Origin of the sequence: Paenibacillus harenae DSM 16969, assembly GCF_000422465.1 — a bacterium.
Classification (GTDB): domain Bacteria; phylum Bacillota; class Bacilli; order Paenibacillales; family Paenibacillaceae; genus Pristimantibacillus; species Pristimantibacillus harenae.
In genome coordinates this window covers 98,711-214,053 of record NZ_KE383842.1, presented here as the reverse complement: position 1 = coordinate 214,053, position 115,343 = coordinate 98,711, and the positions used below count along the sequence as shown (strand labels likewise).

The following is a 115,343-nucleotide window of genomic DNA, read 5'->3' as shown; positions in this document are numbered from 1 at the left end:
CGCGTCGCCGATTGCCGATTAAAGCTGCTGAGCAGACGGTGGAGGATGAGTTCGAACAATGCGCGCGCTTGGATCATATAGAATGGTTGTTTGCTCATCCATACCTGGTTGAATTCACGAATGTAGCCAAGAATCTCTTTGGTGATCACATTCTTCGTTACGACTCCGAACGGAAGATGGACATGATTATGCGGATCAGCCCAGAAAAAATTGAACGGATACGCATGCATGGGAGACTCCTTAAACGTATGTGCTTCCCGAACGCTGCCCCCCGGGACGTAGATAAGATCTCCCTCCTCTACGGCGAATTTCATTCCGTTAACATAGTAGTTGGCCCTGCCCTCAACTACAAACGTGAGATCATGAAAGCCGATTCTCGCCTTTTGAATCCTCCAACCCGGATAACATCTGCGGTCTACAAATAGAAAGATATTCGGTACAAGGTGGGGATGATCTTCAAGTTCCAAAATGGTTCGCCTCCTTTATTACCAACACGTGTTCAATTAAAACAGCGGCAGTCTAAGACTTTATTTTCTGGTCTTAGCCGCCGCTGTTTCATTTATCGGATTTTATTTTACGAAGCTGCCGTTCTTGTCGTTCAATAAAGGCATGGTATCGACTTTATTATCAGTGGACACTTATTGAACCTATTAATTTGCCGCAAGCTCCAGGACTCCAATACCTGACATGCTCATCCACGACATGCCCGACGCATCGTTCCAGATGGCGACGCTGTCGCGAACCCCGTCGTCATTCTCGTCGTTGTTGACCTGGACGTCAAAGCCGATCAGGCTGCCAGCCTGCGGAGGAGTACCCGTCCAATCGATGGACGCTTCAATCACGTAGCCGTCAGCCGTACGCTGAGCGGCGGAGATCAGCTTGCCGCCGGACGAACCGGGGCTGACGGACTTTTCGTTGTCGAAATTAACCCGGTATTGCCCATCGTCCGAATCGTAAGTGCCGGTTCTTGCATGATTCTGGTCGATGAAGAATTCAACGGAATCCTGCTCCCACGCATTGGGACTGCGCTTCGTCAGAAGCGCATCGGTCACCTCTGCCAGCACGTACAAGCGGCTGCCATCCCACAGCGTCCGCACGTTCGCGGTCGAACCGGACGATCCTTGCACCCAGCGGTCGGTCGCGAGCTCTTGCGCGCCGCTCCACAGCGCATCAATGCTGCCATCGATGACTGGCGTTCCCTTCACAGCCTTTGCTGTGCGGGGTCCTTCGATGAGCGTTAACGTGCCGAACCTGGACGTATCGGTATCCTGGCCGTCATGGATGTCGTTCCACGACGTCTTTGTCACGACATCGCCGGAGCGGTCGGCAATACGCACGTCGAAGCCGATCGTTTGGCCGACCGCCGCGCCGTCCGCCGGAATCGAGGCTTCGATCCGATAGCCGGCATCGGTCTTGACCGCCGCGTAATCGGCAGGCTTATGCGGATTCGCCCCGCTGCGCCGGAATTCGTACTTCTTGTCGTCCGCCTCGTACGAATCCGTTTTGCCGTTATTGCCGTCGATAAAAATCTCGACCGCGTCACTGCCGTTCACGGTTGTATCGAACACATCGACCCATACATGAAGACGCCCCGCTTCCCATAAGGTTTTATAGGACGCTGCGGTTTCGCCGGCCTCCTGAACGGATACCTGCTTCGCCCAATTCCACGCCGCGTCCATTATTCCGTCGACCTTTACGCTGCCGGCGGCAGCCTTCTCCGCTTTCGTCTCCACCGGCACCTTGACCGGATCTACGAGTGCCCAGTAAGCATATTTCGCCTGAAGCCTTTCATCGAACAGCAGCGGCCAGTTATTGCGCGTAACCGGGAAAGATCGGAGCCAGGTGTTTCCATCATCCTTGCCCCAGAAGATAACGGCTGTGATTTGATCCGCATGCTTCTTGAACACGTCGAAAACAGCCTTGTAACGGCCCGCTTGCTTAATCTGCAGCTCGAGCGGGAACGTCTCGTAGGATTGGGAATTATCCGTATAAATGCTCATGTCCAGCTCCGTAATCTGCTGCTCGATGCCCAGATCCCGGAAAGCTTGAAGCATATCGTCAAGTTCCTGCACCGCGGGGTATTCAATGCCGATATGCGTCTGGTGTCCGACGCCATGCACCGGGATGCCTTTAGCCTGCAGCCGCTTGATCATATCATACAAAAACTGCCTCTTCTCGGGCTGATGCGTGTTGTAATCGTTGATGAACAGCTTGGCATCCGGGTCCGCCGCATGTGCATATTCGAACGCCTTCTCGATGAATTCCTCGCCCGCGATTTGGTACCATAGGCTGTTCCTCAGGCCGTTAGGCTGATGATCGCCGGGCTCAATAACCTCATTAACGACGTCCCAAGCATAAATTTGGCCTTTGTAGCGGCCGACTACCGCGTCGATATGCCGCTTCATCCGCTCATACAGCAATTCCTTGCTTGCAAGATTGCCATTTCCGTCGTAGAACACCCCGTTCGGCGTTTGCGAGTGCCAGATCAGCGTGTGGCCGCGGACGGCGATGCCGTTCTCCACGGCGAATTCGACGATTTTGTCCGAACGCGTAAATTCGAACAGACCTTCAACCGGCTCGGTGGCGTCCCATTTCAGCTCGTTGCCCGCCGTCAGACTGTTGAAATGCTTCTTCAGCAGCTGCGAATCCGGCCCTGCGGGATTCTCGATTTCGTTAACGAGCAAGGACGAGCCAAGCAGGAAGTCGCTTGCGAACACATCCTTCAAATTCGGAATATCCAGCTCGATTTCGATCGGAACCGGATCAGGGGTTAGCTCAATCCGAAAATCGTCCATGTAGAAATCAAGCGTCGGGTTGTCAAACGATTCGAAATAAACGCCGATGTACTCTGCGGGATGAAGCAGCTTATACTCCCCCGACAGCTTTACCCATCCGTTTTCGTTTGCCGTTTTGGCCGTGACGCGCTCATAGTACGTCGTCCCTTCCGTCGTCCGCTGGACCAGCATCGATACGGGAGCATCGGCCGTCCCTGCAGGCAGACGGACCCAGGCCGAAAGCGCATAGTTTGTGCCGGCCTTCATAAACGACGACAACTCGAGCTGCGGGCCGTTCCAGCCCTGCGTTCTTCCCGTTACCTGAAGGCCGTATGATCCCGAATGGGCCGCAGGGGCGGAGGCCGTCAAAATCTCATTGCCGCCGCGGCCGTGCCAGCCCTGCGTCGTTCCGTCCTCAAAGTCGCTGGAAAAGGGTAACGGCTCTTCCGCATAAGAAACCTTCGGCAACGGGACCACCGTTAAGGACATGAGAACAAGCATAGCGGCCATTACCTTGGAAATGCTGCTTTTCAATCGATCTGTCTTCATTAATGCACCTCGCCTTAGTTTTTATATTCCATCAAAAACGCCTCTTTCGGAGACGTTTCGCATGGCATCATAAACGTCTGTCGGTCTTGGTGTAGGTTACTCCTCTCCCAGCTTCAGCGCCTCAGCGATCCGGGTCCGCGACAAGCGGTAGCCGAGAATCAACAGGCCGATCGTCAGCATGGCCCCGACGATGCCGTATAGCTGCACGTAATCGCTAGGCTGATAGATGATCTCGAACGGCGGCACCTGCTCGGTTGCCGTGAACGACATTTCGAACAAGGGGACGAACATTTCGCTAATCAGGTTGCCGATCAACACGCCTATGAGAACAGCCGCTCCCGAGGTGAACAGCTGCTCGCTGACTAGCATGCCGATAATCTGCGGGAATGGAATACCCATGGCCATCAGTACTCCGTATTGGAGCTTCCTTCCCGAGAGGGTCAGCATCCAGAAGAGCAAGAAGCCGAAGAAGCTGATCAACATGGAGATCACGAAGCCCAGCGTCATGACGCCGTTGATCGCCAGCCGGAAAGGATCGTTCTGGGACAAGATCAGCTCCTGTTTCACGTCGCGAAGGCCAGTGACAGGCACCTTTCTCTCCGCCAGCTGGTCGTAGACCGTCTGACTGGAGACGCCGTCTTGCAGCTTGAGCCATACCTCATAGGGCTCGACCGCAAGCCGGTTCTGGATCGTGCCCAGATGGCCGACGATCAGATGAGACACTGCAGCCTCGCCTGTGTTCGCGTCTTCGCCGGCCGAAAGCGGATTCCAGCTCGGCCAGTAGTCGATAATTCCGTAAACGGTGAACTGTGCCTGATCGAGCCCGTCCCAGGAGACACGGATCGGATCACCCGGCTTGACGGCTGCCGCTTTGGCGAGCGATCGTGAAATCAGCACCGCCTTCGGATTCGGCGCCATTAGATTCAGATAACTGTTAATGGGGTATTCGAGCAGCCCGTTCTTCATCCAGGCCGTTATGCCGAAATCCATCGTATCGATGCCGAACAGCATGGTCTGGCCTGTCTTACCGCTGCCGCCTGCATTGAATCTGACCCCTTCCTTCTTAAACACTTGAGCGACCGCCTTTATTCCCCCCAGCTCCTGAAACGGCTGGAACGGCGGCTCGGTATACTGAATCCGCCTCGTTTCCGCGGTCTGCGGCTGCTGCGGGGAGCCGGCCGGCAGCGAAGGCGGCGCGTCGTTCTCCCACCGCGTCGTCAGCGCGATGTCGGCGCCGACGGCGTACTGAATCTTGCTCTCCATGTTGTCGTTGATCGTCCGGGCCGCATTCGCGCTGAAGAGGCCAGTCGCGACCGTCAAGATCAGGAACACCTTAATGGTCAAATACTGCCCGGACGAACGGCTGATTTGAACCAGCGTATTGTAAAGCGCCGGCGACCACCACCTGCGGCCCGCCCAGAAGATGAGGCGGATGAACCACGGGTACACGCGAAGCACAAGCAGACCGCCGCCAAGGGCGAACAGCGCCGGCATCAGGAACAGCAGCGGGTCAAGCTGCAAGGCGCCTGCATCGAGCGCCAGCCGCTTCATGTCCTCCTGCCGTTTGTTGAAATTGTACAGCAGATAGACCGCCAGGCAGACGAGAATAATATCGAGCCCGGTCTTGTGCCAGAACGACATCCTGGTCAGGCGCGCCATCTGCTGCTTATGGCCCACGATGCTTGCCCTTGTCGCCAGAAAAGCCGGAATCAGAATAAGCGCGATCGCCGCGCCGACGGCAAGCGCCGCGATCTTATAAGCGGTGCTGGTCAGGCTGACTTCAAGCGCCGATCGCTGCACGAACTCCAGGAAGCCGCTTGAGGCGCCCAGCACCTTCGTGAACCAAACGCCGAGGAACGGTCCCGCGGCCAGCGCGCTAAGCCCGAGCATCAGGCTCTCCGCCGCGTAGGCCGTCATGATCTGCAGGCGGCTGGCTCCGCGGCTGCGAAGAACGGAAATTTCCGTTTTTTGCCGTTCGATGATGAGATTGGCGGCCATATACAAATAGAAGGACAGCATGAGCATGACGGGGGTGTAGAGGGACAGCATCATAACGTCGAGCTTTGCTTGTTTTCCCTGATAAGACTTGACCGTCACGATCGCCGGGACGTTTACGTCTTCCACCCCGAGCCGTCCCCGGAAATAGCGGCGGATGTCCGTGTTGGCAGTGATGAATCGGTCGATATTGTCGACGCTCAGCTGTTCGTAGTTCAGAGCGAAGCGCCATTCCAGGTCGGTCAGCCTTGCCTTGCCGCCCTTCGTAAATTCACGCTCGAATTGTTCGAACGGGATAATAAAGCCGTCTTCGGCCTCCGACGTCAAATACGGCAAATACGGATCGGCGGCCGGGTCTGTCTCAATGACTCCGACCGGAACGACACGGAAGGTGTTCCGGTCCCCTTCCGGCGATTCCGCTACCAGTTCTTCCCCGAGATCCCGCTTCGTCGCGAACAGGAATTTCTGTGTAACGAGCGCTTCGAAGACGCCGTCCGGCCGGTCAACCGGCATCCGGCCGTCGATTAGCCGCACGCGCTTCTCCATGTCGGACAGCGATTTGAAGCTGCCCGCCGTTTTCTGCGACTGCCTTTCCTGCTCCGTTGCGTCGGCGCCGTACACTTTCATTTTTTGCGTGAACCGCTGCTGATAGAACGACAGCGCCTCAAGTCCCGTCCGGTCCGGGATCGTCTGAACGAACCGGTCGGCCCGCGCAATCGCCTCCGCCGTCTCTGGGTCCATCGTTGACGAAGAAACGGTCGTGCTGGCCCGGACAAAACCCGGGTATACGGCACTTTGACTTTGCAGCAGCTGGAGCTCCTTCAACAATGTCCGCTGTAGAATGGCTTCGGAATAGAGCGGCATGGAGCTGAACAGGGCCACGCACACGGTAAGGCCGAACCACAGATTCAGCTGCAGCCATTTGTTGTTTGCCATCTTGCGGAGGATCATCGTCCATAAGGCCATACGTACACCCCTTCATGCGCCCGGGCAATCCGGGAATCTTTGTTCCATTAGTTGTTCAGGATGACCTTCTGGCCTTCTTCCAGCCCGCGAACGATCTCCACCTCGGTCGCCGTCGTGAGTCCCAATTCGACGTCGACCTCCTTGCGGCGATCGCCATCCGCGATCTGCACGTAGCTGCGGCCCATATAAGAGCGGATCGCCGAACGCGGCAGCACGATGACGTTCTCGCGATTCTGGAGCTCGATAACGAGTTCCGCGCTATGGCCGATCTGGACCCCGCCCGGCGCGTCGTCCATACCGATAACGATGGTTACCGCGTTCCGTTCGGCCTTCGCATCGTCGGCGGCGAGGGGCGCATTGGAAGGGGATTGCAGCACTTTCCCTTTATAATTCTTGCCCTTATACTTCAGGCTGACGGGCATTCCCGCTTCTACCGGAAACAGGTCCTTCGAATTCGCCGCTACATAAGTCAGCTGCATTTTTGACGGATCCGCAACGGTTACGATCGATTGGTAGGCGCCCACCAAGTTGCCCGCGTTCAACGATTCGACGAAGGTGACGATCCCTGTGATCGGAGCGTACAGCTGCGATTGATCTAGCCGGCTCTCCATGGATTCCAGAAGCATCGACTCCCGCTCCATGTCGATCTCCTTCAAGCGCAATTCGGTTTCATTCGCGCCGGAAGCCCTGGCCTGCTTGTATTGAAGTTGCGCGCGCTCCACGTTAAGGCGCTGCAAGCGAATCTGAAGCTCCAGGTCGCCCGTCTCCAGCTCGGCTAGCAGGTCGCCGGCTTTCACCTCTTGGCCGACCGTCACGTTAATGGATTTCAAGCGCCCGCCTGATTCCTTGAATGAAAGCGAATCCATGCTGGCGGATACGAAATTCGCCGTTCCTTTGAGGAACGTCTGAATGTTCCCTTTGGCAGCGTCCACGATGTCCAGTTCCTCCTCGGCCGGTTGGATTAGCGGCGGCTGCAGAGCCTCCTCCTCGATGGGCAGCAGCGAGCAGCCGGAAAGCGCAAGCGAGGCGGCCAGCACGACGGCCGCGTGCTTTGCGCGGGGAATGAAATTAAACAACGGGCGATTCATGAGTCGTCTGGGATACAATTTTTCCATCCTCCAATGCGATAACGTAATCGGCAAGCTCCATAATGCCCGGGTCGTGCGTCGTCAGAACGACCGTCATGCCGGACCGATTCACAAGATCGCGGAATACGCGCATGATCTGCAGCCCCATCTTGCTGTCCAGCTCCGCGGTCGGCTCGTCCGCGATCAGCAGCGCGGGCTCGTGCGCAATGGCGCGGGCGATCGCCACGCGCTGCTGTTCGCCGCCGGACAGCTCCGTCGGCCGGTGCTTCATTCTTTCCCGCATGCCGACGCGCTCCAGCGCACGCTCAGCGGCCTCTCGGTTGCTATTGGCCGGAGTTCCCGCGATTCGCAGCCCGAACTCCACGTTCTCGTATGCGGACATCAACGGGATCAGGCCGAACGACTGGAATACCAGGCCGATCTCCTTGCGCCGCAGCGCGCTGCGCTGCGCGCCGGATAGTCCGGTAATCTCCCGTCCCCGGAGGAACACCAGGCCCTCCGTCGGCTCGTCAAGCGTGCCTAGAATATTCAGCAGCGTCGTCTTGCCGGAGCCCGACCGGCCTTTGAGCGCCACCATGGACCCGGCAGGAATGACCAGATGAATGTCCGTCAGCGCTGTAACGACGGCGTTGCCCCTGCCGAACACACGTTTAATGCCGGTTGCCGATAGAATCGTTCCGCCGTTTTCTTCTTCCCGTCTATCTGCCTTCGCCGACATTGCGATCCCCCAGTTCATCTCATTATTGTTGACGTAAATTCATATCCTCACGTAATTGAAGCCGATCCTCCGGTTCTGTCTCCCATCATTTTAGCGCTATCATTTAGCAAACAATACCCGTTCGTTTCTTGTTTATTCCCTTATAAACGATAGGTTTTTTCAATAAAAAAAGACCGCGGCCGCTTGGCCAAACGGCCGGGGCTGCGATCTGCATTCTGTTCTCTTGTATGAGAAGTAGCTGTTTTTTTGCGATGGCGTTTATTCCGTAGAGATTCTGAACAAGGCTGCCCCATGCGGCGGAACCGCGCGAGATAATGCGTCCTTCAGCGAACTGGTCTCCTTGCCGGTCCATAGCTCCTTGGCGTAACCCCCGCCGAATATCCCGAGGTCGGCAAGCGTTACGGATACCTTCGCCGGCTCCTCGCCGGTATTGAATAATGCCGCGTAGCGCTCTCCGTCCGGTCCTTCGGCCAACCAGACGATCTTGCCTTCGATCCGGCTCACTTGACGGGCGCCGAAGCTGTACCGATGCATGTGCAGCACATCCCGGTTCGTCAGGAGCGATATCGTCCACTCGTCGTTGTCGCGCATCTCGCCTCCGAACATGAGCGGCGAGCGGAATATCGTCCACAACGTCATCATCGTCAATTGCTCGTCTTGGGTAAAGTTCGTCCGGCGATCGGGGTGGGAGCAGCGAACGCCGATACGGCCGAGCGGCAGCATATCGCAATCCGGCCAGCAGCCGGGCTTCGGCCGTCCCTGCCATGTCTCGCATCGGTCGAACATGTCCAGCAGCAGCGGCCATCGATCCCAGAAGTCGTCGGTCATTCGCCACATATTGGCTGTGGATTCGAGGAATTCGGCATGTTTCACGGGCGCCGGCCCTGGCGACAGGCTAAGCACCATCGGTCGGCCGACATGGTCGATCGCTTTGCGAATCAGTTCGATCTCCGCAAGATGAGGCCCGCCATGCAGCCATGAATCCGCGATATCGTCTACCTTGATATAGTCGACGCCCCATTCGGCGTACAGTTCGAACAGGGAATTGTAATAGGTCTGCGCACCTTCCTTTGAGGCGTCGACGCCGTACATGTCCGTATTCCACCCGCAGAAGGAGCATGTATGCGCGATGTCGCGCGCCGTCACGTTCGTCCCCTTGATCGGCGTATTGTCATGAACCGCCTGACGCGGAATGCCGCGCATGATGTGAATGCCGAACTTTAATCCGAGGCTATGAACGTAGTCCGCAAGCGGCTTGAACCCTTCTCCGCCCTCCGCGGAAGGAAAGCGGTTAACCGCGGGAATGAGCCGCGAATATCCGTCGGTTTCCAGCCGGACGAAAGGCCGATAGAGGTCGGAAACCGCTCCGGGCTCGTACCATTGAATGTCGACAACGACGTACTCCCAGCCGTATTCCTTCAGATTGCGGGCCATGTAATCGGCGTTCCCGCGCACCTCCGACTCGGTGACGGCGGCGCCGTAGCAGTCCCAGCTATTCCAGCCCATAGGCGGAGTCGGGGCAAAATCCCGATGATTCATAAAGTCAACCTCCCGGTAGTATAGTCATTTATTGCGGATACAATATCATATTATCCGCTTACAAAGTTCAATACTACCGTAATTTTGTCTCAGAAATAGCACAAAATTGCGGGATCATTCCCCTTCTTTAATCAAAGAAGAGACGGCTGTACGGAAGCTCGGTGTCTGACCGGAATTGGGCAGGCGTCTGGCCGGTCAGCTTGCGGAATACTTTAATAAAGTAACTGCCGCTGGAGTAGCCGACGGAGGCTGCGATTTGCTCCATGCTCCAATCCGTTTGCCGAAGCAGCCCTACGGCCTTCTCGATTCGAATCCTGCTCAAGTATTCGCCTGGCGTCATACCGACGAATCTTGTGAACGTCCGGAGAAAATGGTATTTGGATACGCCGAGCTCCAAGGACAATTGCTCCTGGCCAATCATCCGGTCGTAGTGCCGCTCCATAAATTGAACGGCAGTTTTCACGGCTTGCGGCCACATCGAATCCGACATTCCTTTATTCGTGGAGAAACGCGAGAGCTCCATCATGAAGCGGTAAGTGTGCGAGGACGCGGTATACGGGTCCGTAATTCTGCCCGCCCGCGCTTCCCGATACAGATCGTTCAGTACGGAGATCGGTCCGCTGCCCTGCGGCAGGTAGGGAACCTCGCCAAGACGATTCTTGATATCCTCCCATAGCGGAGCAACCAGACGCGGACGAAGCAGGATAAAGATGAATTCCCAAGCCGGCGAACCGGCGGGAAGCCGGTATCGGTGATTGCCGGGTATTTCCACAAGAAAGGCCCTTCCCGGGTCGGGCCGGTGAATCCGCCCGTCAACTTCGAGCTCGCCAATTCCGTCCAACGTGTACTGGAAGAGCAGCAAAGGGCCGTCCGTTCGCGTGAGTCCGTTCCAATCATAAGCGGGTCCGGTTTCCCGTTCATGTCCCACAGCGAACAATCCGCACAGCGGCTGGGCGGCCGATTCGGCGAAACGAAACCCGTATGTGCCTCTTTGGTGTTCCAGTGACATGTCTGCTAGCATCCTTCCATCATGGTATCTGTTGAGTACCATCCTACCTTCTTAGGGTGAAAGGGTCAATAATAGGCCGGTAGAAGGCATCAACATGTTCGGATCCATGTCGAATATATCCAGTCGAGATGCCTAAGCGGCTATCCGCCTGCAAGCAAAATCTCCTGAAAGGAGATTTTGAATGAATGCCGCGACTGCCTTTGTGTCAATTAGAGAGAAAATCTCCCCTAATTGTAAGTATAAAAGCGTAAACGCTACTTTAGAGGGAAATTTTCCCTCTATTTACGACATGCTGACTGTGGCAGGCAGCTTATTTACTAAACTGCCAGGAATTGATTGAAACTAACTCCGTTCCGGGTTTTCCTTTAAACACAAAATAGAGATCGTGAATGCCCTCGGCGCCCGTGACTTCCGTTCTCGCTTCAATCCATTGATCCCATCCGTTCGTCGAAGGCACGGCCAGCTTCCCGATCAGCTTGCCTTCCGGATCGTCCAAGCGCAGCTCCACGATGCCGCCGTCCTCCGCGCTTGATACCAATGCCATGAAGGAGGATGCCCCGCTGCCGAAGTTTACTTTGGACACCGCCGTCCAATCCCCGTCATGGATATCGGCGACCGCCAGATTCACGGGCGCATCCCCGTTGTCATCCGCCAAGAGCGGCTGCGCGTCAATCCCTGCGCTCCATGCCATCGTCTCCGCTTCGACGCGAGCATACGGATCGAAAGGTTTGATTTGTTCTACGCCTTTCAAGTCCGCGGCGATTTCCACGATTGAACCGTCCTCGTTAAAGTGAACCCGGTTCAGATGGGTCGAACGGTAGCCTTTCGGAACGCCCATCGCTTTAGATAAGGTTTGGGCATGGTAAGCAATATACCAAGCGTCATGGAATTGGAAAATGGCATGATGGTTATTGCCTCCGACCCCAAAGAAGTGCCCGGGATTTTTTAATATCGTTCCTTGGTACGTCCATGGCCCCATCGGATTGTCGCTCGTCATATAGGCAATCTCGCCGGCCGGAGGGCTGCCTTCCGGACGAACGCCGTTGTAGAAGTTCGAACAATAAGTATAGTAATAAACGCCGTTGTATTTATGGATGCCGGCATCCTCGAACATAAAAGGAGCCGGTATGGCCGCCGCTTCGCCGACGACGCTAATCATATCATCGCCCAATTGCATCACCCGAGCGGTATTCGGCCATTCATCCTTCCCTTCCGGAACGCCCCCGCCGAAGTAGATATAGGCTTTGCCATCGTCATCTACCAGCACGGCAGGGTCGAATAGCCAGGTCACATCCGCCGCGGCGGGCATGGATCTCGAAATGAGCGGCTTCCCGATCGGATCCACCCAAGGCCCGGTCGGACTGTTGCTCGTCAACACGCCGATGCCGCTGGCATTATTGGCGAAGTATAAGAAAAACTTGTCTTGGCCGTTAACGACTTTGTGGACCGCTGCGGGCGCCCACGATTGCGTCGCCCATTTGGCTGCGCCTTCCGGGCCCGCGGCATTGATCACGCCGTGATCCGTCCAGTTCGCCAAGTCATCGGAGGAAATGACCGACAGCTTGTTTATCGTACCGTAACTATTTTCCTTGACGCTGCCTTCCCCGTCATACTCCAGCACGTCGTTCGTATTATACAGGTATACGCGATCCTTGAATACCAATGCGTAAGGGTCGGCGCCGAATTTATGGGAGACAACCGGGTTGCCGTTAGGAGGAAGCTTCCCGATCGCCTTGACAGGCGGAGTGAAACTCAATTTTGCAGCGGCGCCGCTGACGTCGTACGATTCCGTTTTGTTGCCGGAATAACCGATCTCCAAGCTATTCAGTTTGATCTCTTCATTCATCCCTTCTGTCAACTCCCGTTTCAATTTTAATCTGATGGTCGCCAGTTCCATGCTTGCGTCCGAATTCGCTGATAAAATTGCGGAATCATCAGCGTTATGGATATGAATTTCAAACCCGCCGCTACCCGAAATAACTTCCACATTCGTTGCCGTTAGATGATTTGGATTCGGAACAATGCGAACGACCTCGAATGATGCCGGTATACGAACGGTTGCGTTGATTCGATGCACTTCCCTGCCATTCGGGAATTCATCTATTAATAGCCGAAAATCATACATGGATCCTTTTTCTTTACTAAGCTCTATGGCTTCCTCTTTCAAATAAGCCTTCCTCTTCTCCGAAATGGGATTGGAATCTAGCGGTCGAGTTAATAGAAAGAGCACTGCCGCTATGACGGCCAAAGCCGCAGCTAATAATAGGAACGGCTTCCTTTTGACAAGCATGATCCGCCAGCCTCCCGCCCGATTGCTATATAAGTTGAACGATGAAGCGTAGGGTAACCGGCAAATAAGTGATAGTCATCCCATTGCTCGCCTCCTCTTCCGATATGTAAAAAGTGTAACGCTTGCAATTAACGGCAACAACCTGCCGATATATGATGAATTACCCGGCAAATTATAGGTATTATTAGTAAAAAAACGACCGGATAAGCTTTGGCTCATCCAGTCATTTTAAGTCGTTTTAATAACTATCGCCGCCAGACAGGCTGTCACGGAATTCCTGGGGTGTCATTCCCGTGGATTTTTTAAAAAAACGCGTAAAGGAATGGGCAGCCTCGTAACCGACGCGCAGCGCCACTTCCCGCACTTTCAAATCCGCGTCTCTAAGAAGCTCCTTTGCTTTTCTGATCCGGCATTTATCGATATATTCGGATAAATTGATCCCCCGCTCCTGTTTGAAAAAGCGGGATAAATACGACGGATTGAAATAATGGATCTCCGCCAATCGAACCAAAGACAAGTCCTCGCTTAAATGCTCATCGATAAATTGGCATATCCGCTGGATAACATGCGAGGATCTGTCACGCTCGTCCTTGCGCTTGAACTTAAATATCGCATCCGCGATTTGTTTCAGATAGAGGAATCCCTCTTTCATGGAGGCATGATCATCCAAACGCATAAGCTTTCCGATATCGTCGAGTTGACCGTGCAGACCCATTCGGTTGATATAAGAGAGCAGAACAAGCGCGATTGAATAATACCCTTCGATCGTTCGCTGGACTTTTCCGTTTACAAACAGCATAGACTTCGATATTTCTTCCAAATCCTCAAAAAATTCCGCCGCCCTGCCTGCCTCAAGGTGCGCCTCCATGATCTCGGCTTTATGGCTAAATAAATAACCTTCTTTCATAGACGAGCTATCGAACCGGTCGGAACGGTCCATCAAAATCATGGAAATGCCGTCGCCGATTTTTAACTGCTGCAGCTGGCGGAGCCTCTCGTACTGCGAGGTCACGACTCCCCATTCGCAGGAAGTGCCGCTTATCGTAAATCCTATCGTCAGACCCAAGGATGCAAGACATGCTTCTTGGATCAGTTCAAGCGTTCCCTCCAAATAGCGCATGAAATGATTGTTGAACTTCTCTTCGGAGCGCAGCGACGTCTGAAGGAACCACACGATGTCCCCATGCTTATCAACGATTCCAATGCTTCGCGACTGCTCCGCCATAAAGGAGTTCCATATGATTCTGGACGAAGCTAGAATTCGGCTTCTCTCGGTATAGGAAGTTCCGGCGGGATACGATAAGCGGCCAAGGGCAAGCACGACGGGCGCTTCTGGATCCAAACCAATATTCAATACGTCAAATTCCTGGACTAACGCTTCTTGGTTTACATAAAAACAATGGCTATCTTGGAGGAAATGCCTAAAATAATCCCCTTGCGCCAGAACTTCAAGCGTATCCTTCTGTTCGCGGGATTGCTCCGCTAATTTATTCATTTGAATGCCGTGATTTAATTCTTGCATGACCTCTTGCATGGTTTCGATTACCTTCGCATAGCCTTCCGTCTTCAACAAATACCGGACATTTGGCATTTGAATGGCTTTATAAGCATAATCAAACTCGCTGTATCCGGTGAGAAAAATGATTCTGCATCTTGGCCAATAGGTTTGAATTTCTTTGGTTAATTCCATGCCGCTCATTCCCGGCATGCGGATGTCGGTTAGCACGATATCGATTCTGGTGCGCGACATCCAATTTAGCGCTTCTTTACCGGAATAGGCTTTGCAAATATCCAACGTTTCCGGCATAAGCTGATTAAATACCTCGTATAGACCATCCGTAATAATTTCTTCATCGTCGACGATCAACAGCCTATACATTCTGAGTCTCCTCCTGCAGCTTGATTCGAATAACGACTTTCAGGCCCTTCAGCCCGCTTCTTGACAGGAACAGGCCGCTGCCTTCCCCGTAAGTTAGAACAAGGCGCCGGTGAATGTTGATTATGCCCGTCATTTCGTAGGATTCGGCAGTATGAACCAGTCGATCCTTTAACGCTTCAATCTCGGAATCGCTTATGCTGTCTCCGTTATCCTCTACGATGATCCGGGCTTCGGCTTGATCCGTCTCGAACGAAACGCGAAGCATCCCTTCCTCCGTCATTTTCTCGAGACTGTGCTCGTATGCGTTCTCGATGATAGGCTGAATGATTAATCTTGGCACCTTGATTTGTTCCATTTCCTTCGGCAAGTCGTCGAATTGAACTCGAATGCGTCTTGAGAACCGGAGTTTTTGGATCTCCGTATACATGCGGGAGTGTCTCGTTTCTTCCGACAGCGGAACCTGGTCTTCCCCGTTTCGGGTAATAAACCTGAAATACTCGCCAAGCATATTGGTAAATTGTTCGACCCTGTCTATATCCCCGGTTTTTGCCAATGAGTTCAGTATGAAGAAGCTGTTATATAGAAAATGCGGGTTAATCTGGGATTGCAGCTGCTTTAGCTCCGCCCTTTGCATCATCATTTTTTGTTTGTAATCCTGATCGATCAAGCTTTGCAATTTCGTAAGCATATGGTTGAATCTCGTATACAAATAGCCGAATTCATCTTTTTGTTCGTGCTCGATTTGAATGTTTAACGCGCCTCCTTCCATCCGTTTAAAGCTCTGAACGAGAAATAGCAACGGTTTATGAATAAACGTATAAGAAGAATAGGAGAAAATGACGACGGCAAATAAAGACGTTATGGCGAACACCCAGGCCCATTTGTAAAACATGCTCAAAGGTCTTTTGACGGTTTCTTCCGGTAAATACGTAGCGACGGAAAGTCCCAGTTTCTCGGAATAGGCTTTATCGATATGATATTTCTTGCCGTTCCTATTCAGTAAATAAGTGTTGCCGCCTGATGCATTTGCTTCCCTCGCGTAGTCTTGGATAATAGGGTCTGACTCCTCCTGGCTCATTAACGCAAATCCCGTTGTCTCCGAGATAAGGAAAGAGCCGCTGTCGGGATAAATGTTGACTTGATGCAAAGAATCCCTCAGCCTCTCCGTATCCAACTCGATCTGGACAAGGAATAAAGGCTCTTCTCCCTTTTTCACGCTTAGTTTAGAGGCGCTGAGGTGAAGCGTGTTATTCCAATTAATCAACCGGTTTACGCTGCTTCCGGCACTGGATCGAAAAAAATCGAACCTTTCGGTGTCAAAATCGTAGATGGCATTAGCCGCCGAGACCGTTTTGTCGATGGAACGGATATGCACATAGATATCTTTAATATACGGGCTGCTATTTTGAAAGGAAGTAAGCCGGTGCAGCAAGTCATTCAAGCTTGATCTTCTTTCGGCGTTATCCATCATCTCCCAAGTGACGGCAAGCTTGTTCAGCTCGCTGTCATCCATAATATCGAACTGCTGAAGCTCCATCCACTCAAGTTCGCGATTTAAACCTTCCAAATAATAAGTCAATTGCTTAACGGTTGCTCTTGATATATCTTGGCTAGCATTTTTGTAACTCCAGTTATACAAATATACCCCCAGTAATATAATGGGGACGACAACGATGAGGTAAGTAAAAACCAGTCGGGCGAAGATGGTATTGCGCACTGATATAGCGGGAAATTTTAGCAAGAAAACGCCTCCGTTGCTGCTGTAATGAATGAACCGGATTTATGCCTATTAGCAGACAAATTCGGAGAAAGACCTCCTTTCCTTACTCACTGCCTCTTTCTGCAAACCACCGGTTTACCTCGGCTGTCATCTTCTCCCCGCCAAGCTTATGCCATTCCTCAACGAATTGGTCGAATTCGTCAATGGATCTGCCGAGTATGATATTAACGAAAGTCTCGTGTTGGAGATTATCCAGCATGGCTTGCTTCTCAATCATCGTTTCCGTTGGGGCTCCGACAAAATTTTCATACAATAACTGATTATTCTTTTCGTATTGGTCAAGTATGGCAAAGGCTCCCGAAGGACCGTATATCCTTTCCCAGCCCCAACCTGATTCTTTATTTTCTTCTCCAGCCAGATAGGTATCGATGTTTTTCTGTATAGCTTTGGCTTCGTCCTTTAACACGGAAGCATCCCCGGTGCGGCGGGCTTCGTTAAGTTGATGAAACGCCTCCAGGTTTTTCCTTATCGGATAAGGGGTTACGGGAGAAAGCTGCCATATCGGGAACGGAGAACTATAGTAGGTTTCGTATTCAGCCGTTTCTCCCCAATTCTTCTCAAGGTGCAAATTAATTAGTTTAATGACCGCTTCGGGATGCTTATAGTCTTTTCTCACCGCAAGAAACCGGCTTGTGCTAAATCTGAGCGGAACCTTCGGAGCATCTCCCGATGCGGAAACAATCGGAAACGCCTGCCACTCGGCATTAGAATTGTTCTCACGGCTCGATTGAACCAAAAACGATCCCCATTGCTCCCCGTACAGCATTCCGATCTTCCCGGCAGCGACTTGCTCCTTCACTTTATTGCCGTCCTTAAATCCGAATTCGCTGTCGATTTGACCATATCGATACATATCTTGCAGCGCTTTTAATGCCGGTTTCGCCTCCGGTTGGACGCCTCCATATGCGAGTTTCCCTGAATCATCCTTAATCCAAATTCTCGGGAACGCATCGTAGCCTGCCATGAAGTCCGTCAACCCCATAACGGGATCCCATAAATAATTCGTAATCGCAAGTCCAAACGTATCATTATCGCCGTTATGATCAGGGTCATTTTCTGTAAACGCTTTCGAAACGGCTAATAGGTCATCCATGGTTCGGGGCGGCTTCATGCCAAGCCGATCCAGCCAATCCGTTCGGATCCATAGGAACTGGGCTCCTTCAATAGAAGAGCCAACTTCCGGAATTCCCATCAATTTTCCGTCAATCGTTGCCGTATCGAAAGGACCGGTCCCTTCCTGACTAAGGATTTGCTTGGTAAACGGAGTTGCGTATTTCTCGTAGGTTTCGGATAAATCTTGAATTAATCCTGCGTTGCTGAGCAGTCTGAGCTGCTGGGCATTGACCTTTACTATATCGGGTATATCTCCCGAAGCAAGCGCAACGCCTAATTTTTGATAATAGAGATCGCCTTTGGCGACCCAATCATACTTTATTTTAATGCCCAATACCCGCTCATAAAGGCGGCTCCAGGTGTTGTCCTCCAACGTTTGGCCCGGCAGCTGGCTTAATAAATTTTTCAACCCGACGCCGGTTTCCCTCACAAAGGTAACTTCAATCGGCGGATTATACTTGCTTAGCCCGCGTTCTTGATACTCGATTGCGTTATCGTTTTCATCTGAAATTTGATTATTCGCACCGCCGTTTTGGCTGCATGCCGTTAACATAAGAACAGACAATAATGCGGTGAGCATAAGCATGGCCTTATTCATGATTGGTATCCGCAACAGATATGACCTCATTTCACCTATTGATATGGACCAGCTATATGATTACCATTATCCTGATAGCATCTTAATAATTCAAGCAACAATTCTTTATTTCCTTACCCGATCTTTACGGATTACCGCCCTGTTCTTGCTTCGGATTACGCGCGCTTATATTAAGAAAAAGCAGCCGATTGGGCTGCTTTCTCTTAATTTATGCTATGTTCTTCACGAATATTGTACATGCCCTGCAAGAGCAACTCCGATGGATCCCGGTTCAGCAGCAGGTGCGTAAACAATAGATGTAGAGGAACCGCACATACGTTATTGCCGTCTTTGATCTCCGGAAATCCCGCTTCGAAGACCGGACCATGCTCTTCGTGCATTTGAAGGCCCGCATGAACCTTCTCCGGCGCAAACTCATCGTGCAGCGCCGTGATGCATTGCGGAACAATCACCTTATCGATCAAAGCTTTCGCCTCGTCTTCCCCGGCCGGAGGTTTGGGAAGCGCTCTTCCCCCTTCGGTCTTCATCAGCTCGACAAAAAACGAAGACATCCATAAGGAAGGATCATTGCCCGACTGAAACTTGGCAATCAGCTCGCCGAGAAAAAAACCGCACGCATATACGTTATTCGAAGGATCCTTCACTTGATAGATAAAAACCGGACCGTAATCTTTCTGATGCATTACCTGTCCTTCTACATCATCGAAGTGCATTTTCAGAGCCGTAAGGCCGTTATGATGCACGGCCTTGATCAGTTCAGCCAATTTTTCCTGGTTTTCGGCCGTTTGTTCGCCGCTCTCTTCCCTGTTTTTCGTCTCATTGTTCATCGTCTGCTTCACCCGTACCCAGTATATCATTCCGCAGTTTGAACAGTCTAGCAGACACCGGCATTCACCGATGTAAAGTTTTGGAAGAATAGGTTTCCTTATGCAACGCGATCCGGGAGCGACAGCGGTACTGCGCTTATGTCCTGCGCATATAGGCGCGTACCGTGATCGGTGCGAATATGGCCACAATGGCTGCGGCTCCGGCGAGAGAAATCGCAAGATCCCATCCAACGGTTCCGGAGTCGGCAAGATCCCGGACGGCAGTGACCAGATGCGAGATGGGATTCATGTTTACGAACCACTGGAGCCAGCCGGGCATGGTATCGACAGGCACGAATGCGTTCGATAGAAAAGTGAGCGGGAACAGCACGATCATCGATATCCCCTGTACGCTTGAGGCAGTACGGGCAATTACGCCGAAGAACGCGAAGATCCAGCTAATCGACCAGGAGCAGACAATGACAAGAACCGCGGCGATGGCGACAGCATCAAGGCCTCCTTCGGGACGATAGCCCATTATATAGCCCATAGCAAAGGTAAGCACGGTCGCGATGGTATACCGGACGGTATCTGCGAGCAAAGCTCCCGCGAGCGGCGCTATGCGCGCGATAGGCAGCGATTTGAATCGGTCGAACACGCCTTTATCCATATCCTCGCGCAATTGAACGCCGGTGACGATGGAGGTTGTGATCACGGTCTGCACGAGGATGCCTGGAATGATAACGGGCAAATAGCTCTGTACGTCGCCGGAGATGGCCCCGCCAAAAATGTAGGTAAACATCAAGGTGAAGATGATGGGCTGAAACGTAACGTCGAACAATTGCTCGGGCGTGCGCCGTAACTTCAGCAGACCTCGATAGGCCATCGTTAACGAGTTGCGTACCGACTGGCCGAAGCTTGTGTAGTTTTTCAGTTCGCGTGAGACGCCCGGTTTCATTATCGTATTCCTCATACCTTTGCAACCTCCGCTTTACCGTATTCATAGGAAGCAAGTGACCCTTCATCCTTAACGCCATGGCCTGTGATGGTTAGAAATACTTCGTCAAGGGTCGGCTTCTGCACGCTCATCTCGGCCAACCGAATCCCCGCCTCGCGCAGGGCGATAAGCAGGTCTGTGACCAAATCGGCGTTCGCCATCGGGGCAGTAATTTTTCCGGCTTCGTACGATACGATGGATTGGACCTTGAGCATCCGTTCGACGGTCTGACGAGCGGTCTCGATGTCTTGCGGATTTTGGACTGACAAATGCAACGATGAGGTCCCTACTGACGATTTCAGTTCATCCACGGTGCCCTCGGCAACGACTTGGCCGCGATCGATAACCGCGATCCGGTCTGCCAATTGATCCGCTTCCTCGAGGTACTGCGTAGTTAGCAGTACGGTTGACCCCGTCTTCACCAGCCGGCGGATCGTGTCCCACATCTGCGAACGTGTGCGCGGGTCGAGCCCGGTAGTCGGCTCGTCCAGGAAGATTAGCGGCGGCTGGGCAATAAGGCTTGCCGCCAGATCCAGCCGGCGCCGCATGCCTCCGGAGAAATCTTTGAGCGGCCGCCTCGCGGCTTCCGTTAAACCGAATTCCTCAAGCAGCTCTCCCGCCTTACGCCGCGATTCTGCGCGTCCCAGCCCAAGCAGCCGAGAGAAGATAATCAGGTTCTCGGTTGCGCTAAGCGACTCATCGACCGAAGCATATTGGCCTGTCACCCCGATCAACTGCCGGACAATCTGCGACTCCTTCACCGCATCGTGTCCGAAAATTCGCGCCGTTCCCGTATCCGGCCGAAGCAGGGTCGCCAACATTCGAATCGTGGTGGTTTTGCCTGCCCCATTCGGACCAAGCACGCCGTAAATCGTACCGGCGCGCACATTCAGATTTACGCCGTCCACCGCGCGATTTGCGCCAAATGCTTTGACGAGTCCGCTTGCTTCGACGGCCCAGTCTCCATCCGTTATCCGTATTTTCTCTTTGTGTTCAACACCCACTGCAATTCCTCCTAAACAACCGATTATGCAGCGATGATAACTCACCTATTTAAACAGAATTTAAACAGAAGTCGGCGCCTTTCACCTAAAATAAATAGCCCACGAATTTAAATCGCGGACGCCGTGAACAAACGTATACCCCATACTATCCTTAAAGTATACCTTCGTATAATATCCGCTAATGCTATCCTGTTATATATTTGCTTATGTGCTCAGCAACTTAAATCTGGAATACAGGAGGTCATTGCGAATGAAGTAATCGAAAGAACCGGTATGGTCGAGACGTTCCGTTTTAAACCTGCAAGGAAATGATTTGTAAGAATAATAAGGAGGATTATAATAATGACGACGATGATTAAAAGTAAATTCAAGGCTCTATTGGTGATGGTAACTATATCCTGCATGGCGATGATCGCCATATTCCCGGCCACCGCGACCAACGCGTATGCGTATGAAGGGCCGTTAACGCAAGAAGCTTCGTGGAAAAGTTCCGACGGCGGACGGAATATGTATACGCATGCGACGCTGCAGCGCTCGGGACCGCTTGCCGGACAGTTGGACGTCATGACTCGCACGAAAAATAATGTACTCATGACGGGCTTTACGGGCGGCGTATTCATCTTGCTCCGTAATGTGGATGGCGCCGTAATCGGCGTAACCGGCATGCAGAAATACGGGGTCGACGGCAAGTGGATCGGCCGCTACGACCGCACCGACTACTGGAGCTGGTCCTTCGACCCGCAAGTAGCTGCGGCAACGGCATCCCTGCAAATCGTTCAGCAGCATGCGGCAAAAGATTTGAGCGATCAATTGGCCTATTGGCAAAGCGTCGTATGCGGCAACCTGGACCGGTTGGGCTTTCCTAAACCGCCGTACGGCTGTCCGGCTTAATCGAATCGATAACAGTTATTTGTATACTTCTAAAAGGGAATACGCATCCTAAAGTCACATTGAAAAAAGGAGTATGACAACATGACTAACTATAACCATAACCAGCATAATCGAACGGATAATAATGACCAAAGACAGAATAAAGTTCATGGCGGTGAGTTTCGCAACGGACGTCTTAGCCAGATTAAGAATAATAACCCGGATGGTGAAGATGTGCCGAACGAGTTTATTACTCAAAAAGATCATTTTGAAGGAATAGACCGCTAAGGCGGCTCGTGATTTTGGGTAACCGGCAAAAATGTGAAGGGGCTGCCATTCGGCAGCCCTTTCTCTCTGGTCATCTATCGCTTTCCGTTCATGTTATGTTAACCGCGCAAACTCTGCTTTATTCTCGTTATTCCGCCTTCTGCTCGGCCGTAATCATCCACATAACCATTCATGCGTAATAATAGATACGATCTCGCCTCCGAGTGCTTTCGTGTAGAATTCCGCTTGCGCTCTTGCATCCTCCGACATGAGATAAGGCTTCAATGCTCCCATCTTCCAACATCCTTTCGATTTGCATTGTGTACTAGCTTGCGTTTAATATATCATAGCGGCAAGTACGATGTTTCTTATGGATTGCTCATTTGCGGCAAGCATAGATTGGCTATAACGCTTAAAACATGAGGAGGGCTCTTGTGAACCAGCAGGAAATCAAAATTATTCCGTATCATTCTATGTACGCTGAGCAAACGGTTGAAATGTGGAGAGGTAGCAAGGAAAAGGCGATCGGTAAGAAAGAAACGCACAGCTTTGAAAATCATGTTTATTTTTTAAATCATATTTTACCCGAACAGTTTCAAATTGAAATCGCGTTAATTGGTGATAAAGTAGCCGGTATGATTGCCTATAATAAAAAGGAGATAAGCCAGCTTTATATTCATAACGAATATCAAGGAATCGGCATAGGTCGGAGGTTGCTTGATAGAGCAAAGAAACAATCAATCGGGAGATTAACATTATACACATTTGAAGTAAATAAAAATGCTCGGCGATTTTATGAAAAGCATGGATTTAGCATCATTGGGCGCGGTTATGAAAATGAAGAAAATTTGCCGGATATTGAATATGAATGGATATCCAATTAAATCAGCTTGGGACAAGCCAAAAAACGGCTGCCGACGGGCAGCCATTTTCATTGCCTTTCGATACCTATGTCTTACTTGCTCCTTTAAGGCTCATAATCCGGCGGATACTCGCGCGGCAAATCCTCATGCAAATCTTTATTCTCATAACCATATGGATTAGATACACGTTGGTCTTTACGCCAAGGCGTACTTTTGCCGATATCAACGGATGGAATACTGGAACCATAAGGGCCTTCAGGAAATTCTTCTGCGGTCAACTCATTTCTTCGTGATTCAACTGTAGCGAGCTCGGAAAACCCTGCGTCTTTTTCATCTTCATTTTTTTTCATGATATTCTCCTTTAACTTTATGATAACTGCGTTTCGTCTGCAAAAAGCAGCCTTTGCCGTGACGGGCAGCGAGCCCTTACAGACTGTATCCTTGAGACGGCTTCAGAATCTTGCGCAAAACTGCTTCAAGTCATCGACCAGTTCTTGCGAATAGCCGCTATTTCCTTCCTCGTCATCTTCGTTACCCTCCGATTCGCTCTCAAACTGACGAATGAGGGCAAGAGAGAGATACTCGGCGCTGACCCCGTAATGTTTAATAATCGAGAAAAAATGATCCAGATTTTGATGGTTATCAAGGATGTCCGCCAAACGGCTCATACATTCCTCACCTTTTTCCGAAACGTAATCATCACTTCCATCTCCCTTATGCTTCCCGCTATTTTATTCATAAATTTCATCGGCATTTTCATAGCGAAGCTTTTCCGATTTGATCTGTTTTTGCCCTTTATCTACTGACCGGTCCGTTGATTGTTCAATTTCGGGCTTTTCCGCTGAAGAGCTGTTTACACTTTCTTTTTTACCGCTCATATGTTGATCTTCTCCCCTTTTCTTCCTTAGTCTGTAACCCCTCTAATGAAGGTTTGTTTGTTGTTCCTCCGCTTGGTCCTCATAAGGATGAAATAACGGTTTGGTTTCTTCAAAGAATCGGTCTTGATTTTCCGGGGCAACGTATCCAAGCTGGATTCCGCTTGCTTTGGCAATAAAGGGGTCAATCGTACATAGGTCCGATTTGGATATGTCGGTTAAAGCCGTTTTACCGAGTGTCATCGCCACTTGTTCCATCTCCATGACGCAAGCGTTCAAGTATCTGACCAAATTCATTGCCGACAGGTCTATGTCTAACTTGTCTGTCAGTTTCCCAGTATAGACGACTAAGCTTGTTGGCGGCTCGAAAGGCACGGCTTTCACCATCTGCTCGCTTACTAGCGCCATAATGGCAGCCGTGCCGATATAGACGCCATCCGCCCCCAACGCGATCGCCTTCAGCATTTGACCCGGCGTTACTAATCCCCCTGTTGCAATTAGGTTAATATCCCGAAATACCCCTTTTCGCTCAAAAAACTCAGTTGCTCTTGTAATCGCAAATAAAGTAGGCAATCCAACGTCATCCTGCAAGGTTGGCGACCCCCCATGTGTTCCGCCCTCCGCACCGTCTAGGGTTACGAAATCAACATCCGCTTCAACAGCGATTTGCAATTCTTTCTCAAGGTGATGGGTCGCGGCAATTTTCAAACCTATGGGAACGCCGGTTTCATCACGTAATCGCCTTACCAATTGAATAAAATCATCTTTTGAATTTACTCCCGGAAGCCGGGAATGTATCAAAGCGTCTTCCCCTTCCTTTAGGCCAAAAACCTCTCGAAAATCCTCGCCAATATTTTTGGATGTCGTCCGCTGCGGCGTTGAACCTTGCGCTCCTTGCCCTAGCTGAATTTCAATGGCATCCAGACGGTTGTATTTGTCGGGGGTGTTCATCCATCCGCCACGGTTGTACTGCCCAATTAACAATTGAGCCGCTTCCCTTTCTTCCTCAACCAGCCCGGCCTCGCCTGTATTTGTTGCCGTTCCGGCGGCGGAAGCCGCCTTGGCCAAAGCGATTTTCGTGCTTTTACTTAACGCCCCCCCAAAAGACATGGCGGCAATCATAATAGGAATCGAAAGGGTCATTGGTTTTCTTGCGCGGTGACCGATTGAAGTTGAAGTGCGTATTCCGACGTTCTCAGGCGTCGGCAAACGAAAGAGGTGAACCGGATTGAAAAGGATTTTCTCCCAAGGAGATAGATGTAAAGGGCTTCCAAGAGGCCGTGAGACGGGTGTGCCTTGATTAGCCCGCATGACGATCTCCATAAGGTTGGTTACGCCTACCTTCCTGGTTGCGGGAATCATTTCGTACAGGTTCTCCGTATATTGATCTCTAATAGCTCTCGTAATCGCCTTGTCTACGGTTTCGTTAATAACGTAACGAATAAAATTTTCAATGGGTTTCAGCATGTTGAGCACTCTCCCCAAGCTCACCACGGTCAATGGCATTCTTTATTCCTTCAATTTTTTCAGCCATCGCCAGACACATATGCTTCATTGTTCCCAGTTGGCGTGCAGCATTTTGTTCTTCAACAGCAATATCCACTAGTTCGCGATGGTCAAAATTTGTAAGCTTATTGTAGTGATCGCGTTCGATTGCAGACAGCGTTCCAGCCATTGTTTCAACACGATTCAATTCGGAGTGAATGTAAGATAGTGTGTTTTTCAGGTCATGATATTTGTCCAATTGCTGACACCTCGACTTTTCATATAGTAATAACAGCAGACGTGATCGTTGTCCAACTTTTATGTCCACATTTTCCCCAAATCGAAATAAAAATATGTAAATCACTAATGACATGCATTCGATTTATATGGATCAAATAAGGTATTAAATATGAAGGTAAAGGAAACCTATAAACAGCTTTTTTTGAAACTGAATGGAGGAAGCTTATGACTATTTTCAAGCCGTCGCAAATTGTGCGGTCAGTTTATGACATAGACGTCGACGCGCTGCAGCGGGCAGGAATTAAAGGAATCATATTAGACTGGAGTAATACATTAATTCCAAGGGATGCGACGTCGGCATCGGATTCAATGAAGAAATGGCTTATAGACTTTAAGTCCCGATATGCGAATAAGCTGATTATCGTCTCGAACAGCAAACCTCCTTCGCATGAAAACGGGCTGGTTGAAGAGATTCCGGCTTTATTCGAGGCGGGTAAGCCGAAGAAAAAAGCATTTATGGCCGCCTTGAATATACTTGGAACCAAAAAAAATGAAACAGCTGTTATCGGCAATGGCATAATTACAGATTTATGGGGCGGAAACCGATTAGGCTTGTATACGATTTTTGTGTCTCCGTCATGGACAAAACCTCGGGTTATTGGGGCATTAAAACGGTTAGTCGTAAAAGTACTTCGCGTATAAAAGAAGCTGATAACGCGGGGATTCTCCTTGGGATCTTACGATATAAGTTGAACGAAAGATTTTCTTTCGTTCAACTTAAGTCGTTAAAGCAAGGCAGCCTGCGAATTCGGCCTACCCTTTAGGCTTAACCAGCAAAGCCGCCAGAAAAGAGAAAATAATGGCTGCCGAAATACCTGCGCTGGTCACCTTGAATATTCCTGTAATGATTCCAATCCATCCGCTGCTCTGTATTTCCTCCAAAGCGCCGTGAACCAGAGCGTTCCCGAAGCTGGTGATCGGAACGGAAGCTCCGGCTCCGGCAAATTTTACGAGGGGGTCATAGAAGCCAAGTCCGTCCGCTATCGCTCCCAATACGACGAGCAGCGTCATGGTATGCGCGGGAGTCAGTTTAAACGCATCGAAACAAATCTGTCCGAAGACGCAAATTGCCCCCCCTACAAGAAAGGCCCATAAAAAAATCATCACCTATTCCCTCCTTCTTCGATGGCTACGGCATGCGCGATACATGGAATGCTTTCTCCTTGTTGGAACGAAAGCGGCGATAATAGAGCTCCCGTCGCAACAACAAGCATGCGTTTGATTTCGCCCTTACGCATCCGTTTCAGCAAATGACCGTAGGTGACGACGGCGGAACAGCCGCATCCGCTTGCGCCGGCCTGTACCATCTGGGTATCGTAATCGTAAATCATCATGCCGCAGTCGTTATACTCCGTTTGATGAATCGGAAAGTTGTGTTTCTCGAATAATTTGCATGCGATCTCATAACCTACCTTCGCCAGGTCGCCTGTTACGATCAGGTCATAATAACCCGGCTCGATTTGTAAATCGCGGAAATGAGCTTGAATAGTGTCGACCGCGGCGGGCGCCATGGCCGCTCCCATATTAAACGGATCCGTAATCCCCATATCGATAACCCGGCCTATGGTCGCGGACGTTACGACAGGTCCGTCCCCTTCACGAGATACGATCGCCGCACCGGCGCCCGTTACGGTATATTGGGCAGTAGGCGGCTTCTGGGAACCATATTCCGTCGGATACCGAAACTGCTTCTCTACGCTTGCATTATGGCTGCAGGTTCCTGCCAGTATGAAATTCGCCGCTCCGCTGTTAACGAGCGCCGACGCAAGAGCCAGACTTTCCATCGAGGTTGAGCAGGCTCCAAACACGCCAAGGTAAGGAATCGTCAGCGTACGTGCGGCAAAGCTGCTGCTGATAATCTGATTCATCAAGTCTCCGCCGATATAAAATTGGACCTGCTCCTTGGTCAAGCCGGCATTTTCGATCGCAAGCTGTGCGGCTTCTTCGATTAACACTTTCTCCGCTTTCTCCCAGCTGTCTTCTTCCAGCATGGAGTCGCCGTGTATGATGTCAAAATCGTCGGCAAGAGGACCGCTGCCTTCAAAAGGGCCAACCACGGTGGCTGAAGCCCGGATAACCGGTTTATTCTCAAAGATCCAGCTTTGATGTCCTTTTAGCATTTCAGTGTCCTCCTCCAGTACCCTTGAGCACATACGTGGCTAAACCTACAAAAAAAGCCGCTACTGTTCCAAAGACAATAACCGGGCCGGCAAGTTTAAACATTTTTCCGCCGACGCCGAGCACCATCCCTTCGCTTTGGTGCTCAATAGCGGCCGACGCCATAGAATTCGCAAAACCCGTCACGGGAACGGCCGAACCGGCGCCCGCCCATTGCGCAAATTTGTCATACACGCCAAGGCTCGTTAAAACAACGGAAATGAAAATTAACACGGCTACTGTGGGGTTGGACGCTTTCTCCTCGTCAAAGCCCGCAAAGTGGACAAACATTTCCTGAATCGCTTGCCCGACCACGCAAATCAATCCCCCGGTAAGAAACGCACGCAAACAGTTTTTGAGAATGGGCCTTTTCGGTTCGATCTGTTTGGCGAGCCTTTGATACTCCTGTTGGACCGGGGTTGCTTTCTTCAACTTGTTATTAGCCATTTATAATCCTCCTGATCGTCTGGTCGTCTTATTTAACGAATGAGAAGCGGTTTGATTTCCTCAATAACCCGTTCCAGCTCTTTGGCGCATTCTCCATACATTTTTTTTGCTTCGGGCGCTTTCGTCGATAGACTGAACATTTCTAAATCCGCTTCGCATTTTTTTAAAGTCGCCAGCAGAGAAGCTTTCTTCTGAGGTTTAGGAACTATAATCTGATCGTCATACAAGTCGACATAAAGCTGGCCGTAGGAGTCTACCTGGCCCAGAAACACATTTTCTATGGCGACGCCTATCGTCTCGAGTTCCGTATCCAGCCATTCCCGGCTAAGTCCTATGGTGGCAAGCGGTTCATCAATGATCTTTCCATCCATGATAACCGCCTGCGGTTCCTGCTCGGGAGCCACTTTAATGCCAAGATGCTTAGGCGTAAGAGGTTGATTTTCTTTCGTGAGCAGCACATTGATGTCACCACTCGGTTCCATGAGCGCAAATTCTACGTTCGCTGCTTGGAATACATTTTTTTTCCTCAGCTTTTCCATCAATTCGTCGGTTGATATTCGTTCCTTCTTGAGGTTATCTTCCATGATCTTTCCGTCTTTAATCAGCACTGTTGCTTTGCTATCGATAAAATCCCTTGCTTTTTTGCTCTTGAGCTGTAAAAACTCGATTCCTAAGGAAACGGCTACCCACACCGATAATGAGACAATTCCTAAATACCATCTCGCATCCAAATCTAACGAAATATAGGCCGCTAAGCTTCCGATCGTAATCCCGGTTATGTATTCAAAAAAGGACAGCTCGGAGACTTGTCTCTTTCCCAATATCTTGGTCATCAAAAAGAGGATGGCGATCGCGAGCAATGTCCGTAACCCAATAAGCAACCAATCTGGCATGGTGTAGCCTCCCGTATTCTTTGCGATTTCTTCTCTTTCCACTTGTTGGAAATGTTACATAAGCAAGATCGACATTTTTCAACATTTTTATTCATTCCTTTCTAATATTTAAATTTATGGTTAAAAACTCGCATTGACGAATGAATTCCAATAAACGGGATACATTAAATTCGGTGCACCTTAAAGACGGAATCTCTTTTCGTTTGTGCTGTATTTTGTATTTTTGAAAAAGGAGGTGAACAAAAAATGACAGTAGCTTCCCAAGTCAAAACATGCGTCGCATCCTTAAAGAGCGCTCAAGCCAGCCTGGAACAATTCGCTTTGAGCACTCAAAATCAAGAGGCCAAAACTCTATTTACGAACGCGGCTCAACAAACCCAGCAAATTGTGCAGGAAGTTGAAGGACGGGTGCAGCAATTAGAAAATGAAGAACCGCAATATAAAGGTTTCTAATAAGCAGAAACGCCTGTCGGTGTCCTTATCAGAGGACGCATACCGTTTCGCGAAGAATTCTAAGCGTATATAAGTGTAAAACTTATAAATTTTTAGAATTGAACGAAAAAACAGCCATGCTCATCGGAGCATGGCTGTTTTCCGTGTAAGAATGAACTATCTTGCGTTCGGGAATATTCTTGCGATCATTTCATTAAATTGTTCCATAAACCCCGTAACAGGCCGTCCTTGTTGGACGTCGTCGACATATCCATTGATGCGATCCACGAATTGCGGATTGGTGGATACGAAGACATTCCGGAGATCGGGATTCGTTGCTCTCACTTGCTTCGCAATCTGATCTTCGATATCGCGAGTCATTTTTTGTTGGTCGCCGTCAAGCACTGCCGCGACGTAAGCATTGCGCCGCGTAACAAGCACATTGGCCTGCTCTACGCCTTTTAAATTCGTAATTTTTTCCGCAGCCCGATCTGCTACTTCAACCCGCTCCTGTGCCGTATCTAATCCATCGTTGCCGCCGTTGCGAGTTCCGTTGTCGTTTGCGTTAAACAGGTTGTTCCGGTCGCCATTCAATCCGTCATTATCGACATCACCGAAAGGACGATTCATCCGGTTACCGGTATTGTCGTTATTGCGGAAAATTTCCGGTGCCCGGTCATTATCACGGACATTCTGCTGCCTTACTTGATTATTCCCAGTACATCCAGTTGCGAAAAACATCAATCCTGTCATCATGACGACGAGTACTTTTACGGTTTTCTTTTTCTTAAACATAAGCAGGCTCACTCCTTTTTTTGTTTATTCTCTCTTGCGGCCCGCTATCCATACATACAAATTTATCCGTAAAACATTGCCTGAATGAAAGGATATGGTCTTTACGCAGAATAGAGCTTGTTCCGCAAGAAGGAGATAATCCGGAAAAAGGTGGTGAGCATATATGCAAAAGAGCAAGTCCATACTGGGGAAGATGAATAACCGAAAAAGCATTATTTCATTATTAGCTTTAGGAGTTGGCGCCGCTGCTTATGGCATCCGCAAGCGCAGGTCCAATCGAAATTATTAGCTTTCCACTAAAGGTCGCGTACGTTCCAAACCAGCTCGCCGCGCTTTCCCAAGTGCTGTGATGCCGCTCGTGCGGAACAGATCATAAGCGATATCCGGTTACGGATATTAATGTTCTGGCTGCGGACAGCGTCGAGAATCGGCGTGTCCGCACCATACTCGTCAATAAGCTTTCTCAACCAGACTGCATCGGAATCCTGCTACATACACAGGCCAGGACTGTATTTAATACGATTTCGTAGTAAATGCTTGAATTCTGTTTAGTCGATACGTCAGTCAAACCTTCTTGGTTGTCGATCCGAAATTCGGTTCATATGTCAGACATTCGTGATCCCAAAACCGATCAGAATAATCGCAACGGCATAAGGTATCCAAACAGGATGGCGACCGCGAGTCGCCCAAAAGGCCATGAGAGCGCCAGACAAGTACAAAAACCCGACGAACAGGCCTGTCGCGAACCTTGCTTCCTGCCCGAACCAGATTGCAGCGGCGATCAAAGCGAATCCGCCGAGAAACCAGCAAATCGTGCTGTAATGCAGCATCAGCGGCACAAGCCTTCTGATAACAACGCCTACTCGCTCGTCTGCGCGAAAGTACTCCTCAACCGGGTGGACCATACGCCGCTGGGTGATTACGCCATGAATCACAGCGACGACGCTTCCGATAACCGCGGCTACGATCAAAGCGATATCTTGCAAAACCATATTCATTGCACCTCGTTATAGTATTTTTGAATGTTTTTGAGTGTCAGCTCTTTGAAAGATTCATCGGGGACCGGACTTTCAGATAGGTCTCTCCCGCTCACGATTTGTGAAAATGGTTTACTCTTCCGCAATATCAATTTTGCGTGTATGCGAGGCATTTGACTTCCTCTCCAAAGAGTCAATGCAGCTATCGATCACTGCCCGGGACGCGAGTAACCATTCCTTCATCGCAGTTCGTGCATGGCCGTCAGCTTGATGTCGCTCCAAACACTTTAATATCCATTCTATTCCAGGCGCAGCATTTCTCATTGCTATCATTCCCTTCCTGTCGTATTCCGTTCGCCAAAACGGATGATCAACCGGTCCTCTGTAAACTTCGCACCCGCAACTTGCCGGCCTGTTAGCGGTCTTGGCAAAATAACTTTCCGTTTGTAGGCGCCTGTATCTACCGTCAGTTCGTCGCCGGTTTGTGTTAAATCCAAATCCGCCTTCTCCACAAAAGGGATCATAAGCTCCAGCAGCATTTCCCCATTCTCCTCTCGGATCATTTCTGTTCTGCCCCGATAACATATCGCGGAAGGGTCCTGATCTTTAAAAACGATATCCGCCAATTGTTCGAGGACCGGTAATCCGATCACCTCCTCTTGCATCATAGGTGCTTTCAATATCGGCAGCGGCTGGAAGTTCATGACGATTTCTTCTTCATATTTCTTTTGAAGATTCCGCCAGTTCGCGAAATATCCTTCCCCGGCCTCATCCGGCAGCACGCGATTCACAATGATCGCATCCGTATTGAACCCGAATAAATTCAGATACGTGAATGAGCGTTTAGCTTCGGCAAGCACCATCTTCTCAGGGTTTAGAACAATTCTCACCGATGTCATCTCCGGGTCCAGAACGATCTGTTGCATTCCCTCCAAATTGCGTGCCAAACGTTCAATGCTGTCGAGTACATCGTCCGAAGGAAGCTCCATATTATTAACAAACTTGGCAACCGGTCGAACGAGCTTAATCAGCTTGCGTTCGGTCGGGAAAATTTTTTCAAGCCACCAGTTCAATACATTAGGATAGCTTAGAAGCCGCAGCGTCTCTCCGGTCGGCGCACAATCGACGACGACCACATCGTAATGCCCGCTTTGAGCCTGTTCCTTGATTTGCAACAAACTGAACAGCTCTTCCATACCGGGAAACACAAGCATTTCTTCCGTTGTAATGTCGGTAAGCTTTGCTTTGTCGAGCATTGCCGTCAGCCAATCTTGGACCATTCCCCAATTCTTTTCCGTTTCCCGGAGGCTGTTCACTTCCTGCCCCCATAAGTTTTCACTGATCAGGACCGGTTCCGGCCCGATCCGCATGTCCAGTGAATCCGCCAAACTATGTGCTGCGTCGGTGCTCATAATGAGCGTTCGTTTCCCCTGCTTTGCCATTTTCACCGCTGCCGCAGCGGCCATACTCGTCTTGCCTACGCCGCCTTTGCCCGTGTAGATGATGATTCTCATGTTCACTTCTCCTTTTAGTACGAAATCGTAGTAATTGGTTAAAATAAAACCGGTTGGATCAGTCACTCCTCGATCCTGATCTTTACCGGGCGATTCTTTGTCTCCTGTTGCTTTACAGGTTCTTCGTCTTGGAATACTTTGAATGCCTTAAATGAAAGCAGCGTAAATTGCTCCATTTCTTCCGAAGTAAACGCCGACTCCAACTTGCTCAGCATCGCCAGCATAATACGCTCCCATTCTTTCGCGAGCTGAAGACCTTCCTGCGTTAGCATGACGATCTTAACCCGCTGGTCTTTTGCAGAAGTAGCGCGGGCGATATAACCTTTTCGTTCAAGCCGCTTCGCGATGCTTGTCATAGAACTCAGCGGCGCCCCCATCTCGTCTGCCAGCTCCGTCATCGTCAGATCTCCACGGATTAGCAAAATAAGCAGCGTCGACAGATCCGAACGGGTCACTTTTTGTTCAAGTTGCAGCATGTCAGTCGCAAAAGCAAAAGGGCGCAAACCGGTCTTGAGGAAAAGTTCATACAACTGATGCATATTACCGATAGCTCCTTTTTATTACGAACTCGTAATAATGAATCTACTTTCAATTTAATACGTTTTCGTAGCAATGTCAACCGAAAGATATTCAACGCCTTCAACGGTTACAAGATCGCCAAGTACCGATTATTGGTGGATAAACGCTGCCAATCAATACGAATACGGGAACATCCCTTTTATCACCGGAAAATTAGCTATTGACCTTCACGCTGGCGTGAACCTTTATACTGACACTAGAAAGTTGGAAACAAACATTTTGAACATGGAGGAACAAGATCATGAGGGAGTTTGAGGGTAAGAAGGCTGTTATAACCGGAGGTACGCACGGTATGGGAATGGCTGTGGCCAAATCATTGCTCGCGGGGGGAGCCGAAGTCATACTGACAGGACGCAGTCCGGAAAATGTAGAAAAAGCGAGACGGGAACTGGGAGAACGGGCGCATGTTATTCAATCCGATGTGTCGCTCATGGCGGATATCGATGCATTAGGTGCTTACGCCGCCGAACGGTTTGGTGAGATCGATTTCGTCCACATCAATGCAGGAATCGCACTGCTCGAACCTTTCATGGAAGTGACCGAAAGCTCGTACGACAAGACATTTGACGTTAACACGAAAGGGGCATTCTTTACGGTTCAGCGCCTGGCTCCGCTCATTCGGGAAGGCGGATCGATCATATTTACGTCATCCGTGGCAGATGAAGGCGGGACTCCGGGAATGAGCGTTTACGGCGCTTCAAAAGCGGCGCTGCGTTCGCTTGCCTCAGGTTTTGCGGCTGAACTGCTGCCGCGGGGAGTTCGCGTCAATGTGGTCAGACCCGGTTTCATCCATACGCCGACGATGGGTGTGGCAGGATTCTCGGAATCGGAACGGGCCGCCTTTGAGGAGCTTGGCGACCAGATGACGCCAATGAAACGTCACGGCTCGCCGGAGGAGGTGGCCAAGGCAGTGCTTTTTCTCGCCTTCGAGGCCACCTTCACAACAGGCGCCGAATTGTCCGTAGACGGCGGTCTAGGACAAGGCCTTTCCGTGGAATAAGGAACTTTGGCGCAGACGTTCGTCGTGTCCTTGCCAAGATGCTTATGCACGTTAGACGGATATCCGCAGGTTCTGCTTTTTGCCGGCAACCGTCAGCGCAACCTGCCGCTCCAGCAGCCGCTTCAATTGCAGCATGGAATCGATCTGGCTTTTCACCTTACGCAGTTTTTCTTCGTAGATTTCCTGCATTTCTTCGCAGTATTCATAATCGTCCGGCGACGCGACCTCGCATTGGAACAAGCTCCGTATTTCATCCGTCGTAAATCCCAGCTTCAAGTAGAGCTGAATCGAACGGACCCGTTCGACGGCAGATTCGCTGAATTCGCGGTAGTCGTTGTCAAGTCTGTCTGCCGTAAGCAGACCTTTTTCTTCATAATGTCGTATTGCGCGCGGGCTGACATTTGTCAGACGGGACAATTCGCTTATTTTCATTTTTTGAGGCCTCCTCGCACGAGAATTTATTCCAATTATATGTCGTTGTTCTCTGGAAAGAAAGAGTTCAATATCAAGGAGATGAAAAAATGAACGAAAATTCGTTGATCAAAGCTTTAGTTAAGGAAACCGATTTAATCCCAGTAACCGTCATTGGGCTTGGTAATATGGGACAGGCGCTGGCGGCTGCATATCTGGCGGCCGGCCATCCTGTGACCGTCTGGAATCGATCCGCGGACAAAGCCGACCGGCTTGTCGGCAACGGGGCGGTTCGAGCTGAGACAGTAGCCGGGGCCATTGCGGCAAGCGGTATGATTGTGGTCTGCTTGTCGACATATGAAGTTGTAAGAAGCACGCTTATGCCCTTGGAGACAGAACTCACCGGCCGCGTCATCGTCAACTTGACCACCGGGACGCCGGATGAAGCGCGTCTCCTGGATATGTGGGCTAAGGAGAAAGGCATCGAGTATTTGGATGGGGCGATCATGGCGGTTCCCCCGATGATCGGAAGTCCTAACGCGCTTATACTTTATGGCGGCAGGAAGGAACTCTTTGAAGCGTATCAGTCGGTGCTACAAGTGATGGGCGGAGGTACGACCTATCTGAGCGAAGATACAGGTGTGGCGTTGCTGTTTGATTTGGCAATGCTTACGATGTTGTACGGCGCTTGGTACAGTTATTTTCACGCTCATGCGCTGCTGCGAACGGCCAATATTTCCGCGGAGAAGTTCTTGCCCTATGCAAGCAATTGGCTGCAGCACTTGATTGTGCCTATGCTGACAAGTCCGGAAGCCGCCCGCATCCTGGATGAAGGCAATTATACTACAGATGTATCCAACATGACGGTCAACAAGCTTGCGCTGGATAACATCGTCAAGAGCAGCCGGGAATTGGGCGTGCCGGCCGATTGGCTGCTGCCCATCCAGACCGTCACTGAGCAGATGGTAGCCAGAGGTTTCGGAAATGACGGTTTCGAACGTGTCTTCGAATCGATGATCAACCGTTCCGTACCGACACCTCCCGGTCGAATTTGACAATCCGAACTACAGCATATTCCGCATTCGCCTGTTTGGAGCCTTGAGGATTCATCTCCCAAACACCTCCTGGTGGGACTCCAAAATACAAACAACCGACCCTAGTTAGGATCGGTTGTTTGCATATTATTGAGCCTAGGGGGATCGAACCCCTGACCTCATCGAAAATTTTCATAGGCCGCTTTACTACCGAAAATATACTTGATATAATATCGATATTAAAAATCTGGAGGTGCTCTATGTTTAAACCAGGCGTAACGATATGGTATAACGTAAAAAGCTTGAACGACACGATTGATTTCTATAAGAAAAAATTGGGGTTTGATCTCGTATTCCACGACTCCGCCTCTGGAATGGCCATGATGAATACAACGACCGAAGGTTGTATAATTGGATTTTCGGAAGCAGAAGAGGTTATTCCTTCCACCTCCTCGACCGTATTTGAGGTCTATGATATCGAGGCAGCCAGGAAATCTTTGGAACAAAATGGCGTAATGTTTATTGGGGAGATAGAAACCATACCGGACATGGTGAAGCTGGCAACATTTGCGGACCCTGACGGACACAGCCTGATGTTATCCGAGGAATTGAGACCGCTCTGAGTACCGAAAGCCGTGTACTCCAGCTATCTCAAGAGCTATCGGGGCAGTGGACGGTACCGATCTTGCTAGCGTTGGAGAAATGCAGGGGGCGCTTTACACCTATGCAGCGACATTTGCAAATTTCCCCTGCGCGCTTAAGCGAAAATCTAAAACGGATGACGGAAAGCGGACTGCTCCAGCATCTGTCCCCCTATGAACGACGCCATCCCGCATTACCCGAATACGTGCTGACGGAAGAAGGACGACTGTTTCAAGCAGCGGCGGAAACGGTAAAAGCGGCTGAGAACGAACTTGGATACGGTAGATTGTCTGCGAAAGCCTGGAATATGCCCGTCTTGCTTGCACTCCATTTTGACCACGAACACTTTCAAGATATAAGGCATGCTCTTCAGCAGGTGACGCCGCGCATGCTATCCGCTCGCTTGGGTGAACTGCATGACTTGGGTGCGGTGAAGAAACTGCTGAGTGAACAACCGCGACCTTCGTTCCTGTATCGGCTGCACAACCGTGTAGAGAAGCCTATCTGCCAACTGGCTGCCAAATTGGAATCCATTGTGTAAACTTGTGGTCAAGAATATCTATCGCAAACAACCGATTCCTGGACAGGCTCGGTTGTTTGTGTAATTGAATCCATAACTCATCGTTGCCAGTGATACTCACTAATCCCCGATCCGTCCCGAGAATTTCAGGATATTCCGTCAATCTCCCCCAGACCTCGCCCCTATGGGAAAAATGCTATTCTTGCCCAATGTGCCCCATCCCACCGGATATGGATTTCCTCGATACATGGCTCCCCGTTACATCGCTCGAGCAAATGGAGAATCATGTCCTATCCCTTTGCGTATGATCGAATTATAAAAATTTCGTTTTGTTTTCAGCTATCCATTGCGCAAAAGTTCGAGCCGGAAGGCCGGTAATTTCCTCGACGAGCGGAAGCACGCGAGACGCTGCCTTAGGTGGGTTAGCGTACCATCCGACGACATAGTCGATCATCTCTTCCTGAACGCCGGACTGGCGCATCCGGGCACGCTCTTCTTCTTCGGACAATTCAATGAACCTTAGATCCCGGCCAAGTTCTGAGCTGATTATTCGAATCTTATCATATGCGGATAGCACTTCAGGTCCGGTCAACGAATAGCTCTTGAAAGCGTGGCCTTCTCCTAATAGCACGGTCGCAGCGACACTTCCAATGTCCGCCTCGTGAATCATAGCATTTAATGCTTGGCCGTTTAGCTGCCTAACCACACCTTCCGACCGGATGGAGTCCGCCCATGCCAGCGTATTGGACATGAATTCAACGTCCGGCTGGAGATGTGTCCATTCCAGACTGCTTGCTTCTACCGCCTCTTCTACCGGCCCTTTCGTGCCGCTCCACAATAGCGTGACTTTTCGTATGCCTGCTTTCGTTGCAAGTTCTACGATTTCAGGCCCGGTGTGCAGCGGAGCGGAGTCGACGCTGTTGAACGTGATCAAGTGCATGGCGGTAGCGCCATGGAGCGCCTCAACCATAGTGTCCGGATCGGTAAGATCCCCGTATACGACTTCCACGGATTGCGGCAGATTCGCGCTTGCAGGATTGCGCGTAAGGGCTCGAACACGAGCGCCCGATCGAATAAGCTGATCAACGATATGCCGTCCTACATTTCCGGTTGCTCCCGTTACTAAAATAGTCATTTGTACTTCCTCCTCAAATCGAATAAATAGATTAGCGAACTCATTTCAATTTACCTCAATCCTCAAACTATTACGCCCTGCATTCGTCTAATGAACGCATAAGAATAAGGTCTTATCCGGAGATAAGACCTTGACTACGACCAATGATTAAACGAACCAATTATTTTTGGTCGCGAACAGTGCGGCTTGCGTACGATCCTGCATCTCTAATTTGGCTAAAATGTGAGTAACATGCGTCTTGACCGTTTTCTCGGAAATATGAAGCTCGGCCGCAATTTCCTTATTGCTTTGACCCAAGGTGATATGCTTCAGGACCACCTTTTCCTTCGCGGTTAGAATAGCAATGCTCTTCCCTTCCTCTTTCTCCGAGACAACGTGGGACATCAGTTGATGTGTTGCTTGCGGATGCAGCGTTTTTACGCCGTCCATGGCGGCTTGAATGGATTCGATCAACACTTCGGGTTTCACATCCTTAAGCTGGTAGCCAATGGCTCCTGCTTTGATGGCTTGAAGAACGGAATCGCGATCCGAGTAGCTGGAAAGTATAATGACTTTTACTTGAGGATAATTTTCCGTTATCTTCCTTGTGGCTTCGATTCCGCTCAATCCCGGCATGATCAAATCCATGAGCACAATATCGGGTTGCAACGCTTGCACTTGCTGCAAAGCCTCTTCCCCGTTATGGGCTTGGCCGACAATTTCAATTACGGCCTGTGTTTGCAAGAAAAACCGCAGTCCTCTTAGCACAACCAAATGATCGTCTACGATCAGAACCTTTATCGTCTTCATTTTATTTCTCCCTCGAGAGCGGCACCGTGACAGAAATGATTGTTCCTTTGCCTTCCATGCTGCTGATTTTTAAGCTTCCGTTAATTTGCGACACTCTTTCTTTCATGCCGATAATGCCGAGCCTTGCCGAGTTCTGCTCTATCTGCTCAGGTACAAAGCCGCAGCCATGGTCCGTTACGCTCATTTGAATGTGATCTTCGATCGACTGAATTTTGATCGTTGCGCGGTTTGTCCTAGCATGCTTACTGACATTATTTAATGCTTCCTGACCGATTCGCCATAAAATTTCTTCTACTTTCTCAGGGAATTGCACGTCATCCCTCATCTGTAAAGTTACGTGCAATCCGATTTTTTCGGCGTATTCCTTTAAAGAAGCAATCATTCCTTTTTCGGCACTATAAGGGCGAAGCTGCCATATTAACGTACGCATTTCGGACAACGTCTCTTGCGATAACAGTTGAATGTCATTTATCCCATCTATGACGAGCGGATTATGGTCTTGTATCATTTCTTTGATGCCTTGCGCTGTCAACGAAAGTGAAAACAGCTTCTGGTTGACGGAGTCGTGCAGATCGAGCGCAAGCCTGTTCCGTTCTTCCGACAACAGCAAGTATTGCCATTCGTCATACAAGCGAATTCTTTCCATTGCCCACGAAATATGATCCGCCAACATCGTCAATATTTCAATCTCCAGCTCGCTGAACATTGAAGATTCTCTTCCGATGAGAAGTATGCCGAGCGGTTCGTTTCTTAATAAGGGCTCTTGTTTTTTTAGAGGTATTGCGATCGAAAACATACTTTCGCTTTGATGGAGTGCGGCAAAAGTGAAAGGTTCATCCTTGCTCTGACATACTTTATGTTCCGTATAAGCCTTATGGATAATATCATCCGAAGATTCCTTTGGCTGCAGGAGTACGGAATCATTTAATAATTTGGAGCTATCGTTGTCATAGAGGGCGCGTAACGTTAAGCGATTGCCTTGATGTATGGCAATGGCCACCGTCGGCCAGTCGAAATACGTTCCGATGTTTGTGACAACGTTTAATAACAGTTCGTTTAAATTATTGATCGTCCAGATCTGTCTGGTCACTTCATTCGTGCTGGCGTAATAATCCACGATGTAACGCGCAATATTGTCGACCGCGAGCTTCTCCTTTTGCTCCAGCAGTCTTGTTCGTTCCACTGCGGTACCGATCTGAAACGCAACCCCTTCAAGAAGGGCAAGCTCTTCGTCGCTGAAATGCTCCTTGCCGGGCGAACCGACATTCAGAAGACCGAAGCGTTCCCCGCATATCGTTAGCGGAACTGTGGCATGATGGGTGAGTTTATTTGTGTCGCCGCGTGAATAAATAACGGAATTATGCAGGCGCTCGCATTCGATGATGTTTACGGCTTGATTAAGCGAGCCTTTCCAGTATAGCTTCAGACAGAAGCATACTTCGCACCGCATCGGTTCTTTATCATTCCGTGCAAGCGCTGGAGGTAAGTTATGGTCCGCCGCATGGTGATAGATCGGCTCTTCGTCCGCCAAAAAGATCCACCCCGTCTTAAGTCCGGTCAATTCGAGCAGCTTCTCCAGCGTGCTTTGAAGCATCAGCTTCATGTCATGGTTCTGGTTCAACGTTTCTGCAATTGTTTTCAGTATAAGCAAGTCCTTGTAATGCAGCTTTTTATCCTCGTACATTCTATTCACCACCACCGTTGAATCGCAATCAATCGAATACCACCAAGATCATACCTTATTTCACCAATCGAATAAATATAAAATGGCATAAAAATAACTCTGTGGACTTTCAGCGATAGATCTAAACGCCGTGCTTCTACGGGATGTTTTTCATTTTGCCTTATCATCCACCCTGTCCGTGTGGGCGAACCTTTCGGGCTTGTCACCTCTAGGCCAAGTCCATGGTGGAGCCTTTCGCTCCGCCTCGCGCTGCTCGGCTTCGCAGGAGTGGATGTCCGAAGCCTGATCTCACTTGCTGACGAAGCATAGCCCACGATGGCGATCTTAGCGGTAAATTTCGATGCCGTGCTCCTACGCTATCGCTTCGTGCGCGCGGTCTGCCCCCTTGTCGGGCTCCGCCAAACGCAAAAAAACACGCTTTATTTGGCGTGTTTGATATTTGTGTTTGGTGGAGCCTAGGGGGATATAACTCGCACAAGCTCGTCTTTCCATTATGGGATGTCCGAATCCTGATCGAATAGCTGACGAAGCTTACTCGACGAGGACTTTTAGCGGTAGATTCAGACGCCGTGCTCCTCCGCATTCGCTACGTCCGCGCGGACTGAACCCCGGGGTTCACCCCCTTATGGGCCCCATCAAAACAATAAAAAAACCACTCCGGATGAAGTAGTTGAATTTATTGTTTTGGTGGAGCCTAGGGGGATCGAACCCCTGACCTCATCGTTGCCAGCGATGCGCTCTCCCGCCATTACCTGTTTAACTATCGAAACCAGTGTCTATGTCATAACCAAGATCCTCAATCGCATTCGTAATCGTTTCAAGTTTAAGCCGGATTTCATCGTACGTGACATTTACGGATCCTTCTTTAAGGTTAACACGCCCTCGTGCTCCAATGTTATTCAGAGCATTCTCTACAGATTTGACGCAATACCCGCAGGACATCCCAATGACTTGAATGACAACATGCTGCAAGTTCATCCCTCCAGGTTATAAATCGTTAATCCAATTTCTTTATTGATCTGGACAATGCTTTCATCAACACATTCGTGCCGCTCATTAATTGGGGATGTAGCTTCGTATGAGGCATTCCGAACTCCGTCCTCTTCTTCTCATTCCATCCCGACCATACGAATGTTAATTCTGTTCGGCCCTGAAGGTCTTTCAATTTGAACGACCAACTCCAATCGTTTCCTAATTCGTATGATAAATTATAAGGAGGATCAACCTGAGTAACTTTGCAGGCTGTTCTGCCTTGCGGTAGCTCCATTTCTGCAAAAAACTCACATCCTAGAACCGGTTGAAAATAATTCGTCGGGTAAAACCATAGAGCGATTCCTTCAGATGTCGAGATAACCTTCCATACTTTATCAATTGGATCATCAAGAATTCGAACCTTACAAATGTCGGGTAACCCATTTGGATTTGAATTTTCCATATTATCTCCTGAATGATTAGATTGAAGATTACTCTGCCGAACAGTACGATTTCGCTTGCTCAATATATCTGTACAACTTCAAGTCGATTCCATGATCCTCTACATCTGGGTTTTCAACGTGGAAACGTTCTACGGCTTTCTCAAGCTCACGATCACCACCGTTAAACATCGCCTGAGATTCGGCTAATCGTTTGGCAAAAGCCACAACCTCTAGAGCATCAGACGGCAGTCCGGATTCGTAAGCTGAACGTAATTTTGAGATGAGCTTATTTGATTCCACTCTAAGTCTTTTCATTTCTTCAGGACCATAACTCTGCCTAATCTGTTCGATTCTCCTTGATAAAAAGTCCTGTTGCTCCGGAGTAAAATACTCCCACACACCGCTCATTCCGGTTCACCCCAGATATCAAATTTATTATGAGTAAAGCCTTGCGCGATCCATCCAGCCATCAGTTTCATCGCTTTATCGAATAGTTCTGAATCGAAATTCTTCCTATGTTCATTTACCAAAAAGATTATTTGCATAATCGTGATTAAAACTTTCGGGTTGGTAGAAATCAATTTGCCTTCCTTCTGCAGGTTTTCAATTACAGGGGAAAAGTGTTTATAACCCAATAGTACATGCTTATCAATATCCTGCTTTGAAACCGTGAGAAGTACTTGATTGAAATCATCCCCACGAAATAACTGTTCCATAAAAGGATCGTGTTTGTACTGATCCATGATGGATATAAACATATTTTGAAATGTCATGGTCATCGATTGAGATTCAGCGCTGTTGAGCTGAGCCAATAATTTTTTTTGAAAATCCAGAGCTTCATGTTCAAAGATGAAAAAATATAGCTCTTCCTTGGACTCGAAAAATTTGTAAAAGGCTGCAGGCGATATACCAGCCGCTTCCGTCAATTGGGCAATGCTTGTTTTCTTCAAACCGAACTTACCAAACAATCGTTTTCCTTCTTTGATTAGAAGCATACGAATGGCTTCTTTTTTATCTTCCGTGAACCCTCGTGCGATCATGATCACCTCCACTTCAATTATATGTAAGAAGCCTTTGATTGTAAATATATAAATTATAAATTTTTTTATTTTTATCAGACCAACAGACAAAACGTATATTCCTCCCTCACTGGAAGATTCGCGGTCCATTCCTGATCGTTTTTCGATTTATTCGTTCAACGGATAAAGGGACATCCGCATAGGTGAAACTTTAGGGTTTCTAGACATTCCACAAAAAAAATCGCAAATATAGGTTGTGTTGGATGTATTGTTTTGGTGGAGCCTAGGGGGATATGACTCGCACAAGCTCGTCTTTCCATTATGGGATGTCCGAATCCTGATCGAATGGCTGACGAAGCTTACTCGACGAGGACTTTTAGCGGTAGATTCAGACGCCGTGCTCCTCCGCATTCGCTACGTCCGCGCGGACTGAACCCCGGGGTTCGCCCCCTTGTCGGGCTCCACCAAACGCAAAAACACGCCTTATTTGGCGTGTTTGATATTTGTGTTTGGTGGAGCCTAGGGGGATCGAACCCCTGACCTCATCGCTGCCAGCGATGCGCTCTCCCAGCTGAGCTAAGGCCCCAAATGGCGACAAGATTGATAATAGCATATTGTCGTCAAATCTGTCAATCCTTATCTATCATGCTGTTGAGCGGATGCTTGGATAGAAGATGATTAAGCTCCTTCATGAACATATCGATATCTTTGAATTGCCGGTATACGGATGCGAATCGGACATACGCGACCTCATCGACAGGGTATAGTTCATTCATGACGAGACCGCCGATTTCGCTGCTGTCCACCTCGGCAAGAGCCGTCGTGCGAAGCTCTTTCTCAACCTCGGATACGATAACCTCCAACCGTTCCACGGGAACGGGACGTTTCTCGCACGCCCGAATCAATCCGCGCAATATTTTGTCACGGCTGAATTCCTCGCGGCTGCCGTCCTTCTTGATGACAATCAGAGGCGTTTCCTCAATCATTTCAAAGGTTGTAAAGCGCCGGCTGCAGCTCTCGCATTCACGGCGGCGGCGAATCGATTTGTTTTCGTTTGCCGGTCTGGAATCTAGAACCTTCGTTCCTGCATTGTCGCAATAGGGACATTTCATGCGGCTGACTTGCCTCCTTCCTTTATCGGTTTTATAGCCTTAAAAAAAACTTTTTCTCAAAAAAATAAATTTTCCATGTAATCCCTGTTATAGCCTTTGATTTTTTGCACATAATACCTTTACCAACCGCAAGGAGGTGAACAACAATGGCTCAAAATCGTAGCAGTAACCAATTGGTTGTACCGCAAGCGACTGCAGCACTTGACCAAATGAAATTCGAAGTGGCTCAAGAGCTAGGCATCGCGATTCCGCAAGACGGATACTACGGCAACATGGCGACTAGAGACGCAGGCTCCATCGGGGGTTCTATTACCCGCCGCCTCGTTCAAATTGCCGAGCAATCCCTTGCTGGTCAATTCAAATAATGATTCATTAAGCTTGTATGAATAACAGACGCTTTGGCTGGGCCCGTCCATGAAGCGGCGGGCCTCCAAGGCTCGTTTTTATTTCGCTGGTTATCAATAATTTAGAAGCTTGGATACAAATCCTTGTACTTATTATAATAATAAATGACCCGCTGTACATAGTGTCTGGTCTCGCCGAATGGAATTTGTTTGACGGTTTCCATTTTCCCATCCCACACGCCCGAATGAAGCCACTTTTGAACATTCCCCGGACCTGCGTTGTATGCGGCTATGGCGGCAATTTTATTTTGCCCGAATTGCTGCGTTAATGAATTTAAATACCAGGAGCCTACCTCGATGCTGACATCGGCCCGATACCTGAGCATGTCCTCCGTCACCCCGGTAAATCCCGCTTTCTGAATGACCCAATCAGCCGTATTCGGCATGATCTGCATTAATCCCAAAGCGCCCTTCTTCGAATCTCGGCCAGTCCGGTAATTGGTTTCACTTCGTATGATGGCCGCGACCAAATGAGGCTCGATGCCGTAATTGCCTGCGCTTGCGCGTATATCCTGCTTGTAATGAACCGGATACATCCATTCGGCCAGCCAGTCGGATTTAAGAAATAATATAGTAATCAATCCGAGCAGCAGGATCAATAACACTCTCTTTTTAACTAATATCCTCATGGCAGACACTTGCTTTTCCAAAAATCATCAATCTGCTGCTCCGTTTCCGCAAGCGTTCCGCCGTTATCAATCACCCAATCGGCCAGAAGCTTCTTCCGTTCGATATCCATCTGCAAAGAAATTCTGCGCTCCGCCTCTTCCTTCGATACTGCATCCCTTTCCATCAAGCGGGTACGCTGCAAATCTGCAGGCACGTACACAACCATTACGCCTTCATAGAGGTTCTGCTGCCCCGTCTCGAACAAGAGAGGAATATCCGCTACGATTAAACGGTTCGGATCCTGCTCTTCATAGCTATGTATCCGCCGCTGCATGCGCTCCCGTATGGCAGGATGAGTGATGGCCTCAAGCTTCGCGAGTAATGTTTTATCCCGAAAGACGATTTCGCCCAGCGCCTTGCGGTTCAAAGACCCGTCAGCCTCCAGAACGGCTTGTCCGAACGTAGAGGCGATTGCCCCTAGTGCCGGCTCGCCGGGAAGAACGACCTCCCTGGCGACTTGATCGGCATCGACCAGCAGCGCGCCGCGCGCCGCGAGCATGCGGGCGACTGTGCTTTTACCGCTGGCAATACCGCCGGTTAATCCGATTTTCATCCTATTCACCTCTGAATTATAACAGCTTCATGATTCCCATCATGATCAATAATATGCCTGGCAGCAAAGATAATGCGTGCATCCCTTTCCACGTAGAGAACCGGAATCCGAAGCGGATGCCGCCTACGAGAAACATGGCGCTCGCCGCAGCGATCGTCAGCGAGGTAAGCAATGCCGGCAAGCCGATCATGGCTGCGCCAAGACCCGCGCCGAATGCGTCAAGCGATAACGCTACGCCCAGCATTACGGCTTCTGAAGCCGAGATCGTGCCTGATTTATCGACATCGGCGGCCTGCGGCGTACGCAGAATCTGAATAACTAAACCTAACCGCTTCAGCTCTACCATGACGATAAGCGCCGCATTGGCAAGCTCCCCTTGACCTTTGTCTGCTGCTGGGCCGGTTACCGCTCCACTCCCGCTTACGCTTCCTGCCAGACCGGTTTCGGCGGCTTCGCTCTCTTCGAGGGTCTGCTTTCCCCTCTTCAGTTGGAACAGCGCCCAGCCGCCAATCGCGATAAGTACGCACGCGCCGATTAGCCGAGCCGCGAACTCGGACAGGAAGCCGGTCAGCCATCCGCCAACCTGCATCGATAGAAAAATAATGATACCCGAGCAGCACGCGATAATAAACACCGAAAGGAACGGGATGCGAATGCGCCGCAGACCGTAAGTAACGCCTACCCCGAACCCATCCAAACTAACAGCAAAAGCAAGCACTAGCAATGATGCAACATGCGCGAACAATCGAAAAGCCCCTCCCCGCACAAGCCTTTGTCTGCATCGCTTCCGTATTCGCGAGTAGACATCCGCCTATTGTTCGTAACACCACATCATATGCGGGGAGTATTTGTCTGTGCATGTCGATCCGTTCCGGCTACTTGACCGCCGTTGACTTCGCCTTGACGATAGGCTGGCATTTGCCGCAAATATGCGTGCCTCTGCCGCCTACCGTAAATTTCTCGATCGGTCTCGCACAGCTTGGGCAAGGATCGCCCTTCCTGCCGTAAACGAGCAGCTCATGCTGGAACATGCCCATCTCGCCCTGCCCGTTTACGTAAGATTTGATCGATGAGCCGCCCGCCTCTACGGCGCGTGCAAGCGTAACACGAATCGCTTCGTAGAGCTTCTTCCACTCTGCGGGCTTCAACGTATCCGGCGTGCGCTCCGGATGAATTCGGGCTTGAAATAACGCTTCATCCACATAAATATTGCCTAGGCCGACAATATACTCTTGATTGAGCAGGAGCGGCTTCAGCTTCGTCGTCCGCTTTGCGAGCTTGCCGCGCAGCGCCTCCAGCGTGAACGACTCCTCGAGCGGCTCGATGCCGAGCTTATTAAGCGGCGGCAGCTCAAGCTCCCGTCCCCGCTCGAATAAATGCATCGTACCGAATTGCCGCACGTCCTTATAACGCAGCTCCGTCCCGTCGTCAAAGTGGAAAATGACATGCGTGTGCTTCTCTACAGGCTCATCCGATCCAAAAACGCCGTATCGGCCTTCCATTCGCAAGTGAGACACGAGCACAAGCCCGTCCAATATAATCCGCAAAAACTTGCCGCGCCGCTCAATGGTTTCGATCTGTTGCCCGGCTAACGCGCCTGCGAACTGCTCCGGCTCTGCGGGCCGCTGTATAATACGCGGGAGATTGACGGTTACGGCTTGAATCCGCTTGCCCGCGACTAATTCGATTAACGTTCTTCTTACCGTTTCTACCTCCGGCAATTCAGGCATTTCTTCTCACCTCAACTACCATTATACCCGAAACCGCACGCCTGCGGGCTACTTTGCCTCATACCAATTCAATCCGTAGCTGACATCCGCCCTTAGAGGAACGTCAAGCTTCAACGCGCCTGCCATCACATCCGGAACAAGCTGCTTCATCAGCTCGAGCTCTTCTTCCGGGACCTCAAAGACGAGCTCATCGTGCACCTGCAGCAGCATGCGGCTCTTCAAGCCGCGCTCGCGCAGCGCCGTGTCCATGTGAACCATCGCAAGCTTGATGATGTCTGCGGCCGTTCCTTGAATCGGCGTATTCATTGCCGTCCGTTCCGCGAAGGAGCGGATGTTGAAGTTGGACGCCTTGATATCGTTCAAATAGCGTCTGCGTCCCAGCAATGTCGTTACATACCCGTCGCGGCGCGCATCGTTTTTGATATCATCCATAAATTGGCGCACGCCTTTAAATACTTCGAGATACTGATTGATAAACTTGCCTGCCTCTGCCCGGTTAATACCCAGGTTCTGTGACAGGCCGAAATCGCTGATGCCGTATACAATTCCGAAATTGACGGCCTTCGCTTGACGTCTCATGTTGGAATCCACCTGCTCAGCCGATACGCCGAATACATCCATTGCCGTCTTGGTATGGATATCCATATCGTGAATGAACGCTTCCTTCAAGTTCTCGTCCCCGGAAATATGGGCGAGGACGCGAAGCTCGATCTGCGAATAGTCGGCCGCCAGAATGTACCACCCCGGCTCGGAAGGCAAGAACGCTTTGCGGATCTTGCGGCCCTCCTCAAGCCGGATCGGAATGTTCTGCAGATTAGGAAACTGGCTGCTTAACCGGCCCGTCGCGGCAATCGTCTGTCGGTAATACGTATGGATTTTTCCGGTCTCCTCCCGCACCTCCTTCAGCAAGCCTTCCACGTAGGTGGACTGCAGCTTGGCCAGCTGACGGTAGTGCAGGATGGAAGGGATAATTTCATGATAGGGAGCAAGCTCCTCCAGCACATCGGCATCGGTCGAATACCCTGTTTTTGTTTTCTTCTTCGCAGGCAGACCAAGCTTCTCGAACAAGATTTCGCCAAGCTGCTTCGGTGATCCGATATTGAACTCGGTTCCCGCATGCTTGTATATATCGCTTACGATTGTGGTCAACTGCCGCTCCAGATCGCTTCCGAGCGCTTCCAGCTCCGCCTTCTCCACCTTAATGCCCAAATGCTCCATGCCGGCAAGAATGCGGGACAGCGGCTGCTCCAGCTCAAAATAAAGCTTGCTCATATCCGTGCGGTTCAGCTCCTCCATGAGCAGCGGCACCAAACGGCGTACCGCTTCCGCTTTGAGCGCCAAGTGACGGTACAGCGTCTGCGCATCCGGCAGCTTGAACTTGGCCCCCTTGCCGTATACCGCATCGTCAGAGGGCAGCGTTGGCTGGCCGTGCTTCTCGTTAATGCTGCTGAGCGTCTGACTCGAGTCCGTCGGATCAAGCAAATACGCGGCAAGCTGAACGTCGAAGGCGGCGCCTCCAAGGCCTATTCCGCTCCACGCCAGAGCCAGCTCCGTTTTGTGCAGATCGAAGCCGTACTTCGGCTTGTCCGGATGCTCCAGCCATTCGCGCAGCTTCCCGGCAAAAGGCTGCTGCAGCACGGCATACGGAAGAGCATAAACGGCCTCCCCCGTCGCTACTGCCAGGCCGATCAGCTCCGCATGATGCGGATTCTCGCCGACGGCTTCTATGTATAAGCCGTTTGTATCCGGCTGCTCCAGCGACTTCAGAAGCTCGATAAGAAACTCCTCGTCGGCAGCCGATTCAATGACCCGGATATTCAATTCGGCTGCGGAAGCCTGCGCGGCCTCTTCCATCTGATCCGCATCGGGGCCCAGCTCCAACCGGTCGATCAATGATTTGAATTCCAGCTTGCGGAACGCTTCGGCCAGCTGCGCGGCATCGTATCCGGCGTAACGGATGCGCTCCGTCTCCTCCTCGATCGGCACCTCGCGGAAAATCGTGGCCAGCTTCTTGCTCATGATTGCGCTGTCTTTATGCGTTTCGATATTTTCCTTCAGCTTGCCCTTCAGCTTGTCCAGATTGTCCAGCACGCTCTCGACCGTGCCGTGCTCATGAAGCAGCTTCAGGGCCGTCTTCTCGCCGACGCCGGGCACGCCCGGAATATTATCCGACGTATCGCCCATTAGACCCTTAAGGTCAATGATTTGCTGCGGCACTAAACCGTACTTCTCCTGAATCGCGGCAGGCGAATATAGATCTACCTCGCTGACGCCCTTGCGCGTTACCGCAATCGTTACGTTGTCGGACGCAAGCTGCAGCATATCCTTGTCTCCCGTGACGACGACAGCCTGTACGCCTTTCTCGTCGGCTCTGCGGGTTAACGTTCCGATAATATCGTCCGCTTCATAGCCGGAGAGCTCAAACTGCGAGATGCTGAAGGCTTGCAGCAGCTCTTTGAGCACCGGGAATTGCTCCGACAGCTCAGGCGGCGTCTTCTGTCTTCCGCCCTTGTACTCGGTATAGCCTTTATGGCGGAAAGTGATCTTGCCGGCATCGAACGCGACGAGCACATGCGTCGGTTGCTCCTGTTCCAGCAGCTTTAACAGCATCGTCGTAAATCCGAAGATCGCATTCGTGTGCTGACCGGCCGAATTCGTCAGCGGCGGCATCGCGAAGAACGCACGGTAAGCGATGCTGTTTCCGTCAATTAACATCCATTTTTCCATTTGGCATCAACACCTCGTTTTGGTAGCATACATACCGGTTATTATACCACAAAATGGGCTTGCCCCAAGCATTGCCTGCCCGTGGAAAGCCCCTTCCGTCATTCTATTATTATACCGCGTCGAAAACGGCAGGTCTTCCGAGCAAGTAGCCTTGCGCATAATGAACGCCCATCGCGCGAACCTTCTCGAGCTCCTCCTCGAGCTCAATCCCTTCTGCAATGATCGAAATATCCATTTTCAAAGCAAGCTGGATTAAGGTATGAAGGATATGCTCCTTCATCTCGTCGAGGTGAATATGCCGGATAATCGAACGGTCGACCTTCAAATAATCCGGCCGCAGCTCCACGATCGACTGCAGCGAGGAATAACCGGCGCCGACGTCATCGATCGCGATCTGATAGCCCTGGCTCCGGTAATGCTCCAGCGCCTTCTTCACCGAGCCGAAATCAGCGATCGAGCTGCGCTCGGTAATTTCGAACACGACATGATGCGGCGATAAACGGTTCTGCTCCAGAAGACTGAGCGTTTGCCCCGGCGAGAAGCCGGGATCCTCCATAATTTGCGCCATGACATTAATGAACAGCTTCTGCTCCTGCCTAAGCGGAATGCAGCCGTCAATCGCCTGCTCCCTCGCCAACCGGTCAAGCGTATAGGTAAGTCCTTCCTCCTCGGCGAATAGAAACAGCTCCATCGGCCCGGCGAACCAGCTCCGGTCATTGGTCCGTGTCAGCGCTTCGTACCCGAATACCTTCCCTTCCCCTAAAGACACGATCGGTTGATAGACGGGGTGAAGCTGGCGCCCGGCGATCAAACGGTTCATTGCCATTCGCTTTAAGCTCCGTTCCATCGCCCCGGCGGACTGTCCATGCAGGATCGCCTTCTTCATCGCTTCGTATCCGATCAGCTGTTCCGCGGGCAGCGTGTCCGCCGCCACGACGGATACGCCCGCATGAAGCTTATGTTCCCAATGAAGCCTCACATCCGGCCGAAGTTCCTTCAGAAATCGCTGCTCCCAATCGGAGGTGTGCTTGCGGGCAAGCTCCAGCAGCCAGCCCTCAAGCAGCTCCTGCCGGCCGCTCGGCAGCCGCATGCGTATGAACAAATCGTCATTCATCCACAGCGTTCCCTCATACAGCATAGAGCTCTTAAATGCGGCCTCCGCCTCCTTCTCCGCGAACGACCGCCACCTTTCGCAGGGGAGTTCATCATTACTCTTCCATTGCCCCGCAGGAAGATGCCACGACAAATAGATCATGCCGAAATAGCCGCCGTTCCTATCATCCACGCCATAGAGCTGCTCAAACACCTGATGCTGTTTCAATTTCACAATCGTTCCTCTCTATGGTGCGCTCCCGTTATATGATCCATCACATAAGTACTGCCCTTCCGCGCCTTCGCCTGCTTCTTCAGCATCGCTGAAAATCTGGATATGTATTCCGTCGTGACCGGCACCTCGCCGTCCCAAAGCATCAGCGACAACGACAGCGATACGCCTTCCTGCTGAATAATATGGCCATGCCTGTCCCGGCAGGTCGTCACCTCTACTCCGCCGTAGAAGGCTTTAATGCCGCTGTCGAAGCGTTCAATCACCGATCTGCACAGCAGCTCCGCGCGGTCGGCGCCGGTCACCGCAATAAAGTCATCGCCGCCGATATGTCCGGTAAAATCAGCTCCGCTCCCAAGCCTCTCCTGCTCCTTGCGCAGCACATCGGCCAAATACCGGATCAAATCGTCGCCCAGGACAAACCCAAAGCAATCGTTATACCATTTAAAATAATCCAGATCCGCATAAATAACCGCGAAAGGAAGCCCGAGTTCGATTCTTCGCTCCAATTCGCGCTGAATTTCTTCATTGCCCGGCAGACCCGTAAGCGGATTCGCCCCTCTGGCCGCCTCCGTCCGGAGCGCGGTAATGCATTCGAGAATCGAACGAAGCGAAGCCGCACCTGTCAATTGGCCGTTCTTCGTGATGAGAACGACATCGTACAGCTGCGAGAAATCGCTTGCCATCGCGAGCTGCGACACCTGCTCGACAGGCAGCTGTTCATCAACGATAAGCGGCTGGCCGTTCATGATTCGTTCCACCGGCCTGTTCCAGTAGAGCGGAAGGCCGAATTGGCCCGCCAGCATTTGATGCAGCTTCTCCTTCATCAAGATGCCGACCGGACGGCCATGATCCACAATGACGGCCGCTTGCGTTCTCGCATCCGCGTCGAATAAATACGCAATCTCCGACACGCGGGCCTGCGGCGGGAACAAAGGAACGGGATTAGCCAGTTCACCGATCCGGACGGTCCTGCCCTGCAGCTCCGGGCGATAGGTTCGAGGCTGGCTGCCTTCTGACGTTAGATCTGCGGCTGCTCGGGCATTATCCAACCGCATCGCCGCGGCATCGTCACGAATGACGCAGGTCGCTTCATTCCTTTTGCCGCTCTCTGCGGCCTCGAGAAGAAGCCGATAGATGTCCGTCTCGGCAGAATAGCCGGTCGAGATTGAATGGGCAACCGCAATACCGACTGCCGCGCCGACGCTCCAGCTCTCGTATGACGGCATTTTCTCGTTCCCTACAAGCTGCTGCAGCCGGCTCTTCAAGCGTTCAGCCGCCTTCTCCACGGATGCCTGGATTGGCTCGTCCTTCAGCTTCCTAAGAAAATAAAAGCATTCAGCTTCGAGCTGCTGACGCCAGAACATGGCGGACTCGCCGTTCTCCCAATTCTTTATAGCCGCTTCGGCAGCCGGGAATCCCGGCCGGGAGCGTACATGTATGACGCCGATTCCGCCGTCTTGCCGGTGCTTCTTCATCCTGCGGATCAGTTCCCGATTAAATAATCCAAATCCAACCTCATCCATCCGGATCCCCTCAATCAACAATCGTCAATATCAGCAGCTTTGTTTTTTATATTACCAATCAATTGTGAATTTAGATCTATAAATCCGTAAAGTTTCGGTAAAATTCAGCATTTTTTATGACTATTTACCTAGACGGCAATCAAAAAAACCGTCAAAGCAAATCTGCTCCAACGGTTCTTCATATCGTATAGAATTGAATTATTCATTCAGATCCGGTCGGCTTCCCGTTACGAGATAAACGACGCTCTCGCCGATGTTTGTCGCATGATCGCCAAATCTTTCTAAATAACGGCCCACTAAACTGAGCAGCGAGCATTGCGTGATATTACGCGGATTTTCCATCATCATCGCATACAGTTCGCGCGTAATTTGTCCGTACAAAGCGTCTACCAGATCATCGTCCTTTGCCATTTTGTATGCAAGATCCACATTTTCCTGAATAAATGACTGAATCGATTCATACGTCATCGTCTGCACGATTTCCGCCATTCGAGGCAGATCAATCAACGGCTTAATGAGCGTCTGGCCTTCCAGACGAAGCACGACCTTCGCAACGTCAACGGCCAGGTCACCCATTCTCTCCAAATCGCTGGCAATTCTGAACGCGGCCAGAATACGGCGCAAGTCTTTCGCAACAGGCTGCTGAGTCGCGATGAGCTTTGAACCGATTTCCGTTATTTTTTCTTCCATCTGATTCAAGGCAGGATCATCTTTAATGATTTGCTTCGCACGGTTCACATCCGTTTGCTTCAGCGACTCAATCGACTCCGCGAGCGCTTTCTCCACGAATGTCCCCATGTCGATAATTAATTGGTGCAGCTTCTCAAGACCTTGATCGAATTCTTTCCGTTTTGTCATCACAACGGCATTCCTCCTATAGGGATGTCAACAGGCTGTTATCAGAATCTTTGACGTGTATTGATTTTAACAGGTTTAACCGAAGCGTCCGCTAATGTAGTCTTCGGTGCGCTGATCGGTCGGGTTGGAGAACAGCTTCTCCGTATCCGAATATTCAATGACTTCGCCATTGAGGAAAAATACCGTTTGATTCGAAACGCGGGCAGCTTGATGCATGTTGTGAGTCACCATAACAATCGTGTATTTATCTTTCAGTTCCTGTGCAAGCTCTTCGATCTTCAAAGTTGAGATCGGGTCCAGAGCCGAGGTCGCCTCATCCATAAGCAATATATTCGGGTTAACCGCAAGCGCGCGGGCAATGCACAGACGCTGCTGCTGACCGCCGGACAGGCCGAAAGCGGAACGCTTCAAATGATCCTTTACCTCTTCCCACAGTACGGCTGACTTCAAGCTTGTTTCAACGATTTCATCAAGTTCTTTCTTATTCGTAGTGCCGTGAAGTCGGGGACCGTATGCCACGTTATCGTATATCGATTTCGGAAACGGGTTGGGCTGTTGAAATACCATGCCGACTTTTTTACGAAGCGTCTCCACATCGACTTCGTTCGAATAAATTTCGGTGCCTCCGATCGAGATTCCGCCCTCGATTCGCGTACCCGGAATCATATCATTCATCCGGTTCAGCGTACGAAGCAGCGTCGATTTGCCGCAGCCGGAAGGTCCGATGAACGCGGTAATCGCCTTCTCGGGAATCGTCAACGTAACATTCTTCAAGGCGTGGAAAGCGCCGTAATACAAATTCAGTTTATCAATATGAATTAGTGCTTCCATATCGTTTATCCCCCCAAATAAATTTGCTAAAGCTGTTCAGCTTCGTACCTTTACTTCGCTGCTCTTAGACGTTCTTCTGATATTTGTTACGAAGCAAAATAGCTGAGAAATTCATCAGCAGGAGAAGGACGAGCAACACGATAATGCCGCTTGCCGCAAGCTCCTTGAACTCAAGCTGTGGCTTGGATAACCAGTTGTACACTTGAATCGGTATGACAGTAAACGAATCCGTAATGCCGTTAGGCAAGAACGCAACGTACGTTAGAGCACCAATCATAACGAGCGGAGCCGTCTCGCCGATTGCCCGCGACATCGCAAGGATGACGCCCGTTAATACGCCCGGAAGAGCGGACGGCATAACCGAACGGGATACGGTTTGCCATTTCGTTGCGCCAAGCGCGAACGATGCGTCGCGGCGCGATTTCGGAACCGCACGGATCGCTTCCTGGGCCGACACGATAATAATCGGAAGCACGAGCAGCGTCATCGTTAATGCTCCGGCGATTAGACTGCGGTCAAGCGCAAGCAGACGAACGAACAAAGCTAACCCCAAAATACCGTAAACGATCGAAGGCACGCCCGCAAGCGTACTGATATTAAGCTGGATTAATCGGGTAAAGCGGCCCTTCTTTGCATATTCTTCCAAGTAAATGGCTGCTCCGACACCAAAGATAAAAGAAACCGGCGCCATAATGAGCAGCATATAAATCGTTCCAACCAAAGCTGATTTCATGCCTGATCCATCTGCCTTACGCGATGGAAAGTTCGTGAACAAATCCGGCTGGAGACGCGAAATACCATCGATGAGTATATCTATGATAAGTGCGCAAAGCGCAATGACGCCGATTGAAGTCGCTACGACGAATAAGATATGCAGCAGCCAGTCCGTACGCCGTCTGTCTGCAATCTGCTTCCGGTTCGCATCTTGAAAAATGTTCATCTTAATACTCCTCTCTAAATTTTCTCGCAATATACTGGGCAAGAATATTGAGCAGGAACGTTATGACGAACAGCGTCATGCCGACCGCAAAGATCGATCCGTACTCAACCGTTCCGTGCGGCGTATCTCCAAGGCTGACTTGAACGATATAAGCGGTCATCGTCTGGATACTCTCCAGCGGATTGAATGTCATATTCGGCGTTGAGCCGGCAGCGACGGTAACGATCATCGTCTCCCCGATCGCACGGGAAAAGGCCAATACGGCCGATGCAACGATTCCGGAGAATGCCGCAGGAACGACGATTTTCAACGCCACCTCAAACCTCGTTGCGCCAAGCGCGTAAGCACCGTCGCGCAAGCTGCGCGGCACCGCGGACATCGCATCCTCGCTGAGCGAGCATACCATCGGGATAATCATAATGCCGACGACGATACCGGCGCTAAGCGCGTTGAAAATGCCTGCGCTGTCGAACATCTTCTGAATTAGCGGAGTAATTAGACTTAACGCAAAATAACCGTATACGATCGTCGGTACTCCAGCGAGTACTTCCAGAATCGGTTTAATGACTTTACGCACCTGCTTTGGCGCATATTCCGACAAATAAATGGCGCTTGCCAAACCGATTGGAATCGCGACCAGGCAAGCTATAAATGTAATCATCAGCGTGCCGGACAGAAGCGGGAGAACGCCGAAGCTTTTGGGCGGGATAAGCGGCGACCATTTCGTTCCGAACAAGAAATCTAGAATCGGTATTTTCTGGAAGAATTGAAACGTCTCTGAGATGAGCGTAATAACAATGCCTAAGGTTGTAAGTATCGATACCGATGCGCATAGAAACAACAGGACTGGCATTAATTTATTCATAATGCTTACGCGTTTGTTTTTGAAATTATATAATTCCTTGCTCGCGGTCTGCGCTTGTCTTGCCGTTAGCGCTCCTTGCTTTGGCATGGCGGCGTCCTCCTCTTGCCTTTACAATTCGTTTACATTTGTGTCGTGAAAAATGTGATGTCCCACGAGACACCACATTTTTCTTAAAGCGTAGCTGCTGCGATTTGATTGTGATTATTGAATTTTAGCTGCTTCAGCAGCATATTGCTCGTCCGGGAGAGCGACATAACCAACTTCTCCAGCCAATGCGCCGATGTTGTTGATGTAGTATTTCGCGAATTCCTTCACTTCAGGACGCTCAAGCTCTTTGTTATTTACATAGATTAAGAGCGGACGGGACAATGGAGCGTAAGTGCCGTCTTTGATGGTTTCGTTAGAAGGCGTAATAGCGCCTGTGCCGCCATCGACTGGAACAACTTTCAATTTATCTTGGTTTTCTTCATAATAAGCGAAACCGAAGTAGCCGATGCCGAATTTGCTGCCGGATACGCCTTGTACAAGCGCATTGTCATCCTCGGAGAAGCTGATTGCTTTATCATTGCGGATTCCAGCTTTATCAAGAATTGCCTCGTTAAAGTAATCATAGGTTCCCGAATCTGCGCCCGGCGAGAACATCACGATCGGTTCAGCAGGGAAAGTATCGCGAACGTCTTTCCAAGTTGCTACTGTGCTGCCTGTAACGAAGATTTTGTTCAGCTCTTCAACAGTCAGATGATCGATGAAGTCATTATCTTTGCTTACAACAACGGACAAGCCGTCGAATGCTACCGTAAGCTCGGTGTACTCGACGCCGGCATCCTTACAAGCCGTTGCTTCTTCGTCTTTGATCGGACGGGAAGCATCCGCGATTGCGATTTCGCCTGCGCAAAATTGCTTGAAGCCGCCGCCTGTTCCGGATACGCCGACAGGTACGCGAACGTCCGGGTGTTCTTTATTAAACTCTTCAGCCGCCGCTTCCGTAAGAGGGAATACGGTGCTGGATCCGTCAACTTTAATTTCGCCCGACAATTTAACTTCTTCTTCAGCCGGATCGTTTGTCGCTGCGTTATTGGTTGGTGCGTTTGTTGCCGTTCCAGTGTTCGTGTTGCCGCCGTTAGCATTATTGCCGCATGCTGCCGCGAATACAAGCACCGCTATCATGGACAACATCAAGATCCCCTTAAAGCTCTTTTTCTTTAACAACTCTACCACTCCTCATTTGTAATCTACCAAGGTTAGCCCCTGTGCCTTTTATACTACTAGCCGTTTGTAAATCGGGTATTCTGTTTTTGTAAACTGCGTGTTAAAAATAAGAATTCTGCAATTTTTTCATTTCGTTTGCGACTTGAATCGACTGCTGCTGCGCCTGCTCCGAATGAGAGCTGATTTGTTTCGCGCTGCTTCGATTGTCTGCCGCTGCCCGAAACAGCTTGTTGAACGCTTGAACCGCTTCATTCACATAAGCTTCGCTGGCGATCGTTTCGGAACGTCCGGCGTGGGCAAGCGAAGCGGTCTGGGCAATAGCGTCAACGATCGTGCGAGTCAGCGACGTAATCTCGTCTGCCGATTGCTTCGTCTGATTCGCCAGCTTCATTACTTCGCCCGCGACTACCGCAAACCCGCGGCCATGCTCTCCGGCGCGCGCGGCTTCGATCGAAGCATTTAGCGCCAGCAAATTGCTTTGCTCCGCCAATTCTTTTATCAGTATGGTAACTTTTCTGATCGAGCCTGCTTCCGCATGGAGCTCATTCATCCTTAATTCCTGCTGACGTGTATGATCGACAATGGATTCGAAAGATTTGGTCACCTTATCGAGCTCATTCTTCCCCGCCAATGTCAGATCGACCATTTCGACAGAAAGCGACTCGCCCTGTACGGTTGATTCGCGGACGCTGCTGATGGCCTTTGCGATCTCGTTCATACGCTCCTCAGCCGAACGAATCGTTCGCATTTGTGCGTCTATAGCTTCCTGCTGAAGTCTTCGGGATAGCTTGAGCAGATCGGACACCGTCAGTACGCCGCTAAGCTTACCGCTGTCCGTCACGATGACACAATCGTAAATCACGCTGTCTTCACGGTTTAATGCACGGTCAATAAGCAGTTGAGGCTCGTCATGACTATCCGCAATCAAGGGGTTTACATCCATAATTCTTGTAATGGGTTTGTCATAATAAAGATCCGCGCTAAACCGGTGCCCGAGCTTGAGGAAGAAGCGGTTCCGCATCATAAGTCCCACCGGTATTCCTTGTCCGCCGGTCACGATGACGCACTCGCTTTCAGCATGCCTCCTGAATGCCGTTATCACTTCTCTGCAGGTTTGGTCCACTGAGACCGTAGGTGCCTCCCGCAAAAAATCAGCCAACCGGACGGATGAATGCAACTGTGCTTCAGTTTGTAAAGCTGCGATCGCATTGACGTCGGCATGGCCTTTTTTTTCAATCATCGTTTTCTTATTATCCAACAAAACGTTAGTTGTCATTCCTCTATCTCACTTCCTTATCGTATCTTCTGCATTCACTATAGGTCGGAAGCATCAACACTAATGCACGGAAGTGTTATCGTTATGTTAAATCAACCATAAACAATGTCGATATATAATCCGAAATTCCCATTTCCCATGTTGGATTATCCGTAATTCGAGGATTGCATAATTCTAAATAACAAAAAACAAAAAACTCCCGTCCTTTAACCAAGGATCGGGAGTTTTAAACCTTTGTTCGTATATCGGGTTAGTCTTATCTGGCTTGGCGTTTCAAAATCCGGCAGCTGTAAGCCTCCAGCTCCAAGCCCCCGCTAAAGCCGGCACCTGTCAACAGGTCGCTGTAGCTGAGCTGATCAAGCTTTATGGTCTCGGCATTCGCGCTGAAGTTCGAGACGAAGACGTAATCGCTGATGCCGTCCGTCCGCAATTGCGCGGTTACCCCGTGCGGAAGCTCGGCATCAAGCACGCGCTTAATGCCTTCCTGCTGAACAAGGCTTGCCAGCAATTGCTTGGTAAACGCTTCTTCGTTGCGGGAAGCGATATAATACGCTTTCCCTTTGCCCAGCTGATTCACTGTCAATGCCGGCCGGCCGGCATAGAAATCCTCGCCGTACACAGCCAGCGCTTCCGCGCCTTCAAGGTGGATCAAGTCGCAAAGCTCGCGTGCCGTAAATTCGCCGCTAAGCCCAAGGGAGTTCCCGTCGTTCATAACCACCCGATTCGAATCATGGTCATGCAGCGAATCAATTTCCTCCGACCATATACCGAGCGTCTTTCGCAGCGGGCCAGGGAAGCCGCTCAGGAAGCACAGATCGTTCTCGTCGACGATCCCGCTCCAATAAGTAGCCACAAATGTGCCGCCATTCTCGACAAAACGTTCAATCCGCTCGCCCACTCCGGGACGAACCATGTAGAGCATCGGCGCGACAAGCAGCTTGTACGATTCAAAGTCGCATTCCGAATCAATAATATCGACAGGCACGCCCAGATCCCAGAACGGACGATAGTGCCGCTTCGCCGTTTCTTCATAATGCAGTCCTCCGTTGCGGGGACCTTGCGAATCCTTCACCGCCCAACGGTTCTCCCAGTCATAGATAAGGGCAACCTCAGGCTTCACCGTCGTGCCGACAACCTCCGTCAGCTTCTCCAGCGCCGCGCCCAGCTCGGCTACGTCGCGGAAGACGCGGGTATTCTCATGGCCGACATGATCAACGACCGCGCCGTGGAGCTTCTCGCTGGATCCTCTGCTCTTCCGCCATTGGAAATATTGCACCGTGTCGGAGCCGTGCGCCACCGCCTGCAGCGAGGACAGCATATGCATGCCCGGACGCTTAAGCTTGCTGACAGGCTGCCAGTTCGTCATGCTCGGCGTGCTTTCCATCAGCATGAACGGCTTGCCGCCTTTAAGCGAACGGAACACGTCGTGGTTGAAGCCGATCCAGGCTGCCTGCTCGCTGTCGTCTCCGCCGTTGTCATGCCAGGTCGGATACGCATCCCACGAGATCATATCGAGCAGATCCGTAAACTTCCAATAATTAAGCGGCTCGAAATCGAGCATAAAGTTGGTCGTAATCGGCAGCTCGCTGTTCGCTGCGCGAAGCGGTTCGATTTCATTGCGGCAGAAATCGACCGTTTGATCGGTTACGAATCTTCTCCAATCGACGTTCTGGCCGTGTACGGCCTTCTCTCCGCGCGAAGTCGGGGATTCGACCTGGCTCCAGTCCGTATAGGTATGGCTCCAGAACGTTGTCCACCACGCGTCGTTTAGCGCTTCAAGCGTGCCGTATTTATTTTTCAACCAGCCTCTGAATGCGTCTTCGCAATAGCTGCAGTGGCATTCTCCGCCGTATTCGTTGGAGATGTGCCAGCCGATAACCGCCGGATGCTGCGCGTAGCGTTCAGCCAGCTTCGCGTTCATGATCTTCACCTTCTCGCGGTACACCGGAGAGCTGAAGCAGTGGTTATGGCGTGCGCCGTGCAAATTGCGGATGCCGTTCTGGCCTACGCGCAGCACCTCGGGGTATTTCTGGGACATCCAAGCCGGACGGGCTCCGCTTGGCGTTGCCAGCAGCGCATAGATGCCGTTCGCTGCGAACTTTTCCAGCAGCGTATCCAGCCATTCGAACGTGAAGACGCCTTCCTCGGGCTCAATCGCCATCCATGCGAAAATACCGACGGACATGACGTTGCAGTGCGCCAGCTTCATGAGGCGGATGTCTTCCTCCAGCACCTCGGGATACTTCTGCCATTGGTCCGGATTATAATCTGCGCCGTGCAGCATTTGCGGTATTTTAGGGCTGATCGGCGGAAATTTCATCGACATGTTCTATACCTCCAGGTTCATATTGATTAATGCCATTATTGGATATACTATAATGATATTCATATTATATCTCGATCATATTACCTTTAAAATAATAGTATTTTCGCATCACTTTAAACATATGAAACTGGAGGTTAATGTTATCGATACGATGGTATTCCCGATTTTGACCGAAACGGACACCAGCCTTCCCCTCTATCTCACGAGCATCGGGCATTGGAGCAACCAAGAGCCGATCGATCGTCCGGACGGCTATTCTCATTTTCAATGGCTGCAGGTTATGTCAGGGACGGGAGAGCTCCGGATCGGCAATCAGACCATGACGGTTCGTGCCGGGCAGGGTTTCTGTTTATTTCCGAACGTGCCGCATGCGTATTTTGCCATACAAGAACCTTGGGAAATTCACTGGCTCAGCTTTAAGGGCGGCTTATCGGATACGCTGTTCAAGCAGGCGGGCATTACGAAATCAGGGGTCTACTCCACGGCCGACCATGATATGATCGTCACCCATATGAAAAACATTTACGCGATGACCCAATCCGGACGCGCTTTTCTTGGACTCGAATGCTCCAAGCTCGTTTACATGTTCCTGCTAGATTTGATGAAGGTTATAATGGTGAGCTCGCATTCGGTCGAGCAAAATGTCCTTAAGCTCCATCCGGTATTCAAATACATCGAAAACCATTACAATCAGCTTATCACCATTAAGGATTTAGCCGCATGCATCGACGTGACGCCGCAATATCTTTGTCTTCTCTTTAAGAAAGCGATGAAGATGCGTCCGATGGAGTACGTAAACCGGGAGCGCATTAACCGCAGCAAAGAGCTGATGTTTCATGAAGGGGAAATTAAAATGAACGAGATCGCCCGCCGCGTCGGCTTCGATTCCCCCAGCTACTTCAGCTCCGTCTTCCGGCGGGTCGAGGGCTTAAGTCCCGAGCAGTTCAAAAAAATTCACGGCATGCGATAAGCGAGGCTTGTTGGTTCCCGTTGGCGCCTTTGGAAATTACCTCATTAATAGCTTTGAGGTTCTCCATGCCGCTCGCACATCCGAATCGTTTCATATTATGCACGTATAAACAACGCTGCAAAAGTGATCTTTGCTTTGCAATCATTAGGAGGTTTGCCAATCATGAGCGACAAGCAGCTTTTATTTTCGGAAATTGACAAGTACGCGGACACGTTCCGCTCCGTCTCGCGCTCGATCGGCAGCCGCCCCGAGCTGGGCCACCAGGAATTCTATGCCTCTGGATTGCTTTGCGAGAAGCTGGCGGAGCTCGGCTTCCAGGTGGAACGGGGGATACTCGGCATTGAGACCTCCTTCATCGCCGTTTACGATACCGGAAAGCAGGGGCCGACGGCCGGCTTCCTGTGCGAGTACGATGCGCTTCCGGAAATCGGACATGCCTGCGGGCATCATCTCATTTGCTCCATGAGCATAGCTGCGGCAGTCGGCTTAAAGGCCGCGCTGGCAAGCGGCGGAGTCGGCGGCAAAATCCGCGTCTACGGCACGCCGGCCGAGGAAACGCGCGGAGCCAAAGTGCCGATGGCCGAAGCCGGCTTGTTCGATGATTGCGACTTTGCGATGATGGCGCATCCCTATTATACCTTCGAGCGCTCCGGCGAATCGTTGGCGCTTGACGCGCTGCAGTTCGAGTTCAGAGGCGCCGCTTCGCATGCGGCGGCGAGTCCTCACGAAGGCGTGAACGCGCTGGACGCGGTGCTTCAATTGTTCAACGCCATCAATGCGCTTCGCCAGCAGACAAGAAGCGATGCGCGCATTCACGGCATTATCGACAATGGAGGCCAGGCGCCGAACATTATTCCAGACTACGCGTCCGCGAAATTTTATGTCCGCTCGGCCTCCCGGACTTACACGAGCGAGCTGACGGCCAAGGTCATGCGCTGCGCGGAAGGCGCTGCCCTTCAGACCGGCTGCACGCTCGCCGTTAACCCTTATGAGTTCTCCTACGACGAGCTTCTGACGAATGAAACGTTGTCCGAGCAATTTAACGCCAATCTCATCGAAGCGGGCATTCGCCCCGAGCAGATCGAATCCGGCAAGGATCACGGCTCGCTCGATCTCGGCAATGTTTCCGTTCGTTGTCCGGCGATCCATCCTTACGTTAAAGTCGTGCACGACCGGCTGCCGCTGCATACCGAAGCATTCCGCGATGCGGCTATGCAGGATTACGCGCTGGACGGCATGCTCTTCGGAGCCAAAATGCTGGCGGCGACGGCTTACGACGTCTACCGCGACCCTGCCCTGCTCGCCCGCATCCGCGCCGAATTCGAGAGGAACAAGCGATGAACGGCCATTCGCCCGCATCAAGCCAAGAGATTACGCAGATCTGTCTGCTTGCCGGCAAAATTATTTTGCAAAACGGCGGCGAAACCTACCGGGTCGAGGATACGATGGTTCGGATCGCAACGGCATACGGAATCGAAAGCTCTCACAGCTTCGTGACGCCGACCGGCATTATTTTCGCCGTCGACGGCTCATCGCAAATGACGAGGCTAATCCGGATATCGGAACGGTCGACGAATTTGCATAAAGTATCGCAGGTGAACGATATTTCAAGACGGATCGGCAGCGGCAATCTTGAAGCGCATGAAGCCCACCTTCTGCTGAAGGAAATCGACGCATCTGCATCCGCCTATCCGGTCTGGCTGCAGGTGCTTGCGGCCGCCGTGGCAAGCGGCTGCTTTCTCATTATGTTCAAGGGCGGCTGGCATGATTTTTTTCCCGTATTCGTTGCGGGAGGCGCCGCCTACTGGTTTCTAGTGACGCTGCACCGGATCGTACCGATCAAATTTTTCGCCGAGTTTATCGCCGCCCTGCTGATCGGGACCCTGTCCGTCCTGTTCGTCCGTTACGGGTTCGGCTTCGATCTGGACAAGATCATTATCGGCTCCGTCATGCCGCTCGTTCCCGGCTTACATATTACGGCCGCCGTCAGGGATCTGATGGCGGGCCATCTCGTATCCGGACTGTCGAAGGGAGCCGAGGCATTTCTGACGGCTTTCGCCATCGGCTCGGGAATCGCCGCCGTGCTGTCGATTTATTAATCCGTATCGGGGGGAAAGCGACATGATGATGATTGAACAATTAGTGACCAGCTTTATCGCCTCCGCAGCCTTTGGGCTTATATTTAACGTTCCGAAGCGGACGCTGCCGCACTGCGGCGCAGTCGGCATGGTCGGTTGGCTCGTTTATGTGATTGGCATGCAGCTCTCCGCCGGCGCGATTGCGGCAACGCTGATGGCGTCAGTCGCCGTGACCGTCATCAGTCAGCTGTTCGCAAAGCAGTACAAAACTCCGATCATCGTCTTTAGCGTTTCCGGCATTATTCCGCTCGTGCCGGGCGGCCTTGCCTACGATGCCATGCGAAATGTCGTGGAGGACAATTATGATCTTGCGGTACAGCTGGCCGTCGAAGCTTTTATGATATCCGGCGCGATCGCGATCGGTCTTGTGTTCTCGGAGGTCATCAATCAAATCATTAAAGGGAGAGGGAAGCATGCAATCGATCGTTACGCCGGAAGGTCAGATCGACGATAAGAAGATCCTGCGGAGAGAAACGATTTACAAAGGAATGAACGGCAAGCTCGTCGAGCGAATATACGTCACGCCGTACGAAACCTTCATCTATAAGCCGTTAATTGGCAATGCAGCACCGGATAGGGAAGTATGGATTTATGAGCACATCCTTCCGTCATTTCCGCCGATTTATCCGAAAATGATTGCCCGCTCGCCTGATTCGAGCACCGGCGGCGGTTGGGCGTTATTCGAGGATTTAGGCCGCCTCGGGCATGTGTTCGACGAAGCGGCAGCGAAAGCGCTTCTGTCTCAGGCCGCGGCATGGCACGCTTTGCCGACCGAGCCTTACGGCAGAGCGCAGCTGCGAGGTCAGAAGCCGGCTTCGGAGGTAGTACGGGCAGAAATGCTGCAGCTCAGGCAGGAACGACAGCTGCTGACAGCCGATACTCCGAACATGCCTGACCGGCTCCTGAACGTCTTCTTCTCCTCCCTGCGTCAAGAAAGCCTTCCGGCTGATCATGTGCTGTCGCACGGAGATTTGCATTTAGGCAATTACGCCCTTGTAGACGGGCAGATTAAAGTGCTGGATTGGGAGGATGTTCATTTGAACAGCCGGTATTGGGATTTGTATTATGTGATTGATCTATCCCACCCTCTATTCCCGAAAGCGGTCCAGCCGGCTGCCAGAGAGAGATTATTGGAGCATTATATGGACGAGGTTGCGCGGCAGAACGGCGCCGGGCTCAAAGCTTCGTTCAAACGGCATTATTATTTATTTTCCGCCCTTTATTCCCTCTGGATGCTGAAGCTTATACAATCCGATATTGCGAATAATAACGGCACGTGGCCTCTCGAACGGCTGAAGCTGCAGCTTCAAGAGACAACGGACAGCTTCATCCAATGCGCCGAACAGCTGTAATCCGAGTCAACTAAAGCGTTAGCCCCCAATCTTGTATCTTGACCGAAGAACATCCGCCATTTGCAAAACTTGCTCTTCGGACGGCATCGCAAGCATTGCTTCCGCTGCCATGAGGCCGGCTTCCGTCTGCAGCGAGCGCAGGACCCGCTTGACGGCGCTCACGAATGCCGCCCCCGCATGAACGCCCAGCCGGGTCAGCTCCTGTAAGCTGGCTGTGCTTGTATCCGTCACGACCGGATGATCGAAGGGCCCTTCCCCAATCGCAGCTTGATCGTAGAAGGAACGGACAAGCCGGGTCCGCTCCCGGCCCGAGCCCTCCGCAACGACGAACGCCTGCACAATACTCGCATGGGTCTGACGCCGCTGCGCGATCCCGCAGAACTTCATGCCGTTTATGCTCAAGTCGTACTCTCCCGGACAATACGCGCCCGAAATCTCTCCCTTTTGAACCTCGCAGCTCGTCTCCTCCAAAGCCAACCGGATTAATGCGTACATCCGCTCGAAATCGTCGTGAAAATGAAAGCTTTGCACCGAAGGTTTCGGCAAAATGATCGATATATTAATGACGCCAAGATCCAGCGGAACCGCGGCGCCGCCTGAATTGCGAACGACAGCGGACCAGCCCTCCGCCTCCAGTCTCCGCTGCGCCTCGCCGGCGCCGGGGAGACGGCTGTCGCGCAGCCCCATCACGAAACCTCTCGGATACCGCCATATATGACAAATCGAAGGTCCGCCCTTGCCCGTATGTCTGCACAGCAGCTCGTCCAAAGCAAAGGAATAGAGCACGTCCCTCCCCGCATAATCGTTCGTCCGGTCAAGAATGAAGAGGTCGCCGAGTCCTGTTTCCTGCCTAATCTCCTGTTCCATGCGCTGTCAACACAACCCTTCCGCTCAACCTGGCTTGAATGAATATCCTCTTTATTGTAGCGGCAATGCCTCATGCTTGCATCACTTATTGCTAATGCCGGACTCTTTCACTACAATAAGAGTGTTGCCTATAGAAGCTCCGGGGAGGACGCAGGTATTGGAAGCATTTAATGAGAAAGTCGCCTATGACAATCCGCTGCTCTCGCTGCGAATTTTTCAAACCGCGCGCAGCGATGAGGGCGTGACAAACTGGCATTATCACAAGCAGCTTGAGCTGCTTCTTATTCTTAACGGCCATTTGGACGTCTATGTCGAGGAAGACAGCTTCCATCTGAATGCCGGCGATGTCGTCCTGATCGGGGCATCCGAGCTGCACCGTGACCGCAGCACGGGCTTGCTTGATTATATTGTGCTTCAATTCGATTTGGAGCAGTTTTTCGACCAGAGCACGATTCCTTATATGCGTTATTTCAACGAAACTCAAATGCCGCTTAGCAAAGCAAACTATATTTTTGGCGAGCATAACAGAGTTAAGCAGGAAGCCGCCTCCTGCATTCAACAAATATTGAATGAAGCTACGCGCAAAGAAGCCGGCTACGAGCTTGCGGTCAGCATCCTCATCAAGCAAATATTATTGCTGCTGCTTCGCAACGACAGCCGGAAAGTATTAATGGAGCAGGACAATTTCGAACGCATCCGACTGAAGCCTGTCCTTGATTACGTGGAGAATCATTTGACGGACCGTATTCAAGTCGAAGAGGTTTGCAAGATCGCCAACATGAGCTACTACTATTTCGTGAAATATTTTAAGAAGACGATCGGCCTGTCGTTTACGGAATATGTCAATTACCGCAAGGTGAAGTGGGCGGAACGGATTTTGCTGACGAAGGATTTGAGCATATCGGAGGTGGGCGAGCGCATCGGCATGCCGAACATGGCCCACTTTTATAAAATGTTCAAAAAATATAATGATTGCTCGCCGAAACAGTTCCAACGCAAAATGCTCGTATGGAACCGGAATTAGACACTAGCAGAAACGCCTATCGGCGTCCTTGTCTGAGGACGCAACCGTTTGCGGTGAAATATAAGCCTAGATATAAGTGCTAAACTTATAAATTATCATATTTTGAAAAAAGCTCGTCCGCCCTATGGTTTCGGGGTAACGAGCTTTTTTGGCATAACAAGCTTATAACCAACGCCGCGGATCGATTCGATCTGGACGGATTGTTGACCGAGTTCCAGCTTCTTTCGCAAAGAGCTGACATGAACGTCGACCGTCCGTTGTCCGCCGATATAATCGAAGCCCCATACGACGTTCATAAGATCATCGCGCGTAATGACCATCCCCGGACGCTGCACCAGATAGAGCAGCACCTCGAATTCCTTCGGCCGGAGCGGAATCGTTTCTCCGTTCAAGATGACCTCATATTTCTCCGGATAAATCGATAAATCGCCCGCCGTTATGACCTTCTCGGTCGATTCAACCGGCTTGCTCTCATCGAGCTGCGTCCGCCGCAGCACCGCCGATACGCGGGCGAGCAGCTCGGCCACGCCGAACGGCTTCGTGATGTAATCATCCGCGCCGTGCTTGAGCCCCTGCACAACCTCTTCCTCCGCGTTGCGGGCCGTTAGAATAATGACCGGCGTTCTGACCCCATTCTGGCGAAGCCTGTTCAAAATTTCGAAACCGTTCATGCCGGGCAGCATAATATCGAGAATAACCAAATCGAAGCTGCGCTGCAGCGCGGTTTGCAAGCCTTCACCGCCGTGATCGATAACCGTCGTCTCATAGCCCTCTTGCGTCAGATTGTAAGACAACAACCGTGCTAAAGTCGGTTCATCTTCTATTACGAGCACTTTATGCGACATGCTAACCTCCAAGCTGGCGAATGGCGGCATTCGGCCGCCGCATCCGCTAATTTAGGCATATATGCTAAGTTTATCATGGTTTCATGAAGAATAGGTAAATCTTTTTTTCTATTGCAGCACCGGCAGGTCGATTGTAAAGGTTGAGCCCACGCCGATGGTGCTGTCTACCGAGATCGTTCCTTTATGAAGCTCGACAAGATGCTTCACGATCGAAAGGCCAAGCCCCGTGCCGCCTGAGCTGCGCGAACGCGCTTTGTCCACGCGATAGAATCTCTCGAAAATGCGCGGCAAATCCTTCTTCGGTATGCCGATCCCGGAATCGCTGATTTTGATGCGGATATGATCGTCGCCCTTCGCTTCCACATGAAGCGATACGCGCCCGCCTTCTGGCGTGTAATTAATGCCGTTCGAGAGCAAATTCATAACGATTTGCCGCAGCCTGTCCTCGTCGGCTTCGACGTACAAGCCCGGCTCGATATGAGCCGAAATCTGAATGTTTTTGCGGTCCGCCTCCGACTCGACCAGCTTCACGGACTTCGTGATGAAGGAGTCGACCTCAACGGGCGAGAATACGAGCGGCACGCGGCGGGACTCGATTTTTGACAGCTCGAGAATGTCGCCGATTAACCGGTTTAGACGATCGCTCTCGTCGTATATGATCTGCAGGAAGGAGCGCGCCGTCTCCGGATCGTCCACCGCGCCGCCGAGCAGCGTCTCCGCGAATCCCTTGACAGCCGTTATCGGCGTCTTCAGCTCATGCGACACGTTGGCGACGAACTCGCTGCGCATCCGCTCCAGCCTGCGGATTGCCGATACGTCCTGCAGCACCAGCAGCACGCCGGCAAATTCGCTGCCCTCCGAATGGACCGGAACCAGGTTAAGCTCCAGCAGTCTTTCCTCCGGGAAATAAAATGTAATTTCTTCACGCAGATGCTCTTTGCTTTGCAGGCCTTCCTGAATCATTTGCGACAGCTCGTACTGCTGCTTCGCTTCGGCATAATGACGGCCGACCAGCTCGCGCGCCGATATGCCCAGCACTTCCTCCGCGCGTCTGTTCATAAGCAATATTTTGCCGCCGTGATCGATCATGACAATGCCGTTAATCATATTTTCCAGCACGCTTTCGAGCTGATTCTCATTTTGCCTGATACGCGTCATTTGGACATGAAGGCTGTCGGCCATCGCATTAATAGCGTTACCCAGTTCACCAATTTCATCCTGTTTGGTCACCTTTACGCGAGCGCGGTAATCCATATTTTTGATCCGCTTGGCGACCCGCGTAATCTGCTCAAGGGGGCGCGTTAAGCTGAGCGCGATCCGGTAACTGATCAATGCGGCAATCGAGAACAGCACCAATAAACCGATCACAAGCACCATCGTTAGATTGCGAATGCTTTGATCAACTTCATTCAAGCCCATGGCCAGCCTGATAATATAAGGTTCTTCATTCGGAATGACCTCGACCGGTATCGCCGCATACATCATATTTTGGTTCGCCGTATCGCTTGCCCGTACCGCCCTGCCCGTACCTGACTCGATCGCTTCCCTCACCTCGGAGCGGTTCAAATGGTTGTCCATATCCTTCGGATTCCAATCCGAGTCGCCCAGCACGACACCGTCGTTTCGGATGAACGTCACGCGCGCTCCCGTATAGGTTTTCAGCTCCTTCGCTTCATCCGTATAGTGGCTGTACAGCAAGTCAAGGTCTCCCGTCTCCCATTCCATTTTCGCCGATATGATCCGCATCTCGCGAACCATATTCTCTTCCAGCGCATTCATATGATTTTCTTTGAACGTCTTGGCCATGAATACTCCTGATGCGCTAACCGACAAGGCAATCATCGCGATCATTATAAGCGTTAACCTCATCCGAAAGCTGTTCATTCGGTTCACTCCCCGGCATATTGATCCATATAAGTTGAACTAATGATTTGCATCTGCAGGTAATACAACGTTTATCGTACATGCCGTACCGCGGTTTCGCCAGCATTGTTTTTATTAAGTTTTTGTAAAACGTAATGATGCGCCGTAGCGACCGGCTGCTGAATCATAATCGATAATACGACCGGCACGGCGGCCAGCGGGCTGAAATAGCCGAGCGCCAGCACGATGCCAAGCGAAATATTGCGCATTCCCGTCGCATACGAAACCGTAACCTGCTGCTCGTTGTTCCGCAGCTTTGCCGTTCCAATAAAACCCATGGCATAACACAGCCCGACCAATAGGATTACAACCGGCACCAGAACGAGCATATCCTTCTTCAACTGATCAAGGTGCGGAGCGATAGCCGAAGCGTTCAGGGAAACGACTGCGATGAAGCATAATTTCGACAGAGGCGCGGAATAAGGCTGAACGATTCCTTGAATCCGGCCTCTGCTCAGCTGGTTCAGGGTGACGCCGATGATCGTCGGAAGAACGATGATCATGAGCAAATCAATGATGATCGGCCCTGCCTGCACATCGACCGCCGAATCAAAGAACAAATGAATGCCGGCAGGCACAACGAACGGGCTTAGCGCCGAATCCAGCACGACCATCGCGAGAATAAGCGGCACGCTGCCGCCCGACAAGCTTACCCATAACACGGAGGATACGCCTAACGGAATGACGGTGAACAGAACAAGTCCAACGACGTAAGGCGAATCAGCCCCGAATACGAGCGACCCGATACCGTAAGCGGCAAGCGGCGACAATAGATGGGCGATCGCGAAGGTAAGCGCCATGATTCCCGGCTTCCGCAGGACCTCCCGGAGCTGCCCGAATCCGCAGCCGATCGCCATCGACAAGGTCACGTAGGCGAACAAGTAAGGGACAGTCCGGATGAAAGGCGCAAGCTGCGATGCAAATGCAAAACCGAGCACGAGCGAGCCCGGAATGATGATGAACATCCATTTTTCAAAATACCGGTTAAAGGTTAAGCCAAAATGGCGCATTCGAATTTCCTTTCATCTATATAGGTGGAATACTCAACTCCATAAAGTGGTTTGGATTTGGAATAAGTTGTATTTTGCAACAAAATTTTCACTTTATTATTAGGACTTCAGTTCGCTAGCCTCGCTTGGGATTCGGTCCATAAAATCGATATGTTTGAAACCCCATCCACACATATCTATCAAGACAGAACTTAAAGTTCTGCCATGTTCGGAAAGAGAATATTCAACCTTAGGTGGTATCTCCTGATAAATTCGGCGTATGACAAGTCCGTCCCGTTCCAATTCACGAAGCTGATTGGTAAGCATCCCTTGCGTGACATTTGGCAACAGCTTTCTTAATTCACCAAACCTTTTCGTACCCTCATTGAGCAATATAAATAAGATGAGCGGCTTCCACTTGCCGCCAATCGCATGTAACGTGGCTAAAATCCCGTCAGTTGATGTAGATTTTTGATTCGTATGCATATTCTCAATCCCTCACTTGCCGCTATGATTAAACCTTACCCGTACCATATCAAATTATCCGGATGGTTGCTATAGTCCTTTTTTCCATACTTAGTATGGATAAACTGCGTACTTTGCAAATCCGAAATTGTGGCCAATAATGGTGGATGTAAGGAATACGAACCCAGAAAGATGAGAGAGGATGAAACCAAATGAATATTTCTTTGGATGGCAAAATCGCCGTAGTTACCGGTGCAAGCCGCGGTATCGGATTGGCTACCGTTAAGGCGCTGGCTGATTCTGGAGCGAAAGTCATAGCTGCTGCGCGGCAAGAATCGGAAGAGTTAAGAGAACTGGCGGCAACCCGCGAGGTGTATACCGTTATTGCGAATGCCGCAACGAAGGAGGGCGCGGACCATGTCATGATGAAAACGGTAGACCGCTTTGGGCGTCTGGACATTCTCATCAACAACATTGGCGCAACGGATACCCGTGCCGGTCAAGGCTTCCTTCAATTATCCGATGCCGATTGGGCGGAGATGATGGACATCAATTTGATGAGTGTCGTGAGGTCAACCCGTGCCGCGCTCCCCCATATGACGGAACGAGGGGGGGCGATCGTCAATATCTCCTCAATGAATGCCATCATGCCTAATCCATATATTATCGCCTACAGCTCCTCCAAAGCCGCCGTCACGAATTTATCCAAAAACTTAGCCGGTGAGTTCGCTTCGAAGGGCATTCGTATCAATACGGTCGCGCCAGGTCCAACCCGTACGGAGATGTGGGCGGAAAGGATACCTGAAAACGAAGAGGATTTCAGGGAAATGGCTCGTAACTTCGGAATCTCGTTAGGGCGGTTTGCGGAGTCTCATGAAATTGCTAGCCTTGTCGTTTTCCTTGTTTCCGAGCACGCATCCATGATTACAGGAGTTGATTACATTATCGATGGAGGATTGGTCAAAACCATTCATTGACAGCCCATCAGACTGGACGGAAGATAATGACTACACCTAAGAGGAGTACTTCCCGCAACACTCTTCTCTTGTTGCTTTGTTCGGCACATCTCATGGGACTTCTGGATGCATCCATCGTTCATATTGCTCTGCCTTCGATTCAACATGAAATTAAGCTCTCCGCAGCCGGCCTTCAGTGGGTCATTACCGCATATACCTTGTGTTTCGGTGGATTCTTATTATTGGGAGGCAAAATAGGCGATCATTTCGGGCGTCGTCGGACGTTAATAAGCGGTTTGGCTCTATTCACTATCGCATCGGTTTTTGGCGGGCTGGCTTCCGATCCTTATCTATTAATATCCGCAAGAGCGCTTCAAGGACTTGGAGCCGCTTTTATCGCCCCTAATGTCATGTCAATAGTCACTACCCTATTTGCCGAAGGCAAAGAACGAAATCGCGCATTAGGCATGCTTGGTTCGGTTTCTGCGGTCGGTTTCCTGTTGGGCCTCATTCTTGGCGGCTTGTTAACCTCTCTGCTTAATTGGCGATGGGTATTCTTCATCAATGTCCCGATTGGGTTGACGGTGATCGTCTTATTGACAAAGCTCCTGCCGGAAAGCCAACCGACGCGAAACCCCGTGGATGTTCCAGGAGCAATTCTTGTTACTTTGGGTTTAAGCTGTCTGGTTTATGCCTTCACTTTGGCAGAACCATACGGAATATTTGCGGCTCCAACGCTTGCGCTATTCCTGGTAGCGGTCGGATTATTTATTGCCTTCATTCAAGTTCAACGCTTGGCTGAGCACCCATTAATTCCGCTAAGCATCTTTCGCAATCCGGCTCTGATTGGTAGCGGTTTGATCACGATCGTGTTTGGCGCCCTGATCGGTCCCCTTATTTATATTCTGAGCCTCTATATGCAAAACGTTCTGGGTTACAGCCCTATACTGACAGGCTTGGCTTTTTTGCCTCAAGAGGTTACCGTACTTGTTACTGCGAGCCTTATTGGAAAATACGTGTCGCGAATAGGCACTAAGCCCATACTATTGGCAGGCATGTGCGCTTTCGGCATCGGTGCATGGAGGCTGGCCCAATTGTCGGTCGAAGCCAATTACTGGCGTATTCTTCTACCGGGAATCCTGTTTGTAGGAATAGGAGTAGCCTGCGTCATCGTCGCTGCAGCAATTGCATTTATTTCAACGGTTGCTCCGCAACATCAGGGAATCGCTTCAGGGCTATGGAATACTGCGCCACAAATCGGCACATCGCTGGGCTGGCCATATTGGTTCCGCTGGCAAATGCTTATTCCAAGAAGTCCCTTGCTAATCAAAATGAAATTCTTAACTCTCTAGTCGCGGGCTATCAAGCTGCTTTTATCGCATCGCTCCTTTTTGTAGCCGTCGGCCTCATAAGTATCATCCTCTTCATCCGAGTCTCTCCTGAGAGGCAGAGCCATAAAAAGAGCCACAAAACAAACTGTCAGAGTATCCTCTGACGGTTTGTTCCTCACTGATATAAAGATATAAATTATGTTGGAGCATATCTTGCCAAAGGTATTTTGAAGCATATCGCAGTTGATCATCGTTTCCGTATTAATTAAATACTTTCAAATTTCACGGGTCTCATAAATAATTTTATCAGTTGCTCTTTTGGATCGTTTCCTTGCGAAATGACGGAATCACATTATAATCGCTTGACAATCTCAATAATGCTTTGACGGTTGCTGCTCCTTCAGCTAATTTCTCGAACCGTTCTTTTCTTACAAGCGCCTCACCAAAACGTCGATTATGACTATGCTTAGAAAAGACAGTTGCCTCGTAATCACCGAGATGCCCTAAACCGTATACGGTGTATTCGTTGCCTCCCATTGTCCTTACTAGTCTCGCAATTTCTTTTGTCCCCCTAGCCATTAAGGCTCCCTTCAAGCTTGCATAGCCTAATCCATCCAGCATGCCCGCTGCGATACCAATTACATTTTTCGCTGCAGCACCTATCTCATTACCTAACAAATCTTGTCCGTAATAGAATCGTATTGTTTCACTTCCTAATCCTTCTACAAGCAATTTCGTCGTGTCTATGTTATCTGAATCAATAACCATGCAGTTTGGGATGTCATTCACAAAATCTTGAACATGGCCTGGCCCAACCCAAATTGCTAAATTTACAGGAGGTTGTATTTCTTCGTTGAAAACCTGAGAGAGTCTTTTTCCAGACTCCATTTCAAGTCCCTTCATACACAAAACAAATGTCTTATTTGCAATTTGTATGGAATTTAACTGCTTTGCAAAACCTCTAAGCTCCTGGGCACTAATAGCGATTAAAATAACATCTGCGAACTGAATGGCGTCACCGATTTCGTTTGTTAAACGTATGTCTTCGGGTAATCTTAAATACTCGTTTGTTCTTTTATGTACAAAATCTTGATAATTTCTTGATGCCTCTCTCCCCCACAACATGACTCCATGTCCGATCTTATTTGCATACCACGCCAAAATGATCCCCATCTGCCGCAACCTAATACAGTAACTCTCAAGATATATCACTTCCTTTATTAGCTTCGTAATTCAACGAATTGTCCTATGTATGAACTTCATAGAAAAACTCCAACTTACATCAATTCGTCGAGTTATTGAATTATCCTCCGTTAGATAAATAAAAACAAGGAACGGTTCCCGCGGGGAACTGTTCGTTCTCCGCTAGCGCAATATCTTCAAAACCTTTTAGAAAGGTTGTTAAAGTCTCCCAGTTAGTGCCGTTTCAACGGGTACATCGACTTTTGGCAGAGGAATCATTTATTGCTTCAGAAACTAAAATCGGTTTTCCTCTTTTTCAATGATCCATTTAAATTTCCAGTACATTTTATAAGCATATACTCGTATAGCATATAGAGTGTTATATGGTACCATATAACATAATAAGCACTAAGAACATAGACGATCTATCCTTCGGATGAACGGCAGCATTCTTATGTTTATATGTAAAGGAGCGAAAGCGATGAAAAACGGGAAATTTACGAGCACGATCATCCGTATGCAGTATGTGCCGCGCTGGAGCGAATATGCCCCGCGCTTCGAGGATAATGCCGCGAGCCACAGCTTCCGGTGCGCCGCCTTGGCCATCCTGATCGGGATCATTGAGGAGAAAATCGTTAACCGTCCGATGGATAAATTGAAGCTGCTTGCGAGATGCCTCTGGGCGGATTTGAAAAATACGGGAACGGGCTCGATTAAATACGTGACGAAGAAGGAATCGCTTGTCATGAGCCATATCCGCAGCTACGAGTCGGAGCTGAGCAAGGAAATCGTGTCCTATCTGTCAAAATCGCTTCAGCCTGCTGCGTTTGATTTTATCGTGAATGCGCAGGACGACACGCCGACAGGACAATTGGTCGATGCCATCGATATGCTGGACGCTTTCCTATACTGCCACCGGGAGTCGCTCTTCGATACGAATCCCTTCTTCCATCACAAACGGGAGGAGCTTAGGGAGGCTTTGCTGAAGACGGAGATTCCGTCAATCGGCTGGCTGCTGATGGAATTCGACAAGCAGGAAGGCTTCTATGAATTTATTCAATACATCATGAATCTCGATACGGTCAAAAGATGGAACGGCAGCTATAACCTCGTTCCGGATAATGACGCGACGCATACCTTCCGGGTCGCCTCGCTCGCGCTGTTCAACGGCTTGCTTGAGATTCATCGCTTCGGGAACAAGAGCATCGACCTGTACAAGCTGCTGGCCAAAGCCGTTCTGCATGATTTGCCCGAAGCGCTGTCCGGCGACGTCGTATCCAAGTTCAAGCATAACAACGAAGAAATTAAACGGGCCTTCGAGCAATACGAACAGGAAACGGCATTGTTGATGGTAAGCAAGCTGCCGGAATGGTTCCACGAGGATCTGATTGATTTTATGGTGCACAGCAAATCCGATAATAACGAGGGTGAAATGGTCGATATTGCCGATAAGCTCGACGCTTTAATTAAAGCCAGCCTCGAGATGCGCAATAATCCCCATTACGCCGATACCTATTATAACCAGCTTCTGACGATCCAGCACCGCTACGAGAACCCTTGCGTTATCTTCTTTCTGGCTTATATCCTGCATGATCTGACCTACTCCAACTTGATCGGGCAATCTTAAGAGGAAGCAGATATGTTGAAGGACATTTGATGAACGGACATTCGTTTAACTTCCATCTGAGTTTTTTTTTTGAAGTCGTCTTCGATCTAAGATTATATTAAAGACTTCGATTCAGGTTCTGAATATTCAGCTCCATGATCAGGCGTTCGATTAAATACCCTGATTCGCCCAACAATCGTCATACGAGCGAAATGAACGGCACTTTTACCTTTGATTCGCCCAACAATCGCCATACGAGCGAAATGAACGGCACTTTTACCTTTGATTCCCCAACAATCGCCATACGTGCGAAATGAACGGCACTTTTACCTTTGATTCGCCCAACTATCGTCATACGAGCGAAATGAACGGCATTTTTACCTTTGATTCGCCTAGCAATCGTCATACGAGCGAAATGAACGGCACTTTTACCTTTGATTCGCCTAGCAATCGCCATACGAGCGAAATGAACGGCACTTTTACCTTTGATTCGCCCAACACTCGTCATACGAGCGAAATGAACGGCACTTTTACCTCTGATTGGGGATTTTTTGGGAGCCTTACCGGTTGGCCGTAATAACGGAAATCGCAAAACAGCCCGGAACAATTAGTCTGTTCCGGGCCGCTATAACTCACTCAGGCTCTTCAAATGCCGCTTCCTGCGTCTTGCTTCGGAATTCGGTCGGATTCTCGCCTGAATATTTCATAAATACTTTCGTGAAATATCTTCGTTCCGCATACCCGACCTCCTTGGCGATCTGGGCGACGCTCTTCTGCGTGCGCGCCAGCATCGACTTCGCCCTCTCCATCCGCTGCCTCGTCACGTATTCGATGAACGTTTCCCCGAATGTTTGTTTAAACAGCAGACTGAAATAAGAGGAACTAAGGCCAACATGCGCCGCCGTCTCGTCCACGCTGAGGTCGCGGTATAGGTTGCGATCGAGAAACGACTTCGCCTCCGCCATGGAACGCTCCGACTGCTTCTTCTTATCCATCGACATCTCCGACACCGTATTCATCACCTGACGAATAACGGATAATAAATCCTTGATCCCGAAGCGGCGGTCGAGCCGGCGCCACAGCGCATCCTCCTGCTCCTTCGAGAAGATGCCCCATTCCTTCATTTCGCGCATGAGATGCAGGACAAAGAAATGAAGCAGCGGTTCCACCCGTCCGAGAGAGGATTCATTCATCTGCCGCAGCCGCTTGGAGATATTCGACAGCAGGGTGTCTACCATAGCGGAGTCGCCGCGCTTCACCGCGCCGATCATGCTCTCCGCCATATCCCAGATAGCTTGGTCGACATGCGAGGTATTTGGGTTAGAGGAAGGATAGAATGCAATGACATCATGGTCAGGCGTTAGCTGAATCCCCTGCTGCACCTGCTTGTAGGCTTTCGATAAGCCTTCTACCGATGCGAATTCACAGTAGATTCCTGCCGATAACGACAGCTTCGCATGACTGTTAACGGCTGCAAGCAGCATATCGGCCCATTGCTGAAATTCATTCCGGTCAAATGCCTCAGATTGTTCCTTTTCAATAAGAACACACCATTCCCCGTCACGGATTTGGATGACCGCATGATGCAGGCCATTCTGCTGCAGTTTCTCGCGAAGCACGTTACAGACGGCAAAATTCCAGAGCTTCCGCTCCTTATCCGGCCAATCGCGCCAATCCCTCGTCCTCTCGGAGCTGACATCGAGATCAAGAACGATAAGTACGAACTGCTTCTGCTTCAGCTGCTGTTCGTCTCCGGTCAGCAGCCAATTGTCTCCTGTTACGACCGTGTAGTCCATCATAATGTCGTATAATATCTTCTCGCTCGCCAGATCGATAATCCGGTCAAGCTTCAGCTTCTCTTCCAGCATCTGCTTCTGCTTATTCCGCTGATAGGCCATGATACGGGCAATCACCCCTGTCAGCTCATCGTAGGGAATCGGCTTCAATACGTAATCGTTCACTCCATATTGAATCGCCGCCCGCGTATAGGCGAAATCCTGGTAGCCCGTAAGCATAATAATGTCACACGTTGCCCCTCTGTCGCGAAGATGGCGAACGAGCTCCAATCCGTCCATCACCGGCATGCGAATATCGCATAGAAGCAGATCATAATGGGTTTGTTCCATCAGTTCTAGCGCTTCTGCGCCGTTTTTGGCTGTACCTGTAACCGTCAGTCCAAGCATTTCCCAGGGAATAACCTTTTCCAGATTTCGCGTAATATGCGCTTCATCGTCGACCAGAAGCACGTTGCCGGTCATCTCAGATCACCTCTGCTCTTTGGAATGACGCAGCGAATCGTTGTGCCGCTGCCCTCTTCACTGCAAACCCATAGACCGTAAGCGGGACCGTAATGGATGCGCAGCCTATCGGCTACATTGCGAAGCCCAAGTCCCCTGCGCTCGCCCCGCTCCGCTTCATTCGGCTGCTTGCCCGGGGCATGCCAGCCGAAGGCAAGCTTACGAAGCGTCTCCGCATTCATTCCAATCCCGTTATCGCTTACCATAATCACAATATGATGCCGCGTGGTGGATACATCAATCGAAATGACACCTTCTCCGTCCGCATAACCCTCGAAACCGTGCTGAATGCTGTTCTCTACAAGCGGTTGCAGCGTAAGCTTCAAAATCGTATAGTCAAGAGCCTCCTCCTGCACATTCAGCTCATAAGAGAATAACTCCTCGAAGCGGTATTTCTGAATATCCAAGTAGCTCCGGACATGCTCGATTTCCTGACTGAGCCTAATCTCTTCCGAATGATGCATGCTCGCGCGAAGCAGATTGCTGAGCCTCCGGACCATCAGCATAATTTTGCCGCCTTCGTTCTGTGCGGCAAGGGCATTGATCGATTCCAGTGTGTTGAACAGGAAATGCGGCTTAATCTGTGCCTGCATAAGCATCATTTCCGCATGCTGCTTGCGCTCCTGCTCTCTCCGCACTTCGCTTAACAGATTGCCGATGCGCTCAACCATGCTGTTAAAGCTGTTTGCAAGCAGCACCGTTTCGTCCTTGCCATTCGCGCTTACCCGTATGTCCAGAAGCCCTTGCTCGACAAGCCTCATTTTGCGGACGACCTTAATGATCGATTTGGCCACCCGGTTCACGAAGAAAACATTAAAAAGTACGGCTGACAGGAGCCCCAATACGGTTATCATCCCGATCCATTGAACGAACCGGACATTCTCGTTAGTCAGCGAATTCCAGGATTTCACCGAAACCAGCACCCACCCGTTGCGGTCAAGCTGGTACGCGGAGACGAGACTGTCAACGCTTCCGAACTTCTCGCGCGAGCTGGCGTAGCTCACGGTGTTGTGCGGCAGCGCGTCCGTATACCCAGTAATGCTCTCCCCCTCGATCTCCTTGCGGCTGTCCAACAGGATAAGGCCGGATTTGTTGACAATGACGTAACGCGTCTCTTCGCCGTCCGACTCCGGATTTTGAAATTCCTTCAGCATGCCGTATACCTCTTCGGTTTTGTACTGCGTGACCATAACGCCCAAATCATTGAAGGTCGCAATATCCTTGACGAGCCGGATTTGCGTGAAGAGAGGCGGTTCTACGCCCGACAGTTCCCGCTGCTCGTACGGGCCGATCCAGAGCGGCCGCCCCCCTAGCCGCAATATATCCTTGTAGGCGGAGTGCTGTTGAAGCAGATCGAACGAGATCGGCTTGAAGGTGGTCGGATCGTTGCGGAAAGTGCGGAACATGGTGCCGTCCTTGGCATACAGCACGACAAAGCTGACGGCCGGATGCTGGAAAAGGATACGGTTCATTTCCTTTTCCGCTTGGTTGATTTTGATAAGGGCGCTGGCGTCACCGGCGGTATTCGTACTGTACTTCAGCGTGTCCTGCACCTCCGGACTGGTCAGATTCCCATCTGACAGCTGGTCCAGCTCGCGGAAGAAATAGCGGATGTTACCGCCCACGGCCTTGAGCGAAATTTCGGTTTGCCCGCTATATTTTTTCTCCAGCAGCGTCTCCGAATGAAGGAAGGAGACAATCCCCAGTCCGATCATCGGTATAATAATGAGGAGAATAAAGGCAAGCATCAGCTTCGGTCTGAGGTTCAAAGACGGGGGGCTCCTCTCGCATCATTTATGTCACGTTCACGAAGCTATTCTATCAGCGCTATTCCGGCAGTCCCGTTATCCTTTAACGCTGCCTGCCGTCATGCCCTCAATAATTTGACGCTGGAGGAACACATAGACAGCCAGCACGGGAATAATGCTCATAATGACCGCAGCGGACAGCGAGGCGAAGTTGGTGCGATAACCGTCGTTAAAGGTCGCCATGCCGGTGGGCAGCGTTTTGAGAGACTCCGATGTTATGAAAAGCTGCGATAAAATATATTCATTCCAGTTTCCGATAAAATTCAAAATAAACACCGTTACAATCGCCGGAAGCGAGATCGGCACAATGATCCGGAAGAACAGCCCGGAAGCTCCGAGCCCGTCGATTATGCCCGCTTCCTCCAGCTCGTTCGGGATGGATAACATAAAAGCATAGATGATAAATACCGTAATCGGCAATGCATATGTGCAGTATACCAAAATTAACGACAAATGCGTATTATAAAGCGGCTGTCCGAACAGCTCTATGCCTTGAATCAACCGGTATAAGGGAATAAACAGCGCCCCGGGAGGAACGATTAGCCCCAGCAAAATAAATAGATAGACCGCTTTGTTCGTTCTCGTATATTTCATCCGGGAAATCGCAAACGAGGTCATAGCCGCGAACAGCAAGGTCAGCACGCAGGCCGCCAACGTGACATAAGCGCTGTTCAGCGCATATTTGCCGATATTCGCCGATTCCCAAGCTGCCGCATAATTCTCGAAGCTGAAGCGTGTCGGCAGTCCCCAAGTATTCGCCGTAATCTCGCGGTTCGATTTGAACGAGGACATGAACAGCCAGACAAGCGGGAACAGCACGGCCGCGACATATCCGAGCAATAAAATATGCATCCACCATTGTCCATTACGCAATCGGGCCATCAATACTGCACCTCCTCGCGTCTCGTCATAAGCTGCAGCATGCCGGTCAGCACTAAAATCAGAATAAACATCGCGACGCCGATCGCGCTGCCGTAGCCAAGCTCCATTGAACGAAAGCCAACCTTCAGCATATAGGTCGACATCACTTCCGTTGATTGAAACGGTCCGCCGTTCGTCATAATTTGGACGATATCCAGTACCTTCATCGTTCCCGAAACGGTAAGCAGAAGCATAACGAACAAGATCGGCCTGACCAGCGGCAGCGTAATGGTCCAGGTTTCCTGCCAGCCGTTGACGCCGTCGATTTTCGCGGCTTCCACGATTTCCTTCGGAATGTTCAGTATAGCGGCCAAGCATAAGACGATGAAGAAACCGATATTTTGCCACGCATTGGCGATCAGGATCGACAGCATCGCAAGCTTCGGATCAGACAGCCATTCGCGCGCCCAATCGTCCGGCGCAACGAGGCGGATAAACTGGTTGATCATGCCCGAGTCGTAGTTATACAGCACCCCGAACAAAATCGCGACCGTTGCCGTCGAGATGACGACCGGAACAAAGACGGCCGATTTGTAAAAGTCGCGCATGCGTCCCACTTTGCTGATGATAATCGATAGAAGGAACACGAGCGGAATATTTACGACCAAGGAAAACGCCATAAAATAAAAATTGTTCGCCAAAGCCTTGCGGAATACTTCATCGTTCCAAAGCCGCGCAAAGTTGTCTAAGCCCGTAAACACTTTATCCGTAATGCCGTCCCACTTAAAAAAACCGTAATAAAACGATACGATAACCGGATATACGAAAAATACCGCATACAACGCGAGCGTCGGAACGATGAACGCGATATAGGTGAATGGATTTTTAAGCGCTTTGTTCATGGCTTCCCCCTCCATTTATTTAAAAAAGAGGGCGCCCTTCAGGAAGGAAGGACACCCTCTCGCCCATCGGAGTCGATTTGAAAAGCTGGCTCTTATTGAGCGGAGTTGGCTGCCTCCTGCGCGGCTTGAATTTTGGCCGCAACCTTCTCCGGCGTACTCACTTTGCCGATCAGCTCCTGGATGCCGACGCCGATCTCAGCCGTTACCGCCGGCTGCGTAATCGAGTCGAAGGCCGGCCATGAGCTCGAAGCGTTAGCCATCACGGTAAGCACCTCGGAAATAAGCGGGTCTACACCCGACAAATCGGAAAGCTTCATGGATGGAAGCAGCTTATCTTCAATCAACGTCCGTTTTTGAATGTCTTCATTAAAGAAGTTGGCGATAAATTTTTTCACGGCGGCAATTTGATCCTCGCTCAGGTTAGCCGAGAAGCCGAAGCCGTTCGAGTATGAGGCGTTGATCGACGTTTGATCACCTGCGCCGCCTGCGATGGACGGAAATGCGAAGTAGCCGATTTGCCCCTTCAAGTCGCCGGCTTCGTCGCTTGTGAACCGGTTCGCGTCCCATGAGCCTGTGAATACCATTGCGGCTTTGCCGGACAGCAGCTGCGCTCCTTGATCCGCGTAGGCAAGCCCGAGCGCGCCCTTGGTGAAATAGTCTTTCAGGGCGAGCTCGCTGTAAGCCGTGAAGCCTTTAATAAAGTTCTCGTCCGTCCATTTCGCTTCGCCGGTTACGACCTTGTTCATCGCGTCCATACCGGTATGCCGCTCCATGATCGAGTTCCACAGCATCCCGTTTACCCAGGCATCCTTGGCGGCAAGGCCAAACGGCGTATAGCCGGCTGCTTTCATTTTCCCGGATATATCCAGCAGCTGCTCCCAAGTCGTCGGGATCTCCAGACCCAACTCGCTGAATATCTTTTTATTGTAAAAAATCGCTTCGCTGTAGCCGCCGAACGGCAAGCCGTATACTTTGCCGTCGATCGTAAACTCGGACAAGCTCGCGAATTTGTCTTTAATGCCAAGCTCATCGAGGATCAGCGTCAGATCAAGCATTCGCTCCGCTTTGACATACAGCTTCAGGTCGGCGCCGCCGAATACTTCGAAAATGTCCGGAGGATTGCCGGCAGCCATTTCCGCCTTCAGCTTCTGGTCGCGGTTAACGATTTCGTCGATGCCCTCAAGCTTGAACGTTAAGCCTTCGTTCTCCTGCTCCGTCTTCGCAACGACGTCTTCTAATATTTTCAAACGGGTTTTGCTTGTTTCTTTGATTTGCGTATGGCGGAGGGATAGCGTTACCTCTTTGGCCTCTTCGACGGGCGTTGTCGTTTCAGCCGGTTTTTCCGTGCCCTCGGAGCCGGAGTTATTCGGCTGTTCAACATTGTTCGATCCGCAAGCGGATACAACGAGCAGAATGGATACCATTAAGGCGGCAATCAGGGTAAAGCTTCTTTTCATTGTACAGACCTCCTCGTTTATAGTGTTGCTTGTTTGTCTCGCACCTTTATTATAGGCAGCCCTATCCGTCATGCAGGAGGTCGAAAATACGATAAGTAAGGGATACAATTCTCTTATTTTCGCGGGGAGGGATAAAATTACAGCCCGCCGGGCAACTTTTCCCGGCAGGCTGCTATGATCATGATAAGCTAACGTCGCATATCATCCGTTATTTCTTTAATAACCTCGTAGAACCGCTGCCATTCCCGGTTCGCGCCGTCTGACCGGCTGCGGCCGTCTTCATCTGCGGGTTCCTCTTGAAGGTTTGCGGCCTCGCTTGCCGGCCGCCATTTCAGCTGCTTCGCGTGCAGGCTATCTTCCGGCATTTATATCCCTCATCCCTTTAACCAGCTCTTGCGCAGGGCAAACAGCTCTCTCAAATCATCCGTGGACATCTCGGTAATCCATTGCTCGGATTGGCCGACGACCTGTTCGTTCAAGGATTGCTTCCTCTCGATCATTTCGTCAATCTTCTCCTCAAGCGTACCGAGCGTAACGAACTTATGCACTTGAACCTTCTTCGTCTGGCCGATCCGGAACGCGCGGTCCGTCGCTTGATTCTCCACGGCGGGATTCCACCACCGGTCGAAATGAAACACATGGTTCGCGGCAGTCAAATTCAGCCCCGTTCCACCGGCCTTCAAGGATAACACGAATGCGCAGCACGGCTCCTCCGCATCCTGGAATTTGCCGATCATCTCATCGCGTTTCGCCTTCGGCACTCCGCCGTGCAAATACGGCACCGTCATGCCGGTCCTCTCCTCCAGCAGCTGCTGAAGTTGGCGCCCCATGTCTACGTATTGCGTGAAAATCAAGCACCGTTCGCCCTCAGCCGCGATCTCCTCGCACATCTCAAGAAGCCTCGCCACTTTATTGGAGCGTTCGACCTCCCACAATGCAGGGCGGTCCTCGCCCGCAAGTAAGGACGGATGGTCGCACAGCTGCTTCAGTCTCGTTAACGCGGCAAGAATCAGCCCTCTTCTCTGCATCGGGCCCAGCTTATCTAGATTTTCAAGCAGATCGGATACAAAGTTCTCGTACATGGCGCCCTGCTCTGCCGTTAACGAAACATAGGTTTTGGATTCGTTTTTGTCCGGCAGCGAGAGCTGGATCGAAGGATCCTTCTTCACCCTCCGCAGCATGAACGGCTTGATCCACCGCTGCAGACCCGCGATTATGCTCTCGTCGCGCGTCTTCTCAATCGGCGTAACGATCGCCTGCCGGAATTCATTCATATTGCCGAGATAACCCGGATTTATAAAATCATAAATCGACCACAGCTCGGTCAGCCGGTTCTCCATCGGCGTGCCCGTCAGCGCAACCCGGTGATACGAGGCCAGCCGGCGAATCGCCATCGATTGCTTCGTATAGACGTTTTTGATGTTCTGCGCTTCGTCCAGGCACAGCGCATCCCATTCGACTAAGCCAAGCTCCTCTTCGTCCAGCTGGGCTAATGAGTAGGAGGTGATGACTAAATCCGCACCCTGCACCGTTTCCCGGAACGCTTCTCCTTTATCCCGCCTGTTCCCGTAGTGCAGCATAATGCGGAGCGAAGGAGCGAAGCGCTCCAGCTCCTTCTCCCAGTTGCCGATAACGGACGTCGGACAAATTAATAGCGACGGGCCGTTCATTTGCAGCTTATGCTCCTTTATATAGACGAGATAAGCCATGAATTGAATGGTTTTGCCAAGCCCCATATCATCGGCCAATACGCCGCCAAGGCCAAACCTCCGCAGAAATAACAGCCACGATACGCCTTGATGCTGGTAGGGGCGAAGCTCGCCGAGAAAAGTATCCGGAACGTCGGCTAACGGAATTTGCGATGATTGCTGCAGCTGCGCAAGCCAATTGGTCAGATGCTCATTCAGCTCGATCTCCGCCTGCAGATCCGATTCCGGCTCGCCTCCGTCTTCAAGCGGCATGCCTCCTCGCAGATGCATCTCCAGCACGTCGCGGAAGGATAGTCCCTTGCGCTTGCCCATACGCTTCAGCCACTGTTTGATTTGCGTAACGTCCTGCGGATCCAGATGGACCCATTCGCCGCCGATATTAAACAACCTTCGATTCTGCTCCGCAAGATGAAGGAATTCCGCCTCGGTCAAATTCACGTCGCCGAGCGCCAGCTTCCAATCGAACTGCACGATTTGATCCAATCCGAACATCGGCTGCGCTGCCGAGCCGACGGACGATTTCATCTTTGCCCGGAGACGCAGCTTGCGTGAACGGACCGCTTCCCACCAAGCAGGCAGCAATACCGGACAGCCGGCTTCGAGGAGCTGCACGCTCGCAAATTCGAGAAATTGCCATGCCTCATGATCCGACAACAACTCCTTGATATTCCCTTCTTCATTGGCGTCGCTCCACTCCGGCAGCGCGGTTACCCATTTCTGCTGCTCCTTCGCCAGCTTCGTTTCCAGAAGCGGCTGCCAATCTACCGGGATTTCAAGCGGTGAATCGGAATCCTTCTCCCAGCCCTTTATCCAAGGCAGGCGCCGGATCGGAAACCAGGGGCCTCCTTCGCGGTCCTGCAGGGCAGGCCGAAGCCGCCATCCGGCCGTTTCATTAGGCTCAACGAGCTGAAGCGCCACGCGGAACGGCAGCGTATCCTTGCGAAGTCCGATCGCGATCAGCCAATCCTCCTCGTCGGACGACTTTCGTCTCACGACCGCCTCCCCGGATGCCGCCTCTACTGCCCGCCATGCTTGAGCTGCCGATACGTTTTCTTCAATCATTTGTTCAACGGCGCTGCTCAGCCACCGTTCAACCCCTTTGTCGCCATGCCGCACCGCCTCCTGAACCGTCTCCGACCAGAGCCGGTTCGGCAGCTCTTCCTGCTCGGGAATGGCCATTTTCCAGCTGCGTCTCGCTTCCGACCACCGTGTCCAATCGGGCGTAAACCAGCCGTTTAACAAGGCTGTTCGAATATGCTCCGCGAGCCGCATCAGCGTCTGCATCCGCTCGGTCCAATCCAGCTGCAGCAGCCTGACAGGCTTAGGCGATGATAAATAATCAACCGCAAGCAGCGGCGGCACCTTCAGCAGCTTGCGGTCGCCCGCGCTGATCTCCTCGATTTCAGCGCCGTACCAGGATGCTTTGTGCCAGGCAAACAGGACCGATCTCAGTCTTCCGTCCGCCGCCGCGTCCTTCCGTTCGACCGTGCCGAGCATAACGGACGAGACGCCGTCATCCTCATTCCAAAAACCGTCTATTACAAGCTTGCGAGCGCCAATATATGTCCTCATGTTACGATTTTCCCTTTCCACAGCTCCTCCTGAAACGCCCGGAGACGCTGATGCTTACGGACAAGCCCGTCAATATAGCGGTCCCATCTTGCCGCATTCTTATCCGCTTTATATAACCGTTCCAGCTTTTTCAGCTGCTTGACGGCCATCCGGTAGCCTTGGCGATTGCGCGTCTGGATACAAGCTTCAACCGATTGGTGGTAGAGCGGCATTAACGCTCCGGGAGCAAGCTTTGCAATCTCGCGCAGCGCATGGGCGCCGACCTCCTCCGGACGAGAGCCTACGAGCATTTGCAAATCCGCCCATTCCTCGTAACGCTTCCGGTCCAGCCAGTGATCGGACAGCTCCGAATAGGAATGCGGCAGCAATTGCGTCATATAGTCCGTCCAGACCGGCAGATCCGGGCGGTCTTGGTCGGCTCTCCGGCACAAGGTTAAGAACGGGCCTACCGTCCGTCCGTTTCTTACCTTATAAACATGCTCGAACAGAAAACTCATCCATCGTTCAACGAGCTCCCATTTTCCTTCCTCCATACGCTGAGCCGCGCACGGATATATAACGCGCTGGGACCGGTCAAAGCTCGTCAGGGCAAAGTGGCGAATCGCCAGTTCATCCCGCGAATCGAAATAAAACATCATGCCGATTGCCGTATGGACAAACGAAGTATTCTCTGCATCCCCATCCCCATTCTCGGCAAACCGAAGCATCGAGCTTAACTCGCGCTCGTACCAGCCCCGATTCTCCGACAGTTTCTCGCATAAGGCCAAATACATAAATCCCCACTCGAAGAGCTGCTGCTCCATGCTGGACGCCCGCTTCTTGACTGTGGCAACGAGCGTGTCCGCCCAAGCCTCCTCGCCGGCATCCATCTCCTTGGGGGCAAGCTCGGAAATAAGCGTATATAGATGCTCCACCCATGGCTCAGCCATGCGGATAAAAGACATTTCATGGTAATACCGGCTGAACGAGTCGACCGTTGTAATGGCGCGCTCCGCCTGCTCCAGGACGAATAAAATGGCCGTTCCCCAATGCAGACGCTGACGCGGCTTCTCCCAGTCCTTCGATAAGCCCTTTAAGGACGACAATACGGGCTGAAGCGCGTGCAGGGAATGGCGGCACTTGCGCCAAGTCTCGCCATGCGTCGCTTCCATCCATTCCAGCCAATCCGCCGCGCTGCCCTGCTCGCCAGGATCAAGAGCGATCTCCGCTACAGGGGGCTGAACCGCATGCGTCTTCAGTAAAGTGCTGGCGGATGTAAGGCCGAGCAGACGGAAGTACGCTTTCTCCGCCTGTACATGACCGCCCTCCTGCTCGTTGCAGTATTGAAAATAGACAGCCGCCATATGCTTGCAAAATCCTTGGTGGGGACAGGTGCAGGAGCTGTAGCGGAAATGCCCCGCATCGAGGATCACCGCATACAGGTCGGATCCTTGCACGACACCGTAAAGATTATCATGCCCTCCCGCATTGGCGCTGTTTACTTGACCGTCAATATAGTACTGCCAGCCGCGTTTCAAAATCACGGTCATGGCTTGATCCTTCAGCTGCTGTTCGAATGCCGCATGTAGTTTTTCGCTGAGACGCATTTCAGACATTCACCCGCTTCCTTTCCGTTCATCTGCATTCCTTCTATTATATCAAAAAAAACGCCGGGACGACGAATGGAATTCGTTTGTCCGGCGCATTTCGGTTTATAACGGAATGATTAGAATAAAGGTCAGTTTGCCGGTCGGCTCCGCCGTGACATAAACGCTGCCTTTGTACTGCTCCGCGATCGATTTCACAATCGACAGGCCCAAGCCTTGATGATCCTGCTGCTTGGTGGAGTAACCCGCGTCGAAAATCGGCTTCGTCACCGTCTCCTCCGCTTGCTCGCATGTATTGCTTATCGTGAATTCAAGCTCCTCATCCGTCTGCTTGCCGACAAGCGTCACATGGCGCCGGTCCTCCGAATATTTAAGCACCTCGTCGAAGGCATTATCGATCAGATTGCCGAGCATCCGGTTGACATCAAGCGTCTTCACGCCCATCTCCTGCATATTGAGACCTGTGAACGAACAGCTGAACTGGATCTTATAGCTCTCCGCCTGCGAAATCTTCGACCGGATAAGCGCGGCGATCGCCGGATTGCCGATATTGATAATATCGTTCATTAACCGGATGTCGCCCGTCAGCTCCTTCGTGTATGCGACAAGCTCTTTGGACTTATCGAGCTCCGCAAGCGAATGGATCGTCTGCACGTGATTCAAGAAATCATGCCGCTGCGCGCGAATCGACTGAAACAGCTGGTTGATCTCTTCCACATACGTTTCCTGTGTGACCCTGACGGCCTTATCGCGGGACTGCCTGTAATATCTCATCGCGACCAAGGCGATTATTAAGCTGAATCCGGTTAAAATGATAATAATAAATCCCAAATTCAAAAACTGCGCATCCAGTTTTTCCTGGATGATATGATAATCCGAAGTTAGCGACAGCACGTAGCTGTTCATCGGGATACCGTCCCGGTCGGTAATATTAATGCCTCTTTCATCCGAAAACACGGGAATGAACATTTTGAAAATTTCTCTGCCGCCGATGTTCTCCTTGTGCGTTACCATTTCTTTCGTTAAATAAGCTTTCCGAACCAGCTCGGTATCTTTCTCCGACTTCATCGTATACGAGCCGTAAAAAATCGGCGCCTGCACCTTATGTCCCTGCACATCGCCATTCGGGTGAATCGTATTTTCACCATCGGGAAATGTCTCCGGATTAATAAAGGCGATTTCGAGCAGCGAGTCGCTGCTTTGCAGCGAGTTTTCGATCATCCGGTGCACGCCGGTCGCGTTCTCGTATTCCTCCTGCCGGTCATAGCCGACATAGGGGTCAACAATATAATTCGTCGCGCCGTCGTAATAGTAGCCCCACTTATTTATTTTGTCCACGTCCGTTGACGAGACCTCGAAGGGGCCGCTCCAGAAATTCGGCAGCGTCTGCCCAAGCCAATCAACCGAGGCGTTTTTCTCGTCAAACAATTGGTTAAATACCTGGTACCAAGGCTTCCATGTTTTCGTGCTTTTGCCAAGCTGCGATTCATCGGAAGATTTGTACAGGATAATATCGTCCGGAAGCCTCTTCAGAAGCGTGATATGGCTTATGCCAAGCTTCTTGCTAAGCTCGGCCAGCTGCTCGTTCGTCACCTTCTCGACATCGGAATCCAGCGCATATTGCGCCGCAATGGAAGCCGTCCGAAGCTCTCTTCCGATCTGATCCTGAAATAATTCGGCGCCTTGCCGGGATTGCTCGAGCGATACCTCCAGCCGTTTGGCGTGGGCAAGCAGCTCTTCGTTGAAGGAGTCCTCCAGTGTCTTTTTCGTCAGAAAATAGTAGACTGTATTGTTTAGTAGAATTGAAACGACGATAACACTGATCGCCATAAGCCATATATTGCGCTGCATCCCTTCATCTTGCCCTTCTCTCTAATATAGCATTCATTATGAAACATTCTATTTAAAACAACAATATAAATAGCGCTAACAAATGATAACATTTTGAAAATGATTGTCGAAAACCAGGAGTCATGCGGGTTCAATCAACCCGTTAATTTCTTCGTCAACAACCGGACGGCCCATTTACGCTCCTGACGCCGTTTATAACGCGGCAGCATCCGATAGATTCGCAGACCTTCCTCGACGGCCCGCTTCGCGTTCTCCGATTGTCCGAGCCGCTTATAGATCGATGCCAGCCGGTCGTAAGCCTCGCACGAGGAGGATTGAATATCCTGGAAAGCGCGGATATACGATAGCGCGAGTTCCGTGCGGCCGCTTGCATAATGCGCGGCTAAGCGCAAATAGGGAGCGCCGTATTTGACGCGCGGGTTGAGCTCAAGCGCCCGGTTCGTGCAGGCGGCTCCGCGTTCCTCATCGCCCGTAAACAAATAACAGGCCCCCAAATCATCCCAGAACTCCGCCGAATCCTCGAGCGTTTGCTGAAGCGGCTCCAGCCATGTCAAGGCCTCGCGGTAGCTTTTCTTTTCGATCAGAAGCCGGGCAAGCTCATGCTTCGCGGACATATCATTAGGCGATAGGTCGATATGCCGCTTTAATTTCCTTATTCTCGATAACCTCTTTATCGGTTTGAAAAGGCTGGGCGTTAACCCGATGAAACGGCGGTCCAATCCATATAGAAGCAGAAGAATGATAATAATCGCGATAAACGGGTTGCCGAATATCCATGTCAGCAGGACGAATAGCAGACTAAATTTTAACATATGATCCTCCCATAAGTTTTCTTGCTCGAATGGTTTTTTAATTATTCAACTTGTTTAACGCATCCATTTCAACTGTATCAATCATACCATAAACCTAACAAATGTTAACGAAATCCGAATTATTTAAGGGAGTCGCCGGTCGCATATTAAATGGAAAAATTACTCATACTACATGCGATAAATGGCTTTATTGTGAAAACTAGGAGGAAACCAGCAAGATGACAACAAATGACACGAACGATCAGACATTGACCGACCGGCAAGGCCATCCTATCACGGACAACCAAAGTATTCGCACGATTGGCAACCGCGGTCCCTCTACGCTCGAGAACTACCATTTTATTGAAAAAATATCCCACTTCGACCGCGAACGGGTTCCAGAGCGCGTCGTACACGGGAGAGGCGCAGGCGCGCACGGTTATTTCGAAGCCTACGGCAAGCTTGGAAACGAGCCGATCTCGAAGTATACGAGAGCCAAGCTCTTTCAGGAAGCCGGCAAACAGACGCCCGTGTTCGTTCGTTTCTCCAGCGTCATTCATGGCGGCCATTCGCCGGAGACGCTCCGCGACCCGCGCGGCTTTGCGACGAAGTTTTATACGGAGGACGGCAACTGGGATTTGGTGGGCAACAACCTGAAAATTTTCTTTATCCGCGACGCGATGAAATTTCCGGACATGGTGCACGCCTTTAAGCCCGATCCCGTTACCAACGTGCAAAGTTCGGAACGTTTTTTCGACTTCGTGTCCCAATCTCCCGAAACTACGCACATGATCACATTTCTATTCTCCCCTTGGGGAATACCCGCTAACTATAGGCAAATGCAAGGCTCCGGCGTCAATACATACAAATGGGTAAACGCTGAAGGGAAAGCGGTTCTTGTCAAATACCATTGGGAGCCGCTTCAAGGCATTCGCAATTTGACCCAGAAGGAAGCCGAGCAGATCCAAGGCAAGAACTTTAACCATGCGACGCAGGATTTGTACGAGGCGATTGAGCGCGGCGATTATCCCGCTTGGGAGCTTCAAGTGCAGTGGATGAGCGACGATGCGCATGACGAGCTCGATTTCGACCCGCTTGACGATACGAAGCTTTGGGATTCCGGGCAATTTCCGATGCTGCCCGTCGGCAAAATGGTGTTGAACAAAAATCCGGAAAACTACTTCGCCGAGGTCGAGCAAGCGGCATTCGGCACCGGCGTCCTGGTGGACGGTCTTGATTTCTCCGACGATAAAATGCTGCAGGGACGCACGTTCTCCTACTCGGATACGCAGCGCTACCGGGTCGGCAGCAACTACCTGCAATTGCCGATCAACGCGCCGAAGAAACGGGTCGCCACGAATCAGCGGGACGGCCAAATGGCCTTTTATGTCGATATCGCGCCGGGACAAAACCCTCATGTCAACTACGAGCCTTCCACGATGGGCGGATTGAAGGAGGCTGACCGTCCGGGAGCGCCGCATGAACCGGAATATTCGGCCAAGCTTACCCGCCAGCCGATCGACCGTCAGAACAATTTCAAGCAGGCCGGCGAGACGTACCGCAAATTCGAGCAATGGGAACGAGATGAACTGATTTCGAACCTGGTTGACGCGCTCAGCACCTGCAGTTCGGTCATTCGCGAGACGATGGTGAAGCATTTTACCGAGGCCGACCCCGATTACGGCAAGCGCGTGGCCGACGGCTTGAAGCAGGCCGATGCAAACAGCGGCCACGTCGGCACCACCCCGGCAAACGAAGGCATGGAGATCGCCGAGGAACTGGGCCACAAGACGGACGGCTATTAAGAAACAAATGCCGGCAGCGGCAGCGGATACATAAATTGCATCGCAGTTGCTTTCCACGCCATGACCGAAGAGCACGATCCTGCAAGCTGATCTATTAGGCTAACATCCCTAAGGTACAAATACCCAAGCATGCTCAAACCGGGAAGCATATTCTACATTGTACTCAAGACGAAGGAGGTGCTTGTAGACAATGTCCGGACTTGTAGGCGGTGCTTTTACTAGTACAGGTGTGATTCTTGTATTGTTTATTCTGTTGGTGATTATCGCTTGTAGCTGCGGTATTTTCGGCGGCGGTTATGGCGGTTATGGAAACAACGTTGGCGGCTTAGGAACAGGTAAAGGCTATTAATTGCAGCTAGCGACGTAACCTCCGTACGTCGACACCTAAAAATAACTTTGAGAAGAAAGCCCATTCTGTGGGCTTTCTTTTGCTTTATGGAACATAACGATTTGGATTTTTATTGTCTCTTTCGAGCTTCAATATTCATCGCACCGCGCGGTCAGCTTCTCGCTAATGAATAGTTGTTGAGCGATATCCCGGGTTGTCTTATCCTGTACCAACAACTCGAATACCTCGGGTTCACGATGTGTCGATAAAAACTTGCTCTTATGGTCGCTACTCTTCAATGTTTGTCGCCGATCCGCTTTTCTCCGCACAAAATAAGACAGCATATCTCTATGCTGCCCGATGGGCTTGCTATGTTAGATTTGTAATTCCCCAAGCTTTATCAGCTCTACAACCGCTTGCGAACGACCTTTTACGTTCAGCTTTTGCATGACATTGGAAATATGGTTGCGGACAGTCTTCTCGCTGATGAATAGTTGTTGAGCGATATCCCGGGTTGTCTTATCCTGTACCAACAGCTCGAATACCTCGCGTTCACGATGCGTCAATAAAAACTTGCTCTTATGGTCGCTACCCTTCAATGTTTGTCACCCCTCCTTGCGCGGGTTTTTATGGTTTAACAAGGTTAAGGGATACAGTCAAATTATAGTATGAAGGGGCGGAGGGGATGGTGCTGTATATGGGGAAAATGGGCTCCTTTCCCGGTTTATATTTTCGCGTGGATGATTAACCGGTGCGTAGGGTCTACGATCGGGTCGCAAGTAATCAAGGTCAGCAATTTGTCTCTGTTGTTATAATTAAGCACGGATACGTCCGTCGGCTCGACGATCGAAATTTTATACACCGTGTACGTGAACGTCTCGTCCTTTGTCTTGATGACGATTTTATCTCCGACCTCCATCTCGCCGAGCCGGTTGAACAATCTCCCCTTCGATCGCATCCGATGGCCCGCGATAGCCGCGTTGCCTACTTGGCCGATCGCTGTCGTTTCCTTTAAATGCGCTGCGGCGGATTTCATGTTTTTCTGCGTCGCGCCCTCGAGGACAGGCAGCTTGAGCTTGATGGAATCAATCGTAATGGTTGCGATCGGACTTGGCTTCCGCACGGCAGGCTTCGCTGCCGGGGTTTGGACAGGTGTCTGGGCGGGAGCCTCCGATGGAGTTCCGCTGGGAGTTCCGCTGGGAGTTATAGTCGGCGCAGTGGCGGCTTCGTCCATCGACTCCTCTTGAAATAACTGCGTTAGCTGCTCATATTGCCGCCGCGCTTGCTGCTGGGCTTCCTCGTCAAAGCTGGACTCCTCCCATTCCGCGAGCAGCTGCTTCTGCTGCCTGTTCTCGTACCATTCGTTCGCTTTCGGATAGAGCAGAATTAAGATGCCGGCGACGACCAGCGTATAGGACCCTATTTTCCTCAAAAAATCACCTCGCCTCAACAAAAATAATTGCCTCCGCGTGAATCACCCCGCCGCTCGGGCTGCAAAAACCCATCTTTTGCTTCCATAGAAGTTTATGCCTGCCGTAACCGCCGTCACAAGCAGCTTGGACGATACGCTTCCGAAGCTCAGCCACTCCGTTAGAGCCGCGAGCAGGAGCAGCGACTGGCCGAGGACGATAAGATTCCATATAATAAATCGCACGCCCGTCTTCCAATTCAAGCTGCCGGAAGTGCGGCTGCCGTCCGTCTTGCGGAATGTAAACCGGCTGTTCAGCAGCAGGCTGTTCAGCATTCCCGCCGCGTACGCGGTCGCTTGAGCCAGCAAATAATAGACGCCAAGCCACGTCAGCAGGGCAAACAGCAGGAAATCAATCGCGGTATTCAGAAGCCCGACCAGATTAAATTGAATAAATTGCGCCGCAAGCCGCTTCCGGCTTTCATTTGACATATTTATCAACCCGAGCGGAATTCTCGTCAGCCGCTTCGCGCTCTCCTTCCGACTCCGGATAACCGAGCTTATCGCGGACGATGTACAGCGGACGGTTCTTCGATTCTTCGTAGATGCGCCCGATATATTCGCCTATTAAGCCAAGAAGGATAAGAATAATGCCGTTGAACAGCAGATTAACCGCCACGATCGATGCCCAGCCGGCAACGGTGCTGCCGGTGAACAGCTTCTGGAAGATGACGATCAGCAAATACAAGAAGCTGGTTATCGACAACGCGAACCCGATATAGGTGGCAATCTTGAGCGGCTTGTAAGAGAAGGAGGTAATGCCGTCCAGCGCAAAGGCAATCATTCTTTTGATCGGATATTTGCTTTCGCCGGCGAACCGCTCCTCGCGTTCATATTCGACCATCGTCTGCCGAAAGCCGACCCAGCTGACCAGTCCCCGGACGAACCTGTTTTTTTCCTTCAGGCCTCTCAGCACGTCGCACACCTTGCGGTCAATCAAGCGAAAGTCGCCCGTATCGACGGGAATATCGACATTCGTCAAGGTCCGAAGCGTGCGGTAGAACAGCTTAGCGGACAGTTTTTTGAAAACCGTCTCCCCGTTGCGCTTCAGCCTCTTCCCGTATACGACTTCATAACCTTCCTTCCATTTTGCGATCATCTTCAAGATCACCTCGGGAGGATCCTGCAGATCGGCGTCAATGACGATGATCGCCGCTCCCTGCGCATAATCCATGCCTGCCGAAATCGCGATCTGATGGCCAAAGTTTCGGGAGAAATCAATGAGGCGGACATTCGGGTCGAACTCGCAGATCATCGCCATCTTGCCGGCGGTGCGGTCGCGGCTTCCGTCATTGACGAACAGAAGTTCGTATGGTTCCTCCGTGCTGTCCATCACCTGCTTCAACCGGTCATACGTAAATTCGATAACCTCTTCCTCGTTAAACATAGGGATGATAATACTGTACTTCACAGCCGACAGCTTCATGCCCGCATCCTCCCCTTTATTTTTAGAATAACCAGCTCGGGAACCAGCGCAGCAGATGCTCCACGTACCAGCTTGGAACCGTCATGCCGGACAATGCCGGATAGAACAGGATGAACAGCAGGACGGCCGCTGCTACAGTCACGTAACGGACAGGTCTCAAGCTCGCGCTTTTTTCTTCCAGCACCTTGAATATATACACCAGACTTAAGATAATGAAAGGCACCATTGCAAAATAGTGATACAGGAAGGTAAGCCTCGTGACGAGCATCCAAGGCACATACTGCGCTAGGAAAGCGATCCATATCGTATACACCGCCTTATCTGCTCGTTTGATGCTGAGCCATATCGTCGCCAGCATAGCGAATATGCCCGCCCACCAAATGACCGGATTGCCCATTGCGACGATCGTTGATTTGAACCCCGCCGGCATATGGTCGCCTGAGTAATACCATACCGGTCGCTTCATGAACGGCCACTCCCACCAGGAGGAGGAGAACGGATGCGTCGAGACCAGATTGCTGTGATAGCTGAACATATGCTTCTGATAATCGATTAAGCTCTTTAACGTATAGCCGTCTTTCATGGCGGTCAGCACCGGAATGTAAGACAGCGCATAAATGATAAGCGGAATTACGATATAGAAGACGACACATACCGCTAGTGTAATGACGGTATATCGCGGAAACGCGCTGACAATATGCTCCAGCGTACCCTTCATATAAGCCCTTGCCTGCGTTCCTCCGCTATGTAATACCCGCTTCGCTGCGGCATACTCCTTGTACCGGTCAAATAACGAGATGCCCAGCATGACTGCCAGGCCTGCGCCGCCGTAAAGGACGATCCACTTGGAAGCGACGCCGATTCCGAAGAACAAGCCTGCCCAGAACAACGGAAGCAGCGTAGCGCCAAGCTTAACCTTATAGAAGCTCAGGGAGCTGTATTTGTGCATGAAATAAAACATCAGCATAATGAAAAATACGCCGTACACGTCGATCGTTGATATTCGCGTCTGCGTGAAATGCATAAAATCCGCAGCGAAGAGAACAGCGGCTAAGCCGCCGTAGAGACTGCTGTTAAACAATCTTCTCCCGAACAGGTACATAAGCGGCAGCATCGCAATCCCTACCAGCGTGCCCGCAACCCGCCAGCCGAACGGATTCAGGCCGAACAGCTTAATTCCGAGCGCAATGATGATTTTGCCGAGCGGCGGATGCGTATTCTCGTATGCGGTAATATGCTCCAAATGCTCGTATGCGGTGCGTGCGTGATAGATTTCATCAAAATAGGAGCCGTTCATATAAGTAGCTTCATATTGCGCCAGCTGCTGCTCATCGAATAGCAGCCGTACGCTTCCTCTTCCGGCATCCTTCGCCAGCTCGTCATTGATATCGACGATGGGAAGCGGCGTTTTGTTGCCCTGACCGTAAATCGCCAGCTCGTGCATGGAAAAGCCGGATTGTACGGCCGTAAGCTTGATATACCGCGCCTGAAGAGCGGCGGGCTGGCTGTTCCAGGCAAATACGGCAACATGGCTGCTGTCGATCTCCATCACGTTGTCCCAGTCTGTGCCGTTCAAGCTGAACTCATATTTGTATTTGCCGGTACCGACGCCGCCGAAGCTATTGATCTTATCAAGCTGCTTCGTTTCGCCGAGGTCGACGACAAAGCTTTGCGAGGCCGATGCGGGCTGCCATACGGTCCCGGGTCCTCTCATATCGCCCAAATGATAGAGAGCGACGATCGCGTAGACGAGAGTAACCGCGCCTATCCACAGCCAATCCTGCTTCTTTAGACGTCTGCTGAGCCCGCCGTCTTGGCTTATTCTCGAAGCATGCACCGCTTCATATGGCATCAGCACGGCGCTGTCAGACTGCGCCCTTTCTTTCTCCCCCACCTGCTCAACCCTTATCTCTCTACCCTTTATGTATCTATCATATCCAATATATAACAAGTATAGAAGCAGCCCGATATTAGCGAGAGAGCACAGAAGCACAATCCCGTCAAACGGCACGTTCGTGCTCACTTTACTGTAATCCAGCACATAGGCAATATTGATGAAGCTGGTGACGCTGAAGCCGAAGTAAACCGTAAGCATTCTGCGGTCAAGCGATTGGATAAACGCCAACATGCCGAGCAGCATGACAGGGAACAAGTAGCGCTCATGCATTTTCGTGACCCCGACGAACACGACCGAAATTAACACCATCGCAATCAAATAAGATCGATTGGGCGTCTCGCCGTCACGCTTCTTCAATGCGAAAAATACGGCGATAGCGACAGCCGCCAATACGAAGAGGCTTGCCCACGTTTGGAACGTAAATAATAGCCAGGTATCCGTAATCGGCTTCCAATTCGCGTTGCTCAGCGCATAGATATTGAATGCGTTTAACGTCGCATAAGGATAGGAGGACAGCGTTCCGCTGTACAGCCGGTACAGCGCGGATAAGCCGCCGTTTCCCCAGAAGAACGGCAGAGCCAGCACAATGAAGGTCCCGAAGCCGTAAAATGCGCTGACCGGTATTTGCTTCCATGCCCGGCGATAAATGAACCAGAGCAGCAGCACGGGCATAAAAATAAACGCCTGTGGCTTAATTAATGCCGCCAGCGCAAACCATACGGATGCCCTGCCGATTCTGCTCTCCGCAATGGAATGGACGGCCAGCACAAGCGCCAGCGAGAAGATCGAATCGACCTGTCCCCATGCTGCCGAATCCGCGATGACCGCCGGATTGAACAAATACAGCAGCGTTAGCCCAAGCGAGAAGAGATAGCTCGTTTTCCTGCGGGCCAGCCGGTAGATCAAGGCTGCCGCGGCCAAGTCGGCCAACATGGCAGGCATTTTAAATAAGAGCACCGTCCCTTCGGACGATGGATCAAGCGCGAGAAACTCTTTTAAGATGCCTAATAGGTATAAGATATAAATATACCCCGGCGGGTAATCGACGAACATGCCCGAATGGTAGAAGCCGGACAACCCCTGCGCTGCCGCATGATCCGCCCAGGCCATGAACAAGGCGATATCGTTGGCATAGCCGGTTCCGGATACCGCAATAGCAACCCTAAGCGCAAACGCGCCGATGAAAGCAAACGCCAGCCAAACCGGCTGCCTGCTCCGCTTCGCCTCCGCAAGGCTTCCGCCCCTCAGCAGCTTATGATAAACGGCCGTAAAAAAAAGGCTGAACACGCCCGCCAGCAATAGCATCGTCATCACGGTGCTGCCTGAGACCGCCGGCTCGGACGCGTCGCTTGCGGCAGTCGCGGACAAGCTGAACACCTCGGCCCCCGCCGGAGCCTTCGATACCTTCTCTAGGCTCACGTCATCGAAATAGGCTTTCCCCGAGTTGATGCTTCCGTATCCGCCAAGGCTGGCGCCGAACGTCAGGCTTTTCTGCTCGCTGCCGGTTTTCGCGTAGAAGTGGACATATTCCCACTTCCCGTTCGTATCCTGCGCCTGGGGATAGGTAACGGCAATCCCGTCTACGAAGAAATGCGCGCCTGCGGCGCCTTGCGCCACTCCCTCCGTCTTTACGTATCCCGCAAACTTATACATCGTCTTCGGCTTGACGATGACGGTTTGCGTCCAGCGCGAGTGGTTCGCTTCCTTATTATCAAGTACGGCCGAGTAGGTTCCCGTATGCGCCTCGCTATTGCTCACGGAATAGGCCGTAATATGTTCTTCCATCAAGTACGCGTCCCGTCCCCAATGGTCCGGAGCGCCGTTCGTTACCGTTTCGAAACCGGGATTTTTCAGCAGATTGGTTGCCGCTTCGCCGGAAGCGGCCGGCAGCAGCAGGGCGAGGAGAAGGATAGCTGCAGCAATTCGAAGATAAACATTCATTGTTCCGGATCCCACCTCAGCTCGGCATTTATTCAAGCCTTTACAGTAAAATACAATTTCACTCTAAAGGAAAATGCCGGCAGGGTCAATGAATTTAACAAAAGCAAGAAAACAAGACCTTAGCCTCGTTCCCTTGCTTTTAAATACGCCTTTGCCATTTCGAAATCAAACGGCGTGTCGATGTCTATCGAATCCTTGGCCTCCATAATATAGGGGACGTATTTGCGCATATGAAGCTCTTTTCTTGCCAGATACATTTCCGTGTCGTAAACGTAGATACAGCCGTTCAGCTTATAAACCGTCGGATAATCCTGCCTTCGGGTGTGTCTCCCGCTGTCCGCGATCAGATCATGAAGCTCATTGTCCTTAATGGTTTTCATCAAATAGGGATGCTCCATGACCTCGCATACGCTGACGACGGCATCGCAATCCTGCTTGTCAAATAACGTGATCGCTTCATTAATATGCTTCACCGTCCGGAGTGGCGTCGTCGGCTGCAGCAGGATGAAGCTCCCGGGCAGCTCGCCGGATTGTTCCTTTAGAGATTCGAGAACATGAAAGATAACGTCCGCCATCGGAGTCGTATCCTCTGACAAATGCTTTGGCCTTAAGAACGGAGTCTCTGCTCCGTACATGCGGCCAATCTCGCTAATCTCTTCACAGTCCGTCGTGAGGACCACTCTGCCGATCAGCGATGATTGCCGAGCCGCTTCGATCGTCCACGCGATGAGCGGCTTGCCGCCGAGCGGGCGAATATTTTTGCCCGGGATTCCTTTCGACCCGGCTCTAGCCGGGATAATAGCAAGCAACTCGCGACTGTCCTTCATTCCGGTACCTCCCCCTCCTTCGCGCCGAAGCCCGTGACGGGACTGCGGTTTCCCTCAATGTTGCCGGACGCGCCTAATTGCAGCAGGCGCAGCGTGGACCAAATGAAGCGGCTGCCGTCCGTTCCGGATGACGCCGAATCGATGACTCCCATTTTTGCGTGCGCGGCGGCAAGCCGCTTCGTGTTTCCGATATATTTCGCAAGCAGCCGCTTGAGCTGAGTTGACGTATGGAAATAAATCGGCGCGTTGCGAATATAGTACACAAAGCGCGGCCTCCTATAAAAAAATACCGGTTTTCCGTTAATAAGTGATTCATATGCGACAGAGGAATAAGGGGTCAGCACGATGTCAGACCGGTTAATCAGCCTATTAAGCGGAATCGTGCCGTGTCTTACGATTTTTGATCTTCTGCCTGATAACAGCCTTCTGTAAAAACTCGCGCTCCCCTGATCCGGGTGCAGCTTATAGGTGACAAATACGCTTCGTCCGTACGGCCTTGCCGCCCTTTCGATCCTTCGGATCATCGTTCTATTGAAACGGTTGCCGAGCGGCTGTAACGCAACCAGTACCTGCAGCCGCGCAGACGCCGATTTGCTTCCCGACGAATGTTTGGTCTGCAGGTTTCTGTAGAAGCAAGGGCCGCTGATCTTGATTTTGTCCGGCGGAGCCCCGTAACTCTTCAGAAAATCGGAATGCGATTTTCCCCATACAAAATTCAGATCGGCATTAATCGGCAGATGCCCGAGCGGACCAAACAATCCGTGCTGCACATTAACCGTGTGTACATGCCGGGATTGGGCAAATGAAGTAATCAGCGCTCCGTGATGATTGATCGTGGAGCCGTATATCGTTTGTTTAATCGGGTAACGGTCGAATAAAGTATGAACCCTGCGGATGTGGAGAATGGCCAGTCTTACGCGAGCCGCAAGCCATATCCGGAAAGCCCGTTGACGGAATACCGCAGGCGTGGACCGATGAGCCAGACATTCGCGCAGCTTTCGCATCGTCGCATGAGTAAGGGCCGGCGGCAGTTTCGCCGGCGGCAGACCATGCAGGTAAACGAGAGGCCTGCACTCCTTCAGCTTTGCCATATAGCGGTACTCTCTCCGGTGATGCGCAACAAATAATAACTTCTCTTCCCCCGAGCCCTTTGCAACCCCGAATAGCTCGGCTCGGACCGCCGTGTAGCCGGATTTGCTCAAATCCGGATTGGCCGGCGGCAAATACGGCTTGCATGCCGCATGAAGGTTGCGGATCGGGCCTTCCCTCGCAAATTTAGAGCTGCGGAAGGAACGCGGATGATGCAAAGCGTACTTTTGAAAATCGCGCAACAGCAGTATGCCAAGCGGTACGTTATCATATTGCAGCGATTGAAAGGCTGCCAGGAATCGCAAGCTATGCCGCCATATTACCCAGGTTTTGTTATGCATCGCGTCATCTACTTCTCCCCATACTGGATTAATATTTCGACCAGCCGGGAAATCGGCACCAGCTGACTCTGATCCGAACGGTACACCGAAACCTTGCATGGCCGGAAATGGTGAAACACTTGGCTGCGTCCCGCAGGCAGTACGACGTACAGCTCGTCGTCTTCCACCATATTCCCGAGCTCTTCTTGGCCGAGCAGCATTTCATGCTGCTTCTCGCCCGGACGGACGCCGACGATTTCCACTTCGGGCACCGGAAGCCCGAATTGCCGGCAATACTGTTGTACGGCTTGGCCCAGGTGCTCCAGCTTCAACGATTCCATCTTCAATATAAACGTCTCGCCGCCCGCGCTGTACGTTGCGGCCTTAATCGTCAGATTCGCCGCCTCCTGGATCGACATAAAAAAACGCGTCATGCTCGGGTCCGTAATGGTGAGCGGCTTGCCTGATAAGGCTTGCTGCATAAAGAGGGGAAACACGGAGCCTCTCGAGCCGATGACGTTGCCGAACCGGACAGAGCAGAATTTGGTCGCTTCGTTATTCACCGCCCCGTTTGCCTGCTTAAACAGCTTTTCCGTCAGAAGCTTCGTGGCTCCCATCGTATTGCTGGGATCTATAGCTTTGTCGGTGCTAATATTGATAACCTTCTTGACCTTATGCCATATGCTGGCCCGTATCACGTTATAGCTGCCGAAATTATTCGTCAGCACCGCTTCGAACGGATTATCTTCGCAGACGGGAACCTGCTTCAAGGCAGCCGCATGAAACACGTAATCCATCCCCTTCACGGCATACGAGACCGACTCGTAATCGCGGATGTCTCCCAGAATAAATTGAAGCCTTTTTTCCTTTGCGTATTTTTGCCTCATTAAATATTGCTTCGTATCGTCCCGGCTAAATACGATAACCTGCTTCGGCTCGAAACTTAGCAGAGTAGATACGATTCTCTCGCCGATAGATCCGGTGCCTCCGGTGACTAGTATTTTTTTGTCTTTGAAAAAGCGGGATACAGGTCTGGATGAAATGACCATCATTCCTTCCCTCCTCCGTCATATTTTGCTTCCTTTGAAACTCGTGCCGCAATGCCGGCTTTTCGTGAATCGAGGAGTGTATGCCGCCGGCTGCCGAGTCGTTGTCTCATACTCTATGTTATGTTTTGAGAATTGCCGCGGTCATAAGTAAATCAACTATCTTTCTGTTTTAGTAGAGAAGATAGGCTTCCCTCGAGGAACAACGACCGGCAACCATAATACACTAGTAGTAGACAGCTTTTTATTAAACCAGTGGAAGGAACGATCGTATAATGAAGGTTCCATTATCTAAACCGGATATTACCGCTTTGGAAAAAAAATATGTGCATCAGGTGCTGAATTCGGGACAGCTCAGCTTCGGGAATATGCTTCACCGCTTTGAGCAGAGCTTCCGCAATACCTTTCACTCCTCGCATGCGGCAGCTATGAACAGCGGTACAAGCGCCCTCCATGTCGCCGTTAAAGCGCTTGGCCTGCAGGCTGGCGATGAAGTGATTACGACGCCGTACAGCTTTGTGGCGTCAGGGAACTGTCTGCTGTACGAAGGCGTTAAGCCGGTCTTTGTCGATATCGATCCGAATACGTTCAATATCGATGCCAGCCGGATCGAAGCGGCGATTACGCCGAAGACCAAAGCGATTCTGGTCGTCCATGTATTCGGAATCCCGTGCGATATGGACGAGATTCAGCGAATCGCGAAGGCGCATCAATTATTGGTTATCGAAGACGCATGCGAAGCGATCGGTGCTGAATGGAAGGGCAGACCCGCCGGCACGCTGGGGGATATCGGCGTATTTGCTTTTTACCCAAATAAGCAAATTACGACCGGGGAAGGCGGCATTCTCCTCACCGATAACCTCCATTACTACCATTTGGCCTGCAGCCTGCGCAATCAAGGCCGAGATCCGGACAGCGAATGGCTTACGCATGACCGGGTAGGCTATAACTACCGGATGTCCGATCTGCAGGCAGCCGTAGGTGTGGCGCAGATGGAGCGTCTGCCATCGATTCTCGGCAAGCGCGAGCGCGCCGCCGCCCGGTACGTGCGCTTAATCCGGAAAGCGGGATTGCCTGTTGAAACGTTAACTCCCCTGCCCGACTCGAAGATGAGCTGGTTTGTATTCATTGTGAAGCTGCCGGAAGGAACGGACCGCAGCCTGGTCATCGAACGGCTGGAGCGGTCTGGCGTGCAAAGCAAGCCCTACTTCCCCTCCATTCATCTGTTTCCTTACTACCGGAGCCTATTCGGATTCAAGGAAGGCGATTTCCCTATAAGCGAGAGCATTTCTAAGCGGACAATCGCAATTCCTTTCTACTCGAATATTACGGCCAAGGAACAAGCTTATGTCGTGGCGTGCTTAAGCGAAGCGTTAAAGGGAGAGGGTTGACTATGGAATTGAATATCGGCAGCCGTATGATTACGGAGCGCAGCCCGATGTACGTCATTGCGGAAATCGGCGTCAACCATAACGGATCGATCGGGTTGGCCAAACAAATGGTAGAGGCTGCCCGGGATGCCGGAGCCGACGCGGTGAAATTTCAAATGTTCCGCAGCGAGGAACTCGTATCCGAGCAGGCGGCGCTGGTAGAGTATCAGAAGGCAGGAACGGAGGGCTCGACACAAAAGGAGATGCTTCGCCGCCTGGAGTTAACCGACGCCGAATTTCTCGAGCTGAAAAGCTTCTGCGACGCCTCAGGCGTTACTTTTCTCGCCACCCCTTTCGATATCAATAGCGCATATCGGCTGGGTCAAATGAATGTAGAGGCGTTCAAAATCGGCAGCGGCGACATCACGAACCTGCAATTGCTCGAAGCGGTCGGCTCATTGCGCAAGCCGGTCATCCTCTCATCCGGCATGTCGACGCTGGGTGAAATTGAAGCCGCGTTCGACGCGCTGAAGCATGCGCCCCATGTCGCGCTGCTGCACTGCACCTCCGCCTATCCCGCGCCATATGACAGCATTAATCTTCGCGTTATTGAAACGCTCAAGCCGGCCTTCGGCAGCATTATCGGTTATTCCGACCATACGAACGGAATGGAGGTTCCGATTGCCGCGGCCGCGCTCGGCTATAAAATACTGGAGAAGCACTTCACATTGGACCGTACGATGCCGGGTCCGGATCATCAAGCTTCAATGGAGCCGCAGCCGTTCAAACGGATGATTGAGGGGATCAGGCATGTCGAGCAGGCTCTCGGATTGCCGCAGAAGCGATTGGCCGGGATCGAGAGCCAGACTCGCATGCTTGTGCGCAGAGGCGTCTATGCGGGAAAAGATTTGCCTGCGGGCCATCTCATACAGGAGGCGGATCTGCAATTCCTGAGGCCGCTTAGCGACATTGACGCCGCGCATTACAAGCAGTTGGCCGGCAGAACGACGAAGCGGACGTTCAAGAAAGGCGAGCCTCTTACTTGGCGGGGACTCTTGTGAGGTGGCGCCTGTGAACATCCATTGCGTTACCGGCACAAGGGCGGACTACGGTATTTACCGGCCCCTGCTGCTGGAGCTGGAGAAGGATGCCGACATTCGGCTGAAGCTGATTGCGACGGGCATGCACCTGCTTGACGAGTACGGCAAAACGATCAACGAGATTCGTAGCGACGGCCTTACATTGGCGGGAACGCCCTCTATATTAGTTAAAGGAGACTCTACCTATGCCATGTCTCAGTCTCTCGGGCTGGGCATTCTTTACTTCAGCGATATATTCCAGTTTGATCAACCGGATCTCGTGCTGCTGCTGGGCGACCGCGGCGAAATGCTTGCGGCGGCGATAGCGGCGCACTACCAGAATATCGGAATTGTCCATTTTCACGGCGGCGAAATCAGCGGCTCGGCCGATGACAGCGTAAGGCATGCCGTATCGACGTTCGCCCATCTTCATTTTGTATCCGCTGCGGCTGCCGGACAATGGCTGGTTGACCGGGGCGAGCAGCCTTGGCGGGTTCAGCCAATCGGCTCGCTGAGGAAAACCGAGATTCTCGGCATAAGAGCGCTCGCCGAAACGGAGTCGAAGCAGCTGACGGCGCGCTATCGGATGGGGACGCCCCATCCCAAGGTCATCTTAGCCATGCACCCCGATTCGAAAGAATCGTTATCGTTTGAAGCGCAGATCGATCCGGTCCTGCTGGCGCTTCGCAGCTTGCAGACGGCCCGGATTCTCGTCATCGGCCCGAACAGCGATGCCGGAGGCGAGATCTTCAAGGAAAAGCTTCAGCGTTTCGTTGAGGAAAGCCCGCTTCGCCGGTACTACGCCTCGGTGCCTTCACGCGACTATCTGTTTCTGCTTGCGCATGCCGATATGCTGGTTGGCAACAGCAGCAGCGGCATTATTGAAGCGCCGTTCTTCCGTCTTCCCTTCGTCAATATCGGCGCAAGGCAGAAGGACCGTGTTCACGCCTCCAACGTCACTCACGTTGATTACGACGAAGACGGCATACGGGCTGCCGTGACCGCCTCTCTTCATGCAGACAGAAACGCAAACGCGGATAATCCTTACGACCTGACCGACTATCCCGAACGGAGAGCCGTACAGCTGCTGAAGCGGCTGTACAATCACCCGCAGCTGTTGACCAAAAGCTTTACTTCCACATAGCGGCAATTGCATACAGCCAAGCAAAAAACAGCTGGCCGGAGCGCTGAGCCGTGGCCGCGATTGAAGCGCTTTTTTTAAAAGCGTTCTTCTTGCGGCCCATCGTTCAAGCTGCTCAGCCGGCTGTTTTTGTGCTAGCTCATATTTAGTAGAATAGGACTCTTCGCGTCGCTGCATTTTCTTTCAGGACAAGCCCGCTTCCTAATTTGCGCCGGTTGATCTGCGAAGCCGCGAGGCCCTACCCGTCACCTGTCGCGCTAGTATGATTGTCCGCGGCATTCTGTACGCGGTACATACGTCGAAACAGGCTATCGTCGTATCACTCTCCCGCTGATAGAAACATAGTATGGGAGCAGAATAAGTAGAACTGTGAAAGGAAGATGATATGGAGCTTACATCTCAAATCGCGGAGTCGATAGGTTCAGTCATTGAGGAGATGAACGAAAATTTGCCGCCTGACCGGCAGCTTCGGGCAGCGCCGGATCTGGTCTTATTCGGAAACGGCGGCGCGCTCGATTCGCTGGGCCTCGTTCATTTCATCGTCGCCGTCGAACAAGCGATTGAAGACCGTTTCCACGCCGCCGTCGTTTTGGCCGATGAGAAAGCCATGTCGCTGCGGAACAGCCCGTTCCGGACGATCGGCATTCTGTCCGATTACATTGCCGGACTGCTGCAAGAGCAGGTCAATCATGAATAAAGCCGGCCATGTTAATGAGGTTCTTCTAATCACGGGCACCCGTAAAGGCATCGGCTATTATTTAGCCGAGTATTATGCAAGCTTAGGCTACAAGGTCATTGGCTGCAGCCGGGGACCGGCGGATACCGAATTGCCCGGATACCGCCATTACTGCCTCGATGTTGCCGATGAGGCGAAGGTAAAGCAGATGTTCGCCGAAATTGCCCGGGATTACGGCCGGATCGACGTTCTCGTGAACAATGCGGGCATCGCCTCCATGAACCATGTGCTGCTGACGCCCATGAAGACCGTTCAGAACATTTTGAATACGAACGTCATCGGAACGTTTCTGTTTTGCCGGGAGGCGGGAAAGCTGATGTCAAAGCGCGGCTACGGCCGCATCATTAACTTCGCAACCGTCGCCGCTCCGCTCAAGCTGGAAGGGGAGGCCGTATATGCCGCATCCAAGGCCGCCGTTGCCAGCCTCACGGAGGTGCTCGCCCGCGAGCTCGCGGAGTTCGGAATTACGGTCAACGCCGTCGGTCCGACGCCGGTGAAAACCGATCTTATCCGTTCCGTGCCGCAGGCCAAAATGGAGGCTCTTCTTAACCGGCAGGCGATCAAGCGCTTCGGCGAATTTCAGGACATCGCCAACGTTATCGATTTTCTAATGAAGCCTGAAAGTGATTTTGTAACCGGACAGGTGCTTTATTTAGGAGGGGTGTAGGAGTGATCGGATTCCTTGTCGAACGGTTTGTTCAGCATCAGGACCGGGAGGCCGTCCTGTGGAACGGCCGCTCTTACGATTACCGCTGGTTAAATGATCGGATACAAGCGTGGCTGGGCTATCTTCGTCAGCATGCAGTAACGCGCGGAACCGTCGCGATTGTAGAGGCCGATTTCTCGCCGGACGCCGTCGCCCTGCTGCTTGCGCTAATCGAGCACCGGTGCATCATCGTCCCGTTGTCGCCAGGCGCTGAACGAAAGAAGCAGCAGTACGGCGAGCTTGCCCGGGGCGAAGTCCGCATCCGGCTGACCGGGGATGTTCCGCCGGTGATTGATTGGCTGCCGCGGCAAACGGATCATCCGTTGTATGCGCAGCTTCGCCAAGCCGAGCACCCCGGACTTGTGCTGTTCTCGTCCGGTTCAACAGGAAACAGCAAAGCTGCCGTCCATGACTGGCATCTGCTGCTCGAGAAGTATAAGAAACCTCGCCGGAATTTGCGCACGCTGGCTTTTCTTCTGTTCGATCACATCGGCGGCATCGATACGTTATTTTATTCATTATCGAACGCAAGCTGTATCATTACCGTGTCCGACCGGTCGCCTGACTCGATTTGCCTGGCCATTGAAGCTTATCGGATCGAGGTTCTGCCCGTGTCGCCAACCTTCCTGAACCTGCTGCTGCTTAGCGAGGCATACACACGCTACGATCTGTCCTCGCTCAAATATATTACGTATGGTACGGAGGTGATGCCGGAGCGCACATTGAAGCGGATTGCGGAGCTAATGCCGCATGCGGCGCTGCTGCAGAAGTACGGAACGACCGAGATCGGCACGCTGCGTTCGAAGTCGAAGTCGTCCGATTCCTTGTGGGTGTCCATCGGCGGCGACGGATATGAGCTTCGGGTCGTCGATGGCGTGCTGCAGGTGAAAGCACGCTCCGCCATGCTTGGTTATTTGAACGCTCCAAGCCCGTTTACCGATGACGGATGGTTTATTACCGGCGATTTGGTAGAGGTCGACGGGGAATATATGCGAATAAAGGGCCGCTCGTCCGATATCATCAACGTCGGCGGAGAGAAAGTTTACCCGGCGGAAGTTGAAAATGTCATTCTTGAGCTTGAAGGAGTCGCGGAGGTTACGGTTTACGGGGTCGACAGCCCGATCGTCGGGCAAATGGTATGCGCCCGAGTTCGCAGGACAGAAGCTGCGGAAGCTTCCCCGGATGAGCGTGACTTTGCCAAGCGGGTGAAGAAGCACTGCTCTGAACGGCTTCAGTCTTATAAGGTTCCCGTCAGAATCGCCTTCACCTATGAAGAGCTGCATAGTCAACGCTTTAAAAAAATAAGGAGGATCGCTGAGCATGAGTGAATGGAGCGAAGCCTACCGTTACGGCCTTTGTCAGCCCTCGGAACTATCCGAGCTTGAGCAATTCCTGCACCGGCACTGGAAAGAGGATCATCCTCTGGCGGTTCACCGCCCGCTGATGGACTGGCAGCATCTGAACAACGATGCAGACGGCTATCATTTCCTGATCGCGCGCCATCGCGGGTCTGATGAAATTCATGCGGTGATCGGATTTATTCCGGTCTCGCAATTCGATTCGTCACTGCCCCCGTACCGCGATATATGGCTGGCCATCTGGAAGGTGCGCGAAGACGCGGCTGCGCCGGGCCTCGGTCTTACGCTGCTGTTCTGCCTGCTGGAGCGGTTCAGACCCCGCACGCTTGCGGCTATAGGCATTAGCCCGGTCGCCCGCTCCATCTACAGAATGCTTGGATACCGGCTCGGCGTTTTAAGCCAATACTATATCCTGCACCCGAATAAAACTTTGTTTCAATTAGTCGGAGGCTCCCCTGCTCCCCTGCAGCCGCATGCCGATGCAGAGAGCGGCGGCGATAAGCAATTCATTCGGCGCGGCTCCGGTCAGTTCCGCCAGTTGACCGCCAGGCTTGCCGATACGATACCGCCCCTGCATGAACGGATCCCTTCAAAATCACCGCACTATTGGATCAAGCGATACTACGAGCATCCCGTTTACGATTATGAAACCTACACCATTCACAGCAAATCCAATCCGGATCAGCTCGCTTGGTTTACGTTCAGGCAGGCGCGGCATGCCGGAGCGAACGCGCTTCGCATCGTGGATTATTACGGCGACCCGTCCATGCTGGCAGGCGCCAGAGCCTGCTTCGAACAGCTGCTCGAGCATTACGACGCCGAATATATTGATTTTTATGTCTATGGGCTGCAAGAGGAGACGCTGGCCGCAGCAGGGTTCAGAGTTAACGAACCGGACAGCGGGCTCATTATTCCGAATTATTACGAGCCGTTCGAGCAGCGGAATGTTCGAATCGACTTTGCTTGCAAAGCGGATAGTGACCAAGCATATTTCATTACCAAAGGCGACTCTGATCAGGATCGGCCTAATTTGATCCAAGGTGAGCGCGATGAGTAAAGTATCCATCATTATGTATCATTACGTAAGAGAGCTGCCCTATACAAGGTTTCCCCGGATTAAGGGACTGCTGACGAGCGAATTCAAATCCCAGCTCGATTATATGGCAAAGCATTATAAGTTCGTCACGATGCAGCAGTGCCTCGATGCCGTTTACCACGGGGCTGAGCTGCCCAACAATGCCGCGCTGCTGACGTTCGATGATGCGTATATCGATCATTTTACGAACGTGTTCCCTATTCTGAACGATCGGGGCATTCAAGGCTGCTTCTTTCCGCCGGCCAGCGTGGTTATGCAGCACAAAGTGCTTGATGTCAACAAAATCCACTTCATCCTAGCTGCCGCAGACAACTTGGATCTGTTAATCCGTAATGTTTATGCCGCCCTGGATGAATACCGGGATCTCTTTCAGCTTGACAGCAACGCGTACTATTTTAACAAGCTGGCCATTGCGAACCGGTTTGATCCGAAGGAAATTATATTTGTGAAAAGACTGCTCCAACGAGAGCTGCCGGCGGGCGCACGGGCGGCCATTGTCGACCAATTATTCAAGCATTACGTCTCGAGCGACGAAGCGGCCTTCTCCAGGGAGCTGTACATGGATATGGACCAGATCGGGTGCCTTGCCAGAAACGGCATGTACATCGGCGGACACAGCTTCAGCCATAGCTGGCTTAACACGCTCACCCATATCGATCAGGAGATCGAAATCGATCTGACCGTCGAATTTCTTCGCAAAACGGGATGCGACACGAACAGCTGGGTCATGTGCTACCCGTATGGCGGCTATAATGAATCCTTGATTGAAGTGCTGAAGTCAAGAGGCTGCGTGATGGGACTGACGACCAAGGTCGGAATCGCTGCGCTTAGCACGGACAACGCCTTTAAGCTTGAACGTCTCGATACGGTGGATCTGCCTGTGCGAAGCGAAGAGCCCGCCGGCAAACCGATCGTTATTTTACCTCCGGTTGAGGTTGACTCGTACATGACTCCAGCAGCCTTAAAAGTGGTATCCGCCATTAGGCTCAGGGCAGAATGAACCGGAAATACAAGATGCAGGAGGGGTATTTGCAGGCAAATACCTCTCTTTTGCCGTGTCCATTATCTCTTAAAGGATGGACAATAGCAGATTTTCAGGAGGAGGTAGGGGACAAACCATACAATCTATCAAACCGATACATATAATACAAATAAACAATAATAGAAGTGTCAAGGGGGTGCTATATATGAATATTCCAATAGGTATGGCCGCTGTGTACAGCCGCGCCAAGATCGTCATCGTCGAGCTGGACAAGTGCCGTGACTGGCAATCCTTTGGTTATACGGACGACGGCTGGCATTACTTTCCCTTCACCAGAAATGGAAAGGAAAAAGCCAAGTCTTTGGGCCTCTATAGCAAAATTTACGATAGTTAAGCAAAAAAGTGAGAAATCCAACCATATCATCTTGCAATCTTCTTCATATACTATATAGCGATTACTTTGTAAGACTATCGTAATTGAATCAAGGAGGTTCCGCCATGTATCCCCCCCTCGTGGGCATACTCGTAAGTAATAGGTTGCACGGAAAGATCCTCTCAGGCATGAGGGATTACGAAGAGGTGCGTCTCTATGTGGAAGCGGGGAAAAAATACGGCTTCACTCCCTGCTTCTTCCGCTTGAGCGACTTGCGCTCACACCGGTCGACGGTAACGGCAATAATCTGCAGAAACAATGACTTTAGCAGGCAATCGGTTGCCGTGCCGCGGATCATTCACAACCGGATCATCCTTTCAACCAACCGAATGAATCGCCGTCTTGCCGCATTGCTTCCGGGTAACTCCCAGCTATTCAACCGCCGCAACCGGTACGGCAAGCTGTATATTCATCGATTGCTCATGGGAAAAACGGATCTACAGCCTCATTTGCCCGAGACGCGGAAAGCGACGCCTCGTGCCGTCATGCAGATGATGAAAAAATATGATTCGCTCATCATAAAGCCAAATAACAGCAGTATCGGCCGGGGGATTATGAAGATTGACCGTACGAATGCAGGCTGGAAGCTAACCTATCCCTCTCTGCTGTCAAGAAATAACCGGAAGTGGCGCACCGTCGAATGGAAAGGTACGAGGCTTCCTTCCGTGCTTCGCAGCCGTATTCGGCGATCCTTTCATATCGTTCAGAAGCGCTTGCCCCTCGCAACCTATCAGGGACGCCCCTTCGATTTACGCGTATCCGTCCAACGCGCCGGTGACGGTAACTGGAATATAACAGGCATTGTCGCGAAAGTTGCTCCTGAGAACGCCTTCGTAACGAACGTGGCTCAAGGCGGCAAAACCAGACAGCTTCATACCATTCTCTACAATGATTATCCTCACCTATCCTATCAAGAGGTCGTTGCTAATATTAACAGGCTCTCTCTGAATATCGCATCCTATTTGTCGAAGAAGCTGCCTCATCTGGCGGACTTGGGACTTGATATAGCAATAACGGCAGACGGTTTCCCGATGTTCATAGAATGCAACGGCAAGGATCAACGGTACAGCTTCCGGGATGCCGGCATGCTGAGAGAATGGACAGCCACCTATGAGAATCCGATGGCTTACGCCAAATATTTGCTCGATGCCCGCAATTAAGCCCGAGCGAAGCATAGCGTTAGGAATGCCGGATCCGCAGCGAGCGGACCCGCATCCTAACGTTTTTTTATTTCCTGTTATCAAACAACATTAATGGCCTTAGCGGCCGTTTATCCGGCGTCTCTTCCAGTAATAGGTTTGAATTTGCGCGTACCGGTTCGCTCAGTCTCTAATTAGCTCTCAGCGAACGAGATGAAACTCGCCGGGAGCGATACCGTCCGGGAATCGCTTTTGGAAGAAAAGCCGCCTTGCAGGCAGTCGGCTGACGCTGCAAGGCGTGTTGCGCCTATTACCACTGAAAACTAGCCTCTCCGTCTCTTCAGGAGCAATCTTCTTTTTCGGGAAAGCTTGACGCGGACGGCCCTTGATACGGGTCTCTTCTGCGCAATCAGATTGCGAATAACCCGATACGTCATATCCGAAGGTTTTTTTGTCAATTGAAGCGTTTTGCTCAAGAACTGTTTGGCTCTTGCCACTAATAAGCTTCTTAGCTTCTCGCTGCGAACATATCTGCTAATATAACTGCTTAGCTGCCTTTCGTTTTTTGCGACCAGTCCCGCGGACGCCTGCGCCAAATGCTCGTTGAAATCATTGTTATGATGGTCGTAATTGTAGGGCATCTGCGGCTGCAGCACGATTATCCCTTTGTTCAGCTGCGCACCCTCAATAGCGGTATTGGAGGATATCGTCATGACCGCATCAGCCGCCCGGAGCGCTGCGTACAGATCTTCATCCTTGGATAGAAGCTTCACGTTCTTGGAGGCCGTGTAGCCCGAATAGTCAAAAGTATCATAGGGATGCGGCTTTATAAGGATCGTCACTGGCAAATCAGGCTTCGCCGCGCCGTCTATCCATCGCATAATCTCTGCGTTGACCGATCCATCGAAGGGTTGGCTCGTATAGACCAGAATCTTATGGCTGGATGGAATACGGTGCCGGTCCAGGAACGCCGCCTTCGGTTGAGATGCCGATTGCTTCTCGTATTGAAATCTTAGATTTCCGGTCATTTTAATTTTCGACGAGTGTATGCCTCTTCTTTGCAGCCATTCCTTATAATTCTTGCCCCATACAAAGTGATAGGAAGCTCTTGTCGGT

Annotated in this window: 109 protein-coding genes and 1 tRNA gene (2 of these 110 running past the window's edge); 31 read left to right on the top strand and 79 right to left on the bottom strand. The window is 51.2% G+C overall.

All coding sequences use genetic code 11. The annotated features are described in order from the left end of the window. The 14 genes from H581_RS0111070 to H581_RS0111005 all read right to left on the bottom strand — a co-directional run. On the bottom strand, nucleotides 1-467 hold the 5' portion of the coding sequence (locus H581_RS0111070; RefSeq protein ID WP_028610039.1) for a helix-turn-helix transcriptional regulator. It extends 316 nt beyond the left edge of the window; 467 of the gene's 783 nt are visible here — the first part of the coding sequence; it begins with the start codon at nucleotides 465-467; its stop codon lies beyond the left edge, outside the window. 183 nt (nucleotides 468-650) lie between these two features. Beyond that, nucleotides 651-3,323 carry an endo-1,4-beta-xylanase gene (locus tag H581_RS0111065; RefSeq protein WP_051250680.1) on the bottom strand — a complete coding sequence of 891 codons (2,673 nt, stop codon included), beginning with the start codon at nucleotides 3,321-3,323 and terminating at the stop codon, nucleotides 651-653. A 96-nt stretch (nucleotides 3,324-3,419) separates the two neighbouring features. After that, nucleotides 3,420-6,284: an ABC transporter permease gene (locus H581_RS0111060; protein ID WP_028610037.1), complete on the bottom strand. Its 2,865-nt coding sequence runs from the start codon at nucleotides 6,282-6,284 to the stop codon at nucleotides 3,420-3,422. Nucleotides 6,285-6,331: 47 nt separating this feature from the next. Beyond that, a complete protein-coding gene (locus H581_RS0111055) occupies nucleotides 6,332-7,390 on the bottom strand; it encodes an efflux RND transporter periplasmic adaptor subunit (protein ID WP_425414597.1) in 1,059 nt (352 codons plus the stop codon). After that, on the bottom strand, nucleotides 7,353-8,090 hold the full coding sequence (locus H581_RS0111050) for an ABC transporter ATP-binding protein (RefSeq protein ID WP_028610035.1): 738 nt from the start codon (nucleotides 8,088-8,090) through the stop codon (nucleotides 7,353-7,355). The genes H581_RS0111055 and H581_RS0111050 overlap by 38 nt, the downstream gene beginning before the upstream one ends. Nucleotides 8,091-8,348: 258 nt before the next feature. After that, complete coding sequence (locus H581_RS0111045) at nucleotides 8,349-9,629, bottom strand: glycoside hydrolase family 27 protein (protein WP_028610034.1); 1,281 nt, start codon at nucleotides 9,627-9,629, stop codon at nucleotides 8,349-8,351. A gap of 127 nt (nucleotides 9,630-9,756) precedes the next feature. After that, nucleotides 9,757-10,638, bottom strand: a complete 882-nt coding sequence (locus H581_RS0111040; protein ID WP_028610033.1) for a helix-turn-helix transcriptional regulator — start codon at nucleotides 10,636-10,638, stop codon at nucleotides 9,757-9,759. Nucleotides 10,639-10,948: 310 nt separating this feature from the next. After that, entirely contained in the window at nucleotides 10,949-12,928 is a 1,980-nt protein-coding gene (locus tag H581_RS33750) for a glycoside hydrolase family 43 protein (RefSeq protein WP_156889560.1), read from the bottom strand. A gap of 238 nt (nucleotides 12,929-13,166) precedes the next feature. Beyond that, nucleotides 13,167-14,807: a response regulator gene (locus H581_RS0111030; RefSeq protein ID WP_028610032.1), complete on the bottom strand. Its 1,641-nt coding sequence runs from the start codon at nucleotides 14,805-14,807 to the stop codon at nucleotides 13,167-13,169. Next, nucleotides 14,800-16,548 (bottom strand): sensor histidine kinase, encoded by a 1,749-nt coding sequence (locus tag H581_RS0111025; protein ID WP_028610031.1) that lies wholly within the window; start codon nucleotides 16,546-16,548, stop codon nucleotides 14,800-14,802. Before H581_RS0111025 ends, H581_RS0111030 begins: the two co-directional genes overlap by 8 nt. 82 nt (nucleotides 16,549-16,630) lie before the next feature. Further along, nucleotides 16,631-18,298 carry an extracellular solute-binding protein gene (locus H581_RS0111020; protein WP_245600018.1) on the bottom strand — a complete coding sequence of 556 codons (1,668 nt, stop codon included), beginning with the start codon at nucleotides 18,296-18,298 and terminating at the stop codon, nucleotides 16,631-16,633. Between the two features lie 203 nt (nucleotides 18,299-18,501). Continuing rightward, nucleotides 18,502-19,125 (bottom strand): hypothetical protein, encoded by a 624-nt coding sequence (locus H581_RS0111015; RefSeq protein ID WP_028610029.1) that lies wholly within the window; start codon nucleotides 19,123-19,125, stop codon nucleotides 18,502-18,504. Between the two features lie 136 nt (nucleotides 19,126-19,261). Continuing rightward, nucleotides 19,262-20,077 carry an ABC transporter permease gene (locus tag H581_RS0111010; RefSeq protein WP_028610028.1) on the bottom strand — a complete coding sequence of 272 codons (816 nt, stop codon included), beginning with the start codon at nucleotides 20,075-20,077 and terminating at the stop codon, nucleotides 19,262-19,264. Further along, entirely contained in the window at nucleotides 20,074-21,105 is a 1,032-nt protein-coding gene (locus tag H581_RS0111005) for an ATP-binding cassette domain-containing protein (protein ID WP_051250675.1), read from the bottom strand. The genes H581_RS0111010 and H581_RS0111005 overlap by 4 nt, the downstream gene beginning before the upstream one ends. A 342-nt stretch (nucleotides 21,106-21,447) precedes the next feature. Here H581_RS0111005 and H581_RS38890 point away from each other — a divergent pair, with 342 nt between their 5' ends. The 3 genes from H581_RS38890 to H581_RS0110985 all read left to right on the top strand — a co-directional run bounded on the left by H581_RS38890 (nucleotide 21,448) and on the right by H581_RS0110985 (nucleotide 23,126). Further along, a complete protein-coding gene (locus H581_RS38890; RefSeq protein WP_245600017.1) occupies nucleotides 21,448-21,996 on the top strand; it encodes a hypothetical protein in 549 nt (182 codons plus the stop codon). 81 nt (nucleotides 21,997-22,077) lie between these two features. Beyond that, nucleotides 22,078-22,263, top strand: coding sequence for a hypothetical protein (locus H581_RS33740; RefSeq protein WP_036718470.1), 186 nt, complete (start codon nucleotides 22,078-22,080; stop codon nucleotides 22,261-22,263). Nucleotides 22,264-22,661: 398 nt separating this feature from the next. Beyond that, entirely contained in the window at nucleotides 22,662-23,126 is a 465-nt protein-coding gene (locus tag H581_RS0110985; protein WP_211231460.1) for a GNAT family N-acetyltransferase, read from the top strand. 83 nt (nucleotides 23,127-23,209) lie between these two features. On the opposite strand, the gene H581_RS0110980 is transcribed toward H581_RS0110985, so the two are convergent. From H581_RS0110980 to H581_RS0110960, 5 genes are all read right to left on the bottom strand, one after another. Further along, on the bottom strand, nucleotides 23,210-23,455 hold the full coding sequence (locus H581_RS0110980; protein WP_028610025.1) for a hypothetical protein: 246 nt from the start codon (nucleotides 23,453-23,455) through the stop codon (nucleotides 23,210-23,212). A gap of 102 nt (nucleotides 23,456-23,557) precedes the next feature. After that, the gene (locus H581_RS0110975; protein ID WP_028610024.1) at nucleotides 23,558-23,773 is read right to left on the bottom strand and encodes a hypothetical protein; all 216 of its coding nucleotides are present in this window, start codon (nucleotides 23,771-23,773) and stop codon (nucleotides 23,558-23,560) included. A 63-nt stretch (nucleotides 23,774-23,836) separates the two neighbouring features. Beyond that, nucleotides 23,837-23,983, bottom strand: a complete 147-nt coding sequence (locus H581_RS37855; protein ID WP_156889559.1) for a hypothetical protein — start codon at nucleotides 23,981-23,983, stop codon at nucleotides 23,837-23,839. A 42-nt stretch (nucleotides 23,984-24,025) separates the two neighbouring features. After that, nucleotides 24,026-25,303 carry an FMN-binding glutamate synthase family protein gene (locus tag H581_RS33735; RefSeq protein WP_245600016.1) on the bottom strand — a complete coding sequence of 426 codons (1,278 nt, stop codon included), beginning with the start codon at nucleotides 25,301-25,303 and terminating at the stop codon, nucleotides 24,026-24,028. A gap of 127 nt (nucleotides 25,304-25,430) precedes the next feature. Further along, entirely contained in the window at nucleotides 25,431-25,724 is a 294-nt protein-coding gene (locus H581_RS0110960) for a hypothetical protein (protein WP_028610023.1), read from the bottom strand. Nucleotides 25,725-25,930: 206 nt separating this feature from the next. Here H581_RS0110960 and H581_RS0110955 point away from each other — a divergent pair, with 206 nt between their 5' ends. Beyond that, nucleotides 25,931-26,407: a YqeG family HAD IIIA-type phosphatase gene (locus H581_RS0110955; RefSeq protein ID WP_028610022.1), complete on the top strand. Its 477-nt coding sequence runs from the start codon at nucleotides 25,931-25,933 to the stop codon at nucleotides 26,405-26,407. Between the two features lie 111 nt (nucleotides 26,408-26,518). Here the strand turns inward: H581_RS0110955 and spoVAE are convergent, their stop codons facing one another. Genes spoVAE through H581_RS0110935 form a run of 4 tightly spaced genes read right to left on the bottom strand, consistent with a single transcriptional unit; the run spans nucleotide 26,519 to nucleotide 29,262 of the window. Beyond that, nucleotides 26,519-26,869 (bottom strand): stage V sporulation protein AE, encoded by a 351-nt coding sequence (gene spoVAE, locus H581_RS0110950; protein WP_028610021.1) that lies wholly within the window; start codon nucleotides 26,867-26,869, stop codon nucleotides 26,519-26,521. Continuing rightward, complete coding sequence (spoVAD, locus tag H581_RS0110945) at nucleotides 26,869-27,885, bottom strand: stage V sporulation protein AD (protein ID WP_028610020.1); 1,017 nt, start codon at nucleotides 27,883-27,885, stop codon at nucleotides 26,869-26,871. Before spoVAD ends, spoVAE begins: the two co-directional genes overlap by 1 nt. A 1-nt stretch (nucleotide 27,886) precedes the next feature. After that, entirely contained in the window at nucleotides 27,887-28,369 is a 483-nt protein-coding gene (gene spoVAC, locus H581_RS0110940; protein ID WP_028610019.1) for a stage V sporulation protein AC, read from the bottom strand. A 32-nt stretch (nucleotides 28,370-28,401) separates the two neighbouring features. After that, on the bottom strand, nucleotides 28,402-29,262 hold the full coding sequence (locus tag H581_RS0110935; protein WP_028610018.1) for a DUF421 domain-containing protein: 861 nt from the start codon (nucleotides 29,260-29,262) through the stop codon (nucleotides 28,402-28,404). Between the two features lie 246 nt (nucleotides 29,263-29,508). Between H581_RS0110935 and H581_RS0110930 the strand changes: the two genes are divergently transcribed. Further along, a complete protein-coding gene (locus H581_RS0110930; RefSeq protein ID WP_028610017.1) occupies nucleotides 29,509-29,715 on the top strand; it encodes a DUF1657 domain-containing protein in 207 nt (68 codons plus the stop codon). A 156-nt stretch (nucleotides 29,716-29,871) separates the two neighbouring features. On the opposite strand, the gene H581_RS0110925 is transcribed toward H581_RS0110930, so the two are convergent. From H581_RS0110925 to H581_RS0110905, 5 genes are all read right to left on the bottom strand, one after another. Then, complete coding sequence (locus tag H581_RS0110925; RefSeq protein ID WP_028610016.1) at nucleotides 29,872-30,489, bottom strand: YhcN/YlaJ family sporulation lipoprotein; 618 nt, start codon at nucleotides 30,487-30,489, stop codon at nucleotides 29,872-29,874. 296 nt (nucleotides 30,490-30,785) lie between these two features. After that, complete coding sequence (locus H581_RS37850) at nucleotides 30,786-30,956, bottom strand: hypothetical protein (protein WP_156889558.1); 171 nt, start codon at nucleotides 30,954-30,956, stop codon at nucleotides 30,786-30,788. 138 nt (nucleotides 30,957-31,094) lie between these two features. After that, nucleotides 31,095-31,481, bottom strand: a complete 387-nt coding sequence (locus H581_RS0110920; protein ID WP_028610015.1) for a hypothetical protein — start codon at nucleotides 31,479-31,481, stop codon at nucleotides 31,095-31,097. 314 nt (nucleotides 31,482-31,795) lie between these two features. Further along, nucleotides 31,796-32,980 (bottom strand): ArsA family ATPase, encoded by a 1,185-nt coding sequence (locus H581_RS0110910; RefSeq protein WP_028610013.1) that lies wholly within the window; start codon nucleotides 32,978-32,980, stop codon nucleotides 31,796-31,798. A gap of 62 nt (nucleotides 32,981-33,042) precedes the next feature. Next, nucleotides 33,043-33,519, bottom strand: a complete 477-nt coding sequence (locus tag H581_RS0110905) for a MarR family winged helix-turn-helix transcriptional regulator (protein WP_028610012.1) — start codon at nucleotides 33,517-33,519, stop codon at nucleotides 33,043-33,045. 281 nt (nucleotides 33,520-33,800) lie between these two features. On the opposite strand from H581_RS0110905, the gene H581_RS0110900 reads away from it, so the two are divergent. After that, complete coding sequence (locus H581_RS0110900; RefSeq protein ID WP_028610011.1) at nucleotides 33,801-34,559, top strand: SDR family oxidoreductase; 759 nt, start codon at nucleotides 33,801-33,803, stop codon at nucleotides 34,557-34,559. Nucleotides 34,560-34,610: 51 nt separating this feature from the next. On the opposite strand, the gene H581_RS0110895 is transcribed toward H581_RS0110900, so the two are convergent. Next, nucleotides 34,611-34,991, bottom strand: a complete 381-nt coding sequence (locus H581_RS0110895; protein WP_028610010.1) for a MerR family transcriptional regulator — start codon at nucleotides 34,989-34,991, stop codon at nucleotides 34,611-34,613. An 89-nt stretch (nucleotides 34,992-35,080) separates the two neighbouring features. Between H581_RS0110895 and H581_RS0110890 the strand changes: the two genes are divergently transcribed. The 3 genes from H581_RS0110890 to H581_RS0110880 all read left to right on the top strand — a co-directional run bounded on the left by H581_RS0110890 (nucleotide 35,081) and on the right by H581_RS0110880 (nucleotide 37,187). Then, nucleotides 35,081-36,025 carry an NAD(P)-dependent oxidoreductase gene (locus H581_RS0110890; RefSeq protein WP_051250673.1) on the top strand — a complete coding sequence of 315 codons (945 nt, stop codon included), beginning with the start codon at nucleotides 35,081-35,083 and terminating at the stop codon, nucleotides 36,023-36,025. A gap of 239 nt (nucleotides 36,026-36,264) precedes the next feature. Further along, nucleotides 36,265-36,627, top strand: a complete 363-nt coding sequence (locus H581_RS0110885) for a VOC family protein (protein WP_028610008.1) — start codon at nucleotides 36,265-36,267, stop codon at nucleotides 36,625-36,627. Continuing rightward, on the top strand, nucleotides 36,603-37,187 hold the full coding sequence (locus H581_RS0110880) for a winged helix-turn-helix transcriptional regulator (RefSeq protein ID WP_342663425.1): 585 nt from the start codon (nucleotides 36,603-36,605) through the stop codon (nucleotides 37,185-37,187). The genes H581_RS0110885 and H581_RS0110880 overlap by 25 nt, the downstream gene beginning before the upstream one ends. Before the next feature lie 292 nt (nucleotides 37,188-37,479). On the opposite strand, the gene H581_RS0110875 is transcribed toward H581_RS0110880, so the two are convergent. The 9 genes from H581_RS0110875 to nrdR form a co-directional block, all read right to left on the bottom strand. Then, nucleotides 37,480-38,301 carry an NmrA family NAD(P)-binding protein gene (locus H581_RS0110875; RefSeq protein ID WP_028610006.1) on the bottom strand — a complete coding sequence of 274 codons (822 nt, stop codon included), beginning with the start codon at nucleotides 38,299-38,301 and terminating at the stop codon, nucleotides 37,480-37,482. Nucleotides 38,302-38,448: 147 nt separating this feature from the next. Further along, nucleotides 38,449-39,090, bottom strand: a complete 642-nt coding sequence (locus H581_RS0110870; protein ID WP_028610005.1) for a response regulator — start codon at nucleotides 39,088-39,090, stop codon at nucleotides 38,449-38,451. Between the two features lies 1 nt (nucleotide 39,091). Next, entirely contained in the window at nucleotides 39,092-40,774 is a 1,683-nt protein-coding gene (locus tag H581_RS0110865; RefSeq protein WP_028610004.1) for a GAF domain-containing protein, read from the bottom strand. Between the two features lie 756 nt (nucleotides 40,775-41,530). Beyond that, nucleotides 41,531-41,752 (bottom strand): cation transporter, encoded by a 222-nt coding sequence (locus tag H581_RS0110860; protein ID WP_036718467.1) that lies wholly within the window; start codon nucleotides 41,750-41,752, stop codon nucleotides 41,531-41,533. Nucleotides 41,753-41,771: 19 nt separating this feature from the next. Beyond that, nucleotides 41,772-42,209, bottom strand: a complete 438-nt coding sequence (locus H581_RS0110855) for an SRPBCC family protein (RefSeq protein WP_028610002.1) — start codon at nucleotides 42,207-42,209, stop codon at nucleotides 41,772-41,774. Between the two features lie 28 nt (nucleotides 42,210-42,237). Continuing rightward, the gene (locus H581_RS0110850) at nucleotides 42,238-42,597 is read right to left on the bottom strand and encodes a TipAS antibiotic-recognition domain-containing protein (protein WP_028610001.1); all 360 of its coding nucleotides are present in this window, start codon (nucleotides 42,595-42,597) and stop codon (nucleotides 42,238-42,240) included. Continuing rightward, complete coding sequence (locus H581_RS0110845) at nucleotides 42,594-43,229, bottom strand: TetR/AcrR family transcriptional regulator (RefSeq protein ID WP_169507494.1); 636 nt, start codon at nucleotides 43,227-43,229, stop codon at nucleotides 42,594-42,596. The genes H581_RS0110850 and H581_RS0110845 overlap by 4 nt, the downstream gene beginning before the upstream one ends. Nucleotides 43,230-43,718: 489 nt before the next feature. Next, a tRNA-Ala gene (locus H581_RS0110840) sits at nucleotides 43,719-43,794 on the bottom strand. Nucleotides 43,795-43,837: 43 nt separating this feature from the next. Next, complete coding sequence (gene nrdR, locus H581_RS0110835) at nucleotides 43,838-44,320, bottom strand: transcriptional regulator NrdR (RefSeq protein WP_028609999.1); 483 nt, start codon at nucleotides 44,318-44,320, stop codon at nucleotides 43,838-43,840. 146 nt (nucleotides 44,321-44,466) lie between these two features. Between nrdR and H581_RS0110830 the strand changes: the two genes are divergently transcribed. Further along, nucleotides 44,467-44,685 carry an alpha/beta-type small acid-soluble spore protein gene (locus H581_RS0110830; protein WP_028609998.1) on the top strand — a complete coding sequence of 73 codons (219 nt, stop codon included), beginning with the start codon at nucleotides 44,467-44,469 and terminating at the stop codon, nucleotides 44,683-44,685. Nucleotides 44,686-44,786: 101 nt separating this feature from the next. On the opposite strand, the gene H581_RS0110825 is transcribed toward H581_RS0110830, so the two are convergent. The 14 genes from H581_RS0110825 to H581_RS0110760 form a co-directional block, all read right to left on the bottom strand. Beyond that, the gene (locus tag H581_RS0110825; RefSeq protein ID WP_028609997.1) at nucleotides 44,787-45,353 is read right to left on the bottom strand and encodes a lytic transglycosylase domain-containing protein; all 567 of its coding nucleotides are present in this window, start codon (nucleotides 45,351-45,353) and stop codon (nucleotides 44,787-44,789) included. After that, on the bottom strand, nucleotides 45,350-45,946 hold the full coding sequence (gene coaE / locus H581_RS0110820; RefSeq protein ID WP_028609996.1) for a dephospho-CoA kinase: 597 nt from the start codon (nucleotides 45,944-45,946) through the stop codon (nucleotides 45,350-45,352). Before coaE ends, H581_RS0110825 begins: the two co-directional genes overlap by 4 nt. Before the next feature lie 16 nt (nucleotides 45,947-45,962). Further along, a complete protein-coding gene (locus H581_RS0110815) occupies nucleotides 45,963-46,691 on the bottom strand; it encodes an MntP/YtaF family protein (RefSeq protein ID WP_028609995.1) in 729 nt (242 codons plus the stop codon). A gap of 130 nt (nucleotides 46,692-46,821) precedes the next feature. Next, nucleotides 46,822-47,676, bottom strand: coding sequence for a DNA-formamidopyrimidine glycosylase (mutM, locus tag H581_RS0110810; RefSeq protein ID WP_028609994.1), 855 nt, complete (start codon nucleotides 47,674-47,676; stop codon nucleotides 46,822-46,824). 48 nt (nucleotides 47,677-47,724) lie between these two features. Next, entirely contained in the window at nucleotides 47,725-50,403 is a 2,679-nt protein-coding gene (gene polA / locus H581_RS0110805; protein ID WP_028609993.1) for a DNA polymerase I, read from the bottom strand. 109 nt (nucleotides 50,404-50,512) lie between these two features. After that, the gene (locus H581_RS33730; RefSeq protein ID WP_051250671.1) at nucleotides 50,513-51,730 is read right to left on the bottom strand and encodes an EAL domain-containing protein; all 1,218 of its coding nucleotides are present in this window, start codon (nucleotides 51,728-51,730) and stop codon (nucleotides 50,513-50,515) included. Beyond that, nucleotides 51,727-53,253, bottom strand: a complete 1,527-nt coding sequence (locus tag H581_RS36390; RefSeq protein ID WP_051250669.1) for a GGDEF domain-containing protein — start codon at nucleotides 53,251-53,253, stop codon at nucleotides 51,727-51,729. Before H581_RS36390 ends, H581_RS33730 begins: the two co-directional genes overlap by 4 nt. Nucleotides 53,254-53,451: 198 nt before the next feature. After that, entirely contained in the window at nucleotides 53,452-54,111 is a 660-nt protein-coding gene (gene phoU, locus H581_RS0110790; protein WP_028609992.1) for a phosphate signaling complex protein PhoU, read from the bottom strand. A 75-nt stretch (nucleotides 54,112-54,186) separates the two neighbouring features. Further along, nucleotides 54,187-54,942, bottom strand: a complete 756-nt coding sequence (gene pstB, locus H581_RS0110785) for a phosphate ABC transporter ATP-binding protein PstB (RefSeq protein WP_028609991.1) — start codon at nucleotides 54,940-54,942, stop codon at nucleotides 54,187-54,189. Between the two features lie 64 nt (nucleotides 54,943-55,006). Beyond that, nucleotides 55,007-55,882, bottom strand: coding sequence for a phosphate ABC transporter permease PstA (gene pstA / locus H581_RS0110780; RefSeq protein WP_028609990.1), 876 nt, complete (start codon nucleotides 55,880-55,882; stop codon nucleotides 55,007-55,009). 1 nt (nucleotide 55,883) lies between these two features. Further along, nucleotides 55,884-56,834 (bottom strand): phosphate ABC transporter permease subunit PstC, encoded by a 951-nt coding sequence (gene pstC / locus H581_RS0110775; RefSeq protein ID WP_028609989.1) that lies wholly within the window; start codon nucleotides 56,832-56,834, stop codon nucleotides 55,884-55,886. Between the two features lie 114 nt (nucleotides 56,835-56,948). Then, nucleotides 56,949-57,956: a PstS family phosphate ABC transporter substrate-binding protein gene (locus H581_RS0110770; RefSeq protein ID WP_028609988.1), complete on the bottom strand. Its 1,008-nt coding sequence runs from the start codon at nucleotides 57,954-57,956 to the stop codon at nucleotides 56,949-56,951. 100 nt (nucleotides 57,957-58,056) lie between these two features. Then, complete coding sequence (locus tag H581_RS39310; RefSeq protein ID WP_051250667.1) at nucleotides 58,057-59,232, bottom strand: methyl-accepting chemotaxis protein; 1,176 nt, start codon at nucleotides 59,230-59,232, stop codon at nucleotides 58,057-58,059. A gap of 256 nt (nucleotides 59,233-59,488) precedes the next feature. Continuing rightward, nucleotides 59,489-61,558 (bottom strand): beta-galactosidase, encoded by a 2,070-nt coding sequence (locus tag H581_RS0110760; RefSeq protein WP_028609987.1) that lies wholly within the window; start codon nucleotides 61,556-61,558, stop codon nucleotides 59,489-59,491. 52 nt (nucleotides 61,559-61,610) lie between these two features. Here H581_RS0110760 and H581_RS0110755 point away from each other — a divergent pair, with 52 nt between their 5' ends. From H581_RS0110755 to H581_RS0110735, 5 genes are all read left to right on the top strand, one after another. After that, nucleotides 61,611-62,528: an AraC family transcriptional regulator gene (locus H581_RS0110755; RefSeq protein WP_169507493.1), complete on the top strand. Its 918-nt coding sequence runs from the start codon at nucleotides 61,611-61,613 to the stop codon at nucleotides 62,526-62,528. A 162-nt stretch (nucleotides 62,529-62,690) separates the two neighbouring features. Beyond that, nucleotides 62,691-63,869, top strand: coding sequence for a M20 family metallopeptidase (locus H581_RS0110750; RefSeq protein ID WP_028609985.1), 1,179 nt, complete (start codon nucleotides 62,691-62,693; stop codon nucleotides 63,867-63,869). Next, nucleotides 63,866-64,627: a threonine/serine exporter family protein gene (locus tag H581_RS0110745; protein ID WP_028609984.1), complete on the top strand. Its 762-nt coding sequence runs from the start codon at nucleotides 63,866-63,868 to the stop codon at nucleotides 64,625-64,627. Before H581_RS0110750 ends, H581_RS0110745 begins: the two co-directional genes overlap by 4 nt. Nucleotides 64,628-64,652: 25 nt before the next feature. Continuing rightward, a complete protein-coding gene (locus H581_RS33715; RefSeq protein ID WP_051250996.1) occupies nucleotides 64,653-65,120 on the top strand; it encodes a threonine/serine exporter family protein in 468 nt (155 codons plus the stop codon). Beyond that, entirely contained in the window at nucleotides 65,080-66,018 is a 939-nt protein-coding gene (locus tag H581_RS0110735) for a phosphotransferase family protein (RefSeq protein ID WP_028609983.1), read from the top strand. The genes H581_RS33715 and H581_RS0110735 overlap by 41 nt, the downstream gene beginning before the upstream one ends. Before the next feature lie 18 nt (nucleotides 66,019-66,036). Here the strand turns inward: H581_RS0110735 and H581_RS0110730 are convergent, their stop codons facing one another. After that, nucleotides 66,037-66,885, bottom strand: coding sequence for a lipoate--protein ligase family protein (locus tag H581_RS0110730; RefSeq protein ID WP_028609982.1), 849 nt, complete (start codon nucleotides 66,883-66,885; stop codon nucleotides 66,037-66,039). Nucleotides 66,886-67,042: 157 nt separating this feature from the next. Between H581_RS0110730 and H581_RS0110725 the strand changes: the two genes are divergently transcribed. Continuing rightward, nucleotides 67,043-67,909 (top strand): helix-turn-helix domain-containing protein, encoded by an 867-nt coding sequence (locus H581_RS0110725; protein ID WP_028609981.1) that lies wholly within the window; start codon nucleotides 67,043-67,045, stop codon nucleotides 67,907-67,909. Between the two features lie 122 nt (nucleotides 67,910-68,031). Here the strand turns inward: H581_RS0110725 and H581_RS0110720 are convergent, their stop codons facing one another. The 4 genes from H581_RS0110720 to H581_RS0110705 all read right to left on the bottom strand — a co-directional run bounded on the left by H581_RS0110720 (nucleotide 68,032) and on the right by H581_RS0110705 (nucleotide 72,152). Continuing rightward, nucleotides 68,032-68,754, bottom strand: a complete 723-nt coding sequence (locus tag H581_RS0110720; protein WP_028609980.1) for a response regulator transcription factor — start codon at nucleotides 68,752-68,754, stop codon at nucleotides 68,032-68,034. A gap of 108 nt (nucleotides 68,755-68,862) precedes the next feature. Further along, nucleotides 68,863-70,638, bottom strand: coding sequence for a two-component system histidine kinase PnpS (gene pnpS / locus H581_RS0110715; RefSeq protein WP_028609979.1), 1,776 nt, complete (start codon nucleotides 70,636-70,638; stop codon nucleotides 68,863-68,865). Nucleotides 70,639-70,709: 71 nt separating this feature from the next. Next, nucleotides 70,710-71,687 carry a bile acid:sodium symporter family protein gene (locus H581_RS33710; protein WP_051250663.1) on the bottom strand — a complete coding sequence of 326 codons (978 nt, stop codon included), beginning with the start codon at nucleotides 71,685-71,687 and terminating at the stop codon, nucleotides 70,710-70,712. A 99-nt stretch (nucleotides 71,688-71,786) separates the two neighbouring features. Next, nucleotides 71,787-72,152 (bottom strand): winged helix-turn-helix transcriptional regulator, encoded by a 366-nt coding sequence (locus tag H581_RS0110705; protein WP_028609978.1) that lies wholly within the window; start codon nucleotides 72,150-72,152, stop codon nucleotides 71,787-71,789. 191 nt (nucleotides 72,153-72,343) lie between these two features. Here H581_RS0110705 and H581_RS0110700 point away from each other — a divergent pair, with 191 nt between their 5' ends. After that, nucleotides 72,344-73,108, top strand: a complete 765-nt coding sequence (locus H581_RS0110700) for an SDR family NAD(P)-dependent oxidoreductase (RefSeq protein ID WP_028609977.1) — start codon at nucleotides 72,344-72,346, stop codon at nucleotides 73,106-73,108. A 26-nt stretch (nucleotides 73,109-73,134) separates the two neighbouring features. Further along, the gene (locus H581_RS33705) at nucleotides 73,135-74,439 is read left to right on the top strand and encodes an MFS transporter (RefSeq protein ID WP_156889557.1); all 1,305 of its coding nucleotides are present in this window, start codon (nucleotides 73,135-73,137) and stop codon (nucleotides 74,437-74,439) included. Between the two features lie 285 nt (nucleotides 74,440-74,724). Here H581_RS33705 and H581_RS33700 read toward each other — a convergent pair whose 3' ends face one another. Then, nucleotides 74,725-75,591, bottom strand: a complete 867-nt coding sequence (locus H581_RS33700) for an NAD(P)H-dependent glycerol-3-phosphate dehydrogenase (RefSeq protein WP_245600011.1) — start codon at nucleotides 75,589-75,591, stop codon at nucleotides 74,725-74,727. Between the two features lie 490 nt (nucleotides 75,592-76,081). Between H581_RS33700 and H581_RS0110685 the strand changes: the two genes are divergently transcribed. Next, nucleotides 76,082-77,227 (top strand): YfbR-like 5'-deoxynucleotidase, encoded by a 1,146-nt coding sequence (locus tag H581_RS0110685; RefSeq protein WP_028609976.1) that lies wholly within the window; start codon nucleotides 76,082-76,084, stop codon nucleotides 77,225-77,227. A 178-nt stretch (nucleotides 77,228-77,405) separates the two neighbouring features. Here H581_RS0110685 and H581_RS0110680 read toward each other — a convergent pair whose 3' ends face one another. The 11 genes from H581_RS0110680 to H581_RS0110630 all read right to left on the bottom strand — a co-directional run bounded on the left by H581_RS0110680 (nucleotide 77,406) and on the right by H581_RS0110630 (nucleotide 92,061). Beyond that, nucleotides 77,406-77,813 carry a hypothetical protein gene (locus tag H581_RS0110680; protein ID WP_156889556.1) on the bottom strand — a complete coding sequence of 136 codons (408 nt, stop codon included), beginning with the start codon at nucleotides 77,811-77,813 and terminating at the stop codon, nucleotides 77,406-77,408. Between the two features lie 25 nt (nucleotides 77,814-77,838). Beyond that, nucleotides 77,839-79,464 (bottom strand): response regulator, encoded by a 1,626-nt coding sequence (locus tag H581_RS0110675; protein WP_028609974.1) that lies wholly within the window; start codon nucleotides 79,462-79,464, stop codon nucleotides 77,839-77,841. After that, complete coding sequence (locus tag H581_RS0110670) at nucleotides 79,461-81,272, bottom strand: cache domain-containing sensor histidine kinase (RefSeq protein ID WP_028609973.1); 1,812 nt, start codon at nucleotides 81,270-81,272, stop codon at nucleotides 79,461-79,463. Before H581_RS0110670 ends, H581_RS0110675 begins: the two co-directional genes overlap by 4 nt. Nucleotides 81,273-81,347: 75 nt before the next feature. Then, the gene (locus H581_RS0110665; RefSeq protein ID WP_028609972.1) at nucleotides 81,348-82,193 is read right to left on the bottom strand and encodes a carbohydrate ABC transporter permease; all 846 of its coding nucleotides are present in this window, start codon (nucleotides 82,191-82,193) and stop codon (nucleotides 81,348-81,350) included. Next, complete coding sequence (locus H581_RS0110660) at nucleotides 82,193-83,074, bottom strand: carbohydrate ABC transporter permease (protein ID WP_028609971.1); 882 nt, start codon at nucleotides 83,072-83,074, stop codon at nucleotides 82,193-82,195. The genes H581_RS0110665 and H581_RS0110660 overlap by 1 nt, the downstream gene beginning before the upstream one ends. 92 nt (nucleotides 83,075-83,166) lie before the next feature. Continuing rightward, nucleotides 83,167-84,531, bottom strand: coding sequence for an extracellular solute-binding protein (locus H581_RS0110655; RefSeq protein ID WP_028609970.1), 1,365 nt, complete (start codon nucleotides 84,529-84,531; stop codon nucleotides 83,167-83,169). 188 nt (nucleotides 84,532-84,719) lie between these two features. Continuing rightward, nucleotides 84,720-84,896, bottom strand: a complete 177-nt coding sequence (locus H581_RS37845; protein WP_156889555.1) for a hypothetical protein — start codon at nucleotides 84,894-84,896, stop codon at nucleotides 84,720-84,722. 9 nt (nucleotides 84,897-84,905) lie between these two features. Beyond that, nucleotides 84,906-87,812: a DEAD/DEAH box helicase gene (locus H581_RS0110645; RefSeq protein WP_028609969.1), complete on the bottom strand. Its 2,907-nt coding sequence runs from the start codon at nucleotides 87,810-87,812 to the stop codon at nucleotides 84,906-84,908. Next, nucleotides 87,809-89,407, bottom strand: a complete 1,599-nt coding sequence (locus tag H581_RS0110640; RefSeq protein ID WP_028609968.1) for a hypothetical protein — start codon at nucleotides 89,405-89,407, stop codon at nucleotides 87,809-87,811. The genes H581_RS0110645 and H581_RS0110640 overlap by 4 nt, the downstream gene beginning before the upstream one ends. Before the next feature lie 96 nt (nucleotides 89,408-89,503). Next, entirely contained in the window at nucleotides 89,504-91,249 is a 1,746-nt protein-coding gene (locus tag H581_RS0110635) for an ATP-binding protein (RefSeq protein ID WP_028609967.1), read from the bottom strand. 134 nt (nucleotides 91,250-91,383) lie between these two features. Further along, nucleotides 91,384-92,061, bottom strand: a complete 678-nt coding sequence (locus H581_RS0110630; RefSeq protein ID WP_028609966.1) for a tetratricopeptide repeat protein — start codon at nucleotides 92,059-92,061, stop codon at nucleotides 91,384-91,386. A 218-nt stretch (nucleotides 92,062-92,279) separates the two neighbouring features. Here H581_RS0110630 and H581_RS0110625 point away from each other — a divergent pair, with 218 nt between their 5' ends. Both H581_RS0110625 and H581_RS38350 read left to right on the top strand, forming a co-directional pair. Beyond that, a complete protein-coding gene (locus tag H581_RS0110625; RefSeq protein WP_028609965.1) occupies nucleotides 92,280-93,845 on the top strand; it encodes a catalase in 1,566 nt (521 codons plus the stop codon). Between the two features lie 190 nt (nucleotides 93,846-94,035). Continuing rightward, nucleotides 94,036-94,194 (top strand): hypothetical protein, encoded by a 159-nt coding sequence (locus tag H581_RS38350; RefSeq protein WP_169507492.1) that lies wholly within the window; start codon nucleotides 94,036-94,038, stop codon nucleotides 94,192-94,194. 128 nt (nucleotides 94,195-94,322) lie between these two features. Here H581_RS38350 and H581_RS37085 read toward each other — a convergent pair whose 3' ends face one another. The 9 genes from H581_RS37085 to H581_RS0110580 form a co-directional block, all read right to left on the bottom strand. Then, nucleotides 94,323-94,472: a LuxR C-terminal-related transcriptional regulator gene (locus tag H581_RS37085; RefSeq protein WP_169507491.1), complete on the bottom strand. Its 150-nt coding sequence runs from the start codon at nucleotides 94,470-94,472 to the stop codon at nucleotides 94,323-94,325. Nucleotides 94,473-94,547: 75 nt separating this feature from the next. Further along, nucleotides 94,548-94,772: a helix-turn-helix domain-containing protein gene (locus tag H581_RS0110615; RefSeq protein WP_006040330.1), complete on the bottom strand. Its 225-nt coding sequence runs from the start codon at nucleotides 94,770-94,772 to the stop codon at nucleotides 94,548-94,550. A gap of 125 nt (nucleotides 94,773-94,897) precedes the next feature. Beyond that, complete coding sequence (locus H581_RS0110610; RefSeq protein ID WP_028609964.1) at nucleotides 94,898-95,605, bottom strand: sortase; 708 nt, start codon at nucleotides 95,603-95,605, stop codon at nucleotides 94,898-94,900. 42 nt (nucleotides 95,606-95,647) lie between these two features. After that, nucleotides 95,648-96,073, bottom strand: coding sequence for a GtrA family protein (locus H581_RS0110605; protein ID WP_028609963.1), 426 nt, complete (start codon nucleotides 96,071-96,073; stop codon nucleotides 95,648-95,650). After that, nucleotides 96,063-97,067 (bottom strand): glycosyltransferase family 2 protein, encoded by a 1,005-nt coding sequence (locus H581_RS33695; protein ID WP_036718462.1) that lies wholly within the window; start codon nucleotides 97,065-97,067, stop codon nucleotides 96,063-96,065. The genes H581_RS0110605 and H581_RS33695 overlap by 11 nt, the downstream gene beginning before the upstream one ends. Before the next feature lie 22 nt (nucleotides 97,068-97,089). Further along, nucleotides 97,090-100,905, bottom strand: coding sequence for a glycosyltransferase family 39 protein (locus H581_RS0110595; protein ID WP_028609962.1), 3,816 nt, complete (start codon nucleotides 100,903-100,905; stop codon nucleotides 97,090-97,092). Between the two features lie 119 nt (nucleotides 100,906-101,024). Beyond that, entirely contained in the window at nucleotides 101,025-101,732 is a 708-nt protein-coding gene (locus tag H581_RS0110590; RefSeq protein ID WP_028609961.1) for an acylneuraminate cytidylyltransferase family protein, read from the bottom strand. Further along, nucleotides 101,729-103,162, bottom strand: coding sequence for a CDP-glycerol glycerophosphotransferase family protein (locus tag H581_RS0110585; RefSeq protein WP_028609960.1), 1,434 nt, complete (start codon nucleotides 103,160-103,162; stop codon nucleotides 101,729-101,731). The genes H581_RS0110590 and H581_RS0110585 overlap by 4 nt, the downstream gene beginning before the upstream one ends. An 8-nt stretch (nucleotides 103,163-103,170) precedes the next feature. Further along, entirely contained in the window at nucleotides 103,171-104,193 is a 1,023-nt protein-coding gene (locus tag H581_RS0110580) for a polysaccharide biosynthesis protein (RefSeq protein ID WP_028609959.1), read from the bottom strand. Nucleotides 104,194-104,462: 269 nt separating this feature from the next. Between H581_RS0110580 and H581_RS0110575 the strand changes: the two genes are divergently transcribed. The 10 genes from H581_RS0110575 to H581_RS0110525 all read left to right on the top strand — a co-directional run bounded on the left by H581_RS0110575 (nucleotide 104,463) and on the right by H581_RS0110525 (nucleotide 114,248). Next, entirely contained in the window at nucleotides 104,463-105,578 is a 1,116-nt protein-coding gene (locus tag H581_RS0110575; protein ID WP_028609958.1) for a DegT/DnrJ/EryC1/StrS family aminotransferase, read from the top strand. A 2-nt stretch (nucleotides 105,579-105,580) separates the two neighbouring features. Further along, nucleotides 105,581-106,618, top strand: coding sequence for an N-acetylneuraminate synthase (neuB, locus tag H581_RS0110570; RefSeq protein ID WP_051250657.1), 1,038 nt, complete (start codon nucleotides 105,581-105,583; stop codon nucleotides 106,616-106,618). Between the two features lie 10 nt (nucleotides 106,619-106,628). Beyond that, nucleotides 106,629-107,780: a UDP-N-acetylglucosamine 2-epimerase gene (gene neuC, locus H581_RS0110565; protein ID WP_028609956.1), complete on the top strand. Its 1,152-nt coding sequence runs from the start codon at nucleotides 106,629-106,631 to the stop codon at nucleotides 107,778-107,780. Between the two features lie 382 nt (nucleotides 107,781-108,162). After that, the gene (locus tag H581_RS0110555) at nucleotides 108,163-108,474 is read left to right on the top strand and encodes a hypothetical protein (protein WP_028609955.1); all 312 of its coding nucleotides are present in this window, start codon (nucleotides 108,163-108,165) and stop codon (nucleotides 108,472-108,474) included. Beyond that, the gene (locus H581_RS0110550; RefSeq protein ID WP_028609954.1) at nucleotides 108,467-109,180 is read left to right on the top strand and encodes an SDR family NAD(P)-dependent oxidoreductase; all 714 of its coding nucleotides are present in this window, start codon (nucleotides 108,467-108,469) and stop codon (nucleotides 109,178-109,180) included. Before H581_RS0110555 ends, H581_RS0110550 begins: the two co-directional genes overlap by 8 nt. 2 nt (nucleotides 109,181-109,182) lie before the next feature. Then, complete coding sequence (locus H581_RS0110545; protein ID WP_028609953.1) at nucleotides 109,183-110,547, top strand: ANL family adenylate-forming protein; 1,365 nt, start codon at nucleotides 109,183-109,185, stop codon at nucleotides 110,545-110,547. Continuing rightward, entirely contained in the window at nucleotides 110,540-111,634 is a 1,095-nt protein-coding gene (locus H581_RS0110540) for a hypothetical protein (RefSeq protein WP_028609952.1), read from the top strand. Before H581_RS0110545 ends, H581_RS0110540 begins: the two co-directional genes overlap by 8 nt. Next, nucleotides 111,627-112,673: a polysaccharide deacetylase family protein gene (locus H581_RS33690; RefSeq protein WP_211231459.1), complete on the top strand. Its 1,047-nt coding sequence runs from the start codon at nucleotides 111,627-111,629 to the stop codon at nucleotides 112,671-112,673. The genes H581_RS0110540 and H581_RS33690 overlap by 8 nt, the downstream gene beginning before the upstream one ends. A gap of 187 nt (nucleotides 112,674-112,860) precedes the next feature. Continuing rightward, on the top strand, nucleotides 112,861-113,049 hold the full coding sequence (locus H581_RS0110530) for a hypothetical protein (protein ID WP_028609951.1): 189 nt from the start codon (nucleotides 112,861-112,863) through the stop codon (nucleotides 113,047-113,049). 167 nt (nucleotides 113,050-113,216) lie between these two features. Further along, complete coding sequence (locus H581_RS0110525) at nucleotides 113,217-114,248, top strand: YheC/YheD family endospore coat-associated protein (RefSeq protein ID WP_169507490.1); 1,032 nt, start codon at nucleotides 113,217-113,219, stop codon at nucleotides 114,246-114,248. Nucleotides 114,249-114,550: 302 nt separating this feature from the next. Here the strand turns inward: H581_RS0110525 and H581_RS0110520 are convergent, their stop codons facing one another. After that, nucleotides 114,551-115,343: the 3' portion of a CDP-glycerol glycerophosphotransferase family protein gene (locus tag H581_RS0110520; RefSeq protein WP_028609949.1), read on the bottom strand. It continues 755 nt past the right edge of the window; only the last 793 of its 1,548 coding nucleotides appear in the window; the start codon falls outside the window, past its right edge; the stop codon is at nucleotides 114,551-114,553.

Coding starts and splice junctions, on each gene's coding strand:
- H581_RS0111065 (WP_051250680.1), bottom strand. CDS start 3,323: ATGAAGACAGATCGATTGAAAAGCAGCATTTCCAAGGTAATGGCCGCT.
- H581_RS0111060 (WP_028610037.1), bottom strand. CDS start 6,284: ATGGCCTTATGGACGATGATCCTCCGCAAGATGGCAAACAACAAATGG.
- H581_RS0111050 (WP_028610035.1), bottom strand. CDS start 8,090: ATGTCGGCGAAGGCAGATAGACGGGAAGAAGAAAACGGCGGAACGATT.
- H581_RS0111045 (WP_028610034.1), bottom strand. CDS start 9,629: ATGAATCATCGGGATTTTGCCCCGACTCCGCCTATGGGCTGGAATAGC.
- H581_RS0111040 (WP_028610033.1), bottom strand. CDS start 10,638: ATGTCACTGGAACACCAAAGAGGCACATACGGGTTTCGTTTCGCCGAA.
- H581_RS33750 (WP_156889560.1), bottom strand. CDS start 12,928: ATGCTTGTCAAAAGGAAGCCGTTCCTATTATTAGCTGCGGCTTTGGCC.
- H581_RS0111030 (WP_028610032.1), bottom strand. CDS start 14,807: ATGTATAGGCTGTTGATCGTCGACGATGAAGAAATTATTACGGATGGT.
- H581_RS0111020 (WP_245600018.1), bottom strand. CDS start 18,298: ATGAATAAGGCCATGCTTATGCTCACCGCATTATTGTCTGTTCTTATG.
- H581_RS0111015 (WP_028610029.1), bottom strand. CDS start 19,125: ATGAACAATGAGACGAAAAACAGGGAAGAGAGCGGCGAACAAACGGCC.
- H581_RS0111010 (WP_028610028.1), bottom strand. CDS start 20,077: ATGAGGAATACGATAATGAAACCGGGCGTCTCACGCGAACTGAAAAAC.
- H581_RS38890 (WP_245600017.1), top strand. CDS start 21,448: ATGACGACGATGATTAAAAGTAAATTCAAGGCTCTATTGGTGATGGTA.
- H581_RS33740 (WP_036718470.1), top strand. CDS start 22,078: ATGACTAACTATAACCATAACCAGCATAATCGAACGGATAATAATGAC.
- H581_RS0110985 (WP_211231460.1), top strand. CDS start 22,662: ATGAGGAGGGCTCTTGTGAACCAGCAGGAAATCAAAATTATTCCGTAT.
- H581_RS0110980 (WP_028610025.1), bottom strand. CDS start 23,455: ATGAAAAAAAATGAAGATGAAAAAGACGCAGGGTTTTCCGAGCTCGCT.
- H581_RS0110975 (WP_028610024.1), bottom strand. CDS start 23,773: ATGAGCCGTTTGGCGGACATCCTTGATAACCATCAAAATCTGGATCAT.
- H581_RS37855 (WP_156889559.1), bottom strand. CDS start 23,983: ATGAGCGGTAAAAAAGAAAGTGTAAACAGCTCTTCAGCGGAAAAGCCC.
- H581_RS33735 (WP_245600016.1), bottom strand. CDS start 25,303: ATGGAGATCGTCATGCGGGCTAATCAAGGCACACCCGTCTCACGGCCT.
- H581_RS0110955 (WP_028610022.1), top strand. CDS start 25,931: ATGACTATTTTCAAGCCGTCGCAAATTGTGCGGTCAGTTTATGACATA.
- spoVAE (WP_028610021.1), bottom strand. CDS start 26,869: ATGATTTTTTTATGGGCCTTTCTTGTAGGGGGGGCAATTTGCGTCTTC.
- spoVAD (WP_028610020.1), bottom strand. CDS start 27,885: ATGCTAAAAGGACATCAAAGCTGGATCTTTGAGAATAAACCGGTTATC.
- spoVAC (WP_028610019.1), bottom strand. CDS start 28,369: ATGGCTAATAACAAGTTGAAGAAAGCAACCCCGGTCCAACAGGAGTAT.
- H581_RS0110935 (WP_028610018.1), bottom strand. CDS start 29,262: ATGCCAGATTGGTTGCTTATTGGGTTACGGACATTGCTCGCGATCGCC.
- H581_RS0110930 (WP_028610017.1), top strand. CDS start 29,509: ATGACAGTAGCTTCCCAAGTCAAAACATGCGTCGCATCCTTAAAGAGC.
- H581_RS0110925 (WP_028610016.1), bottom strand. CDS start 30,489: ATGTTTAAGAAAAAGAAAACCGTAAAAGTACTCGTCGTCATGATGACA.
- H581_RS0110920 (WP_028610015.1), bottom strand. CDS start 31,481: ATGGTTTTGCAAGATATCGCTTTGATCGTAGCCGCGGTTATCGGAAGC.
- H581_RS0110910 (WP_028610013.1), bottom strand. CDS start 32,980: ATGAGAATCATCATCTACACGGGCAAAGGCGGCGTAGGCAAGACGAGT.
- H581_RS0110905 (WP_028610012.1), bottom strand. CDS start 33,519: ATGCATCAGTTGTATGAACTTTTCCTCAAGACCGGTTTGCGCCCTTTT.
- H581_RS0110900 (WP_028610011.1), top strand. CDS start 33,801: ATGAGGGAGTTTGAGGGTAAGAAGGCTGTTATAACCGGAGGTACGCAC.
- H581_RS0110895 (WP_028610010.1), bottom strand. CDS start 34,991: ATGAAAATAAGCGAATTGTCCCGTCTGACAAATGTCAGCCCGCGCGCA.
- H581_RS0110890 (WP_051250673.1), top strand. CDS start 35,081: ATGAACGAAAATTCGTTGATCAAAGCTTTAGTTAAGGAAACCGATTTA.
- H581_RS0110885 (WP_028610008.1), top strand. CDS start 36,265: ATGTTTAAACCAGGCGTAACGATATGGTATAACGTAAAAAGCTTGAAC.
- H581_RS0110875 (WP_028610006.1), bottom strand. CDS start 38,301: ATGACTATTTTAGTAACGGGAGCAACCGGAAATGTAGGACGGCATATC.
- H581_RS0110870 (WP_028610005.1), bottom strand. CDS start 39,090: ATGAAGACGATAAAGGTTCTGATCGTAGACGATCATTTGGTTGTGCTA.
- H581_RS0110865 (WP_028610004.1), bottom strand. CDS start 40,774: ATGTACGAGGATAAAAAGCTGCATTACAAGGACTTGCTTATACTGAAA.
- H581_RS0110860 (WP_036718467.1), bottom strand. CDS start 41,752: ATGAACTTGCAGCATGTTGTCATTCAAGTCATTGGGATGTCCTGCGGG.
- H581_RS0110855 (WP_028610002.1), bottom strand. CDS start 42,209: ATGGAAAATTCAAATCCAAATGGGTTACCCGACATTTGTAAGGTTCGA.
- H581_RS0110850 (WP_028610001.1), bottom strand. CDS start 42,597: ATGAGCGGTGTGTGGGAGTATTTTACTCCGGAGCAACAGGACTTTTTA.
- H581_RS0110845 (WP_169507494.1), bottom strand. CDS start 43,229: ATGATCGCACGAGGGTTCACGGAAGATAAAAAAGAAGCCATTCGTATG.
- nrdR (WP_028609999.1), bottom strand. CDS start 44,320: ATGAAATGTCCCTATTGCGACAATGCAGGAACGAAGGTTCTAGATTCC.
- H581_RS0110830 (WP_028609998.1), top strand. CDS start 44,467: ATGGCTCAAAATCGTAGCAGTAACCAATTGGTTGTACCGCAAGCGACT.
- H581_RS0110825 (WP_028609997.1), bottom strand. CDS start 45,353: ATGAGGATATTAGTTAAAAAGAGAGTGTTATTGATCCTGCTGCTCGGA.
- coaE (WP_028609996.1), bottom strand. CDS start 45,946: ATGAAAATCGGATTAACCGGCGGTATTGCCAGCGGTAAAAGCACAGTC.
- mutM (WP_028609994.1), bottom strand. CDS start 47,676: ATGCCTGAATTGCCGGAGGTAGAAACGGTAAGAAGAACGTTAATCGAA.
- polA (WP_028609993.1), bottom strand. CDS start 50,403: ATGGAAAAATGGATGTTAATTGACGGAAACAGCATCGCTTACCGTGCG.
- H581_RS36390 (WP_051250669.1), bottom strand. CDS start 53,253: ATGGATGAGGTTGGATTTGGATTATTTAATCGGGAACTGATCCGCAGG.
- phoU (WP_028609992.1), bottom strand. CDS start 54,111: ATGACAAAACGGAAAGAATTCGATCAAGGTCTTGAGAAGCTGCACCAA.
- pstB (WP_028609991.1), bottom strand. CDS start 54,942: ATGGAAGCACTAATTCATATTGATAAACTGAATTTGTATTACGGCGCT.
- pstA (WP_028609990.1), bottom strand. CDS start 55,882: ATGAACATTTTTCAAGATGCGAACCGGAAGCAGATTGCAGACAGACGG.
- pstC (WP_028609989.1), bottom strand. CDS start 56,834: ATGCCAAAGCAAGGAGCGCTAACGGCAAGACAAGCGCAGACCGCGAGC.
- H581_RS39310 (WP_051250667.1), bottom strand. CDS start 59,232: ATGACAACTAACGTTTTGTTGGATAATAAGAAAACGATGATTGAAAAA.
- H581_RS0110760 (WP_028609987.1), bottom strand. CDS start 61,558: ATGTCGATGAAATTTCCGCCGATCAGCCCTAAAATACCGCAAATGCTG.
- H581_RS0110755 (WP_169507493.1), top strand. CDS start 61,611: ATGATATTCATATTATATCTCGATCATATTACCTTTAAAATAATAGTA.
- H581_RS0110750 (WP_028609985.1), top strand. CDS start 62,691: ATGAGCGACAAGCAGCTTTTATTTTCGGAAATTGACAAGTACGCGGAC.
- H581_RS0110745 (WP_028609984.1), top strand. CDS start 63,866: ATGAACGGCCATTCGCCCGCATCAAGCCAAGAGATTACGCAGATCTGT.
- H581_RS33715 (WP_051250996.1), top strand. CDS start 64,653: ATGATGATTGAACAATTAGTGACCAGCTTTATCGCCTCCGCAGCCTTT.
- H581_RS0110735 (WP_028609983.1), top strand. CDS start 65,080: ATGCAATCGATCGTTACGCCGGAAGGTCAGATCGACGATAAGAAGATC.
- H581_RS0110730 (WP_028609982.1), bottom strand. CDS start 66,885: ATGGAACAGGAGATTAGGCAGGAAACAGGACTCGGCGACCTCTTCATT.
- H581_RS0110720 (WP_028609980.1), bottom strand. CDS start 68,754: ATGTCGCATAAAGTGCTCGTAATAGAAGATGAACCGACTTTAGCACGG.
- pnpS (WP_028609979.1), bottom strand. CDS start 70,638: ATGAACAGCTTTCGGATGAGGTTAACGCTTATAATGATCGCGATGATT.
- H581_RS33710 (WP_051250663.1), bottom strand. CDS start 71,687: ATGCGCCATTTTGGCTTAACCTTTAACCGGTATTTTGAAAAATGGATG.
- H581_RS0110705 (WP_028609978.1), bottom strand. CDS start 72,152: ATGCATACGAATCAAAAATCTACATCAACTGACGGGATTTTAGCCACG.
- H581_RS0110700 (WP_028609977.1), top strand. CDS start 72,344: ATGAATATTTCTTTGGATGGCAAAATCGCCGTAGTTACCGGTGCAAGC.
- H581_RS33705 (WP_156889557.1), top strand. CDS start 73,135: ATGACTACACCTAAGAGGAGTACTTCCCGCAACACTCTTCTCTTGTTG.
- H581_RS33700 (WP_245600011.1), bottom strand. CDS start 75,591: ATGGGGATCATTTTGGCGTGGTATGCAAATAAGATCGGACATGGAGTC.
- H581_RS0110685 (WP_028609976.1), top strand. CDS start 76,082: ATGAAAAACGGGAAATTTACGAGCACGATCATCCGTATGCAGTATGTG.
- H581_RS0110675 (WP_028609974.1), bottom strand. CDS start 79,464: ATGACCGGCAACGTGCTTCTGGTCGACGATGAAGCGCATATTACGCGA.
- H581_RS0110665 (WP_028609972.1), bottom strand. CDS start 82,193: ATGGCCCGATTGCGTAATGGACAATGGTGGATGCATATTTTATTGCTC.
- H581_RS0110660 (WP_028609971.1), bottom strand. CDS start 83,074: ATGAACAAAGCGCTTAAAAATCCATTCACCTATATCGCGTTCATCGTT.
- H581_RS0110655 (WP_028609970.1), bottom strand. CDS start 84,531: ATGAAAAGAAGCTTTACCCTGATTGCCGCCTTAATGGTATCCATTCTG.
- H581_RS37845 (WP_156889555.1), bottom strand. CDS start 84,896: ATGCCGGAAGATAGCCTGCACGCGAAGCAGCTGAAATGGCGGCCGGCA.
- H581_RS0110645 (WP_028609969.1), bottom strand. CDS start 87,812: ATGAGGACATATATTGGCGCTCGCAAGCTTGTAATAGACGGTTTTTGG.
- H581_RS0110640 (WP_028609968.1), bottom strand. CDS start 89,407: ATGTCTGAAATGCGTCTCAGCGAAAAACTACATGCGGCATTCGAACAG.
- H581_RS0110635 (WP_028609967.1), bottom strand. CDS start 91,249: ATGCAGCGCAATATATGGCTTATGGCGATCAGTGTTATCGTCGTTTCA.
- H581_RS0110630 (WP_028609966.1), bottom strand. CDS start 92,061: ATGTTAAAATTTAGTCTGCTATTCGTCCTGCTGACATGGATATTCGGC.
- H581_RS0110625 (WP_028609965.1), top strand. CDS start 92,280: ATGACAACAAATGACACGAACGATCAGACATTGACCGACCGGCAAGGC.
- H581_RS38350 (WP_169507492.1), top strand. CDS start 94,036: ATGTCCGGACTTGTAGGCGGTGCTTTTACTAGTACAGGTGTGATTCTT.
- H581_RS0110605 (WP_028609963.1), bottom strand. CDS start 96,073: ATGTCAAATGAAAGCCGGAAGCGGCTTGCGGCGCAATTTATTCAATTT.
- H581_RS33695 (WP_036718462.1), bottom strand. CDS start 97,067: ATGAAGCTGTCGGCTGTGAAGTACAGTATTATCATCCCTATGTTTAAC.
- H581_RS0110595 (WP_028609962.1), bottom strand. CDS start 100,905: ATGAATGTTTATCTTCGAATTGCTGCAGCTATCCTTCTCCTCGCCCTG.
- H581_RS0110590 (WP_028609961.1), bottom strand. CDS start 101,732: ATGAAGGACAGTCGCGAGTTGCTTGCTATTATCCCGGCTAGAGCCGGG.
- H581_RS0110585 (WP_028609960.1), bottom strand. CDS start 103,162: ATGCATAACAAAACCTGGGTAATATGGCGGCATAGCTTGCGATTCCTG.
- H581_RS0110580 (WP_028609959.1), bottom strand. CDS start 104,193: ATGATGGTCATTTCATCCAGACCTGTATCCCGCTTTTTCAAAGACAAA.
- H581_RS0110575 (WP_028609958.1), top strand. CDS start 104,463: ATGAAGGTTCCATTATCTAAACCGGATATTACCGCTTTGGAAAAAAAA.
- neuB (WP_051250657.1), top strand. CDS start 105,581: ATGGAATTGAATATCGGCAGCCGTATGATTACGGAGCGCAGCCCGATG.
- H581_RS0110555 (WP_028609955.1), top strand. CDS start 108,163: ATGGAGCTTACATCTCAAATCGCGGAGTCGATAGGTTCAGTCATTGAG.
- H581_RS0110550 (WP_028609954.1), top strand. CDS start 108,467: ATGAATAAAGCCGGCCATGTTAATGAGGTTCTTCTAATCACGGGCACC.
- H581_RS0110540 (WP_028609952.1), top strand. CDS start 110,540: ATGAGTGAATGGAGCGAAGCCTACCGTTACGGCCTTTGTCAGCCCTCG.
- H581_RS33690 (WP_211231459.1), top strand. CDS start 111,627: ATGAGTAAAGTATCCATCATTATGTATCATTACGTAAGAGAGCTGCCC.
- H581_RS0110530 (WP_028609951.1), top strand. CDS start 112,861: ATGAATATTCCAATAGGTATGGCCGCTGTGTACAGCCGCGCCAAGATC.
- H581_RS0110525 (WP_169507490.1), top strand. CDS start 113,217: ATGAGGGATTACGAAGAGGTGCGTCTCTATGTGGAAGCGGGGAAAAAA.